The 115,343-nt window shown below is 41.8% G+C and carries 107 protein-coding genes and 3 pseudogenes (1 of these 110 running past the window's edge); 53 read left to right on the top strand and 57 right to left on the bottom strand.

What is annotated here, in order from left to right:
• Both UH38_RS05790 and UH38_RS05785 read right to left on the bottom strand, forming a co-directional pair.
• On the bottom strand, positions 1–1,986 hold the 5' portion of the coding sequence (locus tag UH38_RS05790; RefSeq protein ID WP_045053691.1) for a TIGR03960 family B12-binding radical SAM protein. Its footprint begins 630 nt before the window's first position; 1,986 of the gene's 2,616 nt are visible here — the first part of the coding sequence; it begins with the start codon at positions 1,984–1,986; its stop codon lies off the left edge, out of view.
• A gap of 84 nt (positions 1,987–2,070) precedes the next feature.
• Positions 2,071–2,406, bottom strand: coding sequence for an STAS domain-containing protein (locus UH38_RS05785; protein ID WP_045053690.1), 336 nt, complete (start codon positions 2,404–2,406; stop codon positions 2,071–2,073).
• Between the two features lie 718 nt (positions 2,407–3,124).
• Here UH38_RS05785 and UH38_RS05780 point away from each other — a divergent pair.
• Positions 3,125–4,297, top strand: a complete 1,173-nt coding sequence (locus UH38_RS05780; RefSeq protein ID WP_045053689.1) for a pyridoxal phosphate-dependent aminotransferase — start codon at positions 3,125–3,127, stop codon at positions 4,295–4,297.
• On the opposite strand, the gene UH38_RS05775 is transcribed toward UH38_RS05780, so the two are convergent.
• The gene (locus UH38_RS05775) at positions 4,294–4,659 is read right to left on the bottom strand and encodes a hypothetical protein (RefSeq protein ID WP_045053787.1); all 366 of its coding nucleotides are present in this window, start codon (positions 4,657–4,659) and stop codon (positions 4,294–4,296) included. The genes UH38_RS05780 and UH38_RS05775 overlap by 4 nt on opposite strands.
• Positions 4,660–5,006: 347 nt before the next feature.
• Here UH38_RS05775 and clpS point away from each other — a divergent pair, with 347 nt between their 5' ends.
• A complete protein-coding gene (gene clpS, locus UH38_RS05770) occupies positions 5,007–5,288 on the top strand; it encodes an ATP-dependent Clp protease adapter ClpS (protein WP_045053688.1) in 282 nt (93 codons plus the stop codon).
• 12 nt (positions 5,289–5,300) lie between these two features.
• Complete coding sequence (locus tag UH38_RS05765; protein ID WP_045053687.1) at positions 5,301–6,158, top strand: CPBP family intramembrane glutamic endopeptidase; 858 nt, start codon at positions 5,301–5,303, stop codon at positions 6,156–6,158.
• Between the two features lie 37 nt (positions 6,159–6,195).
• Here the strand turns inward: UH38_RS05765 and UH38_RS05760 are convergent, their stop codons facing one another.
• The 3 genes from UH38_RS05760 to UH38_RS05750 form a co-directional block, all read right to left on the bottom strand.
• Positions 6,196–6,831, bottom strand: coding sequence for a pentapeptide repeat-containing protein (locus tag UH38_RS05760; protein ID WP_045053686.1), 636 nt, complete (start codon positions 6,829–6,831; stop codon positions 6,196–6,198).
• Positions 6,821–8,188: a DICT sensory domain-containing protein gene (locus UH38_RS05755; protein ID WP_045053685.1), complete on the bottom strand. Its 1,368-nt coding sequence runs from the start codon at positions 8,186–8,188 to the stop codon at positions 6,821–6,823. Before UH38_RS05755 ends, UH38_RS05760 begins: the two co-directional genes overlap by 11 nt.
• 64 nt (positions 8,189–8,252) lie before the next feature.
• A complete protein-coding gene (locus tag UH38_RS05750) occupies positions 8,253–9,821 on the bottom strand; it encodes a photosystem II high light acclimation radical SAM protein (RefSeq protein ID WP_045053684.1) in 1,569 nt (522 codons plus the stop codon).
• Between the two features lie 484 nt (positions 9,822–10,305).
• On the opposite strand from UH38_RS05750, the gene UH38_RS05745 reads away from it, so the two are divergent.
• Both UH38_RS05745 and UH38_RS05740 read left to right on the top strand, forming a co-directional pair.
• A complete protein-coding gene (locus UH38_RS05745) occupies positions 10,306–10,668 on the top strand; it encodes a DUF1830 domain-containing protein (protein WP_045053683.1) in 363 nt (120 codons plus the stop codon).
• 168 nt (positions 10,669–10,836) lie between these two features.
• Positions 10,837–11,271 carry a DUF4079 domain-containing protein gene (locus UH38_RS05740; RefSeq protein WP_072044886.1) on the top strand — a complete coding sequence of 145 codons (435 nt, stop codon included), beginning with the start codon at positions 10,837–10,839 and terminating at the stop codon, positions 11,269–11,271.
• Here UH38_RS05740 and UH38_RS05735 read toward each other — a convergent pair.
• From UH38_RS05735 to UH38_RS05720, 4 genes are all read right to left on the bottom strand, one after another.
• Positions 11,263–11,772 (bottom strand): MAPEG family protein, encoded by a 510-nt coding sequence (locus UH38_RS05735; RefSeq protein WP_045053681.1) that lies wholly within the window; start codon positions 11,770–11,772, stop codon positions 11,263–11,265. The two genes, UH38_RS05740 and UH38_RS05735, sit on opposite strands and share 9 nt — an antisense overlap.
• Before the next feature lie 59 nt (positions 11,773–11,831).
• Entirely contained in the window at positions 11,832–12,407 is a 576-nt protein-coding gene (locus tag UH38_RS05730; protein ID WP_045053680.1) for a Uma2 family endonuclease, read from the bottom strand.
• Positions 12,408–12,445: 38 nt separating this feature from the next.
• Complete coding sequence (nuoB, locus tag UH38_RS05725; RefSeq protein WP_045053679.1) at positions 12,446–13,129, bottom strand: NADH-quinone oxidoreductase subunit NuoB; 684 nt, start codon at positions 13,127–13,129, stop codon at positions 12,446–12,448.
• Between the two features lie 70 nt (positions 13,130–13,199).
• Complete coding sequence (locus tag UH38_RS05720; protein WP_200892306.1) at positions 13,200–14,099, bottom strand: helix-turn-helix domain-containing protein; 900 nt, start codon at positions 14,097–14,099, stop codon at positions 13,200–13,202.
• A gap of 171 nt (positions 14,100–14,270) precedes the next feature.
• On the opposite strand from UH38_RS05720, the gene UH38_RS05715 reads away from it, so the two are divergent.
• Together UH38_RS05715 and UH38_RS05710 are read left to right on the top strand one after the other, a co-directional pair.
• Positions 14,271–15,605: an AAA family ATPase gene (locus tag UH38_RS05715; protein WP_045053677.1), complete on the top strand. Its 1,335-nt coding sequence runs from the start codon at positions 14,271–14,273 to the stop codon at positions 15,603–15,605.
• On the top strand, positions 15,602–16,315 hold the full coding sequence (locus UH38_RS05710) for a Rho termination factor N-terminal domain-containing protein (protein WP_045053676.1): 714 nt from the start codon (positions 15,602–15,604) through the stop codon (positions 16,313–16,315). The genes UH38_RS05715 and UH38_RS05710 overlap by 4 nt, the downstream gene beginning before the upstream one ends.
• Positions 16,316–16,369: 54 nt before the next feature.
• Here the strand turns inward: UH38_RS05710 and UH38_RS05705 are convergent, their stop codons facing one another.
• Complete coding sequence (locus UH38_RS05705) at positions 16,370–16,891, bottom strand: GNAT family N-acetyltransferase (protein WP_045053675.1); 522 nt, start codon at positions 16,889–16,891, stop codon at positions 16,370–16,372.
• Positions 16,892–17,088: 197 nt separating this feature from the next.
• Here UH38_RS05705 and UH38_RS05700 point away from each other — a divergent pair, with 197 nt between their 5' ends.
• From UH38_RS05700 to UH38_RS05690, 3 genes are all read left to right on the top strand, one after another.
• The gene (locus UH38_RS05700) at positions 17,089–17,505 is read left to right on the top strand and encodes a hypothetical protein (protein WP_045053674.1); all 417 of its coding nucleotides are present in this window, start codon (positions 17,089–17,091) and stop codon (positions 17,503–17,505) included.
• A gap of 94 nt (positions 17,506–17,599) precedes the next feature.
• Positions 17,600–18,163: a hypothetical protein gene (locus UH38_RS05695; RefSeq protein WP_045053673.1), complete on the top strand. Its 564-nt coding sequence runs from the start codon at positions 17,600–17,602 to the stop codon at positions 18,161–18,163.
• A gap of 30 nt (positions 18,164–18,193) precedes the next feature.
• The gene (locus UH38_RS05690) at positions 18,194–18,934 is read left to right on the top strand and encodes an ABC transporter ATP-binding protein (protein ID WP_045053672.1); all 741 of its coding nucleotides are present in this window, start codon (positions 18,194–18,196) and stop codon (positions 18,932–18,934) included.
• On the opposite strand, the gene UH38_RS05685 is transcribed toward UH38_RS05690, so the two are convergent.
• Positions 18,931–19,149, bottom strand: coding sequence for a hypothetical protein (locus UH38_RS05685; protein WP_045053671.1), 219 nt, complete (start codon positions 19,147–19,149; stop codon positions 18,931–18,933). The two genes, UH38_RS05690 and UH38_RS05685, sit on opposite strands and share 4 nt — an antisense overlap.
• 66 nt (positions 19,150–19,215) lie before the next feature.
• On the opposite strand from UH38_RS05685, the gene dgt reads away from it, so the two are divergent.
• The gene (gene dgt, locus UH38_RS05680) at positions 19,216–20,556 is read left to right on the top strand and encodes a dGTP triphosphohydrolase (protein ID WP_045053670.1); all 1,341 of its coding nucleotides are present in this window, start codon (positions 19,216–19,218) and stop codon (positions 20,554–20,556) included.
• Between the two features lie 26 nt (positions 20,557–20,582).
• Here dgt and UH38_RS05675 read toward each other — a convergent pair whose 3' ends face one another.
• On the bottom strand, positions 20,583–21,464 hold the full coding sequence (locus tag UH38_RS05675; RefSeq protein WP_045053669.1) for a tetratricopeptide repeat protein: 882 nt from the start codon (positions 21,462–21,464) through the stop codon (positions 20,583–20,585).
• 142 nt (positions 21,465–21,606) lie between these two features.
• Between UH38_RS05675 and UH38_RS05670 the strand changes: the two genes are divergently transcribed.
• Positions 21,607–22,173 (top strand): Uma2 family endonuclease, encoded by a 567-nt coding sequence (locus UH38_RS05670; protein ID WP_045053668.1) that lies wholly within the window; start codon positions 21,607–21,609, stop codon positions 22,171–22,173.
• Positions 22,174–22,254: 81 nt separating this feature from the next.
• Here the strand turns inward: UH38_RS05670 and dxr are convergent, their stop codons facing one another.
• The gene (gene dxr / locus UH38_RS05665; protein ID WP_045053667.1) at positions 22,255–23,439 is read right to left on the bottom strand and encodes a 1-deoxy-D-xylulose-5-phosphate reductoisomerase; all 1,185 of its coding nucleotides are present in this window, start codon (positions 23,437–23,439) and stop codon (positions 22,255–22,257) included.
• Positions 23,440–23,716: 277 nt separating this feature from the next.
• Between dxr and UH38_RS05660 the strand changes: the two genes are divergently transcribed.
• Both UH38_RS05660 and UH38_RS05655 read left to right on the top strand, forming a co-directional pair.
• Positions 23,717–23,950 (top strand): Nif11-like leader peptide family natural product precursor, encoded by a 234-nt coding sequence (locus UH38_RS05660; RefSeq protein ID WP_045053666.1) that lies wholly within the window; start codon positions 23,717–23,719, stop codon positions 23,948–23,950.
• Positions 23,951–24,484: 534 nt separating this feature from the next.
• Positions 24,485–26,446, top strand: a complete 1,962-nt coding sequence (locus tag UH38_RS05655; RefSeq protein WP_052672266.1) for an APC family permease — start codon at positions 24,485–24,487, stop codon at positions 26,444–26,446.
• 110 nt (positions 26,447–26,556) lie between these two features.
• Here UH38_RS05655 and secA read toward each other — a convergent pair whose 3' ends face one another.
• The 3 genes and pseudogenes from secA to UH38_RS28090 all read right to left on the bottom strand — a co-directional run.
• Positions 26,557–29,355 carry a preprotein translocase subunit SecA gene (secA, locus tag UH38_RS05650; RefSeq protein WP_045053665.1) on the bottom strand — a complete coding sequence of 933 codons (2,799 nt, stop codon included), beginning with the start codon at positions 29,353–29,355 and terminating at the stop codon, positions 26,557–26,559.
• Between the two features lie 313 nt (positions 29,356–29,668).
• Positions 29,669–30,205 (bottom strand): diheme cytochrome c, encoded by a 537-nt coding sequence (locus UH38_RS05645; protein ID WP_045053664.1) that lies wholly within the window; start codon positions 30,203–30,205, stop codon positions 29,669–29,671.
• A 71-nt stretch (positions 30,206–30,276) separates the two neighbouring features.
• Positions 30,277–30,408 (bottom strand): annotated as a pseudogene (locus tag UH38_RS28090) (AAA family ATPase); the annotation flags it as partial.
• Between the two features lie 943 nt (positions 30,409–31,351).
• Between UH38_RS28090 and UH38_RS28085 the strand changes: the two are divergent.
• Positions 31,352–31,486 (top strand): annotated as a pseudogene (locus UH38_RS28085) (acyl carrier protein); the annotation flags it as partial.
• Positions 31,487–31,523: 37 nt separating this feature from the next.
• On the opposite strand, the gene UH38_RS05635 reads toward UH38_RS28085, so the two are convergent.
• Genes UH38_RS05635 through surE form a run of 3 tightly spaced genes read right to left on the bottom strand, consistent with a single transcriptional unit; the run spans position 31,524 to position 34,203 of the window.
• On the bottom strand, positions 31,524–32,432 hold the full coding sequence (locus UH38_RS05635; protein WP_045053663.1) for an AAA family ATPase: 909 nt from the start codon (positions 32,430–32,432) through the stop codon (positions 31,524–31,526).
• Between the two features lie 2 nt (positions 32,433–32,434).
• Complete coding sequence (locus tag UH38_RS05630; protein ID WP_045053662.1) at positions 32,435–33,361, bottom strand: bifunctional riboflavin kinase/FAD synthetase; 927 nt, start codon at positions 33,359–33,361, stop codon at positions 32,435–32,437.
• A gap of 38 nt (positions 33,362–33,399) precedes the next feature.
• Positions 33,400–34,203, bottom strand: a complete 804-nt coding sequence (surE, locus tag UH38_RS05625; protein ID WP_045053661.1) for a 5'/3'-nucleotidase SurE — start codon at positions 34,201–34,203, stop codon at positions 33,400–33,402.
• A 34-nt stretch (positions 34,204–34,237) separates the two neighbouring features.
• Between surE and pheS the strand changes: the two genes are divergently transcribed.
• Positions 34,238–35,245: a phenylalanine--tRNA ligase subunit alpha gene (pheS, locus tag UH38_RS05620; protein WP_045053660.1), complete on the top strand. Its 1,008-nt coding sequence runs from the start codon at positions 34,238–34,240 to the stop codon at positions 35,243–35,245.
• Positions 35,246–35,313: 68 nt separating this feature from the next.
• Here pheS and UH38_RS05615 read toward each other — a convergent pair whose 3' ends face one another.
• Complete coding sequence (locus tag UH38_RS05615; RefSeq protein WP_045053784.1) at positions 35,314–36,750, bottom strand: RecQ family ATP-dependent DNA helicase; 1,437 nt, start codon at positions 36,748–36,750, stop codon at positions 35,314–35,316.
• 180 nt (positions 36,751–36,930) lie between these two features.
• Between UH38_RS05615 and UH38_RS05610 the strand changes: the two genes are divergently transcribed.
• The 3 genes from UH38_RS05610 to UH38_RS05600 all read left to right on the top strand — a co-directional run bounded on the left by UH38_RS05610 (position 36,931) and on the right by UH38_RS05600 (position 38,119).
• Positions 36,931–37,230 carry a hypothetical protein gene (locus UH38_RS05610; RefSeq protein ID WP_200892304.1) on the top strand — a complete coding sequence of 100 codons (300 nt, stop codon included), beginning with the start codon at positions 36,931–36,933 and terminating at the stop codon, positions 37,228–37,230.
• Between the two features lie 154 nt (positions 37,231–37,384).
• Complete coding sequence (locus UH38_RS05605) at positions 37,385–37,831, top strand: GNAT family N-acetyltransferase (RefSeq protein ID WP_045053659.1); 447 nt, start codon at positions 37,385–37,387, stop codon at positions 37,829–37,831.
• 39 nt (positions 37,832–37,870) lie between these two features.
• Positions 37,871–38,119, top strand: a complete 249-nt coding sequence (locus UH38_RS05600) for a ribbon-helix-helix domain-containing protein (protein WP_045053658.1) — start codon at positions 37,871–37,873, stop codon at positions 38,117–38,119.
• On the opposite strand, the gene UH38_RS05595 is transcribed toward UH38_RS05600, so the two are convergent.
• From UH38_RS05595 to UH38_RS05580, 4 genes are all read right to left on the bottom strand, one after another.
• Complete coding sequence (locus UH38_RS05595) at positions 38,096–38,896, bottom strand: class I SAM-dependent methyltransferase (RefSeq protein ID WP_045053657.1); 801 nt, start codon at positions 38,894–38,896, stop codon at positions 38,096–38,098. The two genes, UH38_RS05600 and UH38_RS05595, sit on opposite strands and share 24 nt — an antisense overlap.
• 81 nt (positions 38,897–38,977) lie before the next feature.
• A complete protein-coding gene (locus UH38_RS05590; RefSeq protein WP_045053656.1) occupies positions 38,978–40,576 on the bottom strand; it encodes a 2-isopropylmalate synthase in 1,599 nt (532 codons plus the stop codon).
• A 42-nt stretch (positions 40,577–40,618) separates the two neighbouring features.
• Entirely contained in the window at positions 40,619–41,140 is a 522-nt protein-coding gene (locus UH38_RS05585; protein WP_045053655.1) for a LabA-like NYN domain-containing protein, read from the bottom strand.
• Positions 41,141–41,532: 392 nt separating this feature from the next.
• Positions 41,533–42,348 (bottom strand): sulfurtransferase, encoded by an 816-nt coding sequence (locus tag UH38_RS05580; protein ID WP_045053654.1) that lies wholly within the window; start codon positions 42,346–42,348, stop codon positions 41,533–41,535.
• Between the two features lie 69 nt (positions 42,349–42,417).
• Between UH38_RS05580 and UH38_RS05575 the strand changes: the two genes are divergently transcribed.
• The 3 genes from UH38_RS05575 to glmU all read left to right on the top strand — a co-directional run bounded on the left by UH38_RS05575 (position 42,418) and on the right by glmU (position 46,267).
• A complete protein-coding gene (locus UH38_RS05575) occupies positions 42,418–43,305 on the top strand; it encodes a tRNA (5-methylaminomethyl-2-thiouridine)(34)-methyltransferase MnmD (protein ID WP_045053653.1) in 888 nt (295 codons plus the stop codon).
• A 465-nt stretch (positions 43,306–43,770) separates the two neighbouring features.
• Positions 43,771–44,775, top strand: coding sequence for a response regulator (locus tag UH38_RS05570; RefSeq protein ID WP_045053652.1), 1,005 nt, complete (start codon positions 43,771–43,773; stop codon positions 44,773–44,775).
• 124 nt (positions 44,776–44,899) lie between these two features.
• Positions 44,900–46,267 (top strand): bifunctional UDP-N-acetylglucosamine diphosphorylase/glucosamine-1-phosphate N-acetyltransferase GlmU, encoded by a 1,368-nt coding sequence (gene glmU, locus UH38_RS05565; protein WP_045053651.1) that lies wholly within the window; start codon positions 44,900–44,902, stop codon positions 46,265–46,267.
• Positions 46,268–46,346: 79 nt separating this feature from the next.
• Here the strand turns inward: glmU and UH38_RS05560 are convergent, their stop codons facing one another.
• Both UH38_RS05560 and UH38_RS25275 read right to left on the bottom strand, forming a co-directional pair.
• Positions 46,347–47,288, bottom strand: coding sequence for an isoaspartyl peptidase/L-asparaginase (locus UH38_RS05560; RefSeq protein WP_235355090.1), 942 nt, complete (start codon positions 47,286–47,288; stop codon positions 46,347–46,349).
• Between the two features lie 43 nt (positions 47,289–47,331).
• Positions 47,332–47,478 (bottom strand): DUF2256 domain-containing protein, encoded by a 147-nt coding sequence (locus UH38_RS25275; protein ID WP_072044885.1) that lies wholly within the window; start codon positions 47,476–47,478, stop codon positions 47,332–47,334.
• 42 nt (positions 47,479–47,520) lie between these two features.
• On the opposite strand from UH38_RS25275, the gene UH38_RS05555 reads away from it, so the two are divergent.
• The 3 genes from UH38_RS05555 to xylB all read left to right on the top strand — a co-directional run bounded on the left by UH38_RS05555 (position 47,521) and on the right by xylB (position 51,313).
• Positions 47,521–48,264 carry an RNA methyltransferase gene (locus tag UH38_RS05555; RefSeq protein WP_045053649.1) on the top strand — a complete coding sequence of 248 codons (744 nt, stop codon included), beginning with the start codon at positions 47,521–47,523 and terminating at the stop codon, positions 48,262–48,264.
• 247 nt (positions 48,265–48,511) lie between these two features.
• Positions 48,512–49,735, top strand: coding sequence for a serine hydrolase (locus tag UH38_RS05550; protein WP_045053648.1), 1,224 nt, complete (start codon positions 48,512–48,514; stop codon positions 49,733–49,735).
• Between the two features lie 111 nt (positions 49,736–49,846).
• Positions 49,847–51,313 carry a xylulokinase gene (gene xylB, locus UH38_RS05545; RefSeq protein WP_045053647.1) on the top strand — a complete coding sequence of 489 codons (1,467 nt, stop codon included), beginning with the start codon at positions 49,847–49,849 and terminating at the stop codon, positions 51,311–51,313.
• An 80-nt stretch (positions 51,314–51,393) separates the two neighbouring features.
• On the opposite strand, the gene UH38_RS05540 is transcribed toward xylB, so the two are convergent.
• The 7 genes from UH38_RS05540 to UH38_RS05510 form a co-directional block, all read right to left on the bottom strand.
• Positions 51,394–51,975, bottom strand: coding sequence for a hypothetical protein (locus UH38_RS05540; RefSeq protein WP_045053782.1), 582 nt, complete (start codon positions 51,973–51,975; stop codon positions 51,394–51,396).
• Between the two features lie 60 nt (positions 51,976–52,035).
• Positions 52,036–52,536, bottom strand: a complete 501-nt coding sequence (locus UH38_RS05535) for a DUF3368 domain-containing protein (RefSeq protein ID WP_045053646.1) — start codon at positions 52,534–52,536, stop codon at positions 52,036–52,038.
• Positions 52,533–52,781, bottom strand: coding sequence for a UPF0175 family protein (locus UH38_RS05530; protein ID WP_045053645.1), 249 nt, complete (start codon positions 52,779–52,781; stop codon positions 52,533–52,535). Before UH38_RS05530 ends, UH38_RS05535 begins: the two co-directional genes overlap by 4 nt.
• A gap of 421 nt (positions 52,782–53,202) precedes the next feature.
• Positions 53,203–55,509: a hypothetical protein gene (locus UH38_RS05525; RefSeq protein ID WP_045053644.1), complete on the bottom strand. Its 2,307-nt coding sequence runs from the start codon at positions 55,507–55,509 to the stop codon at positions 53,203–53,205.
• Position 55,510: 1 nt separating this feature from the next.
• Complete coding sequence (locus UH38_RS05520; RefSeq protein WP_045053643.1) at positions 55,511–59,434, bottom strand: hypothetical protein; 3,924 nt, start codon at positions 59,432–59,434, stop codon at positions 55,511–55,513.
• Positions 59,435–59,583: 149 nt separating this feature from the next.
• Positions 59,584–60,546 (bottom strand): sugar-binding transcriptional regulator, encoded by a 963-nt coding sequence (locus UH38_RS05515; RefSeq protein WP_045053642.1) that lies wholly within the window; start codon positions 60,544–60,546, stop codon positions 59,584–59,586.
• Positions 60,547–60,722: 176 nt separating this feature from the next.
• Positions 60,723–61,523: an SDR family NAD(P)-dependent oxidoreductase gene (locus UH38_RS05510; RefSeq protein WP_045053641.1), complete on the bottom strand. Its 801-nt coding sequence runs from the start codon at positions 61,521–61,523 to the stop codon at positions 60,723–60,725.
• Between the two features lie 166 nt (positions 61,524–61,689).
• Between UH38_RS05510 and UH38_RS05505 the strand changes: the two genes are divergently transcribed.
• The 7 genes from UH38_RS05505 (at position 61,690) to UH38_RS05475 (ending at position 68,062) form a co-directional block, all read left to right on the top strand.
• Complete coding sequence (locus UH38_RS05505; RefSeq protein WP_045053640.1) at positions 61,690–63,036, top strand: ABC transporter substrate-binding protein; 1,347 nt, start codon at positions 61,690–61,692, stop codon at positions 63,034–63,036.
• Between the two features lie 7 nt (positions 63,037–63,043).
• Positions 63,044–63,964, top strand: coding sequence for a carbohydrate ABC transporter permease (locus tag UH38_RS05500; RefSeq protein ID WP_045053639.1), 921 nt, complete (start codon positions 63,044–63,046; stop codon positions 63,962–63,964).
• Positions 63,965–63,966: 2 nt separating this feature from the next.
• Positions 63,967–64,788 (top strand): carbohydrate ABC transporter permease, encoded by an 822-nt coding sequence (locus UH38_RS05495; protein ID WP_045053638.1) that lies wholly within the window; start codon positions 63,967–63,969, stop codon positions 64,786–64,788.
• 76 nt (positions 64,789–64,864) lie between these two features.
• Positions 64,865–66,010: an ABC transporter ATP-binding protein gene (locus UH38_RS05490; protein ID WP_045053637.1), complete on the top strand. Its 1,146-nt coding sequence runs from the start codon at positions 64,865–64,867 to the stop codon at positions 66,008–66,010.
• Positions 65,976–67,463: a mannitol dehydrogenase family protein gene (locus tag UH38_RS05485; RefSeq protein ID WP_045053636.1), complete on the top strand. Its 1,488-nt coding sequence runs from the start codon at positions 65,976–65,978 to the stop codon at positions 67,461–67,463. Before UH38_RS05490 ends, UH38_RS05485 begins: the two co-directional genes overlap by 35 nt.
• Positions 67,464–67,560: 97 nt before the next feature.
• Positions 67,561–67,839 carry a BrnT family toxin gene (locus UH38_RS05480; RefSeq protein WP_045053635.1) on the top strand — a complete coding sequence of 93 codons (279 nt, stop codon included), beginning with the start codon at positions 67,561–67,563 and terminating at the stop codon, positions 67,837–67,839.
• Positions 67,820–68,062 carry a hypothetical protein gene (locus UH38_RS05475; RefSeq protein ID WP_045053634.1) on the top strand — a complete coding sequence of 81 codons (243 nt, stop codon included), beginning with the start codon at positions 67,820–67,822 and terminating at the stop codon, positions 68,060–68,062. The genes UH38_RS05480 and UH38_RS05475 overlap by 20 nt, the downstream gene beginning before the upstream one ends.
• 128 nt (positions 68,063–68,190) lie before the next feature.
• Here UH38_RS05475 and UH38_RS24670 read toward each other — a convergent pair whose 3' ends face one another.
• Entirely contained in the window at positions 68,191–69,240 is a 1,050-nt protein-coding gene (locus UH38_RS24670) for an AlbA family DNA-binding domain-containing protein (RefSeq protein ID WP_052672265.1), read from the bottom strand.
• A 328-nt stretch (positions 69,241–69,568) separates the two neighbouring features.
• Here UH38_RS24670 and UH38_RS26650 point away from each other — a divergent pair, with 328 nt between their 5' ends.
• Positions 69,569–69,715 carry a hypothetical protein gene (locus UH38_RS26650; protein ID WP_160295930.1) on the top strand — a complete coding sequence of 49 codons (147 nt, stop codon included), beginning with the start codon at positions 69,569–69,571 and terminating at the stop codon, positions 69,713–69,715.
• A 94-nt stretch (positions 69,716–69,809) separates the two neighbouring features.
• The gene (gene petJ / locus UH38_RS05465) at positions 69,810–70,151 is read left to right on the top strand and encodes a cytochrome c6 PetJ (RefSeq protein WP_045053633.1); all 342 of its coding nucleotides are present in this window, start codon (positions 69,810–69,812) and stop codon (positions 70,149–70,151) included.
• Here petJ and mgtE read toward each other — a convergent pair whose 3' ends face one another.
• Positions 70,152–71,555 carry a magnesium transporter gene (mgtE, locus tag UH38_RS05460; RefSeq protein ID WP_045053632.1) on the bottom strand — a complete coding sequence of 468 codons (1,404 nt, stop codon included), beginning with the start codon at positions 71,553–71,555 and terminating at the stop codon, positions 70,152–70,154.
• Between the two features lie 75 nt (positions 71,556–71,630).
• Positions 71,631–72,029 (bottom strand): fluoride efflux transporter CrcB, encoded by a 399-nt coding sequence (crcB, locus tag UH38_RS05455; protein ID WP_045053631.1) that lies wholly within the window; start codon positions 72,027–72,029, stop codon positions 71,631–71,633.
• Between the two features lie 257 nt (positions 72,030–72,286).
• Here crcB and UH38_RS05450 point away from each other — a divergent pair, with 257 nt between their 5' ends.
• The 6 genes from UH38_RS05450 (at position 72,287) to UH38_RS05425 (ending at position 77,870) form a co-directional block, all read left to right on the top strand.
• Positions 72,287–73,168, top strand: coding sequence for a zinc metalloprotease HtpX (locus tag UH38_RS05450; protein ID WP_045053630.1), 882 nt, complete (start codon positions 72,287–72,289; stop codon positions 73,166–73,168).
• Positions 73,169–73,203: 35 nt separating this feature from the next.
• Complete coding sequence (locus UH38_RS05445; protein WP_045053629.1) at positions 73,204–73,620, top strand: hypothetical protein; 417 nt, start codon at positions 73,204–73,206, stop codon at positions 73,618–73,620.
• A 237-nt stretch (positions 73,621–73,857) separates the two neighbouring features.
• Positions 73,858–75,645 carry an aspartate--tRNA ligase gene (aspS, locus tag UH38_RS05440; protein ID WP_045053628.1) on the top strand — a complete coding sequence of 596 codons (1,788 nt, stop codon included), beginning with the start codon at positions 73,858–73,860 and terminating at the stop codon, positions 75,643–75,645.
• A gap of 156 nt (positions 75,646–75,801) precedes the next feature.
• On the top strand, positions 75,802–76,956 hold the full coding sequence (locus UH38_RS05435; RefSeq protein WP_045053627.1) for an AI-2E family transporter: 1,155 nt from the start codon (positions 75,802–75,804) through the stop codon (positions 76,954–76,956).
• A gap of 9 nt (positions 76,957–76,965) precedes the next feature.
• Positions 76,966–77,388: a DoxX family protein gene (locus UH38_RS05430; protein WP_045053626.1), complete on the top strand. Its 423-nt coding sequence runs from the start codon at positions 76,966–76,968 to the stop codon at positions 77,386–77,388.
• 272 nt (positions 77,389–77,660) lie between these two features.
• Positions 77,661–77,870 (top strand): hypothetical protein, encoded by a 210-nt coding sequence (locus UH38_RS05425; RefSeq protein ID WP_045053625.1) that lies wholly within the window; start codon positions 77,661–77,663, stop codon positions 77,868–77,870.
• 157 nt (positions 77,871–78,027) lie between these two features.
• On the opposite strand, the gene UH38_RS05420 is transcribed toward UH38_RS05425, so the two are convergent.
• The 13 genes from UH38_RS05420 to UH38_RS05360 form a co-directional block, all read right to left on the bottom strand.
• Positions 78,028–79,422: a UDP-glucose dehydrogenase family protein gene (locus tag UH38_RS05420; RefSeq protein ID WP_045053624.1), complete on the bottom strand. Its 1,395-nt coding sequence runs from the start codon at positions 79,420–79,422 to the stop codon at positions 78,028–78,030.
• Between the two features lie 179 nt (positions 79,423–79,601).
• On the bottom strand, positions 79,602–80,549 hold the full coding sequence (locus UH38_RS05415) for a UDP-glucuronic acid decarboxylase family protein (RefSeq protein WP_045053623.1): 948 nt from the start codon (positions 80,547–80,549) through the stop codon (positions 79,602–79,604).
• A gap of 96 nt (positions 80,550–80,645) precedes the next feature.
• Complete coding sequence (locus UH38_RS05410) at positions 80,646–81,791, bottom strand: endo-1,4-beta-xylanase (protein ID WP_045053622.1); 1,146 nt, start codon at positions 81,789–81,791, stop codon at positions 80,646–80,648.
• Positions 81,784–82,554, bottom strand: a complete 771-nt coding sequence (locus UH38_RS05405) for a WecB/TagA/CpsF family glycosyltransferase (RefSeq protein WP_082065314.1) — start codon at positions 82,552–82,554, stop codon at positions 81,784–81,786. Before UH38_RS05405 ends, UH38_RS05410 begins: the two co-directional genes overlap by 8 nt.
• Before the next feature lie 10 nt (positions 82,555–82,564).
• Positions 82,565–83,569, bottom strand: a complete 1,005-nt coding sequence (locus tag UH38_RS05400; RefSeq protein ID WP_045053621.1) for a glycosyltransferase family 2 protein — start codon at positions 83,567–83,569, stop codon at positions 82,565–82,567.
• Positions 83,570–83,618: 49 nt separating this feature from the next.
• On the bottom strand, positions 83,619–84,560 hold the full coding sequence (locus UH38_RS05395) for a glycosyltransferase family 2 protein (RefSeq protein ID WP_045053620.1): 942 nt from the start codon (positions 84,558–84,560) through the stop codon (positions 83,619–83,621).
• Positions 84,561–84,573: 13 nt separating this feature from the next.
• Positions 84,574–85,617 (bottom strand): glycosyltransferase, encoded by a 1,044-nt coding sequence (locus UH38_RS05390; protein WP_045053619.1) that lies wholly within the window; start codon positions 85,615–85,617, stop codon positions 84,574–84,576.
• A complete protein-coding gene (locus tag UH38_RS05385; RefSeq protein WP_045053618.1) occupies positions 85,617–86,945 on the bottom strand; it encodes an O-antigen ligase family protein in 1,329 nt (442 codons plus the stop codon). The genes UH38_RS05390 and UH38_RS05385 overlap by 1 nt, the downstream gene beginning before the upstream one ends.
• A gap of 4 nt (positions 86,946–86,949) precedes the next feature.
• Entirely contained in the window at positions 86,950–88,119 is a 1,170-nt protein-coding gene (locus tag UH38_RS05380; protein WP_082065313.1) for a glycosyltransferase family 2 protein, read from the bottom strand.
• A complete protein-coding gene (locus tag UH38_RS05375; RefSeq protein WP_045053617.1) occupies positions 88,116–89,408 on the bottom strand; it encodes an oligosaccharide flippase family protein in 1,293 nt (430 codons plus the stop codon). Before UH38_RS05375 ends, UH38_RS05380 begins: the two co-directional genes overlap by 4 nt.
• Before the next feature lies 1 nt (position 89,409).
• The gene (locus UH38_RS05370; protein ID WP_045053616.1) at positions 89,410–91,596 is read right to left on the bottom strand and encodes a GumC family protein; all 2,187 of its coding nucleotides are present in this window, start codon (positions 91,594–91,596) and stop codon (positions 89,410–89,412) included.
• 54 nt (positions 91,597–91,650) lie between these two features.
• Positions 91,651–93,093, bottom strand: coding sequence for a sugar transferase (locus UH38_RS05365; RefSeq protein WP_045053615.1), 1,443 nt, complete (start codon positions 93,091–93,093; stop codon positions 91,651–91,653).
• A gap of 479 nt (positions 93,094–93,572) precedes the next feature.
• Positions 93,573–94,043, bottom strand: a complete 471-nt coding sequence (locus tag UH38_RS05360; RefSeq protein WP_045053614.1) for a DUF2141 domain-containing protein — start codon at positions 94,041–94,043, stop codon at positions 93,573–93,575.
• Positions 94,044–94,086: 43 nt separating this feature from the next.
• Here UH38_RS05360 and UH38_RS05355 point away from each other — a divergent pair, with 43 nt between their 5' ends.
• Positions 94,087–94,686 carry a hypothetical protein gene (locus tag UH38_RS05355; protein WP_045053613.1) on the top strand — a complete coding sequence of 200 codons (600 nt, stop codon included), beginning with the start codon at positions 94,087–94,089 and terminating at the stop codon, positions 94,684–94,686.
• Here UH38_RS05355 and UH38_RS05350 read toward each other — a convergent pair.
• Positions 94,658–94,987, bottom strand: coding sequence for a polysaccharide biosynthesis/export family protein (locus UH38_RS05350; protein WP_045053612.1), 330 nt, complete (start codon positions 94,985–94,987; stop codon positions 94,658–94,660). The two genes, UH38_RS05355 and UH38_RS05350, sit on opposite strands and share 29 nt — an antisense overlap.
• Before the next feature lie 26 nt (positions 94,988–95,013).
• A complete protein-coding gene (locus UH38_RS05345; RefSeq protein WP_045053611.1) occupies positions 95,014–96,099 on the bottom strand; it encodes a fatty acid desaturase family protein in 1,086 nt (361 codons plus the stop codon).
• 398 nt (positions 96,100–96,497) lie between these two features.
• Between UH38_RS05345 and UH38_RS05340 the strand changes: the two genes are divergently transcribed.
• Together UH38_RS05340 and UH38_RS05335 are read left to right on the top strand one after the other, a co-directional pair.
• Positions 96,498–97,271 (top strand): ZIP family metal transporter, encoded by a 774-nt coding sequence (locus tag UH38_RS05340; RefSeq protein ID WP_045053778.1) that lies wholly within the window; start codon positions 96,498–96,500, stop codon positions 97,269–97,271.
• Positions 97,272–97,323: 52 nt separating this feature from the next.
• On the top strand, positions 97,324–97,845 hold the full coding sequence (locus tag UH38_RS05335) for a GNAT family N-acetyltransferase (protein WP_045053610.1): 522 nt from the start codon (positions 97,324–97,326) through the stop codon (positions 97,843–97,845).
• A gap of 84 nt (positions 97,846–97,929) precedes the next feature.
• Here UH38_RS05335 and UH38_RS05330 read toward each other — a convergent pair whose 3' ends face one another.
• Positions 97,930–98,766 carry a heparin lyase I family protein gene (locus UH38_RS05330; RefSeq protein ID WP_045053609.1) on the bottom strand — a complete coding sequence of 279 codons (837 nt, stop codon included), beginning with the start codon at positions 98,764–98,766 and terminating at the stop codon, positions 97,930–97,932.
• 579 nt (positions 98,767–99,345) lie between these two features.
• On the opposite strand from UH38_RS05330, the pseudogene UH38_RS28080 reads away from it, so the two are divergent.
• From UH38_RS28080 to truB, 3 genes and pseudogenes are all read left to right on the top strand, one after another.
• Positions 99,346–99,501 (top strand): annotated as a pseudogene (locus tag UH38_RS28080) (cytochrome P450); the annotation flags it as partial.
• A 76-nt stretch (positions 99,502–99,577) separates the two neighbouring features.
• Positions 99,578–99,994, top strand: coding sequence for a VOC family protein (locus UH38_RS05325; RefSeq protein ID WP_045053608.1), 417 nt, complete (start codon positions 99,578–99,580; stop codon positions 99,992–99,994).
• A 67-nt stretch (positions 99,995–100,061) separates the two neighbouring features.
• Positions 100,062–100,952, top strand: coding sequence for a tRNA pseudouridine(55) synthase TruB (gene truB / locus UH38_RS05320; RefSeq protein ID WP_045053607.1), 891 nt, complete (start codon positions 100,062–100,064; stop codon positions 100,950–100,952).
• Here truB and UH38_RS05315 read toward each other — a convergent pair whose 3' ends face one another.
• Entirely contained in the window at positions 100,953–101,249 is a 297-nt protein-coding gene (locus tag UH38_RS05315; RefSeq protein WP_045053606.1) for a hypothetical protein, read from the bottom strand.
• Positions 101,250–101,448: 199 nt separating this feature from the next.
• Here UH38_RS05315 and UH38_RS05310 point away from each other — a divergent pair, with 199 nt between their 5' ends.
• On the top strand, positions 101,449–101,958 hold the full coding sequence (locus tag UH38_RS05310) for a nuclear transport factor 2 family protein (RefSeq protein ID WP_235355085.1): 510 nt from the start codon (positions 101,449–101,451) through the stop codon (positions 101,956–101,958).
• A gap of 135 nt (positions 101,959–102,093) precedes the next feature.
• Here UH38_RS05310 and UH38_RS05305 read toward each other — a convergent pair whose 3' ends face one another.
• The gene (locus UH38_RS05305; RefSeq protein ID WP_045053604.1) at positions 102,094–102,816 is read right to left on the bottom strand and encodes a response regulator; all 723 of its coding nucleotides are present in this window, start codon (positions 102,814–102,816) and stop codon (positions 102,094–102,096) included.
• A gap of 263 nt (positions 102,817–103,079) precedes the next feature.
• Here UH38_RS05305 and UH38_RS24665 point away from each other — a divergent pair, with 263 nt between their 5' ends.
• The 6 genes from UH38_RS24665 to UH38_RS05275 all read left to right on the top strand — a co-directional run bounded on the left by UH38_RS24665 (position 103,080) and on the right by UH38_RS05275 (position 114,061).
• Entirely contained in the window at positions 103,080–104,987 is a 1,908-nt protein-coding gene (locus UH38_RS24665; RefSeq protein WP_052672264.1) for a PAS domain-containing sensor histidine kinase, read from the top strand.
• A gap of 148 nt (positions 104,988–105,135) precedes the next feature.
• Positions 105,136–105,552: a response regulator gene (locus tag UH38_RS05295; protein WP_045053603.1), complete on the top strand. Its 417-nt coding sequence runs from the start codon at positions 105,136–105,138 to the stop codon at positions 105,550–105,552.
• Between the two features lie 161 nt (positions 105,553–105,713).
• Positions 105,714–109,196, top strand: a complete 3,483-nt coding sequence (locus tag UH38_RS05290) for a PAS domain S-box protein (protein WP_045053602.1) — start codon at positions 105,714–105,716, stop codon at positions 109,194–109,196.
• A 164-nt stretch (positions 109,197–109,360) separates the two neighbouring features.
• Positions 109,361–110,479: a chemotaxis protein CheB gene (locus UH38_RS05285; RefSeq protein ID WP_045053601.1), complete on the top strand. Its 1,119-nt coding sequence runs from the start codon at positions 109,361–109,363 to the stop codon at positions 110,477–110,479.
• 108 nt (positions 110,480–110,587) lie between these two features.
• Positions 110,588–112,444 carry a CheR family methyltransferase gene (locus UH38_RS05280; protein ID WP_045053776.1) on the top strand — a complete coding sequence of 619 codons (1,857 nt, stop codon included), beginning with the start codon at positions 110,588–110,590 and terminating at the stop codon, positions 112,442–112,444.
• 252 nt (positions 112,445–112,696) lie between these two features.
• The gene (locus UH38_RS05275; protein ID WP_200892302.1) at positions 112,697–114,061 is read left to right on the top strand and encodes a PAS domain-containing sensor histidine kinase; all 1,365 of its coding nucleotides are present in this window, start codon (positions 112,697–112,699) and stop codon (positions 114,059–114,061) included.
• On the opposite strand, the gene UH38_RS05270 is transcribed toward UH38_RS05275, so the two are convergent.
• Together UH38_RS05270 and UH38_RS05265 are read right to left on the bottom strand one after the other, a co-directional pair.
• Positions 114,058–114,795: an ABC transporter permease gene (locus UH38_RS05270; RefSeq protein ID WP_045053600.1), complete on the bottom strand. Its 738-nt coding sequence runs from the start codon at positions 114,793–114,795 to the stop codon at positions 114,058–114,060. The genes UH38_RS05275 and UH38_RS05270 overlap by 4 nt on opposite strands.
• A 234-nt stretch (positions 114,796–115,029) precedes the next feature.
• The gene (locus UH38_RS05265; RefSeq protein ID WP_144405625.1) at positions 115,030–115,230 is read right to left on the bottom strand and encodes a prevent-host-death protein; all 201 of its coding nucleotides are present in this window, start codon (positions 115,228–115,230) and stop codon (positions 115,030–115,032) included.
• Between the last annotated feature and the right edge of the window lie 113 nt (positions 115,231–115,343).

The raw sequence follows: 115,343 nt of genomic DNA, 5'->3' as shown, positions 1-115,343 counted from the left end.
AGCCATATCTCCCAACTTACCAAACCAAACTCGCACCCTGTGGACTCTATCTGTGTTCGGTACAAAGTCCCCAGCAAATTCAGGTACTTCTTTGGGTGCAACGACAACATTATGACCAAAATCGATGCTACAAACACCACAATGAGAGCAGCCATCAAAAGAGCAATCGGGCACTGTCGCCGCCGCCAAAGCGTTCTGCAAATCAGCTTTGAGCCATTCCTTACTAATACCTGTATTAATATGCTCCCAAGGCAACCGCAATTCCAAAGCATCTAAAGAACGAGCAAAAGCCAACTCTTCCCCTGCCTCCCCTGCTCTCTCCTCCCCTGCTTCCTCCGCCTCCATCTGGCGATACTTCCACCCCAATCCAGATTCAGCGATCGCACTTTCCCAGGCACTATAAGCCCGCTCTACGCTCTCGTACCATGAATCCATACCCGCACCTAATTCCCAAGCACGACGGATGACAGCAGCTATGCGGCGATCGCCTCTACCGACAAAATCCTCCATCGCGGAGATCCGCACGTCAGTAAAATTTACTTTTAAATTCTTGATGCGGCGAAATTCCTGCTTCAGCAACCATTGTTTGCGCTTAAATTCAGCTTTGGTGACGCTATGCCATTGAAACGGTGTATGTGGCTTAGGCGTAAAGTTAGAAATAGTTATGTTGACACTTAAAGGCTTTCTGCCATTAATGCGGCATTCGCGTTGCAACCATCTGACGGTTTCGACAATGCCTAAAACATCTTCGTCTATTTCTCCTGGTAAGCCGATCATAAAGTACAGCTTAACTTTGTCCCAACCTTGCTCTACTGCTGTTTTGACACCCCTCAATAGTTCTTCATTAGTTAGTCCTTTATTAATGACATCTCGCAATCTTTGCGTTCCCGCTTCGGGCGCAAATGTAAGCCCTGCTCGCCTAGTACCGCCCAAAATATGGGCGATATTTTCATCAAACCTGTCTACTCTTTGGCTGGGCAATGATAGAGAGATATTCTCATCTTTAAGACGATTTTTGATTTCTACTCCTACAGCAGGCAAAGCTAGATAGTCAGAACAACTGAGGGAAAGTAAGGAAAATTCGTTGTATCCCGTCTCTCGCATCCCTGATTCTATTGCTTCTACTACTAATTCTGGTTCTACATCCCTAGCTGGGCGAGTTAGCATTCCAGGTTGGCAGAAACGACACCCACGAGTACAACCGCGGCGAATTTCTACTGTTAGGCGATCGTGTACCGTTTCTACGTACGGTACTAAACCAATTGAATAAGCGGGAATAGGCGTTGCCACTCGCCTTAAAATTGTCGTTGGTACGTCTGGGCGATTGGGCTGCACTGAGCCATCTGCCGCCATGTCATAAAATTGAGGGACGTAAACGCCTGGAACTTGAGCTAAATCTAGTAATAGTTCTTGTTTGCCCAGGTTGGCTAGTTTTCCTTCTTCTAGCACTAGACCTATTTCTGGCAACAACTCTTCCCCATCACCCAAAGCAATAAAATCAAAAAAGTCAGCGTAAGGTTCTGGGTTTGATGTTGCTGTTTGTCCGCCAGCAAAGATTAGGGGATAATGCTCGTTACCTTGTCTTTCTTTCCAGGTAAGAGGAATTCCTGCTAAATCTAACATTTCGAGAATATTGGTTGCCCCTAATTCGTAGCTGAGGCTGAAACCTAAAATATCAAATTCTACGAGCGATGCTTTGGACTCTACCGCAAATAAAGGCGTGTTGGTGTCTCTAAGCTTTACAGCTAAATCTGTTGCTGGGAGGTACGCGCGATCGCACAATTGACGGGGTTGCGCGTTGACGATGTTGTAGAGGATGATATGCCCCAAATTGGACGCACCCACCTCATATACTTCTGGGTAAGTTAACACCCAGCGTACTGTTGCCGTATCCCATTGCTTGTGTATCGAGCCTAACTCGTTACCTAAATAACGTGCAGGTTTAAAGATATCGGCTGTTAATAGTTTTTCAACCGCTAGTGCCACTTTGCTAATTTAGAGCTATTTTGCTCTAACTTAGCACTAATTTTCTTGGCGTTTACTTGCTTGGATAATATTGTTTAGACAAACTTAGGCGATCGCTTTTTCAAAAGCAGCACTGTCTTCGTAGATTTCAAACACGCGATCTAGTTGCGTAAGTTCAAAGATGATGCGAATCGCTGGGGAAACACAACACAAGCTAAAGCGTCTTCCTAAAGACTGCGCCAACCGCAAGCTGGAAACTAATGCCATCAATCCTGCACTGTCTAGAGACTCTACTTGTTCCAAGTTTACCAAGAGGTTAGTGCAACCATCTTGCGCTACTGCTTTTACCATTCTTTGTTGAAATTCACTAGCGTTTGAGGCGTTGATAGCACCGTGAGGGCAGATAACTGTAGTTTTTGGATAGGCGATCGTTGTTGACATTGTTTTTTCCCAGGAGCTAATACTCAATTACATAAATTTCATTTCATCAGAAGCAGTCAATTTTAGTATCAACCGCATGGCTGAAATTTTCTCTTCAGCTTGTCACTTAAATCTATCAGTGTTCATAAAACTTAAAAGTGTATGATTATACAAAAATCCTCAGATGTACCAATTTATAGATAATTTCTATCAAAACTAGCGATCGCAGTGACTAAAGGCTTAACTTAGCTTGAGGTCTAATCTATCTTTAGGCATAGGTTAACCAAGTTAATATAGTTACATTAGATACATATGTTAGCAACAGAAAAATCTGAGTGGTTTTGTCAATACAGTATATTTAAACTCCATAAATTTGGTTATAAATCTGCTTTTACCTTCAATTTGTTGCCAGCAAATTCCGAATTCTTTGCTAAACAACTGAGAAGAAAATCAAAATCCAGGACAGAGAGAAGTTATAAATTTTTAATACCTCCTCAACAACTGCAAAAATAAGTGGGTGGTCTTAATGCAGCGATTATACAGAACAGATAACAAATGCAGACCTACCTTTAGATAGATTTATGCTGAAAGCCAATATTTCCGTAGAGCGTAAACTATGGTATTGTGCTTTGCACTAGCAGACAGTTGTAGTTAACGACTGATAAGACTTTATCGGTGGGCTAGAAGGCGATCGCCAATTGCCGATACATTTATTTATGTAATTTGTTGCTAAATCGTCATGCAGTTTGCCAAACGCCTAGAAAAGATTCCTCCCTACCTATTTGCCGAGATCGATCGCAAGCGCGACGAAATGGTTGCTAAGGGAGTAGACATTATCAATATGGGAGTAGGAGATCCAGACAAACCAACTCCAAGCCCAATCGTTCAAGCGATGCACGCGGCGATTGACGATGCTAGTACCCATAACTATCCACCGTATCAAGGTACAAAAGACTTCCGCGAAGCAGCAGTCAAGTGGATGGAAAAGAGGTTTGGAGTGAAAGACTTAAACCCAAATACTGAGGTAGTTTCCTCTATTGGTTCTAAAGAAGCTATCCACAATACATTTTTAGCTTTTGTTGAACCAGGAGACTACACTTTAATTCCCGATCCAGGCTATCCAGTGTATCGGACTTCGACCATTTTTGCTGGCGGCGAGTCTCATGCCATGCCATTGTTGCCAGAAAAGAAGTTTTTGCCCGATTTAGAGGCAATTCACCCAGAAATAGCGCATAAAGCTAAGTTATTGTGGATCAATTACCCAAATAATCCTACTGGGGCGCTAGCAGACTTAGAATTTTTTGAGAAATTAGTAGCGTACTGCAAGCAGTATGACATTTTGCTGTGTCACGATCATGCTTACTCAGAAATGGCTTATGACGGTTACAAACCGCCTAGCGTGTTGCAAGTACCAGGCGCGAAAGATATAGCAATTGAATTTCATAGCTTATCTAAGTCCTATAATATGACTGGCTGGCGGGTTGGTTTTGTTGTCGGTTCCAGTCATGGCATTAAGGGCTTAGGGCAAGTTAAGACAAATGTAGATTCAGGCGTATTTAAAGCAATTCAAAAAGCAGCGATCGCTGCTTATTCTACCAGCGAACAAGAACTGCAAGCTGTCATGTCTGTGTACCAAAAAAGGCGCGACATTATCGTTCAAGGATTGCAATCTTTAGGCTGGGATATAGAAGCACCCAAAGCGACGCTTTATGTCTGGGCGAAAGTACCTCAAGGCTATACTTCAACAGAATTTGTCACGCTGTTGTTAGATAAATGCGGCATTATTGTTCCCCCTGGTAACGGCTATGGCGCAGCGGGAGAAGGATTTTTCCGTATCGCCCTTACTGTTGCTGACGAACGGATGCACGAAGCAATCAAACGGATGCAAGAAGCTGGCATTCGTTACAGCTAAGTTTCGCTATTTTGTGCCTGCCAAAGTTGCACGATAAACTTATTTAGTTGCTCGCGAGCAAGAGAATTGGATTCTTGTTGTGGTGTGGCAAACAAATCAGTTAAATAAGGCAAAATTTCCGTATCCAAAGCAGGGCGAAACAAAGCACAAGACCACAGCAGATCGACCGTTGGGCGCAAATCGTAGCTTAACGGTTCTGCTAGAAAAGTGCGATCGCCTTGCGGATATTCTAACAAGAGGATAGGGCGTACCCAGCATACCTGACGCGATTCTACAACTTGGATAACTTCAGCATACAAGCTAGTATTTTGATGCTCTAAACAAACAATCTGTCGCGGTTGAAAATCGCACTTCAAGCCCATTACCATTAACTCCGTAGCAACAACAAGCCTGTTTTGCTGCTTTCTATATCGATTATAAATAACGTCAAAGAGACAAGGAAGAATTTTACAGTGACAGACAATTAACACTAGCTAGCTACTGTTAATTGTCTGACCTACTAACTATCTCATCATCAGCTATTAGCTACTTAGATCAAAGTATTTTCCTCTTTCTCTTTTAACTGGTCACTGGTTACTGGTCACTGGTCACTGTACTTTATCCTCCCTGGGAGCGATCGCACTTGCCGATCTACGCTATAACTTGAATTAATATGTGTCAGGCAGTTGCTTGACGCAAATTGTAATTAGTAACCAAAGAGTAGAAACCCGTGTCTGTTGAAACTATTGAGCAGCGTTCAACCGCCCGTAAACTTGCCCCTCAATATCGCGTTCTCTTGCACAATGACGACTTCAATAGTATGGAGTTCGTGGTGCAAGTCTTAATGCAAACAGTAGCTAGTATCACTCAACCCCAAGCTGTCAGTATTATGATGGAGGCTCATAGTAATGGCATAGCTCTGGTAATCGTCTGCGCTCAAGAACACGCTGAGTTTTACTGTGAAACCTTGAAAAATCACGGATTGCACTGCACAATTGAGCCTGATGAGTAAGTAGGCATTGCGTTGCAGAAGATTAACTTCGTCCGTATAGCTAAATACCCAGCCCCAGTTAGGTTAAGTATATTTATACTTACGTTGTTAGCGTTGTGGTTGCCCTTAGCTGCACCTATTTATGCGTGGGGAGGCGATCCCAATTTAGTTAGCATCATCACGCTGGTGCTGCTGTATGGAGAGTTTATTTTTCTGGTTCGCTTTTGGGGCGATCGCGTTTACAATCAGCCGCAGGTACTTAGAAGCTACGGCTTAGTCAAAACTAGGCGCAACGTTCGAGAATTGCTAATTGGGCTGGGAATTGGTTTAATTGCCGTTCTCAGTCTATTTAGTTTGCAAGGCTGGTTTGGTTGGCTAGTTTGGCAAGAAAATGCTTCTTTGCCAAAAATAATTTTAGAAGGCTTATTAAGTGCGATCGCTGTTGGTTTTGCAGAAGAATTATTGTTTCGCGGCTGGCTGTTAGATGAATTGCAACGCGATTACCGCCCAAATGTCGTATTGTGGGCAACTACCCTCATATTTGCCGCACTGCATTTTATTAAACCTTTGCCCGATATGCTACGTACAGCCCCACAATTTCCAGGCTTAATTTTGCTGGGTTTGACGCTAGTTTGGGCAAAGCGCAGCAGCAAAAATCGGCTGGGTTTACCTATTGGCATCCATGCAGGATTAATTTGGGGATATTACATTATCAATGTAGGTCAACTAATTAAATATTCCGGTCGAGTTCCCGATTGGATTACAGGAGTCAACCAAAATCCCTTAGCTGGCGTTGCAGGCATAGTATTTTTAAGTGCAATAGCTGTAGCAATGAGAAAGCGATCGCGTTTTCAACTTAGGAACCAATCCCAAGCAAAACCACTTTCTTAAAGAAGTTAGACAACACACAACCAAGAAAATTAATTGGTCACTGGTCACTGTTAATAGTACCAACTAAACAAGCACCAGTAAAATTAACTCCAGCTAAATTAGTACCTTCCAACTCAGCGCACAACAAATTTGCACCTGTCAAATTAGCTCCTGCTAAATTGGCATTGCGTAAGTCTGCTTCCTCAAGATTTGCTTCTTGGAGTAATGCACCTTGCAAGTCAGCGCCGCTAAGATTAGCACCTTGTAGATTTGCACCGCTTAGATTGACTCCCCGCAAATCCGCGCTTCTTAAGTCTACACCTTGTAAGTTGACGCTCATTAAATTAGCGCCGCTTAAAAAGGCTCCAGCAAAAGATGCTTGAGATAACTTAGCACCCATTAAATTAGCGCCTCTAAGGTTGCTACCGCGCAAGTCAGCACCACTAAGATCGGCTTGCATTAAGTTAGCCCCTAGCAAATTCGCCCGTAAGTCAGTGCCTAATAATTGACTACCTAGTAAATTTGCTCCATCTAAACGCGCTCTTTCTAGTTTGGAACTGGAAAAATTTACTCCAACTAAATTAGCTCCAGACAAATTGATACCAGTAAGATCTAGCTTTGAGAAGTCTTCATCTTCTAAGTTGGCTCCTGGTAGTTGAACGTTTTTTCCTTTACGAATAGCTTCAATATCCACGACTGCTTGCTCTCTCTTCTTGTTCTATCGATTTATCTGTGCTTTGTTGTGTATCAATTAACCACATTCCGGCACTAATTTTAGGTGATGAAACTGACAAATTCAATCCCTGTTGCAGTCCCATAACTAAAAGTTCTAGGGTATCTATTAGTTTTGGCTCCCAGATTGTATTTTCCTCTGCTCTAAATTCTGAGAGAACTTGTAATAATACAGGTTCGCTGCTATGTTGAGATGCTTGTCGTGCCATGACGCGCTGTTGAAAGGTAGCCGCTAAACCTAAAATCCTTGATTCTAGGGGAATTTTTTCGCCAGCCAATCCCGCAGGTTGCCCATTACCATCCCACCATTCGTTCTGATGGGTGATGATTTGAGCGATCGCACTCATGCGTGGCATTGTCCGCAATACTTGCGCTGCTGGTACTAATGGGCAACTAGGAGCATCGCCATATTCTACTGTGACTGTACATGGAGCTACGCGGTGGAGCAATCCAGCAAGGCGCAAGCGTTTAAGCTGCCATGCGGGTAAATCTAGCATTTGACCGATGGTTTCTGCTAGCGTTGCTACTTCTGCGGCTGCCATTTGGTTGTTTGTGTCGGCAATATCGATTAATTGCGCTAGGCGCAGAAAGGCTTGTAGTTCGTTAGAAACTAGGTTGTTGTCTAATGCTTGTTGGTGCGTGCCTATTTTGCCATCAAGGACATCAATTTCGCTAGTTTGCAGGTAATCGACGACGCGGTGAACTATTTCGCCTAAGTCATCTTGGGCGGTGGTGGGGATGAGAGCGGCTATTTCTTGGGCTTGGGTTGTTAGTTTTTGGGCGAGTTCGGGGTCGTATTTGTTGATGTGGGCGATCGCTATATCGACTGTTTCTTGGACTAATGTTGGCTCAAATGTCCAAAATCCGTAGAATTTACGTTCGAGGTCTGTGTCTGGTTGTCCTGCTTTGCCGTAATCTTCCTCTGATAGTTCTTGGCACAGCACCATTGCTGTATAGCTTGGAGCCATGATAATCAAGTGCCATTCTTGGGCTACTGGATCTTTTGGATCTAAGCCGAGGATGTCTACATTGCCTAGCTGGCTGGTTGGATGTTCGGCAAATCCGGCATCTGGTGCTGCCATTATGGCTACTTGTTGCGATTTTTGCGCTAGTTCGTGGTATCTGTCTGCTTCTTGGAGATACCATTTGCCGCGCTGGAAGGCAGTGATTACTAGGGGCGGGGTGCTAGTGGTGAGAATGCAGTCTTCTAAGGCGTGACAGAGGGCTACTAGGGTGTTTTTGTAGTAAACTCCGAAGTTTAGAGGACGTTTTTCGGTGTGGGCGGCTGCTAGCTGCTGTAAGATTGAACCTTGTAACATGGTGGATTTTGTAAAAAGAACTGCGATCGCAAAGTGTAGCGTTTAGGCGCGAAGAACACGAAGTTTAGGATGCTGTTATGAGTTGTTTGGTTGTGGTGATGGGGGCGTTTAGGGCTTGCTCTAGGTCGGATTTGCCTAGTTTGGCTTCTAGGATGTTCATTACTTCTCGCCCAAAGTCGTTGGGGTTTTGTCTCCAGGCTTGGAGGCATACTTCACCGAAGAATGAGCCTAGTGGTTCTGGGTTCCAGAGGAGTTTTTTGGCTGTCCAGGGCATTAAGCTCATAGGGTCGTAATCTGGTTTGAGGATGCCGTTATTGAAGGCGTATTCTTCTAAGTGGGTGTGGGGTTGTAAGCCAATGAAGAAGATTGCTGGCTCTACTTTGTCGGCTCCGAAGATTTTTTCTAGTTCTCGGTGGTAGGCTATGGTCTGGCGGATAGTTTCGGGGCGTTCGTCGATGACGTTGAAGGAGTAGTTGACGGATACTAAGTCGTTGAAGCCTGCTGCTTTGAGGTCGCGGCAGTTTTGTAATACTGTACGTAGGTTGTAGCCCATTCGCATTTTGCGGACGAGTTCTTGCGAACCGCTGGTAATGCCGATTTCAAAGTAGTTCATTCCGGTTTTGACCATTAGTTCGCACAGTTCTGGGGTGAGGTTGTCGGCGCGAATGTAGGCTGCCCAGTGGATGTCTTTCATGCCAGAATCTACTATTTTTTGCAGTAGTTCTATGGCATCGTCTATGAATCTGCGGGCGGGAATGAATTGTGCGTCTGTAAACCAAAAGTTACGAATGCCGCGATCGTATAATTGCCGCATTTCGGCTACTACTTCATCGGCTGGGTTGATGCGTACTTGTTTGCCTTCTACTACTGTATAGACGCAGTAACAACAGTTGTGGGGACAACCACGTTTTGTCTGTACGCCGATGTAGAAGTCTGACGATTGTAGGTAGTATTGAAATTCTGCCCAGATTTCTTCTATGTAGTTGTAATTGCAGGCGGTTTTTTCTAATGGGGTTGGTTGTTCGTGAATTAGGCGATCGCGTGGTTTCTCTTCTCCCACTACATAACAGCGTTCGTCTCTAATTTCTTGTCCTTTTAATAGTTTTTCTAATAATGTCTCGCCTTCACCTACCGAAACTATTGTCCCTTTAGGCAATTTGTTACTTAATTGCTCGTAAAATACGCTTACTGCCCCTCCGCCTACTACTACGCGGGCATTTTGATGATATTTTTGGGCGCGTTTTAAGCCACGTTCGATTAATCCTTTGTTGCGCCACAATTCGCTGTAGTAAGAAACGGCTAGTCTCAGTCCGCCGACTGCTCCTCTAGCTTTAATCAATGGATTGCTGGCATAGTAAAATTCAAAGGCGTTCTGTAAGGGATTGCCGCCTCTTCCTCCCACTGGTGCGTATATTTGAATGTCTCGCCAAGAAAATACTAATAATGTCGGCTGAAACTCGTCGATACAAGTATCTAACGCTGAGTTAAAGTCCAATGGCGGTACTGTGCCTAAGTCGAAAATGCGTTGCTCAATTTGAGAAAATTGTTTGTGGATATGATCGGCTAGGTAAACAACCCCGATTGGGAAAATGGGATTGCACGGAAGGCGAACGTAGAGAATGCGGTTTTCCATTGCGGTTGTTTTTACTTGAGCTAGTCAAATGCTCCGACTGTAGCCAACAATACACTCTTACTTAACCATATTACTTTTGCCTGTTTTGCCTCTCTATAACTTGAGAGAATTTGCTTGGGCTTGGTCTTATGGTGCTGATTTTTTCTTGGAAGTCTCTGCTAACTTAGGTTCCTGAACTTTATTTACATAACTTTACGATAACATCTACTTTACTCAGCCGAGTCAAGAATTAAATTAATTTTGCTATCAAATTTCCAGATATATGAGAAGGAAGCAAATAGTTAACATTGAATAGATAATTCGTCAAATACAAATTGGCTAAATTTGCGAAAGCTTAATATAGAATTAAGTTTGTGTCTCTCTATCTTAAGAAATAGATTAATAGATTTGGTGCAGTTGGTAGTGGAGGTTACAACGCTGGGGATCGCTCGGTGTTAGCTTAGAAAGTGTAATCTTAGTGTGGCTATCAAGCTCCTTAGCAGTTATGGCTCAAATCTTAGATCCCATACCACCGAATCAACCAAATCGTATCGTCTGCTGCTACGTTAATGCCACAAGTAAAATTCAAATAGCTCGCAGTTCAAATGTGGGAGATTGGTATTTTGAGCGGGTCGTTTTTCCAGGTCAGCGTTTAGTATTTGAAGCTCCAGCCGATGCGGTTTTAGAGATTCATACAGGAATGATGGCAAGTGCAATTTTATCAGACAAGATTCCTTGCGATCGCTTGGCGTTGGATGAAGAAAGCAGTAGCGCTTTTAGTCAGCAAGCAGACCAACAAACGCTAGAATCAGCGAACGAAGGGTACAATTCCTCTAAACAACCAAACTTAACTGCTGCTTTATCTTGAAGTGTGGCTGAGAATCAAAAAATTAAGTACGCCCTTTTGCGGGCTGTAAAATAGAGCAGCCTGTTTTTAAATAAAAACTGTTTCTTAAGAAAGATCCCCATTAATACCCAAAAGCGCGGTAATGTAGCTAGCACGTAAACTACGCTTTATTTAATTGGGTTAATTGCGTTGAATCTACCTTCGTTTATTTGGTTGTGGAAAATAGCAGCCTGGTCGATGGGTCTATCAATACTGGCTTATCTGCTACTAGCAGTTACAGGTGTGTGGATGTTTAATGCTAGAAACCAATCGACCTCTCAACCAACTTGGCTGCGATCGCTTCATTATTTACTCGGTGCTAGTTTAGTCAGTTTGGTACTGCTATTACTAGCTATTGGCATTGTTGGCACGTTAGGGCATTTTGGGTCTTTGGGTCATTCGTCCCATTTTGGCGCAGGTTTAGCAGTTGTTGGCTTAGTTTTATTGTCTGGGGCAAGTTCTACGTTAATTGGAATTATGCCTTGGGCGCGTCCTTTGCACATTGGCACAAATATTACTCTATTTATAGGCTTGGTGTGGGTATCGCTTACAGGTTGGAATGTAGTGCAAAAATATTTACCTTAAACCTTGTAAGCCGTAATAAATGCAAGCACTTGAGCCTACTATGTAGACAAACCAGGTGGCAAAAAAACCTATTGCTCTACTGATAGAAGGTCCATAAGTCTTAATTACGCCCCAAGCATAGATAATTCTTGCTAGTGTTAGCGTGCTGCCTAGTAACCACAATAACCAAATTGGCGATCGCATTAATTCAAGGGCGACTATAAAAAGCAATCCCAAAGGAACATATTCCACAAAATTGCCATGAGCGCGAACTTTGCGCTGTAAAGTACCTTCCTGTCCAACTTCGCTAGTTGAAAGCTTTTTACTCATGGTTTCTACAGTAGATACCCATGCAGTAGGATTGGCAAGAGGATCGATTTGCATTGTAACGTCCTGCTTTGATTCTCCATGCCAAACCCTCTTTCTTGTCCGCTCCATTACTACGATGTAGGAAAGTGCTAAAGCAACAAAACCATTAAGCCCAACAAAGAGAGTTGATATGGGAATAGTATTTAGATTCATGTCAAAAATTTGCTCAAACTACAACTTGACACTGAGAAGCTACTGAATTAAGCGATCGCCTAGCTCAAAATTCCCATCAAATCTAGTACAAATCCAGGTAATACATCCTCTCCTGATAAACTGGTAGGCGACTTCAATACTTCTACATTTTGCCCTAAACGATAAATCTCAACTTGCTGATTTTGCGGATCGATTAACCAAGCTAGACGCACGCCACAATCCATGTATTCTTGCATTTTTTGTTGCATTGCTCTTAAGCTATCAGTTGCAGAACGCAACTCTACAGCAAAATCGGGAGCCATTGGCATAAATTTTGCTGGATCTGGATTTAGAGCTTCTAACCGCTCTTTGCTAATCCAGGAAGCATCAGGGGAGCGGTTTGCACCGTTAGGAAGTTTATAGCCTGTGGAAGAATCAAAAGCTATACCCGTTCCATCTAAATCCGTCCAATTAAATAACCACTGGTTTAGTCTCCCATTACGGTTCCCGCTTTCCCATCCTGTAGGTGGCATTAGAATCAGTTCTCCTTGTGCAGTACGCTCGATTCGCAAATCTTGATTGTTCTGACACAGTTGAAAAAACTGTTCATCTGTTAGCTCGATTGTTGGACTTAAGTTAAAGGTAATGGCTTCCATATTTTACCTTTTGCGATCGCTCTAACCGTAGCGTAGCACTATACCTGTTCGGGTTTTTGCACTATATTTGATAACGGCAATTCCATCTTTGCATCCATTTCTAAAGATTCTTGTCTTTCTGGACTTCTCAGATATTGTCCTATGTGGCTTTCAGGCACAATTTTCATATTATGAGTGCAACTATAATAGCGGTGAGTTTGCGAGGAGTGCGATCGCTCTTGCATACTTTCATTAGCTATTTTTTTCCGCAACTTAACGATTGCATCCATTATCGCTTCTGGTCTAGGCGGACATCCAGGCAAATATACATCTACAGGAATTAATTTATCTACTCCCCGCACAGCGCTAGGCGAATCGGCGCTAAACATTCCCCCAGTTATCGTGCAAGCACCCATTGCAATTACATATTTAGGTTCTGGCATTTGTTCGTAGAGGCGCACCAAAACTGGAGCATATTTCATTGTTATCGTGCCTGCGGTAATTAGTAAATCGGCTTGTCTGGGAGTCATGCGGGGAAATATCCCAAATCTATCTAAATCAAACCGAGAGGCTAGCATGGCGCTAAATTCAATAAAACAGCAAGCAGTACCAAACATCAAGGGGTACAAGCTAGACATCTTTACCCAGTCGTAAAGGTCATCAACAGTAGTGAGAATAACGTTTTCTGACAATTGTTGAGTTACTTGCGGGCGACTTCCAGGATTGATAATTTGTGTTGACATATATACCTCCAACATTTGCCTTTAGTATCGGCAGTTAGTAGTGGGCTGTCTTACAGATTTCTGCTTTTTTTTACAAGTTTTTGCCTACAGATTTGGGCGTAACTCCAAGTAATCGTTTAAAGTGGTAATTGAGATGTGCTTGATTGGCAAAACCGACCTTATAGGCAACATCAGCGATCGCATTACCTCTACTAAGTAGTTGTTTGGCTCGATTGACGCGACATTGAATCAAGTATTGATGCGGTGCAAGTCCTGTAGATTGCTTGAATAAGCGCGAAAAGTAAGTAGGACTCATCTGCACGACTTGGGCTAATTCCTCTAATCCCAAGGACTGCTCTAAATAGGTATTGATGTAATCTATTACTGACTGCAACTTGTACTTAGGTAAACCACCTGTATATTCCTTAATTACTGGTTTTTGAATGCAGTAATGCTGTAAAAGGTGAACGGCGAGAAGATTGACAATTGTCTCTGCATAAAGCTTGCTACCTAAGCTATTTGATTCTAATTCTGCCTTTAGCGTCAAACCTAACTGACAAATTAACGGATCGGGCGTGGCAAAATAAGGTGCGAGTTCTACTTTTTCTGGCTCAACTATTTCGGATATAGTGCGGCTAAAAATAGCTGGCTCAAAACCTAACATAATTACGCTACCGCTATCGTACCACTGCGTTTGATTGGTAGTACCTGCGGGAACAATTACGATATCGCCTTGCTTGACTTGTTCAGAGCGCAAGACTTCGCCGATTTTGCGTTCTGCTTTAATAGGTTTGGGGATATCTACAAAAATCGCCATCCCATGTTGCAAGCTGGAAACTTCTGGGGTTTCGCCTGGAAGTTGATAGTCGTAAGCTAGATAAATTCCATTCCATCCTGCTGTTTTGCTTGTAAGTACAGGAAATTGAGGGAATATTAAAGCAAGCGCTTCTTCTTTAGAGCAATCGAGGTTTAAAAGCGGTGCAGGCATCATTTTCGCTCCCGATTCGCGCTAGATGCACTATTAGTTTAACTTGGGTGAGATGGAGTGCGATCGCACTTTACCCAAACAAAAAATATTGCCTAATTTAATTGTGCATATAGTGAATAATTGTTTCTAACTGGGCATACTAAAGTCGAACATTGCTGAAAGTCGCCTGAGATAATGAGTACGACAATTACAAGGCTTCAAGCTGCCCTGCGAAGTCTACCCGATCAAGCCCAAGAACCTACTGTTAACGACATTTTTGCACCTACCTTGCTGAGAGAGTTAGGATTTCAAGCTGAAGAAATTATTTCAGAATACAAGACTGGTAATGGAAACGAAGCCGTTGATAAAGCTGCTAGGAACACTATTGAAGATGACGTTTTCCTCCATACCAGATCTAATCCTTATCTATTGGTAGAGCTAAAAGGTAGAGATATTAATTTATCTAGTAATGCTGCCGATTATCAAAAAACAGTCAATCAGTTGAAAAGATATCTACTTGCATCTAATTGTCAGACAGCGCATTGGGGTATTATTACTAATTCTTGTCATATCCAGTTATTTCGCAAGCATGGCAAAGTAGTATTTCCTGCAACCAAATGTATTTCTATTAACGAAGAAAACATTGATAAAGTTATTGCTGTAATCAAACAAAAAATTGCAAAACCAGCTAGAGCATTAACAATAGCTGTTTATAATAATAAAGGCGGAGTTGGCAAGACAACTACAACAGTCAATTTAGCTGGGATATTGGCTTTTTTAGGCAAAAAAGTTTTAACCATAGATTTCGATCCAAATCAGCAAGATTTAACTAACTCTTTAGGTTTGCCGTTAAGTCCTGACAATCTCTATCAAGCTCTTATTGACAGAGATATAAAGATTCAAGATGTTGTACGTCCTTACTCGTTCAAGAAAGGAAACTTGGAGCTTAAGTTTGATGTCATTCCAGCAGATAAAAGGTTAGCTGAGGAATCAGAAAATCTTTTACGCAATTATTTAAAGCCAAATACGCTTTATCGAAAATTAGAAGATTCTAGGCATATATATGATTACATTTTGATAGATTCGCCGCCAAACTGGCGAGTATTTAGTCAATTAGCCGTATATGCAGCGGATGTTATTCTTATTCCCACAAAACACAATAATCTTTTCTCGCTAGAGAATGCAGCTACAGCAATCAAAAAGTTCATTCCTGAAGTACAACAGCAAAAGGCTGATGGTAGTCCTATTTCTTTACCAATTTTCTTTAATGGGGAAAAGATTACACAACCACAGCTAGAAGTAGCTCAACAAGAGATTAAGAAGATTATTGAATCTGCTAGAAAGGAGAAAATTGATTTACTACCCTATTTCTATCCCAAGTACACAAATGGAAAAAATTTGCATATTCATCAACTACCAAGCTATGCAAATATAGCAAGTTCAACATTTTCTCGCATTCCTGCAGTTTATCGAGATAAATTTGCTCACGAATATTACAAAAATTTAGCCAAGGAGTATTTTTTACAATGAGTAGTCTTAGCGATATCGGTAACTTAATGCATATCTATTTAGATGATATTAGTCCTAATGGGGGAACTGATGCACCTGAATTTTTGATTAAAGCTTCTGCTACTTTGCTGCAACAAAAAGGAGGAAGAAATTGGATTCCAGTTGTTGTCAAACAAACTAGCGAAGATAAGTATGAAGTAATTGGCAATTCATTTGTTTATACAGTTGCGGAACAAGCTGGCTTAGATCGCGTTTGGTGTATTGTTGCTGATGATAGTGAGGATACTGTTGAAGTTACCAAAGTCCTTGCTGGTGAAAAAATGCCAAGAATCAATCTCTCTACAGCATCCAGAGATGAGATTATGGCAGCATTACAATATCTAATCGAACAACCAGGAAGCGCTCTCAAAACAGTTAAAATTGCTGTAGCAACAAATCGAATTGATGAAGCACCTCGCCAGTCTTGGCAAAATTTTGACCCAATTACAAAACTCAACTGCGGTATTACTAAAGGCGCAAAACTTGAGGCTTTAAAACAGGTGTTTTATTTAACACCTCAAACAACACCAGAGAAAAAGGAAAATGCTAGTGTTCCTCAAGCAGCGCCAGAAAAGACTACAAGCATTTCTAAAACAATGTCAGTGACAGAACTGAAAAAAATAGCTAAGGCAAGAGGAATTACTGGTTATAGTAAGATGAAAAAACCTGAGCTTTTAGCTGCATTAAGTTAATGAATTGAAGTAATGCGATCGCTAGCTTTACAATCAACGTAGGCATAGCGATCGCTAAATCGCAATAGCAGGATGCGATCGCTCAAAATATACCAGTGGTTTGTCATTGACTACAGCATTCCCTGTTTTCACCATCCCAATCTTCTCTAGTACGCGCACAGACGCAAGGTTTGGTTCGTCTGCATCTGCTTTGACTACAGGCAAATTAAGCGTTTCTAGCATATATTTCAACACAGCATCAGCCGCTTCTGTTGCATAGCCGCGTCCCCAGTAGTCAGGATGAATGCCATAAATTAAGCTAGGAATTTCTGCTTTTGAAGGCAAACAACCAGCAAAACCAGTAAAACGTTTAATATTGACACGCGCAAAGATTAACCAGAGTCCGTATCCATATTCGGCAAAGTTTGTCCCACTATCTTCGACAAAAGAACGCGCCTCGTCTAAGGAAATTGTCCGGTTGTCAAAGAGAAAATGGCGGACGCGATCGTTGGTACAAAGAGTATGCAGCAGTATAGCATCATCCATTCTACGGCAAGGTCTAAGCTGAAGTCGGGTTGTTTCAAGTACGTGGAGCATTTGCCCAGATATACATCTAACAGTTAGCCGAACAGCTTGGCTGCTCTATATATAAATCATCGCAGCAATCGTAATTCCTGAAATATAAGTTTAAATAACGTAGCGCGATCGCCTTTTTGTCTGCATTTCCTCTTTTCGGTGGGTGTCTGGGTATCAGTTACTAGCTAAGATTAACCCAAAATACCCTTGATAATAAAATGAGCAAGAAAAAGGATAAAGCTAATAACACAGACGATAAAAGCCCCAAGGTAATTGATATCGCTGGCAAACGTCCGGTTGAACCAGGTACGCTTGAAGTTAAAGAAACACTAGATATTGACGGCAAACGCCCTGTTACTTCTGGCGAGACAAACGTGCAGAAAAGTTTTGAATTCGATGGCGAACGTCCCATTAGCTCCAGTCATCTTGAGTACGAACATACACTAGATGTAGACGGACATCGCCCAATCGATCCAGCTGAAATTGAAATAGAAGGCACTTATGAAGAAGACGGCGAACGTCCCATCGGTAAAAGTGATTTTGAAATCACAAGCACTTACCGAGAAGATGGCAATCGTCCAATTAGCTCAAATAAGCTAGAAAATCAGCAAATTACTACAGATTACATAGATTAAAATATTTGATGAAAAGAGAAGGATTAAGGCAAACCTATATCCTTCTCTAACTATTTATCAGCCTTGTATTATCCAACATTAGAGTTATATTGCCTTGGTAGACTTAGCTCATTCCTCATCTTCGACTTTTCGCCTATCGCCTTTAATTCGGATTACACTTCTAAGTCTCTATGTAGCTTTGACAGTGCCTTTACCTTTTTTGGCGCAAGTGACAAGTGCGCCTGTTCCGCCTGTGGTGTTGTGGGCGGGTATTTGCCTAGGAGCGATCGCTTTATATGCTGCCCTCAGCGAAAGAGTAATATTAGACGATCGCGCAATTAGCGTAACTTACCCCAATTGGGTTCCCAAATTCTTTCGCAAAGGTTGGTCTTTAGATTGGGTAAATGTAAAAGCTTTAAAACCAAGAACCACAGGTCAAGGTGGCTTAGTTTACTACTTCCTAGGCAGCGATGGCAAAGGTTATTTGTTACCAATGCGTATAGCTGGTTTTGCTGAATTGGTTAGGCAAGTGCAGGCAAAAACAGGCATAGATACAACCGATGTTCGCCCATTAGCACAACCTTGGATGTATTTGATTTTGTTCGGGTTTACGCTGCTTTTGCTTTTAGTCGATGGTTGGACGATTTTAACGGCGATGTCTCAAAACCCATTAATATAATTTACTTGTCCTTCTATTTGCGAGTAGCCAGTGCAAACAGCACAACTACGTTTAGATCGAGTAAGTCTATCTGCATCAGTTGGTTCTCGATATTTACTCAAAGATATTTCCTTTGTAGTGCATCCAGGCGATCGCATTTGTCTAATTGGTCCTTCTGGTGCGGGTAAAACTTCACTGTTAAGGCTGCTAAATCGTCTCAGCGAACCGAGTGCAGGCACAATTTACTTAGAAGATAGCGATTATCGAACTATTCCCGTTATTCAACTGCGCCAGCAAATTCCGCTAGTACAGCAAGAATCGAAGTTGCTAGGGATGACAGTAAAAGATGCGTTAGCGTATCCGCTGGTTTTAAGGGGATTAGAGAAGTCGCAAATTCAGCAAAGGGTTTTGTACTGGAGCGAGCAATTGCACATCCCCCAGGACTGGCTAGAACGCTCTGAGGTGAAGCTTTCGGTAGGGCAAAGACAAATAGTTGCGATCGCTCGTGCTTTGGTAATTCAGCCCAAAATTCTCTTACTAGATGAACCGACTTCTGCTTTGGATGCTGGTAGAGCTAACCAACTTTTGCAAGTATTAGCTGCAAATAGTCAGACCACAATCTTAATGGTGAACCACCAGTTAGAGTTAGCCCAAAGTTTTGGAGAGCGAGTTTTGTACCTCCAAGACGGGCGTTTGATTCGCGATTTGCCTAATTCTCCCGAACTTGATTGGCATAAACTGCGAGATGACTTAGTACAAGCAGAAATTAAAGCAGCACAGGAATGGAGTTAGCCGCCTGTAATTAAATTCCAGATTATTTGCGGCAATTGAGTTATTTGTTGCCACAAGTCTTGAGGAATAATACCGAACGCTATTTGTAAGATTAGAACAATTGCTGTAACTGCGATCGCTGTAGTCACTGTTGTTTTTACTATTTTAATTAAGGCTGTAAATACTAGCCAAGACACAATTACAGCAGCAACTAGAATTATCAACTCAACTGGCATTAGCTTTAGCCTGAAATACTCTTATTATTTAAGGTAAGCGATCGCCCTAGCAGTTGAGCATTATCTATGCAGTGGAGCAAACTTTTATCTTCTAGTCGTTTGGTGGAAGATCCTAATATTCCTGACGCGGGAAGAACTGTTTTTGAGAAAGATTTTGATAAAATTATTTTTTCTTCGTCTTTTAGAAGACTTAAAGACAAAACTCAAGTATTTTCTTTAGTTGAAAATGACTATATCCGCAGCAGACTAAGCCACAGCTTAGAAGCTTCATGTGTGGGCAGAACTTTAGGTACGCTTGTAGGTAGTGAAATTATCAAACGCCACACTCAAGAATTACAAGATTTTCAAGCTAGAGATTTTGGCGATATAGTAGCGGCAGCTTGTCTAGCACACGATATTGGCAATCCACCTTTTGGTCATGCAGGTGAAGATGCTATTCAAGAGTGGTTTAAGTCTGATAAAGCAGAAAATATTTTATCGTTGTTATCAGCGCCTCAACAAGCAGATTTTAAAAGTTTTGAAGGAAATGCTCAAGGTTTTAGAATTCTAACTGAGCTAGAAAAACCTGCTAATACTCTTGGCGTTCAATTTACTTGTGCTACTCTTGCTACATTTACTAAATATCCTAGAGAAGCAGGAATTAATAATAAAGCTTTTGATAGTTACAATGCTAATTTGAATAATAAAAGCACAAAAAAACACGGTTTCTTTCAAGCAGAGAAAGACTTGTTTGCTCGATTAGCTAATGAAGTAGGATTAATTGCCCGCAACAATACAGTAGCTTGGTGGTGCAGGCATCCCTTGACTTTTTTGGTAGAAGCTGCGGATGATATATGCTATCACATTGTCGATTTGGAAGATGGCTTGCAAATGGGAAATATTACTTATGAAGATGCAAGTGCATTACTCCAAGATATTTTAGCAGGAGAAAAGTTAGATAATTTAAGTAGCGATCGCAAAGCAAATATTAAATACCTACGTGCTAAAGCAATTCATAAACTAATTACTGAAGTCAAGCAAGTATTTCTAGACTGCGAACCTAATTTTTTAGATGTAACACTAGACAGTCCTTTAACTTCAGAGATTGCATCGGGTAATAAGTTAAAAGAAATTATAGATATTACTCGCAAGAATGTATATGAATCTTGCGAGGTTGTTGAAGTAAAGGTAGCTGGATATGAGGTAATAGGAGGATTATTAGAAGAATTTATTACTGCTATTGCTGAAAGTAGTTTATCTAAAAGTTACTTAATCAAAAAGTTAATCCCAAATTTTCGAGAAGATGCCGACATTTATACAAAAGTATTGCAAATTACAGATTATATTGCTGGGATGACTGATTCTTTCGCAGTTTCGCTATTTAAGAAAATTAAGGGCATTTCATTACCTCGTGGCGGGAGATATTAAGGGCGTACTCACGCTCCTACTAATTATTACTGCTGAAGTTCTTGAATTCGCGCTAAAGCATCTTGGTAATCTTCCGTTCTATTTTCTAATTTGTAGAGATTTGCTGCTTGCTGAAAATCTTGAATCGCTAATTGGTTATTTTTTAGAGCAACATACAATAAACCGCGATTGTAATAAGTATTAGCTGACTTGGGATTAATTTTTAGTGCTTGGTTGAAATCTTGAATTGCTGCTTGCCGATCGCCTAAATTAGAGAAAATAATTCCTCGATTGTTATAAGCTAAAAAGTAGCTGGGATCTACTTCGATAGTTTGGCTAAAACTGGCGATCGCCGCTTGATAGTTTTTGAGCCTAGCGTAAGTAATGCCTTGGTTATAGTAGCTAGAAGGATTATTCGGATTAATTAGGATCGCTTGTTTGTAGTCTGCTAGCGCTGCAGTGCGATCGCCTTGATCGTCAAGAATATTACCGCGATTTTCGTAAGCTGCGGCGTAATTGGGATTTAGTTTGATAGTTTGGGTATAACTTGCGATCGCTGCGTCGTAGTTTTTGAGTTTCTCGTAAGCAATACCTTGATTGAAGTAAGTAGTGTAACTATTAGGATTAATTTTAAGCGCTTGTTGATAATCGGCGATCGCACCAGTAGAGTCTCCATTATCGTCTCTGGCATTTCCACGCGCTTCATAGGCTACATCCGATCTAGGATTTAGTTGAATTGCTTGCGTAAAGTCCGCAATTGCACCTTCATAGTCGCCTTGCTTGTATTTATCTGTTCCTTGCTGAAGGTAGTCTTGTTCGCTAAGTTGAGAGATGGACGATTGTGCAGATTGGGCGCTTATAGCCGCAGGTTGTCCGCTAAGAATACCAATAATTCCTAATACAGCAATGCTATTTTGAATGCGATTCATAACTTTAGAATGGTAAATGCTCAGTGCTACATAAATCTACCAACTGCCGCCAGTGCTTTCCAGATTTTTAGGGCAAAGATATAGGGAGAGCGATCGCTATACTTGGTTAAAATGAGAATCTAGCTTTACTTGGGAGTCTTAAATGGTAGTTACTGATTCCACCGCAAAAATCTCTCTAGCTGAATTTTTACAATTACCCGAAACTAAGCCCTATAGCGAGTATATCAACGGTCAAGTTTATCAAAAACCTATGCCTCAAGGAGAACACAGTATTCTACAAGGTGGTTTAGTTACTACCATTAATCAAACTGCTACACCATCAAAACTAGGGTATGCTTTTCCTGAGTTACGCTGTACGTTTGGCGGTGCGGTAATAGTTCCAGACATCGCAGTTTTTGAGTGGCAAAATATTCCTTTACTTTCTAATGGGAGAATTGCTAATAAATTTGAAATTCCCCCAGATTGGATAATTGAAATCCTCTCCCCAAACCAATCACCTAGCCACGTCATCAGAAAAATAACTTTTTGCCTCAATCACGGTACAAAGCTAGGTTGGTTTATTGATTCTAACGGGGAAGCGGTTACAGTCTTTCAGCCTAACAAGCTACCAGAATTTAAGGAAGGACAAGACATTTTACCTGTCTTAGATGTACTTAATGACTGGCAATTGTCGGTAGCAGATTTATTTAGTTTGCTCTACCCTAACTAGCTTGACAAAATAATTCGTAATTTGTAATTGAAGTCTGTAATGCGCGAATTACTTACGGAGTTCGACTTCAGGCGTGAGGTATTAATGCGCGAATTGCCTCTTTGCGGCTTGACTTGCTGCTAATACTTCTTGCCTTGCCCAGTTGTCAGCGGCGATAATGTCATCTAAAGAAGGATCGGGGCGATTATCATTAGTAAAGCGCTCGCATACCCATTCGATACAACGCGGAATATCTAAAAATTCAATCTTTTCTGCTAAAAATAAGGCTACTGCTTGCTCGTTGGCGGCATTAAGTACCGCTGGCATCGAACCACCCGCCCTACCTGCGGCATAGGCTAACTGCATACAAGGATATTTATCGCGATCTGGTGCTTTGAAGGTTAAACTACCTGCTTTGACTAAATCTAGTTGTTGCCAATCTGTATAAATACGCTCTGGAAACGATAAAGCATAAAGTAATGGTAAGCGCATATCTGCCCAACCTAATTGTGCCAATACTGATGTGTCTTGTACCTCAATCAGCGAGTGAATAATGCTTTGGGGATGAATAACTATTTCTATATGGTCATAATCTAAACCAAAGAGAAAATGAGCTTCAATTACTTCTAACCCTTTGTTCATCAATGAAGCTGAGTCTATAGTAATCTTCTGTCCCATAGACCAGTTAGGATGTTTTAGAGCATCGGCAACTTTGACAGTCGCCAATTTTTCTACAGGCAAATCGCGAAAAGCGCCTCCTGATGCTGTGAGCAAAATTCGTCGCAATCCTTCCTGTGGTACAGCTTGAAGGCATTGAAATATTGCTGAATGTTCGGAATCGGCAGGTAATATTTTGACACCGTGTTTTTCTACTAAGGGCAAAACTACAGGCGCACCAGCAATTAACGTTTCTTTGTTGGCTAAAGCTATATCTTTTCCAGCTTCAATTGCAGCAATCGTAGGTAATAAGCCAGCACAACCGACTATACCTGTAACTACAGTTTTTGCCTCGCCATAACGGGCAACTTCAACTACTCCAGCTTCTCCTGCGAGCAAGATTGGTTTATAGTCGAGATCGGCGATCGCTTCTGTTAATTCTGGCAACTTAGTTTCATCGCAAATAGCGGCAATTTGCGGGCGAAATTGGCGAATTTGCGCCGCCAACATTTCTACATTCCGCCCCGCAGCCAAACCTACAAGCTGGAACTTGTCAGGGTATTGAGCCACAATATCTAATGTTTGTGTACCGATAGAGCCAGTAGAGCCTAAAAGAGTAATCGCTTTCACAATGTTTTAACAGTCAGCAGCAATTACTACTATAAAATTCTTCGGACTCTTTAGATAGAGCCAAATGCGATCGCATACCACAGAAAAATCGTAGCAATTGTTAACAGAGTTACCAATAGCTTTAACTTCTGTCAAGATTTGGTGAAATTTACCAATTACAGAGCTATGCTCAAAGGTAGCTGGCTTGATATTTATAAGTGTGAGATTTTCCCTACGCCCTGCGCCTGCTTGAAGCTAGTGAAATAAAGATCCCAAATAAATCAGGAGTTGTACTGTAATGACACAAGAAAACGCTGCTCGATTTTTTAAGTCTGTACAACAAGACCAAGGATTAAAGGCAAAGCTGAAAGCTACTGACGATCCACAAGCATTTTTGCAGATTGCTAACCAACGCGGTTATCAGTTTACTCTTGAAGAGTTAGATGCGGCGATCGCTAAATTGTCTCACGAAGAGGTAGCAGCGGTTATTAACCCAGGTATATCGCCTAGAAGACATTTAACGCCGAGGTAAAACAGTTAGTAATAATGACTTGGATAGAAAAAAGCGATCGCGCAATTTACGCGATCGCTTTTTGTATAAATTTATATAAAAATTAACTAATTTAGGCATTTTGCTTAAATTATTTTTGCATAGGAAAAATTAAACTACTTTTCCTAAACACTAAAGCGGGATTGTTTGCGGTATTTACGGATATTTAAGTTGGGGCTATGCTTGCTGTTGCCAAATATCCGTAGAATCTCAATGGTTATTACTTATTGTTAGGTTTATTACTTATAGATGTAATCTAAATCTTTCCAGAGGTGGCAAGTAGAAACACTGAACATTTTGACGTACGTTGCATAAATAACTTATAGCGATAAATAAAATTATGACTAAAAGACGCTAAAAGTAAGTTTTTTATTTGTTTGCTCCTCAAACAATTCAGCAGCCGTCATAATAAATCGCCGAACAAATCAGGGCAAATCTAAATTTATTGTTAGGGCAAGATAGCTCATGTTACGAACTAATTATTTATTTAACTCAATTCATCTATAAAGAGGTATTGTGGCAGTTTCTTCTTTTGATTCTCAACATCCATACAAATCGTCAAGTCCAGCCAAGAGCGAACAGGTTGTCAAGCCTCAAGCAATGCGCTTGCAGAGGACTTTAGGTGCGCTCGAAACTTATAGCTTTGGCTTAACAGGTCATGTTGGTTGGATTGGTACTGCACCTGTACTTCATGCCGCTCTTGGTCCTAAAGCTTTTTGGGTATGGCTACCAGGCGTAATAGTCTCTATGTTGTTAAACTTTCAGGTGCAACGCCTAGCTCAAACTTGGACAAATTTGGCAGGCGGAACGCCTAACTATGCAGCAAGGCTGTTAGGTAAAATCTCTAAATTAGGACCTTATGTAGCAATTGGGTATTTTGTCGGCTGGGCTGCGGCTCCTGTAGTATATGCGATCGTCCTCACAGACTTAATTAAGGTCAATTTACAGCCAATAGGTCTTCACCCACCAGAAATGCTGCTCAAAATTGGCTTTACAGCGATCGCTTTTATCGTCGGCTTAAGCGGTACTCGTGCGTTGGCTATTTTGCAAGTATTTTTTGTCTTACCTGGGATAGCATTGCTAATTGCTTTTTGCGTTCAAGGTTTAGGTTGGCTAGCTTTTTCGCCTGATAGTCCTGGTCTTATACCTAGCAATTTATCAACTCTACCCAGCTTTGGGGAGTGGGCAAAGTGGTTCTTTATTTCTACTTACTCTGTATATTCCTGCGAAACAGCGGCTTCCTTTGTTGCTGATAGCAAAAAACCTGCTCAAACGGCGAGATTTCTAGGAGTTGCTGCTTGGTTAATTCCAGTTGTATTTCTAGGTTGCTCTTGGGTAATGATGCAGTTAGCGGTTCCTGGGGGAACGGGTAATGACGGTAACTTATATGTAAACCTTGTTGCATCGGCTAAACCATTTTGGGGTGAATCGGCTTCGCTTTTGGTTACAGTTTTGATTACTACTTGCTGCCTAGTCAGTAGCTCTACTACTGTCGCTAATACTTCCCGCGTACTATACCAACTTGCCTTAGACGGACATCTCTCACCTGTATTTACAGTTGTTTCCAAACGGGGTGTATTAGGACCAGCCTTGCTATTTACCTTAATCCTTAGTTTAATTTGTCTGTTGATTGGCAATTTATCTGATGTAGTAACAGTTACAGGTGTCGGCTACTTAATCTCAATTATGGGATTTCATCTAGGATTGTGGATGTATCGCCATCGCTCAGAGGTAAGATGGGCTTGGCTGTCACTAGGGTTTTTCATTGTCGAAGCTGTGGTGCTAGTAGTAGGATGCTGGCTGTGGAGTCCCAAAGACTTAATTTTGGGACTATTATTTCCAGGTGTCATTTTGGCTATAGACGTAGCGATTCGGCGGATACCTTTTGCGCTCTTGCGTCCTAAATGGTGGATGAATCTTTACTACAAGCAATCTGAAAGTCATAACGAAGACGTTTTGGGCGTGCAAGTATTTGCTTTGCTAGGACTAATTAGCTGTTCTGTAATTGTCGGTTGGGTTGTGAGCGCCAAATTACATACAGTTGTCGCTCAAGCTAACAATGACTTGTTGGTTATTTTGATTGCAACTTTAGCATTTATCAGCGTGGCGATCGCTTGTTGGACAACATTGCCCCAAATTACAGCGATTGAAGAAGCGCGGGAAAAAGCTGAAAACTTGTTCTACAACGCTATAGACGCTACTTTAATTTTGGATACTCAAGGTAGAATTACCCAAACCAACTTAGCTGCGGAAAAATTATTCGAGATGAAAGCTCAAGATTTGACTGGCTACCGCTTGAATAAATTAGTTTCATTGCCAGGTACGCCGGATGCATGGTCAGAAAGAAGCCAACTCAAACTAATCCGCAAAGGCTTGCGTATATTGGAGTCTACAGTTTTGTCGCGTAATAATCAAGGCGTACAAGAATATGTAGTTACCTTACGCGATATTAGCGATCGCCAGCAGGTCGTTAGCTAGATTCATCCGCTCAAAATTAAAAGGAGTAGCAGTAATCAATTCTGTCTACTCCCGAAGTGGATAAAAATATTTCTCCTAAAACAAACAGCGCCCCACACAGGGGCGTTTTTTTACACCATTTCTGATGGTTCTTGTACTGTTTGCTGCATTTGCGGCTGGAACTGGAACAAAGAGTAGACGACGTTGCGGTAAATATTCGTCATCATATCTAGGAATAGTTCGTAACCTTCGCTCTTGTATTCAACTAGCGGATCTTTTTGTCCGTAACCGCGCAATCCGACTGACTCGCGCAATGCATCCATTTGTTGCAAGTGTTCGCGCCACAGAGTATCAATTTGCTGCAAGATAAAGAAACGTTCGGCTTGACGCATCAATCCAGGTTGCAGCATATCAACTTGAGCTTCTTTGATGTCGTAGGCAATCCTTACTTGCTCGTGCAAGAATGTTTTAATTTCGCTAACAGATAAATCCTCTAATTGATTTGGTTCTAAGTCTTCTAGCAAATAAACAAACTCTTTGACTTTACTTACCAAAGTAGCTACATCCCAATCTTCAGATGGTAAGTCTGGATTGATGTAGTAATCAACAATGTCATCCATTGTCTTTTCGGCATACTTGATTACTTGTTCCTTCAAGTCTTGCCCTTCCAAAACACGGCGGCGTTCGGCGTAGATAGCGCGACGCTGGTTGTTCATTACCTCGTCGTACTCAAACACCTGTTTGCGGATGTCGTAGTAGTACGTTTCTACCTTTTTCTGAGCGCCTTCCAAGCTGCGCGTCAGCATTCCCGATTCAATCGGCATATCTTCCTCAACGCGGAACATATCCATCAACTTACCAACGCGATCGCCACCAAAGATTCGCAGCAAGCTATCTTGTAAGCTGAGGAAAAACCGTGTCGAACCAGGGTCGCCTTGTCTTCCCGCCCGTCCGCGCAACTGGTTGTCAATCCGCCGCGATTCGTGACGTTCTGTACCAATGACGTGCAAGCCACCGAGTTGAATTACTTCTTGGTGTTCGGTATCGGTAAATTGTTCGTACTCGTGCTTGATGCGGTTGTAGGCATCGCGCAGTCTTTGAATGACCAAGTCTTCTGTAGGTGCTTTTTCAGCGGCTACTGCAACTAAGTCTTCTGCTTCTAGTTCTGGTAAACTCCGCTCTCCGTACCGCTGTACGGCAAATTCTACAGCTTGCTTGAGTATTTGTTCCGTTTCTTTGGATAGTTGAGTGGGGAAAATTTGCGGCGACGCTTTCCAAGTTTTCACTTTTTTGCCAGGGACAAAACCTTGTCCGCCAGTGCTACCGCCTGGTAAACCAGCAGCTTGTCCTATACTAAACACATCTTCATCTTCTGGTAAGACGATGCGGGGCATAAAGTATTCGCGCAACTTCAACCGCGCCATATACTCCGAATTACCACCTAAGATGATATCTGTACCTCTACCCGCCATGTTAGTTGCGATTGTCAGCGCTCCCTTGCGTCCGGCTTGAGCGATGATTTCTGATTCGCGTTCCACGTTTTCGGGTCTGGCGTTGAGGATATTGTAGGCAACTTCTCGCTGATTGAGTAGAGCGCTAAGGTATTCAGATTTTTCAACGCTAGTAGTTCCGACAAGCACCGGACGACCGAGTTCGTGCATTTGAGCGCATTCATCGGCGATCGCATTCCACTTGGCTTCTTCTGTTTTATATACCACATCCGACAAATCTTGACGGCTGCGGGGTCGATTGGTGGGGACGATTGTAACTTCTAGCTTGTAAATCTTTTCAAATTCTGCTTCTTCTGTCTTCGCCGTTCCAGTCATTCCGGCTAGTTTTTCATACAGCAAGAAGAGGTTTTGATAGGTAATTGTGGCTAAAGTTTGCGTCTCTGGTTGAATTTCTACTCTTTCTTTAGCTTCAATTGCTTGGTGCAAGCCATCACTCCAGCGCCTTCCTGGTAATACCCTACCAGTAAATTCATCGACAATTACTACTTCGTCGTTGCGGACAATGTAGTTTACATCTTTGATAAATAATTCTTTGGCTTTGAGGGCGTTAAATATGTAGTGCGCCCAAGGATCGTTAGGATCGAATAAGTCTGTAACTTCTAACAGTCTTTCTGCTTCGGCAAATCCTTCATCGGTAAGCAACACGTTACGCGCTTTTTCATCTACTTCGTAATGTTCTTCTTCGCCTTTAATTAAAGCTGCTGCTACTTCGGCTGCTTGCATATACTTCTCTGTCGGGCGTTCTACCTGACCGGAAATAATCAAGGGTGTCCGCGCTTCATCAACTAAAATTGAATCTACTTCGTCAATTACGCAGTAATGTAAGGGGCGTTGCACTACATCAACGATGGATGTAGCCATGTTATCGCGCAGGTAGTCAAAACCTACTTCGCTGTTGGTTACATAAGTAACATCGCAATCATAGTTTTTCTTTCTTTCCGCAGGTCCCATCCCTTGCTGGATTAGTCCGACACTTAATCCCAAAAAGCGATGGATTTGACCCATCCATTCTGCGTCGCGTCTTGCGAGATAATCGTTAACAGTTACAACGTGAACGCCTTTACCTGTGAGCGCATTGAGATAAGCTGGTAGAGTAGAAACTAATGTTTTGCCCTCACCAGTCTTCATTTCGGCAATTTGCCCTCTGTGCAGAATAGTTCCGCCCAATAATTGCACGTCAAAGTGTCGCAGTCCTAATACGCGCTTTCCAGCTTCTCTAACTACAGCAAATGCTTCTGGAAGCAAATCGTCTAAAGTTTCACCATTAGCAAGACGCTGTTTAAATTCAGCCGTTTTCGCAATTAGTTGGTCATCGGGTAAGACTTGTATCTCTTCTTCTAAGAGGTTAATTTCTTTAACCGCTGGTTGAAATTTTTTGAGCTTACGAGCGTTCGGGTCGCCCAGCAAGGTTTTTAGCATGGCAGTTTGAGGAAATATTTAGAATATATGTTTATAGTGTTGAGTTGTTTTGCTCGTGGCTAGATTGAAGCGTATTTTAGTTTTAACTGAATTTGGGCGAGTCCCAATACGAAACTGCTTTTATCGTATCATTTCATGCTGGCTAGGGCTGTAGAGGGATGCGATCGCGCTTTGGCGTATTTCTACACCTTTGTTGGGTGCGGGGATCGATGCAGGGATAGATATAGAAATATTGCGATTGATGTGTGGAGACGTAGCACTGCTACGTCTCTACGATGGGCAATACAATAGGCGATACCAATGAGGGGATTTTTTATTGCCATTCTGATGTCAGGCTGCGGAAATTAAAATCGGCGGCGTTAGGATGACAGCTAGCGCAACTACTTAATTCAAGCGGGCGAGGTAGTTTGACTTGGGGATGCAAAGCTTTAAAATACCGAGATTCTTGCAATCGATAAGGTATTTCTTCTTCCTTGGGTTGAGAACGAGAAAAAATTTGTAAGTATTGCCAAACTATCAAGCGTGAGGGGTCAACCAAAGGCTTGATATTCACGCCATAGTGTTGCGGATCTTGAAGGATTCTTTGCCAAGTTTGTGTAGGTAGAACCGCTGGAGGTACTGCAATATGACAAGTAGCGCAGTTTTCTAAATATAATTCTTGTCCTAATTGGTAGCGTTCGGGAACTACGTCAACCGTACCTATTTCTGCGCTTGGAGTTGTTTGGGCGTTAGTAATTGCAGCTAAACCCCAGCCCATAAATAAACTCCAGATAAGGATCAAGAATAGGAGGAAAAAGGGCGATCGCGTTTGTTTTTGAAAATGGCGTTTTAGCTTAACTCGGTTTGGCATACTCCACACTTACAGGCATTGCTGACTACATAGCATTTGTAGACTACCACTATGCAATAAGTATTCTACAGTTACGCAATAGAAACCGAGCGCAATAATTTTTCTACAACAGTCTTAGCTTTACTTCCCCCAGCAGGAATAAGGCGATGATTGAGGACGTGAGGAGCGAGGAATTTTACATCATCGGGGATAACACAATCTCGTTTTCAGTTTGGTACAGGCTTCAGTTTAATGTTGTTTCTTATACTCAGTATTGCTACTAAACTGCTTCTATAAGTCTCAAACGAGACTTAAAAAAAACAACTTATGCTGATGCTTTAACCTATTTTAGTTTTTTTGTTGTTTTCATAGTTTTACTGGGTACTATCTATCTAGGTTAAACATACATTGCAAAAAGTTTTAAGAGATGAAGTAATGGATCAAGTAGATAAAGATTATGAACTAACAATGCTGAAAACAGCAATTGATATGTACTTGGATAAAACAATTGATTTTACAGAGGAAGGTCTTCAGCTACTTGAATCAAATCGAGATCGTTTTGTATGGGATATAAATACAAACATTTATACTCAGAGTGGTTATAAAGTTGAGTTTTATATAACAAGAGATAGAGTTAGTTATTGGCTTGGAAACAAGAAATTTCAATTAGCACAGGTTCGCTGGGAGCAAAAAGAGCAAGCTCGTCAAATTGCTGAAGAAAAAGTTCGTCTGGCTGAAGAAAATGCTCGTCGAATAGCTGAAGAAAAAGTTCGCTGGGAAGAGCAAACTCGTAGAATTGCTGAAGAAAAGGCTCGTCTAGTTGAGGAGAATGCTCGTCGAGTTGCTGAAGAAAAAGCTCGTCTGACTAAAGAACTAGATGAGTTGGCAGATAGAAGAATAAATAAAAAAATAAATGGAAGTGAAAAAGAACGTGTAATAAAGTATTTAGGCAAGCACAAAGCTAGTATTTTCTTTGAACTTCAAAGAATAATTGTCGATCAGTTATGTGTAGAGGAAAATCTAGTACACTTAGACAGCAATATAGATATAGGGAGTAACTTATATGCTAACAATCGTAGGCTTAACAGCAGTAGCCGAAATGACCTAAATAACAATGCTTTTAACTTTTTTGGAATGAGTATAAGTAGCTGTAATAATTCAAACGATGACCATCTTGACTTCGTTGAACTAATGATGGCTATAGAAGAAGAATTTGATATAGAAATTCCTGACGAAGCAGCCGAGCAGCTTACAACGGTTCAACAAGCTGTAGATTATGTCCATAGCAAACTGTCAGCTTAAAATATTAATGTTGTTGAGAGGACAACTTAAAGCATCGTTATGGAATAGAAACCTGGCGCAATAATTTCTCCACGACAGTCTTAGCTTTGCGCCCTCCGGCGGGAATCATCCGATGGCTAAGGACGTGCGGCGCGAGGAATTTGACATCATCGGGAATAGCATAATCGCGATCACTCAAATAAGCCAAAGCCTGAGTTGCTCTTTGCAAAGCTACCGTACCGCGCGGACTTACACCTAAAGTAATTTCATCATCAGAACGTGTAGCGCGTACTAAGTCTAATATGTACTGTTGCAAAGAAGTCTCAACTTTAATAGCACTGCATAATTGCCTTAATTTTTGCACCTGCTCTAAAGTAATACACGGTTGCAAATCGCTGACGCTAATACCATCTTGCAACCGCTGTAACATTTGCAATTCTTCGGCGGCGCTGGGATAACCCAACGTCAAAGATAGAGTGAAACGATCCATCTGCGCCTCTGGAAGCGGAAATGTACCTTGATACTCAATTGGGTTTTGAGTTGCAATGACGAAAAATGGTGCAGGAACTTGGCGAGAAACACCATCAACTGTTACTTGCCCCTCTTCCATCACTTCTAGCAAGGCTGACTGAGTGCGTGGGGTAGCGCGGTTGATTTCGTCTGCTAATAGCACGTTGGCAAACACTGGACCTGGCAGGTACTCAAATTCGCCGCTTTTGGGGTTCCAAATATTTGTGCCAGTAATATCTGTAGGTAGTAAATCGGGAGTGCATTGCAAACGTTGAAATCGTCCGTCTATAGAACGCGCCAGAGACTTTGCAAGTAAAGTTTTGCCTACTCCTGGGACATCTTCTAACAATGCGTGTCCGCCACTGAGCAAAGCTACTAAAACTAGGCGGATTGCTTCTGTTTTGCCGACAATGGTGCGACTGAGATTGTCAGTTAGCCGATCTATTTGTTGTCTCATGCTTAGAGAGACTCCAATATAGATTTAGCAAATTCGCAATCAGCTTGAATTTGGGCTTTGAGTTCTTCTAACGAGGCAAATTTTTGTTCTGGGCGGATAAATTTTTCTAACTGCACTGCAATCGCTTTTCCGTATAAATCTCCAGACCAATCTAACAGATGTATTTCTACAGACTGGGACATTCCGCTAACTGTTGGGCGATTGCCTATATTCATGACACCCGCTACAGGGCTATTATCTACACCTACAACTCGCACAGCGTATACACCTTGGCGGGGGATAAAGTTTTCTGGCGGTAGTTGAAGATTGGCAGTAGGAAAACCGATGGTGCGCCCGATTTGCTTGCCTGTAACTACTGTACCTGCAAGCGTATAAGCACGTCCTAAGAGTAAATTAGCTCTTTGTACGTCACCTTGTTCCAATGCTTGACGAATTGCCGAACTGCTGATGCGATCGCCCTCGCAAGTATGCAGAGGTACTATAGTTACAGGAATATTGTAATTAGCTGCGATCGCTTGTAAATCTGTAGCTTTGCCGCTGCGCTGCTTGCCAAAGCAAAAATCTTGTCCTACGCTGATACTTTGCGCTTGTAATTGTTGGATCAATATCTGTTCGACAAATTCTTGGGGACTCAAACACGCAAGTTCGCGATCGAAAAGCAATAATACCAGTTGTTCTATGCCTAAGCGTTCTAACTGCTCTACTTTTTGATCTATAGGAGTAAGCAAACTCCGCCGCTTGCCTGTAAAAAATTCTTGGGGATGAGGACTAAATGTTACAACTGTACTGTGCAAATCTTGTGTTGCTTGACGCTTCTTTGCCAAGACAGGCGCAATTACCTGCTGATGCCCGCGATGTACGCCGTCAAAATTCCCCAGGGCAACAGCAGTTGGTGTTAAAGCTTTAGTAAGAGATGAAGTAACCCACACTCTTACATCTTGCCATAAATAAAGAAATGTAACGCCTTTTATGTGCCAGGAAAATCAAATTGCCAGTCTGGGATTTGTTTTAAGCCAGACGCATAAGTGAGGTTATATTGCAAGGGTGTAATCGTAATGTAATTATTGCGGATTGCTTCGACATCAGTAGGAATATCTGTAGGCAAATTCAGCCCTGGTTGGGGTTCGACTTCTTCTAGCAACTCGCCTGCTAGCCAATAGTAAGTTTTGCCGCGCGGATCTACACGCTTTTCAAATACATCAATATAACGGCGCACGCCTTGGCGAGTAATGACAACTCCAGCAATTTCAGTTGCAGATACAGCCGGAACGTTGACATTGAGTAACATTGGTTCTTTTAGAGGTGCGATCGCTAGTTTTTCAAGTAAGCTAACAGCAAAGTCAGCCGCGCTCTGAAAGTCTTGAGATGAAAAGCTAGTTAGGCTAATTGCGATACTAGGAATTCCCTCAATAGTGCCTTCCATTGCTGCCGATACAGTGCCAGAGTATAAAATATCCGTACCTAAATTAGCGCCTTGATTGATGCCAGAAACGACCAAATCGGGAGGACTATCTAGTAAAGCCCATAAGGCAAGCTTAACGCAGTCAGAAGGAGTGCCAGAACAAGCCCAAGCCTTAATATTGGGGTGAAAAACGGAAGTAACAACATCAGCGCGAATCGGTTGGTGTAAAGTCAAACCATGTCCAGTCGCCGATCGCTCTCTGTCAGGGCAAACTACAGTAACATCATGACCGGATGCTGCTAACGTATTAGCTAAAGTGCGAATACCAGGAGCAAAAATACCATCGTCGTTGCTAATCAATAATTTCATTTACAGTAAATATAGACAAAATCTTATACTTCAGATGACTACGATCGATCAGCCTAGCAATTTAGAGACGCAATTAGAAGCACTACGCCAAACAGCCAAAAGTGCGATCGCCACTGCCGAGACTTTAGAACGTTTAGAAGAACTTAGATTAGTTTACCTTGGTAAGAAAGGCGAACTATCGTTAATCTTGCGGGAAATGGGCAAGTTAAGTGCAGAGGAGCGTCCAGTTTTAGGAGCGATCGCCAATACAGTTAAAGAAGCCGTCCAAAATGAGTTAGATCGACGGCGTAGCGATTTGCAAGCTGCCCAAATTCAAGCGCAATTAGCAGCAGAAACGCTAGATGTAAGTATGCCAGCAGTTTACAGTCTTTTGGGTCGCGTACATCCATTAAATAATACGATTGACCGCGTGTTAGATATATTTGTTGGACTGGGTTACACGGTTGCAGATGGTCCTGAAATGGAAACGGACTATTACAACTTTGAGGCGTTAAATTTCTTGCCCGATCACCCAGCGCGGGATATGCAAGATACTTTGTATTTGCCAGATGGAAATTTACTGCGGACTCACACTTCCAACGTGCAAATCCACTATATGGAGGAAAACGATCCGCCGATTAGAATTGCCGTACCAGGAAAATGCTACAGGCGCGATACGGTAGATGCTAGTCATGCGGCGGTATTCCATCAAATTGAAATTTTGGCAATTGATGAAGGGCTAACTTTTACCGATTTAAAAGGGACTGTTAAGGAATTTTTGCAACAGATGTTTGGCGATGTGCCAATTCGGTTTCGGGCAAGTTATTTCCCTTTTACAGAACCGTCTGCTGAGGTAGATATGGAGTGGAACGGGCGCTGGCTAGAGGTAATGGGTTGCGGAATGGTTGACCCTAATGTACTGAAGGCTGTGGGCTACGATCCGGAGGTTTATACTGGGTTTGCGGCTGGTATGGGTGTGGAACGCTTGACGATGGTGTTGCACCAAATTGATGATATTCGCCGCTTTTATGCTAGCGATTTGCGGTTTTTGCAGCAGTTTTAAAAGAACCGCGTCAGCGAAGCGAAGCCGTAGAGGACGCAGAGAGATGAGAGGAGAGGGGATTCTCGATTTTACTGGCAGTTGTCGCAGTGTCCGCACTTGGATATTTCTGAGGCGAATCCGAAGGCGTTGAGTAAATATTGCCAACGGCATTGTTTGGTTGTTAGGTATTTGGTCATTTGTTGGGCGGCGGGAAAGTGGGCTGGTGGTTTGATTTTTATGGGTGGATGGATTTGATAGTGGAACGGATCTAGCCATTCTAGTTGGTTGGTGCTATGCAGTAAGGATAGAGCGATCGCTCCTTCTTTGTGTTGTCTTGCTATTGTGCTGACTTCGCCTTGCACTGGTAGCTTTTTGGCTAGTTGTTGGGCGCTGGAATAGTGCGATCGCATTTTTTCCTCGAAGAACTTCTGCCTTTGTTTGTCTTCTGGATCTAGCCATCCTGTAGGTTCGCTAATTAAGGTTATGGCGATGCTGTCTTTGCCGTCTCTTCCTGCTCGTCCTATTTCTTGCACGTATTCTGATAGTAATAATGGTGGGTGAAAATGCACTACCCAGCGCACGTGAGGCTGGTTTATGCCCATACCAAAGGCTGAGGTACAAATAACGAAGGGTATTTTGCTAGTTAGCCAGTGGTTTTCAATTTGTCTGCGTTCTTCTGGGCTTAAGCCTGCGTGATAGGCTGCTGTTGTATGACCTAAGTTAGTTAGCCATTCGGCTAAATTTTCGCTGTCTCGTCTAGTGCGAACGTATATTAAGCCTGTTTGTTCTGGTTTGGCTTGAATTACGTTTAATAGCTGTTGTTTGCGTCCTTTGGGTGTCCAAGCTATTTGGACTTTCAGGTGTAAGTTTTGTCTGTAGGGATTTTGTTTGAATATTGCTGGAGATTGTAGTTGTAAGACTTGGGTGATGGTTTTTTGGGCTTCGGTGTCGGCTGTTGCTGTGAAAGCGGCGATCGCTATTTTTGTCCCTTGTGGTTTATTTTTTAATAATGCTGGTCTTACTGCCCCTAATCGTCTATAAGCTGGTCTAAATGTGTCTCCCCACTGGACTAGGCAATGCGCTTCGTCGAGGATTATGCCGTTTATTTTTAATTGCGGATTGCATAGTTTTTCCCATACTTTTTGACTGAGTAATGTTTCTGGGGATAAGTAGAGTAATCTTAGTTGTTGCTTATCTAATAACTGTAAAGTTTGCCATTTTTGTTGGCTGGGTAATTCGCTGTGTAATAATGCTGCTGGTAATTGGCGATCGCGCAGTTCTTTCACCTGATTTTCCATTAATGCTACTAAGGGCGAAACTACTAACGTCAGTCCAGTTTGCATTAAGGCAGGAAGCTGAAAACAAATTGATTTCCCTCCACCTGTTGGCATTACCACCAAAGCATCTTGCTGAGATATTAGGCTACTGACAATTTCCCTTTGAGGCGCTCTAAAGTCATCATATCCCCAAATTTCTTTTAACTTAGTACGAATGTCTTTCAATAATGTTGTTTCAGAGTGATTCATAATATAAGCGGATTTTTTAGTAATATTAAAAGTATCTTGCTCCAAACACAAAAGGGGCAGATAGGAAACGAATGTTTAATACTTGATTAGTTTATTAGGAACGGATAATAAAACTAATCCCCTAGCTGTTCGCACCAGCCAGGGGAAAGAAAATTTTTCATTCTCCTTGGAGTTTAACGCATGAGCGAACAAGAGCAAAATAAGCGCATTAACCAACTTCGACGACAGCTAGCTAACGCTGCCGAGCGGATCAAAACACTTGAATTAGATATGGAGCCTGATGGTAGAATCAGTGAGGGATTTGCTGCAATGGAAAACCACATAGACAAGCAGTTTGAGATGGTTAATATGAGATTCGATCGCATTGATAGCCGATTTGACCGATTGGAACAGCAGTTCAATCGCTTACAAGCCAAGATGGAAGTAATTCTTGAAGCTATTACGGGTTTGGGTGATTTGCCAGAAGATGAGACGAATTAAAGTCTAGTTCCAAAGCGGTATTTTTAAAGGTTTTGATTGAATTTGCATATAGGCTATTGATTGTACTTAAGAAATTAAAATATTGTCATTTTAACTATGTTGACTAGAGCCAACATAATTTTGTAGCAATAGTATAGATAACCTTAAGTAAATAATGATTTACGAAATACATCACGAGCGCCGACATGAGATTTCACTTAGCACCGATAAATCTAAGTTAGATATAACAAAAATCTATAATTTCCTTAAAACTTCTTATTGGGCTGAAGATATATTGATACCTGTTATTGAAAAATCGATAAATAATTCTCTATGTTTTGGTGTTTACGACTTAAATGAACAAATTGGTTTTGCTAGAGTAATTTCTGATTATGCAACTTTCGCTTATTTTGCAGATATTTTTATTATAGAAGCTTACAGAGGAAAAGGTTTAGGAAAGTGGTTAATAAAATCAATTTTAGAACACCCAGAACTTCAAAATTTAAGAACTTTGTTACTATCGACAGCAGATGCTCATGAACTTTATCGTCAATTTGGGTTTAAGAATTTACCATTACCTGAGCGCATGATGGTTATTTCTAATGCTAGTAGCCAGTCCTAAAAAATACTCTTATTATATAAGCCGCTAAAGGAATAACAGATGAATATTACTCTTAAACCAGAACAGGAAGCGTTGATTCACGCTAAACTGCAAAGCCGTCAGTATCAAACTGTAGACGATGTAATTCAAGCAGCGTTGGATTTGTTAGAAGAACAAGATAAAGCAGATGAACAATGGGCAATTGAAACTCGTATAAAAGTTGATGAAGGAATTGCATCCCTTGAATGTGGAGAAGGAATTGATGGCGAAACCTTTATTGATTATCTACTTCATCGCAACTACAGCTAAGTTCCAGGCGAAACGCTTCATTAGAGGAAGCTGTTTCAAAATTAAATCTAACTTTTCTAAGCGTCGATACTGGGGTTGCAATCTTGCTTGTTCGATAATGATTTTCTTCCAATAGCGCTCTTTGTTTGGATCTACTTTTTCGATTAGATAAAATTGTAAGAAAATCCACAATGTTGCTAGCCAAAATGTGTCGTAAGTAGTTTTAGCAAACTGCGATTCTACAAAGTTAACTATATTAATATCTAACGGTGTTTCGTCTTCTGTTCTTACTGACGTTGCAATCCGCCGATATACATTAATAATTGGGTTGTGCTTCAAAGGGTCCCAAAAACAAGCTTTTCCGCCAGGCTTGAGAACGCGGTGCATTTCTTTAATCGCTGCATGAGGATTGGGTAAATGATGCAGCAAATTGGCAGCATAGACGATATCAAAGGTGTTGTCAGGACAATCAAGAGCGATCGCATTCATGGTTCTGCCCTCAATTTTAACTCCGTTAGCCTCTGCTAGTTGCATAGCTACTTCTACCATTCCTGGCGAGTAATCAGAAGCAACGCATAATGCGCCTCTTTTAGCAAAATAAACGCTATTTTCCCCAGCACCGCAACCTAAATCTAATAATTTCTTGCCACGTACATCGCCTAAATGGCGCAATATAAAGCGATTTTCGGGGGCTGTACACGCCTCAAAGTAATCTTTGACGTTGATACCATCTATATCGATTGTCGATGCCCATTGGTCGTGAAATTGCCTTTCTTTGGCAAATATCTCCTCACCCATAATATTCAGTCTTGCAGTTAAACGACTTTAGCAAAATAGGCGCACTTAATTTAAGTACGCCCATTTTTCAGTTATTTGATTTTAAACTTCTTGTGCCATTTGCGATCGCTTTTCCTGCTGCAAGGAACCATATAACCTGTTCAAAGCATTGACATAAGCTTGGGCGGAAGCAACGATAATGTCTGTATTTGCCGCATGACCGGAAAATACTCGTTCGTTGTGACGCAACCTAATTGTGACTTCGCCAATGGCATCAATTCCCGCTGTCACTGATTGGACGGAAAATTCAATCAATTGGTTGGGTACGTTAACTACGCGATTAATTGCCTTATATACCGCGTCTACAGGTCCAGTACCGATCGCTGCATCTGTCAATTCTTGACCGTCTGGTGTTCTGAGCGTTACTGTAGCTGTAGGTTGGGCGCGATCGCCGCAAGATACCTGAACGAGTTCCACCCGAAAGATTTCTGGACTAGACTGCATTTCGTCATTAGCGATCGCTTCTAAATCCCAGTCAGATATTTCTTTTTTCTTATCTGCCAATTCTTTGAACTTCAAAAAGGCTTTATTTAGTTCTCCTTCTGGCAAATCGAAGCCCAATTCTTTCAAACGCGTGCGGAAGGCGTTACGCCCAGAATGCTTACCCAATACGATCTGATTATCTGTTAATCCGATCGAGGCAGCATCCATAATTTCGTAGGTGAGGCGATTTTTCAATACGCCGTCTTGGTGAATCCCCGATTCGTGGGCGAAAGCATTTGCACCGACAATTGCTTTATTTGGCTGTACCAGCATTCCCGTCAAGTTGGAAACCAAGCGCGAAGTCTTATATATTTGGCGGGTGTCAATATTAGTTAGCGGTGCTTCTGATTCGGGTGCGCGTCCTAAATATGGATTGAAATATTGTCTGCGGACGTGCAAAGCCATAACTATTTCTTCTAGGGCGGTATTTCCAGCGCGTTCGCCAATTCCGTTAATCGCGCATTCTAGCTGTCTTGCGCCATTTTTTACTGCTTCTAGGAAGTTAGCAACACCCAAACCAATATCGTTATGTCCGTGAACGGAAATAATTGCTTTATCGATATTCGGGACGTTGGCTTTAATTCCCCTGATTAAATCGCCAAATTCGCTAGGCGTAGTGTAGCCAACTGTATCGGGAATATTAATTGTTGTTGCACCTGCGGCGATCGCTCTTTCTAATACTTGGTACAAATATTCTGGATCGGTGCGCGTAGCGTCCATTGTGGAAAACTCTACATCGTCCATAAAGGACTTAGCATAGGCTACCATTTCCTCAGCGATCGCTAGTACCTCGGCTCTAGTTTTCTTTAGTTGATACTCTAAGTGAATATCCGAGGTAGAAATAAAGGTGTGAATTCTGCCGTGTGCTGCTGGCTTCAAGGCTTCGGCTGAAGCTTTAATATCAGCTTTAATTGCCCTTGACAAAGAGCAAATTACTGGTCCATCTTCTGTTCCTACTGTTTCGGCAACTCTTTTGACTGCTTCAAAGTCTCCAGGACTTGCAAAAGCGAAACCTGCTTCAATTACATCTACTCCTAATCTTGCTAATTGCTTGGCAATCAACAACTTTTCATCCACATTTAAAGTTGCACCAGGACATTGTTCGCCGTCTCTCAATGTGGTGTCAAAAATAATTACTCGGTCTTGTTGGTTCTGCATTTTGCTAACTCCTGCTTTAGCTTAGTTTACTTTTAGGTTTTTTTATAAATCGGTCTTTTCTATCTGTCCGCGAATATCATTTAAATCTATATATCTATCAGTCACGTTCCGTAATTCTCTAGCAATCATCCCTTCTGTAGAAACTACTGTAATATGCGTGCTTTTCGATCTTAACAATTCTATCGCTCTTTCAAAATCGCCATCACCGCTAAATAATACTACTCGGTCGTACTGCTCTACTGTATTAAACATATCTATAACAATTTCTATATCTAAATTCGCTTTTTGCGAGTAGCGACCCGAAGTATCATCGTAATATTCTTTAAGTATTTTTGTTCTTACTGTATATCCTAGACTAATTAGCGCATCTCGAAAGCCTCTTTGATCTTGAGGATCTTTTAATCCGGTGTACCAAAAAGCATTAATTAATTCTGTGTCTGGTTTCTCTTTTCTTAAAAATTCTAATACTCTTCTTGGATCGAAAAACCACCCATTTTTTTGCTGGGCATAAAACATATTATTGCCGTCTACAAAAATAGACAGACGGTTCATTAAGCAAGACATAGAAAAACGCACCTAATAATTTAAGTAAAAGTTAAGTTAAGTAGTCAGTTATAGCAATTTAGAGCTAATGCCCTTGATAGAAAATAAAAATATATTCCGAGCGATTATTTAACTAAAATATATCTGTTTTTTGAATTAATTGACAATTTGATAATAGAAACATATTAATTTATAACTTTATGTTAAGGATAGACGCAGTAGATTCGGTCAGCTAGCTCAAATTTACTGGGAAATTGAGGTAGTTAACGTTTTAGGCAACGCTGCATAGCGCTCCCCTTATCCTGGTATAGACGTTAAGTGCAAGGAAATCAAGCAGTTGCTTATAAATTAACGTTTGGAGATAAGGGAAGCAGACGCGGGCATTGTATTGGCTATCTATTAAACGACAAAAATTAAGAGTACGAACACCAATCGCTCCAGCTACCAACATAAAGCTTACCTGTATTAATTCCGGCTAGTTGTAAAGATAATAAGTCAACGCAGGCTGTAACGCCCGAACCGCAGTAAACAATAATTTCTTCAGCACCTTTTAATTCTTGCCAGCGATCGCTTTGTGCAGACTGGGGGCGTAAATAACCGTCAGGAGTAGAAACATCTTGCCAGGGGTAGTTAACAGCGCCAAGAATATGCCCAGCAACCGGATCTATAGGTTCGCTGATACCGCGATAGCGATCGCTTTCTCTAGCGTCTACTAGCGCCACATTTGGCAAGTCTTTACGGGCTTTAACAATATCGATGTCTACTGCATAAGCTGGTTGTAATTGCCAATCAAACTTAGCTGGTTGCGACTGGGGAACTTCATCGCTAATAGGGTATCCTTGCACTTGCCAAGCTTTAAAGCCACCATCTAAAACAGCAACTCGTTTGTGTCCCATATAGCGCAATAGCCACCACAAACGCGCCGCAAAGGCAAAGCGCGAGTCATCGTAAGCTACAACTAGAGTTTGACTATCTACTCCCATTGCTGATAGCTTTGCTGCTAATTGATTAAAATCGGGTAAAGGATGTCTACCGCCATGTTTTTGCACTGGACTAGATAGATCCGAATTTAAATCTAGGTAGTGTGCGCCAGGAATGTGACTAAGTTGGTATTGTTGCTGTCCTAGTTGTGGATTTGCCAAGGAAAAACGACAATCAGCGATCGCAATTTTTTCCTCGCCAATATGTTCGTAAAGCCACGAAGCAGAAACTACAGGCAAATTATCCATAAAAAAATTATCTATATTGCAAATATTTTAGAGTCAATAGAGATCCCCCTGTAGTCCCCCTTATCCCCTATGAGCGATCGCTTTATCCCTCAACTTACAGCAGATGGCTCCGCTACGTTCTATTCTGATGAATTTGGCGAGACATTTCACAGTCATTTTGGTGCGCGTCAAGAAGCGGAACTTAAGTTCGTTGCACCAACAAAGCTAGATAAACAGGCTTTAGCGCCACAAGTTAGGTTATTAGATGTTTGTTACGGTCTGGGCTACAATACTGCTGCTGCTTTAGCCAAGATTTGGGCAATTAATCCTCACTGTCGTGTAGAAATAGTAGCTTTAGAAGCTAACGCAAATGTACCCCAAAGTGCGATCGCTCGCGATTTGCTTAGTGCTTGGGGCGAACCTACAAAGCAAATTCTTACTCAACTTGCAACTAAGCATCAAGTACAGACAGATCTTGCACAAGCAACTTTACTAATTGGCGATGCTAGAGCGACAATTAAGTTAATACAACCAGACTGGAAAGCAGAGGCAATTTTTCTCGATCCTTTTTCACCGCCTAACTGTCCGCAGTTGTGGACTGTAGAATTTATCCAACTTGTTGCTAACTGCTTATCTAGCAATGGTATTCTTGCGACTTATTCCTCGGCTGCGGCGGTACGAACGGCGCTAGTAGCAGCAGGATTGCATATTAGTTCGACAGTAGCATTAGGTAGGCGATCGCCTGGAACAATTGCCGCAAATTATCCACTACCTCAATTGTCTGTGCTAGAACAAGAACGCCTGCTAACTCGTGCGGCGATTCCGTATCGAGATCCTAGTTTAAATGACCTAGCTTCAGTAATTTTGCAGCGACGGCGAGATGAACAGCAAACTAGCCAACTTGAAACTACTAGCCATTGGCGAAAACGCATTCAATTTACTAAAACTTTAACTTTTCCTCAGATTGTCGACTATTAATAATAAAAATTTCCTGAAAGTATATTTTTACTGATAGTAGACTTAAAAAATTGATATACGTATCAGTGAAAAAACTTACGCCACAGCTATGTTAACTAAGTATCTATAAATATTACTGCTGCTATAATTTAGTAACTTCTCGGTTCTCCATATTTGCATTACGCAGATACAATCTTCATAAAGTAAGTATATAATTATACTTTGCATGATGTCTGATTGGATTTGCCAACCCACTTTTCTTCATATTTAGAAGTTAGTAGTTAACATTTATAAAAAATAAAGTCATGTTAAAACATATACATTATTTAAAAACTTACTAAAACGCAGAGTAGCTATTTACTAGGTTTATACTTGGTTTATAGGAAAAACTACAGTTAGAAATTGCGCTGAAAACAAATATATACTTCAGCAGGTTATTGAACTACTTTTGCACGCTTATGTCGTTTTAACTTTATTAATGAAGAAATGGTTTCTACCTATCAAACAAAAAAATTCTTAGCAAATGATATTGATTCATCTCCAGCTAAGATTCTTGTGGTTGACGATTATCCAGCTAACCGCATGACAGCAATGGCTCTATTGGCATTGGAAGGCTACGAAGTTTCAGAAGCGGAAAGTGGAGCTATTGCCCTAGAAAGGGTAATGAAAATTCAACCCGATCTAATTTTGCTTGATGTCATGATGCCAGAAATGGATGGGTTTGAAGTTTGCCAGCAATTAAAACAGGACGAACAAACTAGGTTAATACCCGTAATTTTTATTACAGCACTAAATGACAAACAATCGCGCATCCGAGGAATAGAAGCTGGTGGAGATGATTTTCTAACCAAACCATTCGATCGCCCAGAATTATCAGCGCGTGTCAAATCTTTAATCCGTCAAAAACGGCTCAATGAAGATTTAGATCATACCGAACAGGTATTGTTTTCTATGGCTAGGGCGGTTGAAAGTCGAGATCCCAATACAGGCGATCATTGCGAGCGATTAGTTAGTTGGGGAGAAGCTTTCGGCAAATTTTTGAATCTTAGCCGTACCCAAATGCGAAACTTGCAATGGGGTGGATACTTACACGATATTGGCAAAGTTGGTATTCCTGACTCCGTGTTGCTCAAAAAAGGCAAGTTCACCTCCGAAGAATGGGAGATTATGAAGCAACACGTATTAATCGGCGAGAAGATTTGCCAACCATTGCGGACAATGCGTGGAGTTATCCCGATTATCCGCCACCATCACGAACGCTGGGATGGTTCTGGCTACCCTTATGGCTTAGTAGGCGATGAAATTCCTTACTTAGCTCAGGTTTTTCAAATGATTGATATTTACGACGCGCTAACTAGCGAACGTCCTTACAAAAAAGCATTTACGCCTCAAGAAGCGATAGAAATACTAGAGCAAGAAAGAGATAAAGGTTGGCGCAACCCGCAACTACTGCAAGAATTTAAACAGTTTATTTACGAGCGAGAACGCTAGCAGATAGGTAAGGATAAGTAAAAAGGCTCAGAGAAAATATCTAGAAATTTTAAACTTTTCTTCTAGCTGTGCTGCCTTTAGCCTTTATCATCTATTCTGAGACCTGATAGCTAAACAAGTAGATATGGTAGCGGTAGCAATTTTAGCAGCGGGGCGCGGGACGAGAATGAAATCCCACTTGCCCAAGGTTTTGCATTCGTTGGCTGGGCGATCGCTAGTCGAACGAGTTTTAGAAAGTTTGAAATCGATTTCGCCAACAAGGCAGATGGTGATTGTAGGATATCAGGCGCAAGAAGTTAAATCTGCCCTCAAAGAAAAACCAATACCTCTAGAATTTGTCGAACAGACAGAACAACTAGGAACAGGTCATGCCATCCAGCAATTGATTCCTCATTTAGAAGGGTTTACAGGCGATTTACTGGTATTAAATGGTGATGTACCTCTGCTTAGACCTGAAACTCTCCAGCACTTGTTAGAGGTGCATCAAAAGCATCAAAACTCAGCAACGATTCTCACCGCTCACTTGCCCAACGCCCAAGGCTACGGGCGCGTATTTTGTAACGGGCAAAATATTATTAAAGAAATTGTCGAAGATCGAGACTGCACCGACGCGCAAAGACAAAATCGCCGCATCAATGCAGGAGTGTACTGTTTTCGGTGGTCGGAATTAATGAAAGTTTTGCCCCACCTGCAAGCAAATAACGACCAACAGGAATATTACTTAACTGATGCAGTCAATCAACTAGAACCAGTAATGGCAGTGGATGTAGAAGATTATCAAGAAATGCTCGGCATCAACGATCGCCAGCAACTAGCAGCAGCCTACGAAATTTTGCAAAAACGAGTGAAAGCAAAATGGATGAATGCTGGAGTCACGCTTGTCGATCCTCATAGCATCACCATTGACGATACAGTAGAAATCCAAAGCGATGTAATTATTGAGCCGCAAACTCACCTGCGTGGCAATACTACAATTAAAACAGGCTGCCGGATTGGACCTGGAAGTTTGATTGAAAACAGTCACATCGATGAAAATGTTACCGTACTGTACTCAGTCATCAACAACAGCATCATCCATGCAGAAACCCAAATAGGTCCTTACACGCATTTTCGCGGCGATGTAGAAATTGGTTCGGGCTGTCGCATCGGCAATTTTGTGGAAATGAAAAAGACAAAATTAGGCGATCGCACCAATGTCGCACATTTATCGTATTTAGGAGATGCCACACTAGGCGAAAAAGTCAACATCGGTGCAGGGACAATTACCGCTAACTACGACGGCATCAACAAGCATCCCACCAAAATAGGCGATCGTTCCAAAACAGGAGCAAACAGCGTCTTAGTAGCACCTTTGACCATAGGTTCAGATGTTTTCATCGCCGCAGGTTCAGCCGTTACCGAAAACGTCCCCGATGATTGTCTAGTTATCGGTCGCGCCCGTCAGGTAGTTAAACCAGGGTGGCAGTTGAAGAGAGTAGAGGAGCAGGGGTAGCAGGGGGAGCAGGGGTAGAGAATTTAATCATGTAGAGACGTTGCAGTGCAACGTCTCCAATCCGACAGAGGATATCAATTCAACCACCCAAACAACCCGTAATCGTCCCGTCAGCCGCCTCTAACGTATCCCCGATTTGTTCGCCATCGTGAAAAGCAGCCAGCAGTACCTCGCTAGTTTTGCCCCAAGAAATTGCCCCTGTAGCATCAAGAGCGATCGCACCTAAGTCTCGTTGATTTTTGTGGGCTTCGGCAAAAGTCCGCTTCATTGCTTCGTGCAGTGACATTCCATCGGTTACGCGCACGACGATCCTTGCTGCCAAACACTCGTCAATAATATCTTCGCCAATACCCGTACAGCTAACTGCGGCGTATTTGGTAGCATAATTTCCCGCAGGCATTGCTGAATCGCTAACGCGCCCAATTCTCTCAAATCCTTTGCCACCTGTAGAAGTACCAGTTGCCAAATTACCTTGGCTATCGAGGGCGACAACGCCAATTGTCCCGCGTCCGGCATTTTCTACCAATTCCGGTTCTGCTACTACTCCAGCCATCGTTTTGACAAAATTTTCTTGGCGTTCTTGCATCCACTCTTCTAAGCGTAATTCTGTCAGCGGATTGTATAGCGGTACTTGCAATTCTCGGAGTAGTTCTGCTGCGCCAATATCTGATAAAACTCGATCTGGCGATGACTGTAAGTGCTGGGCAAGCTCGATGGGATGCTGTACTCTCGATACATTGATGACACCGCTAAAGCTTTGGTTCGTACCATCCATTAAGGCTGCACTCATGCGAATTTGCCCGTCTGATTGCAGTACCGAACCCGTACCAGCATTGAAACGGGGATTGTCCTCCAATAACTGGCAACCTAATACCACTGCCTCACGAGCATTTGCGCCTGACTTTAGCAGCGCGTAAACTTCTTCTACCACTGCCGCAAGCGATCGCCTGACTGATTCTACTCCTCCCTTGCCTTTAAGAGAACTACCAGCCCCACCATGAATAATTAACTTAGGCTGCACTACTCTTACTCCATCTGTTGCTTGTATTTATTGGCGCTCTCTCTTACTGCTTTTGTGCTTTGCGGCGACGGCAGCGTTCCGAGCAATATTTCACATCATCCCAGCAATCTTCCCATTTTTTCCGCCATGTAAAGGGACGCTGACACACAGGACAAATTTTCGTCGGTAAATCTGATTTAGAGCGTGGCACGATCTTTTAATTAATACACATCCTCTAATTTTACAAAAGTTTATGTTGGAACAAGAATTAGCATTAGTAAAGATTGTAGTAGTAGAACCTGCGGGGGCGTTGAATGTAGGCGCGATCGCCAGGGTAATGAAAAATTTCGGTTTAAGCCAGTTAATTTTAGTCAATCCGCAATGCGATCGCACTTCCGAAGCAGCTAGGCACATGGCAGTTCATGCTGGAGATGTTCTGGCTAAGGCAAATGAAGTAGCAACGTTACCAGAGGCGCTGCAAGGGTGTACGCGGATTATTGCTACAACTGCCCGCGATCGCCAATGGGACTTGTTAGAGCCAGCGCGAACCGTCTTACCTTGGCTGATTGAAGCACCCAAGCAACAATCAGCCCTAGTTTTTGGTCCTGAAAGCCGAGGATTGAGCAATGAAGAACTAAACTATGCTCAACGCTTCGCCCGTATTCCTTCTAGCCCTAATTATGCGGCGTTAAATTTAGCGCAAGCAGTAGCAATATGCTGTTACGAACTCGCGCAAGCTGTAGATTTACCGCCAAGCGATCGCTCTAGCAAAACTAACAATTATGCAGCTTTTGAGGAATTAGAGGGGTATTACCAGCACTTAGAAGCTGTTTTGCTGAAAATTGGCTATTTGTACCCGCATACAGCAGCTAGCCGGATGGAAAAATTTCGCCACATATACAACCGCGCCTATCTAGACAAGCAAGAATTAGGAGCAATTAGAGGAATTTTGACGCAAATAGAATGGGCATTACGCGCAGCAGAAACAAGAGAATAAGCTATTTTAGGCATCGCGGCGATCGCATTGATAGTTAGCAATGCCAAAAGCTAAAATCTTGATTGCCAAAAAGTAATTTTAAGCGTAGGGTATTTGAGGAGTTAGGTGTCAAATAGCAGTGACCAGTGACCAGTAACCAGTGACCAGTTAGAAAGATTGGGACTTTAAAGAAACACCGTCAATAAATAAGAACCAAGAAGCTATAATTTCCTGCAGGCAGATTAAAGGCAAGGTTGGAGCATCAGTAATGAATGGCAAATCGCGATCGCGCTCTTCTATAGATTTACCGCCAAAAGTTGTATCTAGCAGGCAAAAAACAAGCTACGCCACGTCAACTAGCCGCCCTCCGCGTCAAGGTACAGTACCCAGAACGTCGCCAGCACCCAAACGGCGCACTAGCAAGCTAGCACGCAAAAAACCAAATAAACTAATTATTTATAGTTTGCGCTTGCTGATTTTGGGAGTAGGAATTGGGGCGATCGCTGGTACGTTGATATCAGTGCTAAATCCTGCTAGCCGCATCGCCGAAGAAAAGCCGTCATTACCCGCTCAACCAACCTCAGCCGCCACAAATACAGTACCACCTTCAGCTTTAAAACTCAATCAAGAAATTGCTCCCTTAAAAGCTGCCGTACAGCAGTTATCAACTAAGAATAACGGACTAACACCAGGCATTTTTTTTGTCGATCTCGATACCAACAATTACCTAGACTGGAATGGTTCTTTGACCTTTGCTGCTGCTAGTACGATCAAGTTTCCAGTTTTGGTTGCCTTTTTTCAAGATGTAGATGCGGGAAAAATTCGCTTAGATGAAAAGCTAACCCTGAAAAAAGAACTTATTGGCGGCGGTTCTGGAGATATGCAGTATCGACCTGTGGGGACAAAATTTACTGCTTTAACAACGGCAGCAAAGATGATTATCATCAGCGATAATACAGCGACAAATATGCTGATCGCGCGGATGGGTGGAATAGCTGCTCTAAACGATCGCTTCAAAAACTGGGGTTTAGGATCGACAATTATTCGCAATCAGTTACCAGATTTGCCAGGGACAAATATTACTAGCCCTAAAGATCTAGCACATTTAATGCAGTTAGTAGATAAGGGCGAATTGATGTCGCTAAGATCGCGCGATCGCTTGTTAGACATTATGCGCCAGACTAAGACAAGAACGCTGCTGCCGCGCGGTTTAGGAGAAGGATCGACGATCGCGCACAAAACCGGAGATATTGGCTCGATGGTTGGCGATGTAGGACTAATAGATATGCCTAACGGCAAGCGTTACGTTGGAGTAGCAATGGTCAAGCGCCCGCACAATGACAGCCGCGCTCAAGAATTGATCCGGCAAATTTCTCGCAGCGTCTACCAGCATTTCGATCGACCGCCTGCAGTCCAGGTAACGTCTTCCCCAGCACCCTTTGTAAATGAAGCGAGTTCTCAAAGTTCTACAAATAGGCAGACACGCCGATAAAATGCTGAAATGTAGTGCGATTGTCTGTAATAGTAAATATCGGATTGTAGGCACATTGAGCCTGGTATTTTAAAATCGCTAACATAGGACTGATGGATTTGGGACGGGCGATTGACTGACGTTTTCATTGGATTAGACCTTGGTACGGGAGGAGTAAGAGCGATCGCAGTCGATCTCCAAGGACAAGCGATCGCTCAAGCAACAAGCAGCTATCCTTTACTCACACCACAGCCTGGTTGGACGGAGCAAAACCCCGCTGATTGGCTCGAAGCTAGTCTAGAGGCTTTATTAGCACTAACACAAAAGTTAAATAGCCATAAAATAGTAGCTCTTGGTTTATCTGGACAAATGCATGGCATGGTTCCTTTAGATGCAGATGGTACAGTCATTAGACCAGCAATTTTGTGGAACGACCAGCGTACAGGTAAAGCAGTTGAGATAATTGAAAAAGCAATTTCGCGCCAGGAATTAATTGCACGTACTGGTAATCCAGCAATTACAGGCTTTCAACTGCCCAAAATAGTATGGTTAAGAAATGAAGAACCGCAGGCGTACACTCGGATGCAACAGGTTCTTTTACCCAAGGATTATCTTGGCTATATGTTGACTGGGGAGTTAGTAACAGAACCATCTGACGCATCTGGAATAGGCTGCTTGAACTTGGCGCAAAAGCAATGGGACGCAGATATACTTAAGGCAATTAATATTAGCCCAGTGCTATTCCCTGCCATTGTGGAGTCAACAGCGATCGCCGGAAAGCTAAAACCGACAATAGCCGAGCGCACAGGACTACCTGCGGGTTTACCTGTGATTGCAGGCGGCGGTGATAATGCAGCAGCAGCAATCGGTTTGGGCATTTCTAGTAGCAATTTAAACCTAGGCAGTCTGAGTATTGGTACATCGGGAGTTATTTTTGTGCCATGCGATCGCCCAATTCCCGATCCTGAAGGTAGAGTGCATCTATTTTGCCATGCAGATGGCGGCTATCATTTGCTTGGTGTAACTTTAGCTGCTGGCGGTGCGCTGCGTTGGTATCGAGATACATTTGCCCCGCAGACTACCTTTACTGATTTGATGGCTGTTGCAGAGCTTTCCCAGCCTGGTGCGCGTGGCGTGCTATTTTTACCTCATCTGGCTGGAGAACGCAGTCCACACCTCGATCCAGATACTCGCGGCGCTTGGGTAAACTTGTCATTAGCTCATACGCAGGCAGATGTAGTTCGGGCTGTACTAGAAGGCGTTGCTTTTAGCTTACGCGCAGCATTGGAAATAATTAAGCCAATTGCGCCCGTACATCAATTGTTAGCAACAGGTGGAGGAGCGCGATCTCACACTTGGTTGCAGATTTTGGCAGATGTTTTGCAAGCAGAACTAATTGCACCTCAAGCAGAAGAAGGAGCAGCTTATGGTGCTGCAATTTTAGCAATGGTAGGAGTTGGGGCGTATCCAAACTTAGAGGCTGCATTCAAGATTCTGCCCCAAGAAAGTAAAGTAGTACAGCCACAAGTAAATCCGTTATACGAAACAGCATTTGAGCGTTACAGTTTGCTGTACGAATCGCTTAAACCTGTCCGTTGATAGCACAATTAGGCATCCCCCTGTAGTCCTCCTTGTCCCCTTGTCTCCTCAAACGTAAAGACTCATCCAAATCTATTTTTCTAGTCAGGGTAAGCCAAACCAGTCCTAGGATCGCGGATATATAGCCCTAGCGTCAGACTACGCATCACCTCATCCCAAACAGGTATTAACTTCTCTGCTTGGTCTACCCAATAATCAAACGTAATCAAGCACTGAACGTTCGATCCTATACCGATACAAGTCCGCGAAAAAGCTTCGCGCGGTTCTGCTTGAGTATCGATAAATTTAATCTCCGTCCACATAATCCTTGCTGTTTGGCGCTTGACAGTATGAATTTCTCCCCTAGCAATAACATCGCGGCTATCGTCTGCTATTACTTTCTTCAATATCGGCTTGAGCGGAAACAGATCCCAGTCATCGCGGGGTGGTAGACGATTGAAAGACATTTCTAGGCAGCAATCATCATTAGGCGGTTTGCGATCGAGAAACTTAAACGAATTTTCTTGGGGTTCAAAAACCCAATTTTGGGGAACATTGAAGCGAACAGAACCACGATCTGCGACAAAAATTTTATAACCAGACGGAGATTCCCAGCGATGGTCTGGTTTTAGTTCCAGCGTTTCTTTAATCCACTCAAGATTGCTTTTCTTACGCTTTGCCATAGTATTTTTGCCAATCTGCGGGAAAGGGCGATCGCTCATTTAGCTAATGGTATCAAATCCCTATCGGGCTTCATTCACTATTTCTAAAATCTGCTGATAAAGTGCTGAAGAAACTCTAAACTCTAAAGTAGCAATAAGGGCATCCATTAGTGGCTTAACTGCAGCAACTAGATTTTTGCGTTTCGCCTCAACCAATATGCCTAGTAGCCCAGTAATTCTTAATCCTAAACGATTAGCTTCTGCTCTACCGCGTCGCTCATCAATCAATAGTAGATCGTCGGCATTCAGTTCTAAGGCAAGAGCGAGCGCCTCAGACTCTCCTGGATCTAAGCTTACCTGTTCTTGAAGACGTTCAACGACATTACGGTTCGTAATTTGTTTGACTGAAACCCAACAGGCAGCTTGAATTTCGAGAGTTCCTGGCACTGGAGGATCGATGTCTGCTAGTTCGCGATAGACTGCTTCAGGAATGATGACTTGTTTATAGAGTTGAGAGAGAAGGTGCAGATGTTGAATTGCTGCTAAGTTCGTAATTGCTGACGTGTCGCTAATAACAATCACAACCGTCCTAACTCCCGCAGATTCTTCAGGTCGAGTTCAAAGTCCTCGACATCATAACAGTAGAGAGGAATATTGCGCTGCTTGAGAAGTTGACGAAAGGCATTGGGGTGCAAATCCGCCAATTGGCTAGCGTACCTAAGTGTTAAACGACCCGTCTGAAACAGGTGTAGGGCAATCTCTTGACGAAACTCACTTGGGGAAAGCTGAGATGCTTGCAGGATCTCGTCTGATATTACAACACTCATTGCACTGATACCTCACTAATTATGCTTATTCCTCTGGCAGTTGCCTAAGTTCTGTGATGTTAGAGGAAAATTTCAGTTCACATTTTTGCTTGCTTTTCAAGCTGCGCTGTGTTGAAGCTTTCATATATCTTGGCACGTCTTTCTTCACAGGGGTATTACTTCAACAGCAGTTGAATTCCATGTTTCTCATTTGTGGAAAGACTTATTGAGCGCCTCGACTACATCCCTAAAACTCATTACTTCCAATGCACTACTATGTTCTAACTAATTTAACACACGCCTATCTTTCATAATTATGTAAAACTATGCTCAGTATCAACTTGTAAAGCGATCGCGCTGCCTGCTCTTGCGAGCGATATTTGCCATGCAGTTTGCGAAATAAGACAACAGGGTAAGCTAATATTCAGTATAAACTTGCTCTTCAATTTTCAATTAATATCTTTGCCACTTTTTGTAGCAGTGAGGATTGACTATTATCACCAATCTTCAAAACATTTTGAGTTATTGTACTAAAATGTAAAGCTGTAAGGGGATGCTCGACAAGTTTAGATGTCGCAATTGATTCTCCAGAATATGTACGCCCAATCAAATGGTAGACTCTAAATCCTCTTTTAATCGAACGAGCGAGCGCTTTTGCAGGCGGGACATAATACTGGATAAATGTTTCGTTCTGCAAATCCAAACAGATCGTATTTTGTATCCGCTTAATAGGTTTAAGCTCAGCGTTATAATATGACACTAAAGGTAATAGTCTACTACTATTTTCACCTTTAATTTCTCGGAAAATTTTTAGTGTTCCATTTTTCATCTCTTCCAGAATGCCATTTCGTCCAATTAAAATTGGTGTAAAAAAATCGCTTGTGTAACAACTAATGTATAACTGCTCTGATTCATCTACAAAATATTGTTGGTCGTCAATTAACTTCTCTGAGTTTTTTCTCTGCCTTAAAAATCGAAATCTTTTTATAATTTGTTGTATATCACGCATTACATTTTTGATATATATATAACCGTCTTTATAAAGAAATTCTATCGCAACTGCTTTAGCTTCCTTGTTTCTAGGACTACGAACATTTATAACAAAAAATGATTTTTTAGGAAATGATTGAGGAGTAATCGGTAAGCCAGAGCTTGAGTTTACAAGGCTTTGCTCGATCCAGTTCTTAATTCCCAGTTCAATCAAAATCTTTTGAAATTCAGGTGAAATATTTATCTTGTGTTTTTTACAGAATTTTTCCAATTGTTTACTATCTTCTTGTCCTCTTAGATAACAGGAAATAGAATCTTCTACATCTAAGAATTTTCCATCTGTACAAGCCTGCGTATCCAAGCGCAGAATATCTTTATCAATTTTGTTATCTGTATAACTTAGAACCGACAAAGCAGAGTTTACATCTCCTACAGCCTTAAATTCTGATATATTTATCCCCTGTGTGCTAAAAAACTCTCCTCTATCCAAGTAGTTAAATCTTTTCTTTAACTGTGAATAAAAATCTACTTTAAGTTTATTATTTATTTCTGTTGATGGATACCAGAGAGCGTCTTCTTTCTGATAAGCCATTGAACCCCCTTCTTCTTCCAAAAGTTTATTAAAAACTAAATAGTTTTTTTTCTTATCAAGTTTAACCTTTGACCAAGGAACAACTTCAGTAATTCTCCATCTAGGATCTTCCTCACCCTCAACTTCCACTTGTTCATATGTACTAACGGTTTTTCCAGAGTTATAAAAAGTGAGAAGATTTACCCCTTGATGTTTTAGAAAAACTTTCAGACATTGTTGGTCAGATTCAGTCAGGTCAACTCCAGTATTGTTAATAATCTCTAATGACTCTACAGACTCTATATTTTTGATAAAAGGGTTTTCTAAGTAGTGGTCAGCCTGAAAATGAAGGGGTTTAAAAGCAATATCACACTCACTTAAAAATTTCTCAAGTTTTGTCATGAGGTTTTGGTAATGATAAAGCTGAGTCTTTTTGAACTTGTCAAAATTTTCGTCATCTTTATCAAATCGCATAAAATAAATAGAATTTTGGCGACGAGCATCACGATCGCGTTCAAAGTAGTATTTCTTATTTTTATAGACTAACAACTCTCCTACATCGTCACCATCTAGTGTACTGTAGTGATCTTTTAGTAAGAATAGTCGGCTTTTTCGAGACAAGGTTAATGTTAGTACATTATGATGATTGTACCTGGTTAACAAATTCTGTCCCCACACTAAAAGAGCATCCTTCGATTTGCTAAGATTCATAGAATGAACTAAGAGTAATTCTTCAAAGCCATTTATTGTCTCAACAGATAAGCCTTGAGAAAGAATATAAAACTTAAAAACCAAATTTAAAATTCTTTCTCGACTACCGCTAAATAACTGTTTCCATCCTGAATGATTTTTATTAGGTGATAAAAAGAAAACATATGTTTTTCCATCAGCAGATGAAAGGAAATACTGAATATCTGAATACTTCAGTTTTTCTCCAGATATAGAAAGCCGTTCTTGGACCTGACTTTTAATGTATCTATGCCGTCTCTCATAAAAAGTAGGCTGTGAACCCTCATCCTCAGAATATTCATCTTCAGCCTGATATTGAAGAGAAAAATACTCAATTCCTTTACCTAGTTCAAAGAGATATTGGAAAAGTTTTTCAGCAACTTCTTCTGGGGTCTGTAATATCTGTAACTGGTTCGTTCGGGATATATCTGATAATTTGTTAATTATTTTATCTCTCATTTTATTTCTGTTTGTAAAATAAAAATTCTTTGATAATACTGGATTCAACTGGACAATTACGAGCGTCAAAATAAATTAAATTTCCAGAAAATAGTATTGGTGAATATTGATGACTTTTTTCTTTATTTGTATGCAAATTTAGAAGTAGCCCTCTCACAGCGCTGAATTCTGGATATTCTGTAATGATTGTATTCAGCTTGTTTTGTGTTTTTTCTAGAGTTTTATTAGACAGGCGATTTCCAGAAGCCATACTCCATGCCTTAACATCAATACAAAATAGTATATTGTCCTTGATGTAATACAAGTCAAAAAGCTCGTACAGCTTGTTATATTTTTTGAAGTTTAGCAATTGCTCAAAACCATAGATTGCTTTTATAGCGTTCCAGTCTTTGCCTTGAAAAATTACATCTTGAATCCAACGTTCTGTAAAATTTTCAGTTAACGATGGATACAACACATCGTTAAAAAAATACGGACGCGGAATATAAGTGTCAAAAATTTCTGGTTTTGGTATCAACTCGTTGTATAATCTGTAGATTAAATCAGTCGAACGACCTAATGTTTCGATCTCATTGCCTTCCAAGTCAAAGGCTTGAACATTTATTTTTAGATATTCAGGGTATAACCGCTTTTGATAAGAATAGATTTTTTCCCCATTGATGCTATCGCTAATAATCTGGAACTTTTTGCCGTCAGACTCCTCCGAAGCTATATATGGCGTAAATTCAGTTTGTTCCAAGTTGTGATAAAATAATGATTCAATAAAATCATCAGGAAATAGCCCTAAATTTTGTAACTTTTTTAGATACACGTCTGGCTCTTTAAAAAGAACTGGGTCGCGTAAAGCATCCCAGGCTTTTGTAATAGCAAAAGCCTTTTTACTTTCGTGAAAATGCTCGATATCATCTAACATTTTGTCTCTAAACTCTTGGAAAGCTAGAAAAGCATCAATCTCATCATAAACATGATCGTCATAATTATTTATCGCTCGTTTCTTTTCTTCCTCTTGAACGCTTAAGTAAACTTTGTGGTTATTAACAGAAAATTTACGAATTTCATTCGGCTCTTCCCGCTCCAAGTATCTGTAAAAATTCACTAAATTTTTTCGGGTTTCTTCATTTACAAAAATTTTTATCACTTGGTTTGGAAAATCACGTCTCTCAGCCCTGCCAACAGCTTGCAAAACTTCCTTGCCTAATAAAATTTGGTGTTGCTGGTCTCGAAACGCTCTAGCCTCCGGTTGGCTCAAGTATTTATTGAAATCTTTGATTTCAAGATTAGAGTCTCCCAAATTTACAATACTTTTCATTAATGCAAAATGATAAAGTGTGGTGGATTTATCAAAATCGTTTGACTTTTTAATGGACGGTTTCATTACTGTATAGTAACTATCCATTAACAAAACCAAAGAATCGAAATCTTTTTCCTCACCCTTTTGATTCTTTATAATGGGATTTAGCCCTTTTGAAGCTGACTGATAAGCAGATATAAAGAAAATTTTCTGCCCTTCCGCTTCAACAAGCTCATTCAAATAACTTTTCTGAGTTGTTTTGTCGTAGTAAAGATTATTGAATGATGCTTCATATAAAATAATTTTAATCCGAATATTACTCTGATATTTTTGATGGTTCAGTTCTACATAATATATATTTGGATGCTCTGATGATGGCTCAAGTTTAAAATTATCATGACGAATTTGTTTCCAATAATTAATTAATTTTTTAATCCAGTTTAGAGTTTGAGTAAAAGCAATTGTTTCTTGAATCGAGTCCTCTTCAAAAAGGTAAAACAAAAAACGAATAAAGTTTCTCAATTCTTGTATTTTGTAACTACTAAACCAAATAGATTCATTCTTTAAATAATCGATGAAACTTTTTAAAATTCGCTGCTCAAATCGTTCTATGACTTCTTGAGTTTTGTTAATTGGAAAAGATGATAAATTTTCATTAAAAAATCTTACTGTAATATGTCGTTTTGCTTCACGCTGATTTCTCATTTCTTCACAAAGCAACACTTCTTCTTCAACCATTGCTTTAAAAGAACTTCGACCAGATTCACTACGTAAATTGTCTTCTAAGTAGCGCATATCATAACTCGTGCTTAAATCACTAAAAATTCCCCCTGTTGCTGAGATAAGAAAAATTACATTACTATTCATACGTAGAATGGAATTTATTTTGTATTCAGGCGAAGTCAATATAGCAGTACTACCAATAGAAACTTCTCTAAGTGGGTGAGCGATAAGGTTATTCTTAGGATTTTGATAACGAGAAATTTCTTTAACATTTATGATAGATTTATAGCTGTCATATACATAGGGACGGTTTAAGTATTTGAGCAGTTGATTGTGCGATGTGCCTTCTTCACTTGCCTTTTGGACTTTAGCTATTTGTTTCGACCAAATATCTAAAGAACGAGATTGAGAATCTTCGGCATCTAGAACATTAGCTAGAAGATCTTTGATGATTTTGATTTGCGAGCGAACAGCTAGAATAGTATAAATTAAATCCGCTACAGAAGTATTATCTAAAACTTTTTCTTCCGTGATGTGGACGTGTCCGCCAGAAGGTGTGGTTAAAAACAATTTTTTCAGAGGTTCAAGGTTGTAGATGTATAGGTTGTTATATGAAAAAATGTTCATTAAATCATCGCTGATTTTATTGTAAAGCTTTTGGGGTATCAACAAACTTCTATTGTTCTGAAATTTTGAAAAAACTCTGGATAACATTTCAAAATTCAATATAGTGGGGTTCTCTTTGTCAGAATCATCAAAAATGTCAACAATTTCTTCTAACGAGTTTTCAAGCCCATTTCTAATCGCTATTAACTGCTTCAAAAAATTGATAGAATTTCCTTGCTCATAAATTAACTGTTGATATATGCGAGTATATTTTTGTAGTTCTGGTTCAATAACTTTGCCTTTTTCAAAATGTTCTTGAAATTCGTGAAAAGCTGCCTTGTTCTTGTCGACAAAATTTAGAAATTCTCTGTTTTCATTGCTTTGAGTTGAAAATAGAATAGAAAATTCTCTATTAATAGATGAAAGTGCATTATTGACTGCCAGTTTTTCAGGGGAGACGATATCAATCTTTTTATCCAGCATAATTTGATAGCCATCTTCCTGCTCATCAAAGGCAAGGATAAACTTTCTATAATCGTTTGTGTGCTGAATAACATATTTATCAAGATGGCTGCTTTTCTTTACCCATGTTTCACCATTATGGATAAAGTACGGAACATCTGTTTCAAATTTCTTATACGTGAGTGTCAAAATGCCAGATTTTTCTCGCAGGAGATGGAGAGGAAAAAATATTTCCATTAACTTTAAATATTCATTTGAACATTCTTCTTGCTCCAATTCACATTTAATGATAAATTCTAAAAAACTTTCAAGTAAATTATTTAATTCTCGTCTTGCTTTTGTCGTTACAGAGCTATTTAATTCCTCATCTCCAAAACCTACTAATTTTACATACTCAAGGCGGTTTATCACACCTTTTACTTGTTCGAGTTTTTGTTTGTTTTCCTGAACCTTTTCATGAGGATATTTTTTTGATATGCTCTGCCAAAAACTCTTGCTTCTCAAAATTGAAGGTATCCATTTTTTGTATAATTTAATATACTCATCCGTCGTTTTCATTTCTAATGAATTTAGTTTATAGACGGGAATATCTGTGTATTGGCTCACAACTGAAGTTGGAACAGATAAATGTTCTCTCAATGGGGCAACATATATCCCGATTATCTGAACATTTGGATACTTTTCAATCGTTTTATATACTGCTTGAAACCATAGGTGAGTTTTTCCTGACCCTGTACCATAATTGATGAGTTTGAGTTGGGGAAGGTTTTCCAGAAAACTATCTTCAATAGTTCTAAGGTAGGAATTAAGAATTTTGGAATGAAATGATTCTGGTTTTTGCATAAGGTTAGTAGCCTGGGAGAGCTTGATATATTCAGTTGAGTTACACTATAGCCAACTGAGCAGTCAGCAAGCTAATAACACTTAGCAGAGGACGATTAAAAAATTATGATGCTGAGTTCTAGGTTATCTGCCGCTGCTAATTTTAGAGACTAAATTTTAGCAAGAATCGCTTGGGCAGCAGCTTCATCAACGATTAATCCTGCAATAAGCTTGCCACGTAGAGCCGCTAAAATTGCTTCTGCCTTTTTCTCACCACCTGCTACACCGATAATTAGCCTCTGTGCGGGTTGTTCGAGCGGTACGCTGGCGACGCGGCTATTAGTTCCCTGTTGTAGCAGAACTCCTTGGCGATCATATGCCCAGCCTGCAATTTCCCCCACAGCCCCTAGCTCTACTAATTGCGATACTTCTTCGTCATTAATGAAGCCATTTTCATGTAATGGGGCATTCCAAGCAATATGACTAATGCCCACAAAAGTTACTTTCGCTTGCTCGGCAAGGGTTTTGACAACGATAAACGATCGCTGTGTTTGCAATAGTTCTCTTTCTTCAACGCTAGTTGCTACTACTGGAGTTGGTACTGGATATGCCTGCGAACCAACGCGATCGCTCAAATGCATCACGACTTCATGACGACCTGCCCGCCCGCAGTGAGACATATTACCAATAATAGAAACAATTTTGTGTTGCGGTTGCTCCATTGATGGAATCTGCTCTATCATCGAGCGCAATGTCCGCCCCGAAGAAAACGCTAATATACTAGGTGTTTTGGTGGCAAGATACGTTTCTAAGTAGCTCGCAGCACAAACGGCAATTCCATTAAATGTATCGCCACTTCCTGCGTCATTTGGCACGACCTCGCACAGAGATAAACCAAATTTATCGCGTAATCCCTCAGCCAAAGCAATGCATTCACTTAAGGGATGATCGAGACGAAATTTAATTAGCTTTTCACTGACTGCTAAAGCAATCAATCTTTGCGCTGCTTGCCTAGACACGTTAAGCTTTGCTGCAATTGCTTCTTGAGTATTTCCGGCTATGTAGTAGAGCCAAGCAGCATGAGCCGCTAAATCTAATTTGCGATCGCGTCGCTCTGCACCAGGTTCTTGCATTATCTCAATTTGAAGAGGTATATATCTGCCCAAAGGAAGATGATAATGTTGAGCATACGCCCAAAGCTATAGTTTCTGCCCATCTTTTGTAATTAATTAAAGTATAACTGTTTACTTCAAATTAGACGGGCAACAAGTAGATTATCAATTATCTACCTTGCCCCCTTGTCCCCAATCTACTGTCCGCCAGTAATCTCCAAATTAAACCCAGTAATGTAGCTTGCTTCATCACTCATGAGAAACGCTACACCGTTAGCAACTTCCTCCAAACTCCCTAAGCGACGCATTGGTACTGAATCGATCATTTGCTGCTCGACTTGCTTAGGATTGCTACTAAAATACTGCGATCCTACTGCTGCTTGTAATTCTGTCTGCCTAGTCCACATCATTCCAGGACCGATGAGTGCGGGAGATATCGCGTTTACTCGAATGCCATAGGGCGCAAGGTCTTTTGCTGCTGTTTGAGTCATGCCAATGACGGCAAACTTGGAAGCTGCGTAGGCAAGCATATTTGGCGGACCTACTACTCCTGCATAACTTGCTGTATTGGCGATCGCTCCTCCAGATTCGCGCATATGTTGTGCGGCAGCTTTAAGGACGTGGAAAACGCCCGCTACGTTGATATCAAGCACTTTTTGAAAGTCATCTTCTGGATACTCGTCAGTTGTAGTAAATAAACCTTGATAGCCTGCGTTGTTAAAGACGTAATCAATTCGCCCAAACTGTTCTATAGCACTAGCAAAAGCTTTATTAACATCATCAGAACTTGTAACATCGCAGCTAAAAGTAGCAACTGAAACTTTGTACTGTGCTAGTTCTTGCGCCACGTCTGCCATTTTAGCGGCATTTAAATCTAACAAAACAATGTTTGCGCGATCGCTAGCAAAACGATGAGCAGTTGCTCTGCCAATATCTCCTGCTCCACCTGTAATCAAAATAGTTTTGCCTTCAAAGCTGTAGCTTGCTTTTGCGCTCATTGCTTTCACCTCATGTTGAAGAATTATTGCAAATACTCATCGACTTCTCATTTTTGCCTTGAAGCTGAGTACGATCTCTATTATTGAGCTTTTGCCCAATTCTGGAGCATAAAATCAATTTCATTTATTTGTTTTTTAATTTTTTTAACATCAAAGGAGTTATGCGGTGCGTATTCTCCGCTTTGCGAAGGTTTTAGTTGCCTTCCTGGCTGGGTTGATGCTGGTGCAACTGCTGCACGCTTGTGCGCCAACATCTGCTACAGAAAAAACTAGACTGACGATCGCCACTGTCAACAATGGCGACATGGTTGTAATGCAGGATCTTTCGCGCCAGTTCGAGCAAGAAAACCCCAACATTGAACTTAGATGGGTTGTGCTAGAAGAAAACGTGCTGCGCCAACGCACGACTACAGATGTCGCTAGCCAAGGCGGTCAATTTGATGTTTTAACAATTGGTTCCTATGAAACACCGATTTGGGCGAGACGAGATTGGTTAGTGCCGCTCGATAACTTACCCGCCAGCTATGACGTAGGCGATTTGCTAAAACCAATCAGAGAAGGACTTTCTAATGATGGCAAGCTTTATGCACTGCCATTTTATGGAGAAAGTTCAATGCTGTATTACCGCAAAGATTTGTTTGCTAAAGCAGGAATCAGCGTCCCCGAACAGCCGACTTATCCTCAAATCCGAGAATGGGCAAGCAAAGTTCACGATCCGAGAAATGGTGTATATGGCGTTTGTCTGCGCGGAAAACCTGGCTGGGGCGAAAACATGGGCTTTATCTCTACGCTAGTCAACACCTCCGGCGGACGCTGGTTTGACATGGACTGGCAACCCCAAATAGATACGCCCCCCTGGAAAGAGGCGATAGGATTCTATGTCGATCTGCTGCAAAAGTACGGTCCACCAGGAGCTAGTTCCAATGGATTTAATGAGAATCTGGCGTTATTCTCAACAGGAAAATGCGGTATGTGGGTAGATGCAACCGTTGCCGCAGGTCTATTGTCCAATCCGAAAGAATCTCAAGTTGCTGACAAACTTGGCTTTGCCAGAGCGCCAATTGAAGAATATGCTAATGGTTCAAACTGGCTGTGGGCTTGGGCGCTAGCAATTCCCAAAACATCAAAATCACCCGCTGAGGCGCAAAAGTTTATTGCTTGGGCAACATCTAAGCAATACATTCAACTGGTTGCTGACAAAAATGGTTGGGTTGCTGTACCACCAGGTACGAGAACTTCTACCTATAACAATCCCAACTATCAAAAAGCTGCCCCGTTTGCTCAAATTGTGTTGAATTCGATTCAATCTGCTGATATTACCAATCCCTCAAAGGAGCCAACACCTTATAAAGGCGTTCAATATGTCGATATTCCAGAATTTCAGGCAATTGGTACGCAAGTTGGGCAAACCATCGCCGCTGCATTGACTAATAGCACAACAGTAGATCGGGCGTTGCAGCAGGCGCAGCAATCAACCGAACGCTTTATGAAACATACGGGTTATATCAAGTGAGTTTTTCATGTCTTCTTCATTAGCTGTAAAACCCCGCCAAACAACGCCACCACCCGCCCAAAGAACTAAAAAGCAGGGAACTACTTTACCTCTGGTTGCACCTGCTGTTATTGTCCTGCTGTTATGGATGATCGTACCTCTGGCAATGACCTTATGGTTTTCTTTTCAGCGGTACAACTTACTAAATCCAGATGCACGCAGCTTTATTGGGATTGAAAATTTTACCTTCATTCTCAGCGATCCTGCTTTATGGACATCAATCGGCATCACCTTGATTTTAGTTGCTGCTGTACTAGCAATTACGATCGCTCTAGGTACGTTACTTGCTGTATTGTTTGACCAAGACTTTTACGGGCGGGGAATTGCGCGGGTGCTGGCAATTTCGCCATTCTTTGTGATGCCTACAGTCAGCGCCCTAATTTGGAAAAATATGCTGATGCATCCCGCTAACGGGCTATTTGCCCAAATCACGCGGGGTTTGGGATTAGGAGCAATCGATTGGTTTGCAGATTTTCCCTTATTGGCAATTATCATCATTGTTTCCTGGGAATGGCTGCCTTTTGCCCTATTAATTTTGCTGACTGCGATCCAATCATTAGACCGCGATCAGCTAGAAGCAGCGAGGATGGATGGCGCAAATGGAATTGCTTTGTTTCGTTTTGTCGTGCTGCCGCATTTAAGTCGCGCTATTGCCGTAGTTGCAGCGATTGAAACTATTTTCTTTTTGACTATCTTCGCAGAAATTTTCGTGACTACAGGTGGCGGACCTGGACTTGCAACTACTAACCTGGCTTATTACATTTTCCTCAAAGCTTTGCTGGAATTTGATGTCGGCGGTGCTTCAGCAGGTGGTTTGATTGCCGTCGTTCTTGCCAACATCGTCGCGATCTTTGTCATGCGTAGCGTTGCTCGTAATTTGGATACTTAACTATGGCACAAAACACTTCTTCTCGCTGGTTGCTGACATTACTTGGTTGGCTGGTGGCGCTGATTTTATTTTTTCCGATTCTTTGGATGTTTATCACCAGTTTTAAGACGGAAGTGGCGGCGGTTGCAACTCCACCTCAATTGTTTTTCCAACCAACATTGGAAAACTATGCTGCCATTCAATCACGAGCGGATTATCTCAGTTATGCCTTTAACAGTGTAGTAGTTTCGGTTGGTTCAACTATCTTAGCGCTGCTATTTGCTGTACCTGCTGCTTATGCGATGTCGTTCTTTCCGACTAAGCGGACTAAGGGAACTTTGATTTGGATGCTGTCTACCAAAATGCTCCCACCTGTGGGCGTACTCGTTCCTATTTACATTCTCTGTCGCGATTGGAGATTGTTAGATACCCGCATCGGCTTGATTATCATTTATACCTTGGTGAATTTGCCGATTGTGGTCTGGATGATTTATAGCTTTTTTAAAGACGTTCCCAAAGATATTCTCGAAGCCGATCGCATGGATGGAGCAAATACGCGTCAAGAACTATTGCACGTCTTGCTACCACTAGCTTTACCGGGAATTGCTTCTACTGCATTGCTATCAATTATTTTGTCGTGGAACGAAGCGTTTTGGAGCTTGAACTTGACAACGGCTGATGCAGCCCCACTTACAGCGTTTATTGCCTCATTTTCTAGCCCGCAGGGATTATTTTGGGCAAAACTTTCTGCCGCATCTACTTTAGCGATCGCGCCTATCTTAATTTTTGGCTGGCTCAGTCAACGGCAATTGGTACGGGGGTTGACTTTTGGGGCGGTGAAGTAGGGACAAGGGGGACTACAGGGGGATCTGTTTTATTTACGACGCACTACTTTTTTACTAATTACCAATTACTAAGATTATGTCAACAGTCACTTTAAGAAACATCCATAAAAGTTATGCCGATACCGAGATAATTAAAGGCATCGATCTTGATATTGGCGATCGCGAATTTGTTGTGTTTGTAGGTCCTTCTGGTTGTGGTAAATCAACTTTACTACGAGCGATCGCAGGATTAGAGGACATCACCTCTGGCGATTTGCTAATAGATGGCGTGAAAGTTAATGATGTACCGCCAGATAAACGCGGCTTAGCAATGGTATTTCAAACATACGCCTTGTATCCGCACATGACGGTAGCCGAGAATATGGCGTTTAGCCTGCGTCTGGCGGGAGTTCCCAAAGCCCAGCGTTACGAACGAGCGCGTGAGGTTGCCCGTATTTTGCAACTAGAACCATTGTTAAATCGCAAACCAAAGGAGCTTTCTGGCGGACAACGCCAACGGGTAGCTATTGGGCGAGCTTTGGTACGCAAACCAAAAGTGTTTTTGTTTGACGAGCCTCTGTCCAACCTGGATGCTGCTTTGCGGGTGCAGATGCGGATTGAACTTGCAAGTTTACACGATAGCTTGCAAGCCACAATGATTTATGTGACACACGATCAAGTAGAAGCAATGACGCTGGCTAATAAAATTGTCGTGTTACAAGGCGGGATTATCGAACAAGTCGGCTCGCCCCTAGAACTGTATCACCATCCTCGCAATTTATTTGTAGCTGGGTTTATTGGTTCGCCAAAGATGAATTTTCTCTCCGCTACAGTCACAGCAGTTAATGACTCTGGAACAACAGTTGCACTTCCTGGCGAAGCAAGTGTAACTGTTCCCGTACAGCCGAGATTGTCGATGGGAGATTCAGCTACGTTGGGGATTCGTCCCGAACACTTAAGAGTCGATCGCCACAACGCTACGCTTAACGGTGAAGTGCTTGTTGTAGAAAGATTGGGCGGTGAAACCTATCTATACGTCAAAGTTGCCAACGGCGAAACTTTAGTTGTGCAAACAGACGGAGATAATTCTAGTCGGTTACGCGATTTAGTTCCGCTCCAGATTGACGGCGAACTTTGCCATTTATTTAACGCTCAAGGTGAAGCTATTTCCAAAGCCCACCGTCACCACCTAACTATAGACCAATCCTATGAACAGCAATATCAGCACAGAATCGGTAATTAAGCTAAATGAAGCTTCTCTAGCTCGTTTAGGCGATCGCGTCCAAGTCTTTACTTACGATCGCCACCAGATAGTTAATGGTATTGTGCATATTGGTGTGGGAGGCTTCCATCGAGCGCATCAAGCATTGTACCTCGACAACTATTTTCAGCAAACGCCCGATTTGCAATGGGGCATTTGCGGTGTAGGATTGCTAGAATTCGATCGCCGAATGCGCGATGCTTTGCATTCTCAAGATTGTTTATATACTTTGGTAGAAAGGTCAGAAGCAGGCGATCGCGCCCGTGTGATTGGCTCAATTACACGCTATTTATTTGCACCAGATAACACTCAAGCAGTAATTGACGCAATGGCAGATCCGCGCTGTCGCATTGTCACGCTCACGATTACGGAAGCAGGTTACTACTATATTGAAGGTAGCGGCGAATTTGACGCAAATCATCCAACAATTCAACACGATTTGCAGCATCCCAACCAGCCAATCGGAGTCTACGGCTTTTTGACAGCAGCCTTGGATAAGCGTCGAGAGCAGGGTTTAGCACCGTTTACCGTACTATCGTGCGACAACTTGCAAGGCAACGGTAATATTGCAGCTAAGATGTTGACTACCTTTGCTCGGCTGCAAAATCCCGATCTGGGAAATTGGATTAGCGATCGCGTTACCTTTCCTAACTGCATGGTCGATCGCATTACTCCAGCTACTACACCAGCAGATATCAAAATGGTGGCAGAACAATTTGGCATCGACGATGCTTTTCCAGTTGTAGCCGAACCATTTTTGCAATGGGTTGTGGAAGATCGTTTCTGTGCGGGTAGACCAGAATTGGAAGCTGTAGGCGTACAGATGACTGATGATGTTCATCCTTACGAGATGATGAAAATTCGCCTGCTCAACGCCAGCCACTTGCTGATTGGCTATCTCGGTACTTTAGCTGGCTACACTTACGTGCATGAAGTAATGGCAGATGCAGCAATTAGGCAAGCTGCCCTTCGCTTGATGGCAGAAGTTACACCCACACTCCAAAGCGTACCTGGGATCGATTTAGACGATTACAAACAAACTTTAATCGAACGATTTGCCAATCCCAAAATTCAAGATCGATTACCGCGTTTATGCCTTAATAGTGCTGCTAAAATACCAAAATTCATTCTCGGTTCCCTACGTGATGCATTGCGGCAGGAAGGAGCAATTGATTATATGAGTTTAGCGATCGCTGCGTGGTTCCGTTACCTCAAAGGACAAGACGATCTCGGCAATCCCATTGAAGTTGACGATCCAATGGCAGAAATCCTCACCCAACGCGCCCGTTCTGGTGGTTCCGATCCTAGAGGATTGCTGGGCATAACTGAGATTTTTGGCAACTTACCGCAGTCATGGCGTTTTGTGGAGACAGTTAGCGATCGTTTGCGTAGCTTAGACGAGTTCGGTGCTAAAGGAACTCTAGAACGACAATAGCATTAGGGTGCGTTGCAAGGCAACGCACCTTGTTACAAGGTAGATAGCACTAGCCAAAAACTGTTCGGCATTTTGAGCGATCGCATATGATTTAGGCATGGAGTTTGAGTGGGATAGACAAAAAGCAACTACGAATTTTAAGAAGCACGGTGTTAGCTTTGAAGAAGCTAGGACTGTATTCGATAATCCTTTGGCAGTTATCTTTGATGATGAAGCTCATTCCATAGATGAGCCAAGAGAAATCATCATTGGTCACTCTCAGCAAAATCGATTATTATTAATTGCCTTTACCGAACGATCTAGTAGTATCTATATCATTAGTGCCCGTTTAGCTACTGGCAAGGAGCGTGAGGATTATGAGCAAAACGCCCTCTGACAAAACACAGAATCCTGAAGACGAGCTTCTAGGTGAATATCGCTTTGATTACAAGCAGGCGAAACCCAATCGATTTGCTGTTCGCAGTGAGACACAAAAGTTAACAGTTGTAGTTTTGGATGAGGATGTGGCTAAGGTTTTTACAACGCCTGAATCGGTTAACAAAGTGCTAAGAGCATTGATTGAATCAATGCCACACTCAGTAAGTGGCGAGACAGCCTAACATAGCGCCGCAAAGGGCGGGACAGAGGCATTGACAGTATTACAAACTTCATCTGCAAAAATGAAGTCAAGAAACAAATAAAAGCAGTAGGGTGCGTTGTTCGCAACGCACCCTACCAACTATCCGCTCTAAGTTACAATCTTGCGCCAAACAATTGGGTAGTATTTCCCAGTGTACGTTGTGAAGTCAAAAGAGAAAGTATGTTGCTCAGAATTTCTCTGGCAAATTCCCATAATTTTTTGCTCTGAGCCTTTAGGCATGGCTTTTAACTTGACAATTTCACTACAAAAAGGACATCTGCCATAAGTTTCTGTTAAGAATATTTCTCCATTGCTATTGCTCTTTAAAGATATTCCAGCTTTCAACCAAGCATCTCTCTTATTTCTGAGTGCTAGACCTGAACACAAGGAGGTAGCACTCGAAAAAGCCAATAAGAGGAAGAAGATAGAAAAGTAACTACTTAAAACAACAGAGGTATAAATGAAGCCGATGATACCTGGTATAAGTCCAATTCGTCCCCAATTAATTAGACTTTTTGGAGTCAAAGAGGTATAGATCGAGCCAATAATACTTGGAAAAAGTCCAATTTGTTGCCATTGAATTAGACATTGAAATAGATTTCGTAAATTAGGAGGAAGTAGTTTTAGGGGTTTTGTTTCATATTGGATTGAGGGAATAAGGTTTTCTGTTAAATTTTGCTCTACCGCAGCAGCACCCATACTTGCTATTTCATCGATTGTGGCTTCAAATTTAGATGAGCTTCCTCGCCGAACATAAACAACTTCTTTTTTCAACTCTCCATAATCTTTTTTTAAAAACAATGGACGTTTCTGAATTGGTACGGTAATAATACCAAGCTGACAACCTTCAAACGGGTACGCTCTGTATGAGAATTCTATAGGTCGTTGAGTTTTGCTATTCACAAATTGTTGAAGGTTTGCATCCTCTAAGTGCTGTTGAACGCCAACAATAAGACTCCTACTGCCTTTGACTTCTTTAACTCCAATAAGTATATGAGCATCTACTCTTCGCCAAGCGTTGGCAATAGCTAATATATCTTTTAGAAGTTCACTTTTTTGTGCCTCACTAGCTTTAACAAAGGGATATTGATCTCGCTTAAAGTCTAATGATGAGCTTTCCTCTTCATTTAATAACTGTTCTAGTAAATTATCGTTCATGATTTATCTAGGGTAAGCTACTAGGTAAGAAACTTTATGTCTAAATTTAGACTATTTAAAACCCAAATGAAGCTCATAGATTGCCCTTTAGATTTTGAGCGCCTGAAAAATCGCCGCTGGTAGTTTCCTAAATTTAGCGATCGTGCCACAGATGCTATCGGATTAGAACAAACTACCCAGCCACAAGACCTATATATAGAAAAATATATAGAAAAAGAGGACCTGGCTGATATTTGGCACGCGCTTTCTACTGATGGCGTAACGAAGATACGCGATCGCGCCATCGTTACGCCGATGGTCATGGTTCTTGGTGCAAGAAACTATAGGGATGTTGATAACAAGTTTGACTCTTGCTGAAAAATTTGCAAGCGGTATTAGGGCAAATTCTACTTTAACCCAGAAGGCTAAAGTACAGGCTGAAAGATTTGCTCATTGGAATCGCAGCTATTTAGGTAAGACAGTTAGCGATCGCTAACTTAGTTTAGTTCGGCACTAAAAACTCTAGACAAAGAAAAATAACAGGCTTGTATCCTAATAGTTATGCATTAATAATTACTTGGTCGTGGCGCATGAGAAAAGTAATATCGCTTTTACTATTAGCAAGCGTTTCGTTTTTATTTTTAGGGACAACTCCAGCCTTAGCAGGCGAACACGATCGAGGAGCAAAAATTTTTAGCGCTCATTGTGCAGCGTGTCACATAGGCGGAGGTAACATTATCCTCGCCCACAAAACTTTAAATAAACAAACACTCCAAAAGTACAGTATGGACTCGGTAGACGCGATCGCTTATCAAATAAAATACGGTAAAAAGGCAATGCCAGCATTTAAAGGCAGATTGAACGATCGCCAAATTGAAGAGGTTTCTGCCTACGTATTAGAGCAAGCTGCACGCGGCTGGCAATTGTGGTAACTACAACTGCAAAATTAGTCGCGCTAGGTTGAAGTAAATTAATACCCCTAAAACATCCACAGCAGTAGTAATAAAAGGTGCAGACATCAAAGCGGGATCTAATCGTAGCAAGCGAAACAAAAACGGCAAAGCCGAGCCAGAGACAGAAGCTAGGATGGAAATTGCCACTAGACTAACTCCTACAGCGATCGCCACAGACCAACTACCTTGCAACCAATAAGCCCAGACTGTGGCAATACTACCTAACATTGTCCCGAGCATCGCCCCAGCGATCGCTTCTCTAAAAATCACCTGAAATTCTCCCAGCGCCCGAATTTCGTCAGTATTCATTCCCCTAATAACTACCGTTGAAGACTGCGCCCCGACATTTCCCCCCGTACCAGTTAATAAGGGAATAAAAGCAGCTAAAGAGACGACTTGACGTAAAATTCCTTCTTCTGACTTAATAATTGTGCCTGTAACTGTATTCGTGAACAGCAATACTAGCAGCCAAACAACACGCTTACGCGCCACTGTGAGTAAATCTGTCTGAAAATAATTGTCGCCACCAGACTGCACGCCACCACCCAAGGCGTAAATATCTTCGGTAGTTTCTTGTTGAATAATATCGATCACATCATCTACAGTGACAATACCAACTAAACGCTGTTCCCGATCTACTACAGGTACAGCCAAAAAGTCGTAGCGTTGAATTACTCTAGCAACTTCTTCTTGGTCGGTATCTGTGTAAACAAATACCGCATCCCGCGTCATAATTTCCCCGATTGTTTGCTGAGGTTGCGCTGTTACTAGATCCCGCAGCGATAAAGTACCTGTAAGGCGACGAGCATTATCTGTAACGTATAAGTAGTAAATTGTTTCTGTGACATTAGCAAGGCGGCGAATTCGCTCTAAAGATTGAGCAATGGTAAAGCCTTCTTTGAGCGAAATTAGTTCGGGTGTCATGATTCGCCCCGCCGTACCTGCTTCGTAGCCTAATAATTGAGCAGTAGCTTGGCGCTCTGTAGGGCTAAGTTGTTCTAATAGCCGATTAATGACTTTTGCTGGTAATTCATCAAACAATCTAGCGCGATCGTCTGGTGACATTTTATCGACTATATCTAAAACTTCTTGGCGCTTAAATTCTTCAATTAGTGCTTGCTGGATACTATAATCTAAATGCTCGTAAACCTCAATTGCTTCTCCTTTGGGTAGCAAGCGAAAAGCGATCGCTTGCATTGCTTCAGGTAAACCTTCAATCGCTTCGGCGATATCTGCTGGCTGTACGGGAACTAAAATAGCTTTAGCTCCCTGCAAGTCGTTTTGTTCTAATAACGCTTGCAATTGATTTCTAACCAACTCCCGTAATTCCCGACGCGACATATCTTGGAGGGTAGTAGTTGGTAAATTGTTAGTTTCTGTCAAAGCCTACCTTCCTCAAACCAATCGCTCAATGTTGCTGTTTTTAGTCTAGGGGATTGAGGTATTTTTTAGGTGAAATTATTTGAGCAGACGAGCTAATACTACTCCTAACTGTACGCTGAAAATTCCCAGTATGGCACTACCTAGCCAGTATATTAAAGCTGGTGTAAAACGTTGGGCGTGCAGCAGAGTAATAGTATCTAATCCATAGGTAGAAAATGTGGTATAAGAGCCTAAAAACCCTGTTGCTATTAATAATTTGATTTCGGGAGTAATTGTCAATATTCTTTCTGCTGCCAAAGTAAAAAAGAATCCCATGATAAAACAGCCTGTAATATTGATTACAAAAGTGCTGTAGGGAAAGGCAACCCCGAAACGCTGTAAGAACCATAGACTGATATAGTAGCGGCTTAAAGCCCCAGCGATCGCTCCCAAACTAACAGCTAGAAGATTGCGAATTGCTGGATCGTCGTGCATCAAAGTCAAGCCTTACTATTAGTAATTAAATCGCTATAACGTAGTTTATCATTTTAGACATCTTTCTAAAGTATTAAGTTTTACTATTAATTAGATAATTTGAGAAAATGTTATTTAAAATACGAAAATTTGTAGGTAAAAATTTTTAGATGTACGTAACCGACAAATCTGATTTTAGGTCGATACAATAAAAGTACGAGTTAAGTAATGCTGCTAGTAAGAATAATTTACATTGCAAATCCAGCATTAGTAAAAATATGGGAAACCAATTAAAAACAGTTGCTCTATTAGGTTTGTTAAGCGCCTTACTAATTACGATTAGTTACTGGATAATTGGCGGTAGCACTGGGGTAATTATTGGTATTGCGATCGCTGCATTTACAAACTTGATGTCTTGGTATCAATCAGACAAAATAGCTCTAGCCGCTTACCGCGCCCAACCGATTAGCCCAAGCGATGCACCAGAATTATATGCAATGGTACAAAAATTGTGCAATAGAGCCAATCTGCCGATGCCAGCAATATTTATTGTACCTAGCCAAGCAGCTAACGCTTTCGCCACAGGGCGCGATCCCGAACACGCTGCTGTCGCTGTGACTGAAGGTATTTTAAACTTGCTACCCCAAGATGAATTAGAAGGTGTTATCGCTCACGAACTTACTCACATAGCTAATAGAGACACCCTAACTCAAGCTGTAGCGGCGACAGTTGCGGGCGCAATTTCTTTCTTAGCCCAAATGGTGAGCTATAGTTTGTGGTTTCCATCATCTAGAGATGGCGATCGCGGCGCAAATCCTTTAGGGTTATTACTAACGGTATTCCTCGCGCCTATATCTGCTACCGTAATTCAACTAGCAATTTCTAGGACAAGGGAATTTGCCGCAGATGCCGGATCTGCAAGGTTGACGGGCAATCCTCGCGCTTTATCAAGAGCGCTAGAACGCCTAGAAACCATAGGGCGGCAATTACCAATGGCAGGAAACCCAGCTTTTGAACCATTATTGATTACAAACTCGTTTTCCGGTCAATTTTTGGGTAACTTATTTTCCAGCCATCCGCCCACCGAGGCGCGTGTCGCCCAATTGTTAAAACTAGAGCAAGAAGTAATAAACCAATCTGAACTTTCATTTGGTAGATAAGTTTCCAGCACAGTTTTTCTACAGGAGCCAAAATTATGACAACTGAACCTAACGACATCCAAATTGAAATTATCCCGCAAAGCAGCGCTATCAGCCAAGAAACAAGTGCATTGGTAGAAAGGGAAATGGCAGGAGAAAGCGAAGCTGTTAAAAGCGAAACCAAAGCCTTGATCGACGCCATCAAAAAACGCGCTCAATCAGAAGCCCAATCAGCCGGAACCCTTACCCGCGAAGCTTATCTGAACGCCGTCAAACGGGCGCGGGCGACAATTGAAGAAAATAAACTAATCGAACGCGATCGCATCGAACACTCTTTTGAGATGATCCAAAGCGAAGCTGAGAAAAATTGGCATTCAGTTGTCAAAGAAGTATCAGAACTCGGCGATCGTTTAACCGAAGCAGCCAAAGCCGCCTGGGAGGTATTAACCGCACCGCGCGATCGTAATCGATAAATAAAACCGCGTGTGGTTGTCGTTTTCGTCGTTATCGTTAGGTAGAGACGTTGCAGTGCAACGTCTCTACAAATATTGCGGGTAAAACAAAAATCAAAAATATCACGGGCAAATCGCCAATCCAAACATTACAGGCGAAACCACAATTGTCTATTAATCAAAATGACCAGAGATACTAGATAATAGGAGAATTTGCTCTCATCCTAGCAGCTTATTTTCAGCACCTATAAACCTACTATGCGAACTCACTATTGCGGCGAACTCCGAACAGCACATATTGGAGAAACTGTTACCCTTTGCGCCTGGGTAGATCGTCGCCGCGATCACGGGGGCGTAATATTTTTAGACTTGCGCGATCGCTCTGGAGTAGTCCAAATCGTCAGCGATCCGCAGCGTACCCCTACATCCTACGAGCCAGCAGAAGCACTGCGTAATGAATACGTCGTCAAAATTACTGGAAGAGTCACCAAGCGCCCAGAAGAGTCCCTAAACCCGCGCTTGCCGACTGGTGAAATAGAAATTTATGCCGACAAGATCGAACAATTAAATGCCGTTCGCAAACAACTACCATTTCAAGTCGCTACAGCCGAAACCGAGCCAGTGCGGGAAGAATTGCGGCTAAAGTACCGTTATTTGGACTTAAGACGCGATCGCATGAGTCGCAATATCCAAATGCGCCATCAAGTTATCAAAGCCATTCGTCGTTACTTAGAAGACGAGCAAAATTTCATCGAAGTAGAAACGCCAATATTGACTCGTTCTACTCCTGAAGGTGCAAGAGATTATTTAGTCCCTAGTCGCGTGCATCCTGGCGAATGGTTTGCTTTGCCACAATCACCGCAGTTATTTAAGCAACTATTGATGGTATCGGGGTTAGACCGTTACTATCAAATTGCCCGCTGCTTCCGCGATGAAGACTTACGCGCCGACAGACAGCCAGAATTTACGCAGCTAGACATGGAAATGAGTTTCATGTCGCAAGCTGAAATTATCAAACTCAATGAAGATTTAGTTAGTTATATCTTCAAAACTGTTAAAGGAATAGATTTACCTCGTCCATTTCCCCAGCTTACTTATGCTGAGGCAATGGAACGATATGGTAGCGACAAACCAGATACTCGTTACGGATTAGAACTTGTAAACGTATCGGATTTATTTAAAGAATCTGGGTTTAAAGTATTTTCAGGAGCGATCGCAAGTGGTGGCATAGTCAAAGTATTGCCGATTCCAGGCGGTAACGATGCTATTTCCAACGTCCGCATTAAACCAGGCGGAGACTTATTTAAAGAAGCAAGCGAAGCAGGCGCAAGAGGTTTAGCTTACATCCGCGTGCGCGAAGATGGCGAAATCGATACTATTGGCGCAATCAAAGACAATTTAAGCGAAAGCCAAAAGCAAGAACTACTCAGCCGCACAGGTGTAAAAACAGGTGACTTACTCTTATTTGCAGCCGATAAAGCCGATATTGTTAATAAAACCTTAGATCGACTGCGGCAAGCGATCGCCAACGAGTTAAATTTAATCGACCCAGACAAGATAAACTTGCTCTGGGTGACAGATTTCCCCATGTTTGAGTGGAATGCAGGCGAAAAGCGTTTAGAAGCCTTGCACCATCCCTTTACAGCACCTCATCCCGACGATTTGCACGATCTCAAGACAGCTAGAGCGCAAGCCTACGATATTATATTTAACGGCTTTGAAATTGGTGGCGGTAGTCTGCGGATCTATCAACGAGAAATTCAAGAACAAGTATTTGCAACTATTGGTTTATCGCCAGAAGAAGCGCAAAGCAAATTCGGCTTTTTGTTAGAAGCATTTGAATACGGTACTCCTCCTCACGGCGGAATTGCTTACGGCTTAGATAGGTTAGTAATGTTATTAGCTGGGGAAGAGTCAATTCGAGATGTAATTGCTTTTCCCAAGACGCAGCAAGCTAGTTGCTTGTTAACCGAAGCGCCGTCAAAAGTAGATGACAAGCAACTAAAAGAACTGCAAGTTACTTCTACTTATAATCCTAAAGCTTGATGGAGACAAGGAGGAATTTTAGTAATTCGTAATTCGTAATTCGTAATTCGTAATTACAAGGGGACAAAAAGGACAAAGAAGAATTTTCTCCCCTCTCTCCCTTGTCCTCCCCCTCTCCCTTGTCTTCCCCCTCTCCCTTGTCCCTTTGCTTTCCCCATGACTAGATACTTCACTCCTTTGCAACAATTCCTGCTCACTTGGCTGCTAATTCTGGTGACAGGTTGGGCGACACTTAGTACCTTAAAGTATGTGGGTGAGTTGTTGAGTATTTTAATTACAGCGGCGTTGACTGCTTTTTTGCTTAATTATGCTGTAGCGATTTTTAATCGCTTTTTGCCTCGGAGTTTGGCAGCATTACTTGTCTACTTACTTGCAGGTGTAGGAGTTGTTGTAATTGCTTTAACTGTAGTACCGCCTGTGTTTAATCAAGGGCGACAATTTGCGAGCAATTTACCAGCGCTTCTAGAAGGGGGACAACAACAGCTTACTGAGTTTCAGCAATGGAGTGTAGAAAGGAACTTACCTTTTGATGTGCGAATTTTGGCTTCGCAGTTGTTGGCGCGGGTGCAAACTCAAGCAGAAGCGATCGCTGGTACTGGTTTAGGCTTAGTCTTAGGTACTGTTAACTGGTTTTTGGACTTAATTTTGATCGTTGTGATCTCGTTTTATATGCTGCTTGACGGCGAAAGGCTGTGGTTGACATTAACGAGTGTGTTTTCTCCTAATATCCGCAATGACTTAACTGAAGCGCTGCGCCGCAACTTACAAAGGTTCGTTTCTGGGCAGTTGTTGTTAGGCTTATTTATGGCAACTACTCTGACGCTGGCTTTTTGGCTGATGAAAGTGCCATTTTTCCTACTATTTGCGGTTGTAATTGGCGTACTAGAAATAGTCCCTTTTATTGGTGCAACTTTAGGGATTGCGATTGTAACTGTTATTGTTGCTTTTATCGATTGGTGGCTGGCTTTGCAGGTTTTGGGAGTTGCGATCGCCATTCAACAGGTAAAAGATAATGTAGTAGCGCCGAGAATTATGGGCAACTTGACAGGTTTATCGCCTGTAATTATCTTTGTTTCTCTATTATTAGGCGCACAAATCGGCGGTATATTAGGTGTAATTCTGGCAATTCCCCTTACTGGCGTAGCGAAAAGTTTGGCGGAAATTGTTGAAGATCCGCTTTTACCGCCGCAAACGGGATCTTTCTTTAATAATCCATTCGAGCGCGATAGCGATTTAGCAGCACTTCCAGAAAGCGTTAGCGGTGATGGGCGCTCTTGTTCTGATAAATCGCAGCTAAATTTACAAGATTAGTTATTGTCGATGAGCAAGTACAAAGAACTATTACGGGTTATTCTTGCCATATCAATTATTATTGTTGGCATTACTCACTTTTCTAGCCCCGATACCTATGTAAAAATTGTACCGCCTCAACTTCCTTACCCTTGGGAGCTTGTATATATTAGCGGTGTTTTTGAAGTATTGGGCGGAATTGGGCTATTAGTGCCTAATGTAAGTCAGTTCTCAGCTTGGGGCTTAATTGCGCTATTTATTGCTGTTTTTCCCGCCAATATCAATATGGCTGTCAATCACATCCATCTAGACAATATCCCCGATTCACCTTGGTTTCAAGTAGTAAGATTGCCATTTCAAGCTGTGCTAATTGCTTGGGCTTGGTGGTACACAAAACCTTCAGATCCGCGCCAACAAGCAGCCATAATTAATCTAGAAGAGGCAGATTTGTAGGTAGTTTTTACGATAAGTTGAGTTAAAGCGATCGCTCCAACTATCAAGTTAGGTAATAAATTGAGTTTTTACTAATAATAAAACTCTGTATATTCCACATTGTCTTCGTTTTATTTGATACTTTAAATTGAGAATTAACGTATATTCGATGACAAGGCAATTTCTTTAACTTTATATTTATTTTCTTTACTTATCCTTGATTAAATTAGATATTTTAAGTGATTTACTATAAATATAAGCAAAGACAACTTGAAACAAAAAGGAAACCATAAATGACTACTCTAACTGTATTACTTTTTAGCGTTTTAGCTTTATCCTATATTTTCTCTGGTTTTGTTTGCTGGCTAATTTTTCTAAATCATTTTCAGCAAAATTCTACACTTCAAGGATGGCAAAGATATTTAGCAATGTTATCTAGTGTTTTGCTCGTAGGTTTTTGGCCCGCCTGGATAATCAATAAAGCTGCCAAACAGCCAGCCTAGTTTGAGCATAAATATTTTCGTATGCAAACTTTTTATTATTAACCAGAATTAGGATTTATACATAAACAACGCGTAGGGGGCGCAATGCATTGCGCCCCCTACGCGGGAAAAAACAAAATATTGTTATTCCAAATCCTAACCGCGTTCTATCCTCAAATTAGCTCCCAACACCAAGGTATTGAAAACCACATTGTTCTAAGGCTTGGCGATCGAGGAAATTACGACCATCAATCATCACAGGCGAATTCATCAAGCTAGCCATTTTACTGTAGTCAAGATCGCGAAACTGTTGCCAGTCAGTTACTAGAACCAATGCATCGCAGCGATCGGCTAATCGTTCGGCATCAGTTTCAACTATTACACCTGATAGCCCATCGCGCAAACCAGACTGAGAAACAATCGGATCGTACGCCTTTACCGTAGCGCCCAATCGGTTAAGCTGTTCGATCAAGTGCAGGGCTGGCGCATCGCGCATATCGTCGGTATCGGGCTTAAAAGTTAGTCCTAGCAAGCCTACAGTTTTACCCTTCAAGATTTTGAGTACCTGTTGCAACTTTTCAATCAAAATTAGTCTTTGACGTTGGTTGACACTAACTGCGGCTTTGAGCAAATGAGCTTCGTAACCATAATCGTTAGCTGTGTGAATTAAAGCTGAGACATCTTTGGGGAAACAAGAACCACCCCAGCCGATACCTGCTTGTAAGAACTTATTGCCGATACGGGAGTCTAAACCTATACCTTGAGCTACTTGAGTCACGTTTGCACCAACACGATCGCATATATTCGCTACTTCATTAATAAAACTAATTTTGGTAGCCAAAAATGCATTGGCTGCATATTTAATCATCTCTGCCGAACTCAAATCTGTCACTAATACAGGTACAGATGGTAAATCTCGATTTGCTGCAAACTGACGTTGAGTAATTGGCTCGTATAGTTCCTGCATAATAGCGATCGCTTGGGGACAGTTGCTACCCAACACAATCCGATCTGGGTTAAAGGTATCGTACACAGCCGAACCTTCACGCAAAAACTCTGGATTGCTGACGACATCAAATTCTGCTGCTTGCTCTAAAGTTGAGCGGCTACCAACAAGAGCGCCCACTAAAGTCTTTTGGCTTTCGTTAACTCCACTTTGGACGATCGCTCGCACCCAGTCGCCAGAACCAATCGGTACAGTTGATTTGTTGACAATTACTTTATATTCGCCTTGACTATCGTTGAGATGTTCGCCAATTCCACGCGCCACAGCTTCTACATAACGAGTATCGCTTTCACCTGTGGGCAAAGGAGGCGTACCAACAGCAATAAATAATACTGTCCCGTGAGCAACACCCGCGCCCAAATCGGTTGTAAATTCTAAAAGTCCAGCTTGGCTGGATGATTGCATAATTTCTGTAAGTCCTGGCTCAAAAATAGGCGATCGCCCAGATTGCAACATCTTGACTTTTTCTTCGTTGTTATCCACGCAGATAACATGATGCCCAATATGAGCTAAACAAGCGCCAGTAACTAAACCGACGTAACCAGTACCGATGACACAAACACGCATAGTTAATACTCCTTAAGTAGATGAGAGATAGGGATAAGGGGACAAGGGGGGCAAGGGGGACAAGGGAGAATTTAGTTTAATTTTTCCTTTCTTTACTGCTTCCCTACTTTTGACTTTTTCCTTTTTCTTTTCTTTACTGCTTCCCTACTTTTGACTTTTGACTTTTTCCTTTTTCCTTTCTATACTTCAGCCTTTAGTGGGCTAGGGATGCGAGCGCGAAAATCATTTACAGTTAGTTTTAAGCCTTCTGATAAGGGGACTTTTGGCTCCCAGTTGAGGAAAGTTTTTGCCCGCGTAATGTCAGGGCGACGGCGGCGGGGATCGTCTTGCGGTAATGGCTCAAATTTAAGCTTGGCTTGGGGGTCGATTAAATTTTGGACGGCGCTAGCCAATTCTAAAATTGTGTACTCGTCTTGATTGCCCAAGTTAACTGGACCAATATAATCGCCATCCATCAGGCGCATCAGTCCTTCTACTAAGTCAGAGACATAGCAAAAACTCCGCGTTTGCGAACCGTCGCCATATACAGTTAATGGAATGCCCTTTAAAGCTTGCACAACTAAATTACTGACTACTCGCCCGTCGTTTTCTAACATCCTCGGTCCGTAAGTATTAAAGATACGGGCGACGCGAATATCTACATCATTTTGACGGTGATAGTCAAAAGCTATAGTTTCGGCAATTCGCTTGCCTTCGTCATAACAGCTACGAATACCGATGGTGTTGACGTTGCCGCGATATTCTTCTACTTGAGGATGTACTTCTGGATCGCCGTACACTTCAGATGTGGAAGCGAGGAGAAATCGGGCTTTGACTCTTTTAGCCAAACCTAGCATATTCAGCGTACCGACAACATTTGTTTTTACTGTCTTAACTGGGTTGAACTGGTAATGAATGGGTGAAGCAGGACAAGCCAAGTGATAGATGCGATCGCATTCTAATCGGATTGGTTCGGTAATATCATGACGGATCAGTTCAAAATAAGGATGATTCATCCATTTGAGGATGTTGCGCTTATGTCCTGTATAGAAGTTATCTAAACAAATAACTTCATGTCCATCTGTCATTAAGCGATCTATTAGGTGGGAGCCAATAAAGCCCGCACCGCCTGTAACCAGTATTCTCATTTGTTTGATAAGTAGTTAATGTGTTTAAGAGTGACAAGTCAAAATCGCAGGTTTAAGTCTTCACGCCCAGTCCCAGAACTAAGAACTGGTCACTGGTCACTGCTTTAAAGCGCTGTCTGCTGCGCGAGCGATCGCATTCCACGCCAATTTCCGCTTCAGTTTGGCATCAAGGGGCAATGGACGCACAGGAGCGCGGTCTTTGCGGGGTTTTTGACTTTCTAGCCATGTATAGCGATCGCTCAAACCCCATGTCAACACTGCGATTACTGCTGGTTCTTCTAGGGCTACATTCAAGTAATCTTCGTAAGAACCAGCAACGATGCGATCGCGCGTGTCAATATTTTTAGGCAGTTTTTGGTCTGTAACGTCCATTTCGGTAATCATTATCTTCAGACCGAGACTAGCAACATCACGCATAAAAGTTTTTAGCTTTTTGGCATTGAAGCGGTCAGCATCCCCCCGTAAATGAGCCTGGATTCCCAAAGCGTGAATTGGAGTGCCGCGAGACTTGAGACGTTCTAGAAGCTTGAGTACAGCAGTTCTTCTGGCTTCTTGATCCTTGGTGTCGTACTCTAAGTGATGGTCGTTGTAGGCTAACATTGCTTGCGGATCTGCCTCGTGGGCGGCGCGAAAGGCAGTTTCAATGTAGTCTGGTCCCAAAAACTGCAACCAGGGCCATTGACGCAAACCGTCAGTGCGTCCATCATCAGGATGAACTGCTTCGTTGACTACATCCCAAGAATGAATCTTTCCAGCATAGCGTCCGACGACTGTGGCAATATGTTGTTGCAGCAGTTGTTCGGCATTTCGGCTGTCAACTTTAGTTGCAAACCATTTCGGTAAAGCTTCGTGCCACACTAGAGTGTGTCCGCGCATCAGCAGACCTTGAGAGCGAGCAAAGTTAACTAGCCAATCGCTAGCAGCAAAGCTAAAGCGATCGGGAGTAGGACGCAAAGCTTTCCACTTCAATTCGCTTTCTGGAACGAGGATGGCGCACTCAGCAGCGACACGGTTGGCAAAAGGTAGGTCTGAGGAAAGGGAACGGTGAGAAACTGCCGCTCCGTAGAGCAATCCTTTGGTTGCAAAGCGATCGCGCAGGGGACTATTACCAACTACGGCAAAATCTCTATTAGCATAATTAGCTGCTTGACTTGGTTTGTACAAGTTTTTGATTTTGCTTGCCAGGATGAAACCACCTAGACCTAAAATAAAGGTGCGCCGTTTAATTTTGCGTTTAGTCATAACTTGGCTGCCTGTTGAAAATCCCTTGTTTGAGGACGCGATACAAAAATAAGGGGTTGCCCAGGATATAGCGTTGCCACAAGCGGCGCGGCTCAAAATACAACCGCGCCAACCATTCTAGTCCGCGATCTGTCATCCAGCGAGGTCCTCGCGCTACCGTATCTGTATAGAAATCTAGACACGCTCCCATTGGCACAAATACGCCTGTTTCTACTTGCTCTAAGTTGTCTAAAATCCACCGTTCTTGGATGGGCATCCCAAAACCGACAAATAGGATTCCTGGCTTAAAGTTATTGATTTTTGCAATTACCGCATCGTTTTCGGCTCCAGACTTGTCAAAATAGCCGTGATGCCCTTGAATTTGCAGATTAGGGGCGATCGCTTTAAATTTGGCGATCGCTTTGTCTGTTATACCCGGTTTACCTGCTAGCAGAAATACAGATATATTTTGCCGCTCGCAAGCTAAAATCCAATCTTCAATAAAGTCTGCAAATGTCATGCGATGCTCGGATTTAAGCCCGTGACCAAATAAATTAGCTCCTAATAAAACACCAAAGCCATCGCAAAAAACTAGCTCGGATTTATTTAAAAAATCTCGATACCAAGGTTGTTCCCAAGCTAGATTCATCGCCTTGATATTTACGTTGCTAGCAATTATCTTTGCCTGACTTTTTGCTGCTGCTACTGTGTATTCTATTAATTGCCGCACATTTACTTTATGAAATCTAGTTTTTAGCAAAACTACTTCTTCAAACTTTTGCATTTCTATTACCTCAATTAGCTAAAGCGAAACAAAGATTTTTGACTTTTTCTTGCCATAAACTGCTGCAATTAGCAGCAAACAATTTGGGGTCTTCTCCATTTACAGCAATATCTTTATTTCCTAATTCATAAGTCAAACGTTCCAAAAAGTCTTGGGGAGAAGATAGTAAAGCACCAATCCCATACTTAATTGCCCCTGCATAAGCCTTTTTACCCAAATGGATATTTGTCATTCGCATATTTGTTCTAAAATTTAGTTTTTTGTTATCAAGCAGCATAATTAGTTGCTCTTTTACCAATTCATAAGGTAATGGTTGGAGATCCCACAAGTGCGAAATCAGCAAGTATTGTACGTACAATGTGTTAGTAGATTGTTCGCGGAGATTGCTACTACTTACACTGTTTGTATTCAAGCGAAATCCTACTGTTTCTTCAGGAATTAGTCTAATTTCATGCAACAAAGCCATGCGCCACCACAAGTCAATATCTTCAATATGCAAATCAAAGCGATATCCACCCACATCTTTTGCTTTTGCAACATTCAAGGCTGCGGTGGGGTGACAAATTGCTAATAAGTATCCTGCTTTTGTCAAGCTAGTAAGAACATCAGGCGATGCTTTCGTAGTTCTAAAAGTGCCAAAACTTTCGGCATTTTGATAATACTTAGCATAGGAATAAAACATTCCTGCATCTGGATATTTGTTTATAGACTCTGCAATTAGTTCAATTCTGTTAGGGTAAGCAATATCATCTGCATCTTGGCGTACTAGCCAAGGAGTTTCTACCTCAGCAAGCATTCTATTTAAGGTTGCAGTTAATCCCCTATTTGATTGAGTAATTATTTTAAATCTAGAATCTTGAATAGATTTTAAATAATCCAAACTATCATCGGTAGAACCATCATCAATTGCTAATACTTGAAAATCTGAGTAAGTTTGGCGCAGAAGACTATCAATAGTTTCTGGCAAAAATGGCATTGCATTATAAACAGGTAATCCAATCGTTACTAATGACACTATTTTTCCCTCTTACCAAAATGTAAAATTTATTATTTTGCTGCTCAATCTATGCACTTTTTATGCTTGAAGATTGCTTAGTTAGCAAAGCGCGAATAGAGCGGCGAGTTTCTTGGGGAATTAGCCACAAACCAAAATAAAGAAGAAAATCAATAAGTTGCGGTTTACCAAGTATCGCCTCTGATAACAACGGTAAAAATTCTTGCCATGCCCGTTCCTGCGCTGCTTGTGCGCCCACTTCTACCATGATGAAAGCCGAATAAGCGCGAGGCGTAACTAGATTTTTGTTCTCTTGAATCCATGCCAGTGAATTACGCCAGTTGCTCGTAGTGCTGACAGTGTTACGTTTTTCATCTACATACCAAATAGCCAAAGGTTCAGACACAAACTCAATTCCTATACCTGCTAAATTGCTCGCACGCAACAACCAGTCCCAATCTTGATGTCTGAGCAAATCGGTTCTAAACGGAACTTGTTGAAGTAGTTGCTTTTTTGTTAGCAGTACAGAAGTTTGAATTAATCCTTCTCCTTGAAACAGAGAATTACGCGCCAACAAGTATTCGCTAATTGGCTCTGACAACGATAAAAATCTCCTTGGGCGAATATAGTCACCTTTGGGCGAACGAGCCGTCAAACGACTAGCAACAATAGGCAACTCGTACTGAGAACCTTTGGCAACTTCAATCTGTCGCTCTAGCTTTTGGGGAAACCATTCATCATCGTCATCTAAAAAAGCAATCCATTCTCCTACCGCTGCAGACACGCCAGCATTTCGAGCCGCCGCTGCACCGCCTCTAACTGGTAGTTCGATGACTTTCAATCGCGAATCGTCTATTTCTTCTAGGACTTCACGAGTGCAAGCATCTGAACCATCAATGACAACTATGACTTCTATTTCTGTAAAAGTTTGTGCCAGCGCACTTTTAACGGCTCGTTCCACTATTAGCGGTCGATTGCGCGTAGGGATAACGGTACTAATAATTGGCTGCAAAATTACCTCCTATTTATTTTATGTCTGCAATAAATTTGTAGGCACAAATAGTCTGCTTTGCTAGTTCCTGCCAATCGAGAGCTTCGAGGGGAGCTTGCTCTGAACGTGGCGTGTGCAATGCCCACTGCATCGCATCTTCAATATGTGCTGTCGTCAGTTCTCCCGTGTAAGCGCGTACCCAATCTGCACCTACTTGGGCTTGAAGTTCGCTCAAAGTACCGCGCAGAGGCACTAAAATCGGGCGATCGAAAGAAAGGGCTAACAAGGCGCTACCAGAATTTAAAATTTCGCGGTACGGCAAAACTACCAAGTCAGCAGCGCGAAAGTAGAGTTGTGCTTTGCTTTGAGGGATAAAATTTAAGTAGGTTCGGACTCGATTATCTGTGCCAACTTCAGATGCGATCGCATCTGCTTGAGCCGGAAATTCGGGTAATCCAGCAATACAGAGCATTGCCTCTGGATCTGCAACCTGCTTAAAAGCTTTAATTAGCTGGGGTACGTTTTTGTAAGCTCTAATTCTGCCAAAGAACAGCACTACCTTTGCTGACTTAGGAATTTGTAGCTCTACACGAGCGGCTTCACGGCTGATGCCATCTTCATACTCACCGCGATAATGACCGTGAGGAATAACAAAACCGGGCAAATTTTTGAGTTGGGGAAAACGTTTTTGGGCTGCTTCCATCCCAGCTTGGCTAAGAGTAATATAGCCATCTAATCGCCAGATAAAAGCTCGCCAAAACCAAGCTTCTAATTGAGGATAAAACTGTTCGTGAGCCGCCAGATTGTGGACAGTCCAGACAGTTTTCGCACCCCGCGATCGCGCCCAATCTAGTTGCAGGAGTAAAGCTTGAATTTTGATTAATGCCTTGAGTAAGTTGCGATTGTTTAAAGGCAATTCGGGCCAATGTAGATGACAGATTTTGTAGTTGTTGGCGATCGCTTGTTTCAAGGAAAACTCATCTACACCAACTCCTAAGTCTTTCATGTATGAATACAGCAACCAGTTATAGGGATTTTCCTTACGGCTGCTAAAAGCAGGGCGAGCTAAAACTTGCATTACACTGTCCTTCTTTGCGTACGCGGTGTGATTTTTTTAATTGATTTCTTCTTGACTTTCTGCTGCAAAAACTTCTTTACATCTGCAACAACGTAGTCGTGACTTTTGTATGTAGAAAGGGATATTGATACGTAAAGTATCCAGAGAAAGTTGTGTCGTAACAGCGAACTTTCTGTCAGGTTTGCTAGCAATAAAAACGTCAAATATGCTAGCGGCAAAAGTCCTTCTGAATTAGAATTTTGACGCAACCAAGCGATCGACCGTAAATAGACTGCGATAAAACTAAAAGCAAAAATAGATAATCCTAATAAACCTAAATCGAGCCACAGGTCTAAAAACCCATTATGAGAATGGGGAGGTTCCCACCTGACAATATGCCAAACATCAATAGAGTTGCCATTTAAGCCCAGCCAAAAACCTCCATATCCATAGCCCAGCCAAGGACGTTCGCCAATTTTTTCTAGTACAGCGCTCCAAAGATCCGTCCGCCCAGTGAGGGTAAAGTCTCGTCCAAAAACTGCCAAAATACTTTCTGCAGTATCCACTAATAACATCGCAACACCTGCACCTATTAAAATTGCCGCGATGAAAAAGGGGACAGCTAGGGTGTAGTTCCAGCGCAAAGCTTTGTAAAAAGGCAGCAAAATTAAAATAGTCAGCAAGATAATTAAGGCTGATTTTGAAGTTGAGCCTAGAACTAGAATGATGGAAAGGATAAAACCACCCCACATCAACCAGCGATACTTGCCTTTACTATTAGCACTGATGAAAAAGGCGATCGCACTGAGAACCATAATCCGAGCCAAGATATTTTTGTGACCGTATATGCCCTGCCATGCGCCTGTGTGGGCTACTGTTTCCGCTGTGCTGATACTGCCCATTCCCATCACCCCATAGCTTGGTAGAGCGATCGCAAAAACTAGACTGAGCGTTGCACCAATCCCGAATACCCAAGTCAATAGATGTAACTGCTCTTTCAAGCTGTAGCGTGCGGCAAAATACACTCCGAACAAGGTAATTCGCACGAAATTGATACTGGTAGCGAGGGTAGTTGAGGGTACGTCAGACCATAATGTTGAAAATAGAGCGATCGCTACCAAAACCCATAAGAGTTTTTCCCTCAGCACAGTACGCCCAACTCGCTTGTAATCAGCCACAATCAGCAGCACTGTAACTGCCTGAATTCCTAACAGCAATACTTTACTAATAGGATCGTTCTGACTGCCGCTAGGCGCTGTCCCGCCATTAAGCAAGACTGTTATCGCTCCAGTGAAGAACAAAAGCGAGAACACTACAAATCCTTTTTCAATCAGCTTAAGTAGGTTCACAGCTTTAACACTTCTCCACTCTTGTGTTGCTTGCTTCCCAAGAAAAAGCTCTTTTGAGTTGGTTGCCAAGCCAATCTAAACTTCTAGGGCGCGATTGAGGCACAAATAGCCAATCAATAGCTGGCTTTGCCATCTGCAAAGGCAATAGTCCTACCCAAATAAACCAAGCCATCAATAAAAGCTGTTTTCGCCAAGTTAATTTTGAATATCGCCAAACTGCCCATACTCCCCGATAAGCTAAAACCAAAGGCGAATCAAAAGACACTGGATGATTTTCGGGATTGAGGCGTAAAGAAGCAATTCTAGTTTTCAAATGCAGATAGTCGCGATCGCTGAATTTGGGGATTTTGTAGCCCAACTCGCCGAATTTATCTGCTAGAAGTTCGTGCCGATATAAGTCATGCTGCACGAACTGGGAAAGTTTCTCAGTCTCAACATTTTGACTCAAAGCCCACAAATTATCGCCATGAATGCGGTAAGCTCCAAGGGTTTGCTCTATAGCAGCTACTTGCCCGTCAAAGGGAACTAAGGTAACTAAATAGCTATCAGCGGAAATCCGATACTTGGTTTCTGGAATGGGAAAGATTTTGTTTAACCCAGTTCTATGAAAACTGTTACCAGTAGTTACTGGGGTTTCATAACGTCCCTTTTCCAGCAAAATCGGCAATACTTCGCCATTGTCTAAGCGTCTTTCTCGTGGTGGATAAGTTCCCAGTATCTTCCCCCCGATGTCAACTATATCTAGGTAATATTGCACCTTAGCTATGCCTGGTTGCCAGACGGCGACTATGCGCTCGATGGTGTCAGCAAATAAATAATCATCAGCATCTAAAAAGCTGACAATTTCTCCCTGGCTGGCTGCAAATCCGGCATTAAAAGCTGAAGCTTGTCCGCCATTTTCTTTGAATACGGGGATAATTTTGTCTCCGTAACTGGCAATAATTTCCCGCGAATTATCGGTAGAACCGTCGTCTACAGCAATGACCTCAATATGGGCATAAGTTTGATTCAAAGCACTGTCAATTGCTTGACGCAAAAATCTGCCGTAGTTGTAGTTATTGACGATGATGCTCGCTAGCAAATTATCCTTACTGTATCTTTGGCGATTTGCTACCTCAATTTGTGTTGTCTGCTGCCAACCTACAAGTTTCTTGTCTGTGGGGGAAATAATCATGCTTTCTCCTCAGAAGTTTGCAATTGTTGTCGGTAAATAAATGCCACTGCGATCCACAAGCTAAGGACTAAAAAGCCATCGGAAGCCAAACTCGCCCATGCTGCACCCTGCCAGGAATAGGTGGGAATCAGCCACAAGTTAAGCGAGACATTGAAAATAGCGACGATCGCTTGCATGGCACTACGGATGCCCTGAAATCCCGCTCCTGTAAGCGTATCGGCTGCAAAATAATGTAGGGATTTGAGTAAAGGCAAAGGTGCTAACCAGCGCAAAGCAGCGATCGCATCTTGATATTCACTGCCTAAGATGTAAGGTACAACTGGAGCTAGGCAAAATAAAGCAATGCCTACACCTACGCCATAGAGTGCAGCAAGAGGTAACAGGCGTTTGGCAAAACTCATCGTTCCGGTAATGCCAGATGCGCCATGCTGAAAGAACTTAGTATAAGCAGCCGCTAAAAGCGATCGCACAGGTACAAAGGCAACATCTATCAAACGGTACGCAGATGCATATATACCTGTAGCTGAAAGCGTGGCAAGCCGCGCTAGCATTGTTTTATCGATATCGTTATATACAGTTTGAGCAGATAACCCAATTGAGAAGTAAAACCCTTCCGCAATCTCTGGCTTGATTCGCCATAGTGCCAACTTGGGATAACCAAGCGATCGATGCACCAAAAACACTGCAATTAGTGCCGAAACAGCGGTGCTAATTAAGTATAAAAAAGTCCATGTCTTAGCTTGGGGATGGGCAAACAAGCTCACCAAAGCCAACGCAGCAATGATTCTTGTCACCTGTGGCAAAATATTGAGTTGTGCCGTTTTACTCAGCCACAAAACAGCCTGAAAGGCTTGTCCGGCAACATCTAGAATTCTGGCAAAAATTAAGTCAGTCAAACAAACTAAAACTATCAATGCCAAAGGAATTGTTTTAGGTAAAGTGGCGGGGGCAATTAGTAGCACCAAAGCAAACAAGCCCAAACCAGAAACCACAATCATCCACAGCGCATTGCCCCAATACTCGGCAAACAAAGCTTTGTTTCTCGACACATTTTTAATCAAGAGATTTCCACTGCCGAGACTGGCAAAAGGAGCCAAGATAGAAATCAACGCTGTGACACCAACAAAAGCGCCATATTGTTCAGGTCCGAGGACTCTTGCAATAATTACAAAGTAGCCAGCTTGCAAAACCAAGCGCAAACCTTGAGCAAGCAGCATCCACAAAGTATTTTTTGCTAAAGAGTTTTGCTTTAAGTAAGTTAAAGGGAGTTTGAGTTTACTGAAATTCATCTCAAATTCCCTCTACACTGCGCTCTTTGTTAGATACTTTCAAGCTGGGAACATCTTCATCGCTATAGTATTCTTTGCCAAAGTAGAAGTAGCTATCTGATTCGTTTTCGACAATTACGCCATTGACTACCAAACCCAAGACATTTTGATCCGATCGCTCTAACGACTCTTGCGCTGCCCCTGCTGCCCTAGAATCAAGCACTCCAGGTCGCGCTACCAACAAAATGCCATCTGTCATTTTGCCCAAAGTGACAGCATCAGCAGCTACTAATAACGGCGGTGCATCGACGATGACAAAATCATAAGTTGCCGAAAAATCGTCAATCAACGTCGCCATGCGCTGAGAATTGAGTAAAGCGATCGGATTAGGAGGCATTACCCCAGCCGTAAGTACATCTAAGTTTTTGATTGCTGTGCGTACTGATGTCTTAAATTCAGATTGACCGACAATCACATCACTCAAACCAGTAATATTGTTCAGCTTCCAGATATGATGCTGAACTGGGCGGCGCATATCTGCATCAACCAACAACACCCGATACCCTAGTTGCGCCATCGCCGTAGCTAAGTTTGCCGAAACTGTTGATTTACCTTCTCTTGGCACAGAACTGGTAACGACAATAACGCGCAATGGTTTATCAGAACTAAGAAACTTCAAATTAGCTTGCAGCATCCGGTAGGCTTCGCTCAAAGGCGATCGCGGCATATCTCTAACTGGCAGTTCGGGAATTGTCGCTTCTGCATCTTTACCGCGCGAATTGGCTTTTTTGCCCAACATAGGAATAGTTCCTAAAAAGGTATAGCCAAAGAGTTCCTGCGCTTCTTTGAGGGTTTTAACTGATGTATCTCTAACTTCTAAAATGATGATAGTAGCGCCAGCAAGTAAAGCACTGACGATTACTCCTAACCCTAGAATCATCACTCGAAGCTTAATTGAAGCCTTATCAGGAACTAAAGCAGGCTCAACAATACTGGCATTACCAGTATTTTGATTTTCTGCAACCTTCAATTCTTGCAGCTTTTGCAACAGACTTTGATAGGTAGATTGAGAAGCTTGCAGTTGGCGTTCTAGTTCTCTTTGATTCTGTTCTAACTTAGGAAAAACGTTCGCTCTTTGTTTGTAAGTATCTTGGGTGCTAGATAGTAAAGCTAACTGCTTGGCTAAACCTAAGCGTTCTGCTTCTGATTGCACCAGTTCTTCGTTTAGTTTTTGTTTGCTTTCGCCAATTTGCAAATTTGCACCTTGCACTGGCGAGTTAGTATTTGCTACCCGCTTGTCTAATAAAGCTTTGAGCGCGGCTTGCCTCAATTTCAAATTAACTATGGTGGGATGATCCTCTTGCAAGCGAGTCCGTTCAGTTGCTAGCCGATCTTCTAACTGTTGAGATTCTTCTAGTAGCTTTTGGATTCCACCAGCCTGATTGAGAGAATTTGTCGCTACAGCTTGCGCTGAACTCATACCTACTTGCTGCTGCAAGGTTGCATATCGAGCATTTGCATTAGCTAGTGCAGCTTCAGTTGTATTGATTTGGCTTTCTAGTTCCTTAATAATCCCAACTGCCGATTTTACTTCTTCGTCTAAAGAGACAATTTGATTTTGTTCTTTAAATTGGCGTAGTGCTGCTTCTGCTTGCCGAACTCTAGCTTCAGTCTTGGGTAGCTGATTGGCAATAAATTTACTAGCTTCAACCGCAGCAGTCCGATTGCTGAGTACATTATTTTCTATATAAAGACTCATTAGTTTGTTGACAACAGCAGCAGCTTCCTGGGGGTCGTTACTTTTATAAGTAACTTCTAAGACATCGGTTGCAGCAAGCTGTTTGATATTTTGTTTCTTTAGAAAGCCTTCAGGTAGAAGAACCTCACCATCATTATCTTTAAGATTGAGTGCGGTGATAGTTTGTTGAGCAAGGGGAATAGAACTAAGTACCGCAGCTTCCGTTTTCAAGGGATTTGTTTGTTGCGCTAAAGTATCCAATTCTCCGATTTGCGAACCTAGTCCAGTTGCCGCAGAAGTTTCATTTACTCTCTTGAGTAAAAGCTTTCCTTCTGCTTGATAGGATGATTTTGGCATCATGGCAGCGACAACTGATAGCCCGACGACACAGCTAAATACACCCGCAGCGGGCAGCCAACGCCGTTTTAGAATCAACCACAATTTGTGAATGTCTGCATCTATGAATTCCATATTTGGGGATTGATTTAAATTTACAACAAGAATGTTCTGTGGCTGCGCCTCTACTTAGTAAGCACCTTTTTTACCAAAAATTACGTTGATAGTTTGCAGTAAAATTTTGAAGTCTAATTTCAGCGACCAGCTTTCTATATAAGAAACATCTAGCGCAATTACTTGTTCAAAGTCAGTAATATCGGAGCGACCAGATACTTGCCAAAGTCCTGTAATTCCAGGCATAACATTGTGGCGTACAAAATGATGTTCGGAAAACTTTTCTACATCTCTTAGCGGTAAAGGACGAGGACCAACTAGGCTCATTTCTCCCAAAACTACGTTGAATAGTTGTGGTAATTCATCCAAGCTGTAGCGACGTAAAAATGTACCCAAGGGAGTAATGCGCGGGTCGTTTTTAATCTTAAAAAGTACCCCATCTTTCATTTCGTTGTTAGCTTCTAAATCTTTTTGGATTTTGTCTGCGTTCACAACCATTGTGCGGAATTTCCAAACCTTAAACGGTTTGTTATGCAAGCCAATGCGAGTTTGTTTGTAAAAAATGGGACCTGGAGAATCTAATTTGATGGCTAGAGCAATAACTAAATATAGTGGCGCTGCTAAGAGAATAAAAGCACTAGCACACAAGAAGTCAATGCAGCGTTTGATAAAAAAGTCACTACCGACAATCAACGGTTGTTCAAATTGCAGTACGGGTAAGCTACCCAACATTTTTACTTCCAAATTTCGGGCGATCGCATCTAGTTCTACGGGTAAGATATGTAAGGTAATTCCTGCATTTCTCAATTTCCAGTAAAGGAGCATTTTGCCTTTAATTGACTGCCAAGAGCAAACAAAAACTTCATCTACATTGAGGTTGCAAATTCGCTCTAAAGTAGCTTCCAAAGTTTGTGAATCTGTTGTTATTGACTTGATATCTGTCCATCCAACTAAGTTATAACGACTATCTTGGGTGATTAACTTAGCAGCTTTTTCCCTGTCTTCTAGGCGACTGATAACAAAAGTGGAACTACGAACTGCACCTTTTTGGCGTAAATGCTGTATTGCTGTATCTACACCAAACCTAGCAATGCAAGTAAAAGATACGCTCAATAGCCAAGATAAACCAAAAGTTGACCAAGGTACTAAGTCACTAGGCTGATTAAATAGGGTGACTAATATTAGTAGCAAATAGAAGAAAGTTAATGCTTTAACAAGTTTGAAGTAATTACAACCCTGTTCCCCAGAATTATATAGTCCTGCGGCTGAAAGTACGGTAATTTGAGTTGCCAAAATTGGCAATAGAGAAGCTAAATCGTGCCGTACGTTTTCGGCAATATCTATTGCATTCCCAAAAATCTCAGCAATTTGCCATCCTGAAAGTAAAACAGTGCTATCTAAAAGTATTAGCGCAACTAATAGTTGCCAGTTTCCAGCGACTTTCCTATTAAGTTGTGTTAGCGCAGGTGCGCGTAAATCTAGCTGAGAATTAATTAATGGAGAGCTAGTAGAGGTCATAACGTGTCACTTTCAACCTAGTATGATAATTTGTTGTACGGGCGTACAAATTTATTGCTTTTAACTTTTTAAAAACAATAAGATAGCTGGGGAAATTAATAGCTGAACTTAGTCGATCGAATTGAAAGTGTTTGATTATGGCACTTCAAAATAACCAAGTAGAAGAAATCAACTAAGTTGGAATGATGTGTTATTTTACTTTAGACAAAAAGCTAACTGCTATTACAAATTAGGCAAATGTCGTCTGTAAATTGATAAGCTTAATTATTTAAGTAAATATGAAGTACCAGAGTTGGAGCTTCATGAAAAACTTAAATAGTTAAGATATGAGTTAAAGATAAAATAAAACTTAAAGGATCTCATGGGGAGTATTACTGAAATTTAACTTAATTAAACTTTATCGTTCTCTCAGCAACTCAGTAAATATACGGGTATAATCTATATCTCTATAGACAAAAAAATATAGCAATGAAGAAAGACTATCGAGTTAAATACCTCAACTGTACTTGTACGATGGTACTAACGCCCGCAACGAATACTACTGCGTCTTTAAACTTAGGTGGGGCTGTCTCTGTCTGAGGATTTTGCGAAAATCCGTAACCTTCCACTGGCATTCCCAAATCGTTACGATTGAGCGTGCCATCACTATTGCGATCGTGAATTACTGCAACAGCATAACTGCCAGCTTTAAGATTTTTAAAAGTAATAGTAGTAGGGTTAGCAATTTTCGTACATTGGCGTTGGACTACTTTTTGGCGATTGTTGGGAAATCCTTGGCTGCTAGCAAACAGACTAGCGCAAACTTGCCCCGACTGATTGGCAAAACCACCAACTTGCACTACTAATTTACTATTGAGATTGTTAACTACATTTGCCTGACTACAGGCAGCATTAGCGATCGCACCTACAATTGCCAGCAGACTTGCTCTAGTTCTTAATCCTTTAAGCATCAAACTATTTTAAATTCCCTCAGCAACTTTAGCACACCTGAAAATGAGTCAAACTACTACTACACCTAGTTTTGTTACTAGCTTGACAAATGCAGCAGCAGCCTTACAAAACAATAGTAGAAGTCGCCCAAAAGCAAAAGAAGTCGTCAAAGCTCTACTGCAAGCCGAAAAAGCCGCTAAACAGCAACGGATAATTTATCAAGTAGAATCGCTCATTGGTGACTGGAGGCTTGGTTTTACTGCTCCTCGCCAAGCTCATTTTCAAGGCGATATAGCTGTAGGTAGAGGTTTTTACATACCGCAAAAGATTGCTCCCGCCCAGATTTCTTTCCAAGCTGGGGATAATTTACACATTAGCAATCAAATCCAATTTGGTACGCTGCTATTCAAGCTTACGGGACCTGCGCGATATTTGGGCAAGAAAAATATTATGGCGTTTGACTTTACCTGGATGCAACTAAGCCTATTTAATCGTGTTGTATATAGTGGCAAATTTGGCAGCGATAGAGATTTCGAGAGCCAATCAGTTGCCAAACTACCCTTCTTTGCCTTCTTTCTGGCTACAGATAACTTTATCGCCGCACGCGGGCGCGGCGGCGGATTAGCGCTTTGGGTTAACGCTTCAAGTAACGCGCGTACTTAGCAGAAATAGCTTCTGCTGCTTGCTCTTGAGTTAATCCCAATACAGATACACTCCCAATTAAGGGCAAATATAGCTTCCCATCTGGTGGAATTAGGTACTCGCCGCTATATTCGGGTGCTTCAATGATGTAGATGCGGATGCGATCGCCTCCTGCCAAGTAGTAATCTGTTGGTAGCGGCTGAGATTGAAGTTTACTGGGCATCGGGCTATGTTTAACCTGAGCTTGAACGGGAAGTAAATAGCCCACTAATAAGGCAGTTATCAGCGTTAGAGTTAATTGTTTTGCTAGTTTAGCGTTCATTTTTCTCAAATTCAGCCGCATAATGCTTATTTTTCGCTCAAAGGACAAGTTACAGTATTTCTGCCTGCCCAACTTGTGAAAGTAGTATCATCTTTGTAATGTCTAGGAGTTTGCATCAGCAAGCGCCAAGCATCTTTAGCAGGCAATATATTTAGGCGTTCGGGATAATGAATTTTTAGAAGTTCTTGGACTAATGGATAATAGTCTGAGTTCATACCAGGAAAAATGTGATGCTCTGTATGATAAGAAAAATTCAGATGCAACTTATCGAATAGCTTGGGAACCTTAAGAGAAATACTATTAACCAAAGGATCGTTAATACTCGTCATCTGGCAAAGCATATGATTGGTATATATATAGAATATCAATCCAGCATAGCCAATGCCAATCGGTAGAAAGTAGCCCAGAGCAAGCTTCAGAGGTGAAAATTGCAAAAATGCCAAAATCGTTAAATGCAGCGAAAATATTACCAAAAGTTCGCCAGCGATCGCTATCCGCTTTTTATTGCTAATTGCAAAAGCTGCTGGAACGTAATCAACGAATTTATGATTAAATAACAATACAGAAGTCAAATTGCGAAAAGTATGTACTCCCCAAGCTGTCGCCATTCCTAACATTAATAATAAAGGATTAACTTCAGCAGAAGGTACAAATAAGTCTTGAATCCACTTGCCCCAAGTCTTCGGTTGAGTGTATAAATAATTGCGATCTGGATCTGCCAAAGAATTTGTTTTATTGTGATGTTCTTGATTGTGAACTGCTTTCCACAAAGTCGGGGGCATCCATAGCATTGTTAGCCCGATTAAACTAATAATGTGCATGAAGCGGGCGTTTCTAATTACACTTCCATGCATAACGTTGTGAGAGCTAAATAGTAAAACAATTACACTATTTCCCATCACTACCGCTAGCGGCAAATAAAGCAAGAGAAAGTATATAGGTAAACGATCTAGTTGCGATGCGATCGCCCACCCCAAAACTAATATTGCCAAATTAAGTAGTAATACTACTAACTTATCTGGATTAGGGGCAAAAGCTTCGGCAGGAAGGAGAGGACGTAATTTTTTTGCATACTCAGCTTGAGAAATCAGCACTTGCTGGGAAGATGGCATAAAGTTCGCAGTTTGTCATAATATTGATTGCACCAAGAAATAATTAGTCGCTGAAATATGGTATTTTGTGCTTTATCTAAAAATAAATAAAACCTAACCGCGATCGCTAGCAAATCTATTAATTCCTCATCAACAACTATAAATTAGTTCGTAACAAAAGCTCTCTACTATTTGATAGTTGCACGATTAACTTATTTATGAGGAATCCAAAATTGACGTGCATTTTATATTTATAGTTTTCGTTTTGCTCGGCATTTTTAAGTATAAAAGCTTGAATTAAAATGCTAGCTGCTGTAATTAAGATTAAAACGTAGTCGTAACGGGTACGATTTAGTTAGACTATTATAGAAACTGTAGGTAAGTAGCTGATGCTGCGAGCCAAATTAAATTTAATCAGTATGAACACTTTAATTATCGGCTTTGTTGCCAGTCTACTAGCTGGATTAGCTACTTTTGTAGGTGCATTACCAGTTTTACTGCCAATCAAACTAACTGGGCGAGTGCAGGGAATTATGCTGGGGTTTGGCGGTGGAGTCATGCTAGCGGCGACAGCATTTTCCTTAATTGTACCTGGAACTGATGCAGCGATTTCTCAAGGCAAAACCCAATCAGAAGCAGCCGCCATCATGGTAGGCGGTATTCTTTTGGGCGGACTATTTTTGCAACTAGCCCACCGTTTTATGCCCCACGAGCATTTTTTCAAAGGGCAAGAAAGCGTTAAAGGTGAGAACCTGAAGAGAATTTGGTTATTTATTGCTGCTATTACTATCCATAACTTTCCTGAAGGATTAGCTGTTGGGGTTAACTTTGGTGCTGGCGATATTTCTGCTGGTATTCCTGTCGCGTTAGGGATCGGCTTACAAAATATGCCAGAGGGCTTAGTAGTAGCGCTGTCTTTAGTAGGGCAGAACTACTCAAATAAGTATGCTTTATGGATTTCGCTGCTGACAGGTTTGGTAGAGCCTCTAGGCGGCTTAGTTGGTGCGGGGATTGTGGGTATTGCTCAATTTATATTGCCTTGGGCGATGGCATTTGCAGCAGGAGCAATGTTGTTTGTAATTAGCGATGAAATTATTCCAGAATCTCACCGCAACGGATTTGAGTCAGAAGGAACTATCGGCATTATGATGGGTTTTGTCATCATGATGTTTTTAGATATCTCGCTTTCATAAGTTTCCTGTCAAGAAAAGCTTGCTGTGCGATCGCCAGCCAATTTTTCAAATTATGCCCAAAAATTCAACGATTGTAGCTGAAACACCTCGTTTAATTCTCCGGCATTTAACTATAAATGACGCTGATGACTTGGCTGCAATCTACGCCGATCCTGTGGTAATGAAGTTTTACCCCAGCTTATGGACATATACAGAAACCAAGCAGCAGATAGAACGGACAATTGTTACCTACGAAAAAATTGGCTTTGGGCTTTGGGCAACTATTTACAAAGCTAATAACAAGTTTATTGGACGATGCGGGTTAGTACCTCAGTTAGTGGACGGGCAACAAGAAATTGAAATTGGCTATCTGCTTGCTAAAGAATACTGGAATAAAGGACTAGCAACCGAAGCAGCCTGTGCAAGTCGAGATTATGGTTTTGAGCAAGTAGGATGCGATCGCTTAATTTCCCTGATCGATCCAGGCAATATAGCTTCTCAAAAGGTAGCCCTGAAAACAAGTTTAACTTACGAAAAAAATACAACGATGTGGGAGAAGTTAATTCGCGTTTATACAATTCATAACTACAGATGACTGTAAAGTGTTACGGATTGAATTCTTAATCGCTAGCTAACTCTCACAGATATAGCAGTTTGAAAGCTCCCAATATGCTTGTAATTATCGTGGGGCAACTTCCTGAAAACTAGAGTTGCTGTCACCTAAACGGTACTCATCAGTATACAAGTAGCGAGGTGCAGGACCTTTGAAATTGGGATTGCCCTTGTATAGCCCCATTTTGAAGTACGGTCCTGCACCTTCATCATTCCAATAAGTCCGTCCTTGGTAATTGACTGGCTGAGAATAATTACCCCTGCCCGTTCTCATCCATAGTTTGAGAAACCCGTCTTTATTGCCTGTCCACTTAACGTGCATAACAAAATCAACCCATTTACCGCGAATATCTGATATTTTCGCCAACGTATAGGGATGGCATTGAATATCAATGTTGTCCCCTTTGTGCTGAAATTTAAAGACAATGTTACTGCCATCTCTGACGATATACGAGCCGTTTCCATTACAGGTAAATTTTCCGTTGCGCGGCGTGGGGTAGGTTGCCCATTGGGAGAACATATCGAATCCTTCAACAGTATCTTGCCAATCTGGGGGCAGATACATCGACCACCCATACCAGTAAGTCCCCCCGATTTGGGTTTTCCGCATTCTAAACTCCGATCTCTCTCCACAACGATCGATCCAATGTCTAAAAGCTTGTCTGCCCCCTCTAACTGGGTGGGCGGTGTTGTCGATAAAAGTGGCGACATTTTCTAGTTGGTTGCATCTACTCCCACCCTTTGCGCCCGAAACCTCTGTGGCGTTGGCTTCACTAATGCTTTCACTAACTGATTCAATTATCTTTGCCTCAGACATACCAGGAGCGAATGCCAAAGAAACTAATGCACTCAAAGTTAATGAACTTGCAACTCCAGTCGAGGACAATTTACCTTGCAGTCTCATAATTTAGTATTGATTGAAGATGAGCGAATTGAAATACTTTCTCAACATTGAGAACCACTTCGTTATCAATAGGAAAAATACATTGTTTTTCTGCATTAGTCTATCTTCTTAGAAAATCAAAGTCATTGAAGATATGAATATTCTCTATTTATTACTGATTAAAACTAATAAATCTCTAAGTTTATTAAATTATATAACTAAACTTTTTTTCTGAATATTCAATTAAAACTTTATTCACTTTATCAATTTTTATTTATATTAAACATTCAAGCAGACTTATGGTTTGCAGTATTTTCAGCTAATACAAAATATGAATCTTTTGAATTTATCGACAATTCTAATTATATAAATTAGCTCTAAGTGTTAAAGAATTTACGTTTGATTTAGACAAGAAATATCAATAGCGAAACTTATACTAAAATAGTAAGCCACCTAAAAAGCTATATTTTTAATCAGTTTTGAAAACTATATTACTTGTTTGTTAGATAAGCAATCATTTAAGAACTCTTGTAACTGATTGAAAATTAAATTACTTATGTAATAAGTAACAATATTTGGTTATATTTCCTTGTAATAATAAAATGCTTAGGCAAAGAATTTGCCAAACTAGAAATCAAACTGTTTGCAGCTTTATTAATTCGAGACTACAAGTAGGAATTATTGCCCGAACAAAATTTGCAGTGTGTTGTGATACCATTTTTGCGTCCTCGCGATGGTTTGCAGAGTAAGGTTTAGAAGAAGTGCAGGAAATGAGTAAGATTACACTTGGCATTAATTGCTAAAACCGCAGTTACTCAAAGGATGCATTGTCATGGTTGATGTTGGATTTACACATATAGCTTTACCTGTTGCAGATGTTGAGCAAAGTATTCGCTTTTACTGTAAATATGCAGGAATGCAAGTAATTCATCAGCGCGTTGATGCCAAAACAGGAGCATCTGTAGTGTGGCTTTGCGATCGCACTCGTCCATTTGCGATCGTTCTCATTCAAACAAGTTCGGTATCTCCAGTTCTATCTCCGTTTGCTCACTTGGGCGTTGGCTGCAAAAGTCGCGAAGATATGGATAGTCTCTGCAAACAAGCACGTCAAGAGAACGTACTTATCGAAGGTCCTAACGACTTCGGCTACCCTGTAGGTTACTGGGCTTTCTTGCGCGATCCAGATGGACATACTTTAGAACTTTCCTATGGGCAAGAAATCGGGCTTACAGTTGCTAACGCTACCTAAGTACTAGACAAACACAGCCAGCTTTTTGTCTACGTGTAAAATAGGCTTTTATCTTTAGTATCAACTCGTGCAAGGTTTTATCAATTTAGACAAGCAAGCTGGATTTACGTCACATGACTGTGTAGCACTGGTAAGGAAGAATTTGCGCCTCAAACGTGTAGGGCATGGCGGTACTTTAGATCCTACCGCTACAGGCGTTTTACCAATCGCATTAGGTAAGGCGACTAGGCTTTTACAATATCTGCAAACAAACAAGGCTTATCAAGCAACTATTCGTTTGGGTGTAGTGACGACAACAGACGATTTAGCAGGGGAAGTTATTGCATCTCAACCTGTCAACGGTGTAGAATTAACACAAGTTTCAGCCGCTCTTAAGCAATTTACAGGCAAAATAAAGCAAATTCCGCCTAAATACAGTGCAATTCAAGTAGAAGGAAAGCGCTTGTACGATTTAGCTAGGTCTGGTAAAGAAATTGAAGTGCCAACGCGGATAGTTGAAGTATTTAAAATTGAAATTTTAGACTGGCGCGGTGGCGATTATCCCGAAATAGATGTCGCAATTGCTTGTGGTGCGGGAACATATATACGAGCGATCGCTCGTGACTTAGGAATGATCTTACAAACTGGCGGCACGCTTGCAGCCCTCAGACGCACCCAAAGCAGCGGGTTTAATATTTCAGATAGTATCACCCTAGACCAATTAAAAGAGCAATTGCAACAAGGTAGCTTTAACCCTATTACCTCAGAAACCGCCTTGCAGCATCTCCCGTCAATTAGTTTACCTACAAACTTAGCGCAAAAATGGTGTCAGGGGCAGCAAATTGTTTGTCAAGATAAGGTTTTGACTAACTCACCTTTGCAAGTTTATCGAGAAGACGGTTGCTTTTTGGGTATAGGTCATCTAAACTCAGACACCGAGCGATTATTGATTCCCGATATGGTATTTGAGGCGCAATAACTACTCCCAAGTAGAAACAGATCGCAACACGTCAGGAATTTGCTCTTGCGATCGCGGAAATTCTAAAATAGTCTCGCTCAAACCCAAATACCTAGACTCGCTAAACGATAGCAGCATCCGCGATAGGGCAATCCAAACTTCAGATTCATATTCCCAATCGCGGTTGCGGTAAGCTTGCCCAGCAATTGAACGCAACGCCCAAAAATAACTGTTTCGTACCACAGAGCCACCTTTTTTAAACTCTGGTACATCTTCTTTATGAAGATAAAGAACCATATCTTCAATTTTGGCTCTCATATTTGCCTGCACGTCTCATTTATCTCTTTCTATGATGACGGTAATTGTAGGGTGCGTTTTCAAAACGCACCCTACAATGCGATAAGTTCACACTTACATCTGCGTTTATCTGCTGTTCTGGTGCTACAAGTCGGGAAACTCGCCCACAGCGCTGTCTCCCCAACGCACTGCCTCGTCCATCTGCGTTCCTAACTATCAGATGTTAAACAATCTCTCTAGAGACGCTAGGTTTAGCAATGCTTGGCTGCCTAAGATAACAATGCTAAGTCTTTGCGGACAAATATTTATGCAAGCTGCTAACTCTACACCACCTACCGATAATAGTAGGACGATCGCGATTGCAGGTATTAACGAACCAACAATATCTAACTACTTTGAAACCTTAAACGCAGGCGACTTTGAATCTACAGCCGCTTTATTTGCCCCTGATGGCGTAATGTACGCGCCTTTTGAATCGGGTATTGTGGGACATAATGCGATCGCAAGCTACTTGCAACAAGAAGCCAGAGGCTTAAAAGCCGAACCGCGTGAAGGAATTGCCGAAATCCAAGCAGATGTAACCAAAGTTCAAGTCAGCGGTAAAGTACAAATGCCCTTATTTGGCGTTAATGTATCTTGGCTATTTTTACTCAATCCCCAACAGCAAATTACCTCAGTTACCGTCAAACTATTAGCTTCTCCCCAAGAATTACTCAGTTTAAAACGTTAACATTAACAACTACCAGTCGCCAGCTAAAAAGCTACCAGTTAGTACAGTTAACACTAATTGGTCGCTATTTAACTGGTTACAGCAAACTTCTCCTATTCACTGGTCACTGGTTACTGGTCACTGGTCACTGTAAAACTAGCCTACCAAACCAGAACGCAACGCCCGCACAGCAGCTTGAGTACGGTCATCAGCACATAGCTTATTTAAGATATTGCGGACGTGAGTTTTGACTGTACCAACTGTAATGTATAGCTTCTCAGCAATTACAGCATTACTACAACCTTCAACAATTAGTTGCAACACCTCTAACTCGCGTTCTGTCAGGGGGTAAGCTGCAATCATTTGATCGTATTCCGCATCCGCAGCATTGATAGCTACAGTTTTACTGTTATCAACAGCAATATCCGTACCTTCTGGAGTTTGTTGGGCTTGCTGCAAGACAATTCGAGCGATCGCTGGATCTATCCAAGCATTACCGCCATGCGTGACGCGCAAAGCTTCTAGCAAGTTATCAAAGCTAATATCCTTCATGCAGTAGGAATCTGCGCCAGCAGCAAAAGCTGCTAAAACAGCTTCCTTATTGTCGCGCAATGTCAAAATCAACACCTTTGTTTCTGGACCTTCACCTGCATCCTGGCTAGCCTTTAACTGGCGCGTTAGCTCAATTCCATCTTTATCAGGCAAACCAATATCAACAATGGCAATATCTGGGTGTTCTGTTTCTAGCAACTTTAATCCATCATTAGCGTTGGCAGCTTCCCCCACTACTTCAATTTCTTGCCGCTGTTGCAGCGCTGTTCTGATCCCTACACGGGTGAGATCGTGGTCTTCGATTAATGCAACGCGAATCTTACTCATTGTCAACGTCCGCCGTTTACTGTGCTTAACTTTAAAATTGAGTTAACTAAAATGCTAGGGGCGATCCAGTCTCTTGAAAAGGTGTACAACGAAACTTGTGTCTATAGTTACTTTTAACTTTTAGATAACATGAAAAGTTAGCAGGGTATTGAACTTTTTAAGAGAATGTCACCTTACTAGAGTATCAAATTTAGGGTATTCATCTAGTAGTATAGCTAGCTGTTGCGAAAGATAAAATTTGTTTAAGTTTTGCACAAAAAATTATGAACGGCGATTTAGGGATAAGTGCATCAGAATTACTAAGTTGGGGATTGGCTCGCACCCTACACCCAGAAGATTGCGATCGCCTGCTAGCAGCCAGACAACAGGCTATAACTACAAGGCAACCCTATCAAGTCAGATATCGCTTGCTCTGGGCAGATGGTACTTACTACTGGATGCACGAACAAGCAACATTAAGTCAAGATAACCATTGGCAAGTCACTTGCACGCCACAATCTTACCAGCAGCTACAAGAACAACTAGCTCAAGTTCAGCAAAAACTAGATTTCCAAGTCCAACAATCGCCCCTAGGAGTAATTGAGTGGGATTTAAACTTTGAGGCTACAGAGTGGAACACAGCAGCCCAAGCAATTTTTGGCTACACCAAAAGCGAAGCTATCGGACATCATGCTGCGGGTTTAATAATCCCCAGAAGCGCTAAAGAAGAAGTAGAGCGAGTTTGGCGATCGCTTTTGCAGCAAACTGGCGGCACGCGCCATACTAACCAAAATATAACTAAAGATGGCAGAACAATTGTCTGTCAGTGGTACAATCAATCCCTGAGCGATAGCAAAGGTAATATAGTCGGCGTTGCTTCACTAGTTGAAGACATCACCACCCAAAAGCAGGCAGAAGACAAAATTTACGCTGCAAATGCCGAACTAGAACAAAGAGTACAAAAACGTACGGCACAATTAGAAGCAGCAGATTCCCTCAAAGATGAAATTCTTGAGCGCGAACAAGCAGCGCGACTTGAAGCTGAAGCCAACTTACATTCCTTAAATCGCACTCTTAAAGCCTTACGCGAAAGCGAAGAACGCTATCGCTCTTTAGTTGTCGCTACAGCCCAAATTGTGTGGACAACCAATGCTCAAGGGGAAGTTGAAGATATGCCCTACTGGCGGGCATATACAGGGCAAACACCAGCAGAAGTCAAAGGCTGGGGCTGGTTAGAGGCGATCCACCCTGAAGATCGCGATCGCACTACCCAAGCTTGGCAGGTTGCCCTAGAAACAAAATCTCTCTACGATACCGAATATCGCATCCGCGCCTCTGATGGTAGCTATCGTTACTTTGCAGTGCGGGGCGTTCCTGTTTTGGCAGAAAATAATCGCATCCGCGAGTGGGTAGGACTTTGCAGCGACATTCAAGAGCGCAAGTCAGCCGAAGCAGCACTTACGAACCGCGCTAACGAGTTAGCTTACCTTTCAGCCGTATTAGCGCAAACAAATACCGCCTTAGAAAAGCGCAATCAGGAACTAGATCAGTTTGCTTACGTCACTTCTCACGATCTAAAAGCGCCGCTAAGAGCGATCGCTAATCTCTCGCAATGGATTGAGGAAGACTTAAGTGAGGTGCTAACAGATGACACTCGCCATCAAATGAACTTGCTGCGCGGGCGCGTTCACCGCATGGAAGATTTAATTAATGGCTTGCTGCAATTTTCCCGTGTCGGACGTGTGGGTACGGAAAAATCCTTAGTATCTGTAGGGGATTTACTATCAGAAATTATCGATTCTTTCGTGCCACCTGCTTTTAAGCTTGATATTGCTCCTATGCCCACTATAACTACAGAAAAACTACCTTTAGAGCAAGTATTTAGCAATTTAATTAGTAATGCAGTCAAACATCACCCTCGCCAAGATGGCAATATCCAAATTTCTGTGCGCGAATACCAATCCTATTATGAATTTAGTGTAGCTGATGATGGTAGAGGTATAGATCCTGCATATCATGACAAGGTATTCGGAATTTTTCAAACTTTAGAAGCCCGCGATAAAAGCGAAAATACTGGGATTGGTTTAGCAATTGTCAAAAAAATCGTTGAAAATCAAGGCGGACAAATTAAATTGATTTCTCAAGAAGGGCAAGGCGCAATATTTAGTTTTACCTGGCTGAAACAAACATAAATTACATAAATTTAATAACTAAATTCATGTAATTTATTACTCTAATATCTCTTACTTCTTGAATATCTATAACCTGCCTATTGATTGAGGTATTGTATTTGATATTAATTAATAATTTAAGATAACCACCTCTAGCCATACCAGAAGAATGATTAACATCCTGCTTGTCGAAGATGACGAAGTGGATGTCATGAACGTCCAAAGGGCATTTAGGAAAAATAACATTAATAATCCACTTTATCACGCATCTAATGGCATAGAAGCCTTATCTATATTGAGAGGTAGAGATTCAGAGCTAAATATACCGCAAGTAAGACGCTTGATCTTGCTAGACCTGAATATGCCTAAAATGAATGGCATAGAATTTCTCAAAGAGTTGCGTGCAGATGAAGAGTTAAAGACAATTCCAGTGATTGTCTTAACTACCTCTAATGAAGATAAAGATAAGGTAGAAGCTTATAAATTTAACGTTGCCGGATATATCCTTAAACCCGTAACATTTAACAACTTTGTAGAAACAGTAGCAACTATGAATAAATACTGGACTTTGAGCGAAATGCCATAAAAATGTCAAAAAAGAGCCATAAACGATCGAAGGTAGCGATTTATTGGCTGACAGGAAAAATCAAATAAAAATATATATTAAATTTGAGAAAAAATTAGAAAAAGTATATCAAAAATAAAGCTTATATTTAAAGGCACAAGGCAGACCGATCGCCGCAGGTTATGGAAGAAAATGTCAAAATTTTGGTAGTTGATGATGATGAAGTAGATCGTATGCTGGTAAAGCGATCGCTTAAAGCTGCTGGCGTAAAAACGCAGTTAGAAGAAGCGACTAACTGCACCGAAGCGCTAGCGATCGTTCAACAACAATCTTTTGACTGCATATTTCTCGACTATCTCTTGCCTGATGGCGATGGACTAAGTTTAGTGCAGCAAATTCGTAGTTTAGGCATTGCCACGCCGCTAGTAGTGCTGACAGGGCAAGGAGACGAGCGCATCGCCGTTGAAGTAATGAAAGCAGGCGCGGCTGACTATATTGCCAAATCCCGACTATCACCCGAAAGCTTATACCAAACGCTGCGCCAAGCAGTCAGGCTATATCGCGCCGAACAAGCAGCAATCCTTGCTAACGAAAGGCTCAGACAAAGTGAAGAACGCTATCGCCTAGTATTAGAAGGCGCGAACGATGGCATTTGGGATTGGTATTGCAGTACAGACGAAGTTTACAGCAACGATCGCTTGTTGGAAATTATCGGCGCAACTAGAGAAAACTTTCAACTAACTGCCAGCAACTTAATGGCGCTGATGCACCCCGATGACTTACCAAAAATTCGTTTAGCAATCAAAAATCACTTGCAATATGGGGAAAAATGCGAAGCAGAATTTCGCATTAGGCATACAGATGGCGAATACCGCTATTGTGTAGCGCGTGGCAAAGCGCAGCGCGATCGCTATAATTGCCCAGTACGGATGTCAGGGATTATCAGCGACATCAGCGAACAAAAACAGCTAGAAGAAGCTCTAAGAGCCAGCCAATCGCGGTTTAGGCGGTTAGCAGAGGCAAATATCATCGGCATTATCGTTGCTGATGCTGAAGGCAAGCTGATTGAAGCTAATGATGCCTTTTTGGCAATGACAGGCTACAGCCGAGAAGATATTCATTTAGGTAGATTGCACTGGCAGGAAATAACTCCACCAGAATATGCCCAAAGCGATCGTCGGGCGGCGGAAGAATTGCTATCAAAGGGAGTCTTTGGCGCGTATGAAAAAGAATGTATTTGCTCTGATGGTAGTCGCATTCCTTTGTTACTCGGTGGAGCGCTGGTAGAAGGAACTGAAACCTTTGCGATCTGCTTTGCGATTGACTTACGCGATCGCAAACGTACTGACGCTCAAATCGGCGAACTCAACCGCGACTTAGAACGGCGCGTGAGCGAGATGCAGACGCTATTAGATGTAATTCCGATTGGAATTGCGATCGCTCAAGATCCCCAATGCCAACACATTCAAGTCAATCCTTCCCTAGCCAAATTGCTAGGTTTATCTGGCAATGCTAATGCCTCTAAAAGCGCTCCAGTTGGCGATCGCCCAGACTACGAAGTATATAAAGAAGGTAGAGAACTAGATGCTGTAGAATTGCCCATGCAGCAAGCTGCCGCTCAAGGAATTGAGGTCTTAAATAGTGAAATCGACTTATTAGTAGATACGACCCAAAAACTGAAGTTATTAGCCAACGCCGCCCCTTTATTTGACGAACAAGGCAAATCTAGAGGTAGTGTTGGTGTTTTTTGGGATATTACCGAACGCAAGCGGATTGAAGAACAAGAGCGATTTTTAGCTGAAGCTAGCGCCATCTTGGCGGCTTCCCTAGACTACCGTACTACCTTAACTAACCTAGCGTTTTCCATCGTCTCGCGCCAAGCTGATTGGTGTAGCATTCACGTCGTAGACGAAGAAGGAGCGCTGCGTTTGGTAGCTGTAGCTCATGCAAACCCATTACAAATGCAGTGGGCGCAACAATTGCAACAAACTTATCCTCTCGATCCTCAAGCTAAAATTGGCGCTCCTCAAGTCATTCGTACCGGACAAGCAGAATTATATTCAGAAATTACCGACTCTACATTGAGATCCCTTGCCACTTCTGAAGAATCTTGGCAAATTTTACAGCAATTAAAACTCAAGTCGATGATGTGCGTACCATTGAAAGCTCGCGGACGGGCTTTAGGTGCAATTACCTTTGTCACTAACGAATTGGGCAGAAGCTACAACTCTAACGACCTAAAATGGGCAGAAGATTTAGCCCGTCGGGCTGGGCTAGCTTTAGATAATGCTCGTCTGTATCAGCAAGCAACAGATATCGGCGAAAATCTCCGCCGCGCTATTATCATTTTGGGCGAACAACAGCAACAATTGCGCGTATTGCAGCGCATCACTAATTTGCTAAACCAGCGCTTGACTAATCTGCCTTCCTTGCTGCAAGTCATGGTAGGTTCGGTTTGCGATGGCATTTCGGAAGCTGAATTTGCCGCGATCGCAATGGTACAAAGCAACAGTAAAAGTCTAGAACTGACAGCTACTTCTGGCATCGACCAAGAGAATTTACAGTTTTTGCCCTACCAAGCAAGGTTAATTCATCAAGTATTTTTGACGGGCAAAGCTCAATTAGTCAAACAAAAACAACCCCAAATTGATGCCAATAACCCGCTAACTGCCCCAGCAGCTATCTACGCCGTAGCAATTGAATCAGCTACCGCTGGACGATTGGGAGTATTGCTAATTGGCAATTGGCAAGATCCTGAAGCTTTTGATGTCGAAGATCGCAATTTATTAGAGGCGGTAGGCGAACAAGCAGCGATCGCCATTAATAACGCTCGGCTAATTAATGCTTTAGAAGAAAGAGAAGAACGTCTAGGCATTCAAAATGAAATTCTTGCCAGCCAAAACCGCGAACTAGAAATCACACGATCGCAAATCGAGCGGCAAAACTTGCAATTAATCGAAGCAGCAAGGCTCAAGTCGCAGTTTCTAGCTACTATGTCTCACGAACTGCGTACGCCCATGAACGCTGTCATTGGCTTTGCTCAAGTATTGCTCAGACAGCGGACAGCAACGCTCAACCCGACTCAAGTTGATATGGTAGAGCGGATTTTAAATAATGGTAAAAATCTTTTAGCTTTAATTAATGATATTCTCGACTTGTCTAAAATTGAAGCAGGTCGCCTAAAACTAAGACTAGAAGAATTTGACTTGGTAAAGTTAATTTCAGCAACGCTCGCCGAACTGCGTCCCCTTGCCGAACAAAAGCAGCTACCATTGCGTTTTCAAGTTCAGCTAGCCGATCCAATGGTAGTAAATGACAGTACCAGAGTGCGGCAAATCTTAGTTAACCTGCTCTCGAATGCAATTAAATTTACAGATACAGGTACAGTAGACGTAACAATCGGACAAACACCAGATAGAGTCATAATTAGCGTTAAAGATACAGGGGTTGGCATTGCCGAATCTGAACTAGAGCATATTTTTGAAGAATTTCGTCAAGTCGATCAAACTACCACAAGACAGCATGGCGGTACGGGATTAGGACTTGCCATTACTAGATCGCTTGTCAATATGATGCAAGGAGCGATCGCTGTTGAAAGTCAGTTGGAACAAGGTTCTACATTTACAGTTAGTTTGCCCCGCCAAGTAGTTACAACCCAAAATTGAATTTGGTTAGCTTAGTTCATCCGCGCGATCGCTACAAATTATCTCTAGACCTCTTGTATAAAGACAAGGGGGACTACAGGGGGATAGGATTGCCAATCTATAGAACATTGCCTACTTTTGCCAGAAGTCTACTAATTTATATTGAGCAGGGAGAAATTGATTAAATGCCTAGACATGACATTATTGTGGTTGGTGCTTCCGCCGGAGGGGTAGAACTTCTTTGCCAACTCGTGAGCGATCTACCACAAGACATCCCCGCATCAATATGTATTGTGCTGCACGTTCCGGCTCAAAGTACAAGTGTCTTGCCTGGTATTTTAAATCGGGCGATCGCCAAAAAACATAAAACTGCAACTACTCGCCTCTGGGCTAGTCATCCTCAAGGTACAGAAGCGCTCGAACGCGGAAAAATATACGTTGCGCCACCAGATCGACATCTATTAATCAAAGATGGTTCTGTTCATGTTGCAATGGGACCCAAGGAAAACAGCCATCGCCCAGCAATTGATACTTTGTTTCGTTCTGCCGCCCGCGCATACGGACAAAGAGTTGTGGGTGTAGTCCTATCTGGCTTGCTTGATGACGGTACAGCAGGACTTGCTGCCATCAAGCAGCGAGGCGGCGTGGCTATTGCTCAAGATCCAGAGGAAGCGCTGTACTCTGGAATGCCGCAAAGTGCGATTGATAACGTTGATGTTGACCGTATTTTGCCTATTGCTGGCATTGTTGATTTCTTAAGCGAACTTGCTTATTTGCCTGTATCTGAACTTGCAGCACCAGTATCGCAGCAAATGCAAATCGAAACTGACATCATGGATATGGACATAGCAGCAATTGAAAATAACGATCGCCCTGGCAACCCATCAGGTTATGCTTGCCCAGAATGTCGAGGCGTTTTATGGGAAATCCGTGAGGGCAAAATAACTCGTTTTCGCTGTCGTACAGGTCATTCTTTCTCAATCAATAGTTTGCTTGCCGAACAATCTCAGGCTTTGGAAGTAGCTCTGTGGAGCGCTTTGCGGGCGCTAGAAGAAAAAGCTGCACTAACTCAACGCATGAGCGAACAAGCGATCGCCCGCAATCAAGCTTTGTCGGCAAAACGTTTTAGCGAACAAGCCCAAGAAGCATACAATGGAGCAGCCCTCGTCCGCGATTTACTTTTAAACCAAAATAACCAAAGTTTGTCAGTAAGAAACGGCGAACTGACAGGACAAAATTTAGAAAGTTCGCTGGGGAGCGATCGGCGAACGCTTGATAACGATATAAATGGTAAAAAGGGTTAGTCGATCGCGCATAGCAGGTAGAGCAAATATACTTAAATGCTCTACATTGAAGTTGAGGCATACTGCAGCGCCTCTACCCAAGCAGCAACATTGCTCCTTCTTCGATCTATGAGTGACACAGAGCAAAACCCAGAATTTGAAAAATTAATTGACTATATTAAAAGTCAGCGCGGTTTTGACTTTAGTGGTTACAAGCGCTCTACTTTGCTGCGCCGCATAAACAAGCGCTTGCAGTTTTTGGGGATGGAAAACTATGGCAAATACCTCAACTACTTAAAACTAGAACCACAGGAGTTGGTAGAGCTATTCGATACAGTTTTAATTAACGTTACTGGATTTTTCCGCGATAGTAGCACTTGGGAATACATCCAAAACCAGATAGTTCCCCACATTGTTGCTCGAAAGCAGCCACAAGAACCTATCCGCATCTGGAGTGCTGGATGTGCTAGCGGACAAGAAGCTTATACCCTGGCAATAGTATTTGCTGAAGTTTTGGGCGTAGAACAATTTTGCGATCGCGTCAAGATTTATGCTACTGATGTAGATATGGCAGCACTTAATCAAGCCCGCCTAGCTACCTACAATGCTAAAGAATTTGATGGCTTGCCTGCTGAAATATTAGAGAAGTATTTCTATAAAATAGATAACTTTTACAGGTTCCGCCCAAACTTACGCCGTTCGCTCATCTTTGGTCGTCATGACTTAATTCAAGATCCACCTATTTCTCACCTTGACTTGTTGACTTGCCGCAATACTTTGATGTACTTCAATAGCGAAACTCAAGCAAAAATAATTGCTCGGCTGCACTATGCCCTCAATACTGGCGGTTTTCTATGTATGGGCAAGGCAGAAATGTTACTCTGTCGCAGTAGTTCATTTGCGACGGTAGATTTAAAAAGAAGAATTTTCATTAAAACTCAACAAAACACCCGACGCGAACACTTATACTCAATGACTCAAAACGATAAAAATGAACAAACTAACTACTTAGTTAGTAATAGCCGTCTGCGGGATGCAGCTTTTGAAGCGAGTCCAGTAGTGCAGCTAGTAATAAATATCAAAGGTCAATTGGCATTAGCTAACGAAGCCGCCAGACAAATGTTTGCTTTAGGCACTAAAGATATCGGTCGTCCGCTGCAAGATTTGGAATTGTCTTATCGTCCTGTAGAATTGCGCTCTCTCATTGACCAAGTTTACGCTAGCCACCGCTCTACTACTATTGGCGGTGTTGCTTGGACAAATAGTACAGGCGAAATCGCTTATTTTGACGTACAGATTAATCCTCTCGTCAACTTTAGCGGCAAAATCCTAGGTGTAAGTGTCGTTTTTACAAATATTACTTCCTCCAAAAAGTTGCAAGATGACGTAGAGAAAGCTAATCAAGAGTTAGAAATGGCTTATGAAGAATTGCAATGTACTAACGAAGAATTAGAAACAACTAACGAAGAACTGCAATCTTCTAACGAAGAACTAGAAACGACTAATGAAGAATTGCAATCTACCAATGAAGAATTAGAAACAATGAATGAGGAATTGCAATCTTCTAACGAAGAGTTGCAAACTATGAACGAGGAACTGCGTCTGCGTAGCGACGACCTCAACCAAGCTAATGCTTTTCTAGAGTCAGTTTTGTCCTGCTTGCATAGTGGTGTCATAGTTATCAACCGAGATTTGCAAATTGAGATTTGGAACCACCAAGCAGAAAATCTCTGGGGTTTGCGCCATGAAGAAGTCCAAGGTCAGCATTTAATGAACTTAAATATTGGTCTACCTGTAGAACAGTTGCGCCAGCCGCTCCGCAGTTGTTTGACAGGAGAGGAAAAAAATATAGTAGTAAATGTAGTAGCTATCGACCGTCGTGGCAGAACAATTCAATGCAACATATCTTGCAATCCTTTATATAGTGCCACCAAAGAAATCAGAGGAGCGATATTATTTATGGAAGTAAATAGCAATGCCTCTTGAACCTATTTAGATTCTACTACTAACCTAAAGCTAGAGCTTTCAATTAGAAATTATAATTCCTAAAGTAGATTTAAATATCTCAAAAACTTGTATCTTTAAATAAAAGTCAAAATTTAAAATTCTCAATTTTATAGTTAGGTTCCATTGCTAAAAGCAGATACGAATAAGTATCATTTGATGCTGGTATTGGGGACTGACGCTATTTTTAATCAATGTATCTAAATATTTTAATTTAGAAGGTTGTTATATAAAGTGGACAAAGCAAGGAACGAGCAATTTGAACGAAAAATAGATATATTTGGGCAAAAGCTTGGTCTTGTTAAAAATATCTCCACCAAGCTAGAAAACCAACAAGCGGTACAGTCAGCCCAAAAACCAGAAAAAACGCTGGAAGTAATAGAAGAGTTGCAATGCGCTCTAGAAGAACTTTTTGTAGCTGAAGAAGAAATAAAAGCGCAAAACGAGGAATTAGCGATCGCGCATGACCAAATAGCAGCCGAACGACAGCGCTATCAAGAATTATTTGAATTTGCCCCTGATGGTTATTTAGTTACCGATCCATCTGGGATCGTCCGCGAACACAATCAAGCAGCAGCAAGCTTGCTCAATATGCCTAAATCTGCCCTAGTTGGTAAACCGCTAGCTAACTATATTGCGCTCAAAGATCGCCACGCTTTACGCTATCAGCTAAATCGCGTCCAAGAGTTAGAGCGATTGCCAGAATGGGAAATTAACATCTGTCCCCGTCAGTCTCAACCCTTTGCGGCGGCGATAACTATAGCCACTGTACGCGATCGCCAAGGTAAAGTCACCGATCTGCGGTGCATGATCCGCGATATAACCGCCCGCAAGCAAGCAGAAGAAAAGTTGCAAAAAATTCAAGTGCAGAATTTGCAACTACAAGAAAGTGCCAAGCTAAAGTCTCATTTTTTGGCAATCATGTCTCACGAACTACGCAGTCCGATGAATGCGATAATTGGATTTTCGCAAATACTGCTCCGCCAAGCCCCGCCTAATCTTGCTAGCAATCAAGCAAATATGGTGGAAAGAATTTTTAGTAATGGCAAGCACTTATTAAAGTTAATTGACGAAATTTTGGATTTTGCCAGAATTGAAGCTGGTCGGATGGAACTTAAGTTAGCTGAGTTTAACTTAGTCCAATTAGTCAAGGAAACTGTTGAGGAAAGCCGTTCTTTAGCCGAGCAGAAAAATTTAGTTCTTGAGGTGGAATTAAATTTAACTAATCCTAATATTGTCAACGACAGCGATCGCTTGCGCCAAGTATTAATCAATTTGATTTCCAATGCAATCAAGTTTACAGGCGAGGGCAAAGTAGCAGTTACAGTAGAGGAATTATGGTCAGATCGCCTAGCAATTGCTGTCAAAGATACAGGAATTGGCATTGCTGAAGCTGATATCGAGCATATTTTTGATGAATTTCGCCAAGCAAATCAAACAATTACCCGTCAGCATGGCGGTACTGGTTTAGGGCTAGCTATATGCGATCGCTTAGTGCGGTTAATGCAAGGGAAGATTGATGTAGAAAGTAAGCTGGGCGAGGGTTCAACTTTTACAATTGAGATTCCGCGCCGAGTTGAAGTAGGAAATAATAATTAATCTAGAATAAGGCGCGATCGCTTAAATCTCGCCATTGCTAGTAGCAATAAGCCAAAATTGAGAATAATTAGGATAATTGCAGCAAGAAGATAAATTGCTGTAGTATTGCCATTTTGGGCTAGTTTTACCAAATCTTCTTGGACTTGAGTAGGAAGCAAACTCAAGACAAATAAAGGCAACCAAGTTAAGGCAATAGAAGCAAAAACAAGTTGCTGCGCCGCTTGTTTAACTGTTGCGGCTCTTAAAGAGACAAGTACGCCAATACTCGCCGATAAAGTTGCTGTTAATAGTCCTAAAATCGCGCCGCCAATAGCAATCTTTGCCGGATAAAGTAACAGCCTACCATCGCCATCAACAACATTTACAGTAATCAAAGCTACCAGCAGCATAATAAACGTCAATACCCAGGCATAGCCTACCGCTGCCCCTACCTTACCAAACAAAATTGCTCGTGCCGACAAAGGGCTAGCAAGTAAAGTTTCCAAAGTATGCCTTTCTCTTTCTCCAGCAAAAGCATCGGCAATTATCGCCGTAACTGGGAGCATAGCTAGCCAACCCCACAACACTATCGACGCTGGAGATTCTACCCAAACCCGCCCAACTTGAGCAGGTAAAAGTACGCCAAATATCAGCACCGAAGGAATCAAACTCAGCAAAATTCCCCGCAAACTACCGCGCTGAAATAGTAATTCTCGCCATTCTTTCCAAATTACAGTCCAAATATCAGTCAGCATAATGCGATCGCTTTTTCTCCAAGTTATTAGATATTAGCGATCTAGTTCGTACTTTAACTTAGATCTTGCACCTTGCCTCATCAGCCTTGAAATCAATTTCAAGGCTGATAGTAGAAGTCCGTTAAAACGGACTAAAACACAGTTCAATCCCAGGAAAGTCGGATAAATCCGACTTAAGCTATGAGCCAAGGAATTTATTCTTTGGCGGGATGGTGCAAGATGTGAGTTAACCTATCAAGCTTCGCCATTTGCTAATCGCTGCATAGCTAGCGTAAACTCTTCTACTCCTACCATCTGCGACTGGTTTAAGGCTGATTGTGCTTGTTGCCCTAAAAGCCGATCTTCTAACTCCGCTAGTGTCATCAACTGCTGGTAAGCTTCAGCCGACATAACTACATGACTAGGATGCGATCGCTTGGTTATTGACACTCCCACCGTCAAGCTTGCGCTGTGACGGGGGATTCTTCCTTCAACGAGCGACTTTGCTCAAACACTGTTTCCAGATTTAAGTAGAGGGTCATCTCTCCAGAAGCGTTAATTTCGGTCTG

Source organism: Aliterella atlantica CENA595 (assembly GCF_000952155.1).
GTDB classification, from domain to species: domain Bacteria; phylum Cyanobacteriota; class Cyanobacteriia; order Cyanobacteriales; family Chroococcidiopsidaceae; genus Aliterella; species Aliterella atlantica.
The sequence above is the reverse complement of the archived record's forward strand: the minus strand, read 5'-3'. Positions and strand labels throughout refer to the sequence as shown.

What these genes read in the sequence shown, in the direction of transcription:
- UH38_RS05785 (WP_045053690.1), bottom strand. Translation starts at nt 2,406, where the DNA reads ATGTCAACAACGATCGCCTATCCAAAAACTACAGTTATCTGCCCTCAC.
- UH38_RS05780 (WP_045053689.1), top strand. Translation starts at nt 3,125, where the DNA reads ATGCAGTTTGCCAAACGCCTAGAAAAGATTCCTCCCTACCTATTTGCC.
- UH38_RS05775 (WP_045053787.1), bottom strand. Translation starts at nt 4,659, where the DNA reads ATGGGCTTGAAGTGCGATTTTCAACCGCGACAGATTGTTTGTTTAGAG.
- UH38_RS05755 (WP_045053685.1), bottom strand. Translation starts at nt 8,188, where the DNA reads ATGTTACAAGGTTCAATCTTACAGCAGCTAGCAGCCGCCCACACCGAA.
- UH38_RS05750 (WP_045053684.1), bottom strand. Translation starts at nt 9,821, where the DNA reads ATGGAAAACCGCATTCTCTACGTTCGCCTTCCGTGCAATCCCATTTTC.
- UH38_RS05745 (WP_045053683.1), top strand. Translation starts at nt 10,306, where the DNA reads ATGGCTCAAATCTTAGATCCCATACCACCGAATCAACCAAATCGTATC.
- UH38_RS05735 (WP_045053681.1), bottom strand. Translation starts at nt 11,772, where the DNA reads ATGAATCTAAATACTATTCCCATATCAACTCTCTTTGTTGGGCTTAAT.
- UH38_RS05730 (WP_045053680.1), bottom strand. Translation starts at nt 12,407, where the DNA reads ATGGAAGCCATTACCTTTAACTTAAGTCCAACAATCGAGCTAACAGAT.
- nuoB (WP_045053679.1), bottom strand. Translation starts at nt 13,129, where the DNA reads ATGTCAACACAAATTATCAATCCTGGAAGTCGCCCGCAAGTAACTCAA.
- UH38_RS05720 (WP_200892306.1), bottom strand. Translation starts at nt 14,099, where the DNA reads ATGATGCCTGCACCGCTTTTAAACCTCGATTGCTCTAAAGAAGAAGCG.
- UH38_RS05715 (WP_045053677.1), top strand. Translation starts at nt 14,271, where the DNA reads ATGAGTACGACAATTACAAGGCTTCAAGCTGCCCTGCGAAGTCTACCC.
- UH38_RS05710 (WP_045053676.1), top strand. Translation starts at nt 15,602, where the DNA reads ATGAGTAGTCTTAGCGATATCGGTAACTTAATGCATATCTATTTAGAT.
- UH38_RS05705 (WP_045053675.1), bottom strand. Translation starts at nt 16,891, where the DNA reads ATGCTCCACGTACTTGAAACAACCCGACTTCAGCTTAGACCTTGCCGT.
- UH38_RS05700 (WP_045053674.1), top strand. Translation starts at nt 17,089, where the DNA reads ATGAGCAAGAAAAAGGATAAAGCTAATAACACAGACGATAAAAGCCCC.
- UH38_RS05685 (WP_045053671.1), bottom strand. Translation starts at nt 19,149, where the DNA reads ATGCCAGTTGAGTTGATAATTCTAGTTGCTGCTGTAATTGTGTCTTGG.
- dgt (WP_045053670.1), top strand. Translation starts at nt 19,216, where the DNA reads ATGCAGTGGAGCAAACTTTTATCTTCTAGTCGTTTGGTGGAAGATCCT.
- UH38_RS05675 (WP_045053669.1), bottom strand. Translation starts at nt 21,464, where the DNA reads ATGAATCGCATTCAAAATAGCATTGCTGTATTAGGAATTATTGGTATT.
- UH38_RS05670 (WP_045053668.1), top strand. Translation starts at nt 21,607, where the DNA reads ATGGTAGTTACTGATTCCACCGCAAAAATCTCTCTAGCTGAATTTTTA.
- UH38_RS05660 (WP_045053666.1), top strand. Translation starts at nt 23,717, where the DNA reads ATGACACAAGAAAACGCTGCTCGATTTTTTAAGTCTGTACAACAAGAC.
- secA (WP_045053665.1), bottom strand. Translation starts at nt 29,355, where the DNA reads ATGCTAAAAACCTTGCTGGGCGACCCGAACGCTCGTAAGCTCAAAAAA.
- UH38_RS05645 (WP_045053664.1), bottom strand. Translation starts at nt 30,205, where the DNA reads ATGCCAAACCGAGTTAAGCTAAAACGCCATTTTCAAAAACAAACGCGA.
- UH38_RS05635 (WP_045053663.1), bottom strand. Translation starts at nt 32,432, where the DNA reads ATGAGACAACAAATAGATCGGCTAACTGACAATCTCAGTCGCACCATT.
- surE (WP_045053661.1), bottom strand. Translation starts at nt 34,203, where the DNA reads ATGAAATTATTGATTAGCAACGACGATGGTATTTTTGCTCCTGGTATT.
- pheS (WP_045053660.1), top strand. Translation starts at nt 34,238, where the DNA reads ATGACTACGATCGATCAGCCTAGCAATTTAGAGACGCAATTAGAAGCA.
- UH38_RS05615 (WP_045053784.1), bottom strand. Translation starts at nt 36,750, where the DNA reads ATGAATCACTCTGAAACAACATTATTGAAAGACATTCGTACTAAGTTA.
- UH38_RS05610 (WP_200892304.1), top strand. Translation starts at nt 36,931, where the DNA reads ATGAGCGAACAAGAGCAAAATAAGCGCATTAACCAACTTCGACGACAG.
- UH38_RS05605 (WP_045053659.1), top strand. Translation starts at nt 37,385, where the DNA reads ATGATTTACGAAATACATCACGAGCGCCGACATGAGATTTCACTTAGC.
- UH38_RS05600 (WP_045053658.1), top strand. Translation starts at nt 37,871, where the DNA reads ATGAATATTACTCTTAAACCAGAACAGGAAGCGTTGATTCACGCTAAA.
- UH38_RS05595 (WP_045053657.1), bottom strand. Translation starts at nt 38,896, where the DNA reads ATGGGTGAGGAGATATTTGCCAAAGAAAGGCAATTTCACGACCAATGG.
- UH38_RS05590 (WP_045053656.1), bottom strand. Translation starts at nt 40,576, where the DNA reads ATGCAGAACCAACAAGACCGAGTAATTATTTTTGACACCACATTGAGA.
- UH38_RS05585 (WP_045053655.1), bottom strand. Translation starts at nt 41,140, where the DNA reads ATGTCTTGCTTAATGAACCGTCTGTCTATTTTTGTAGACGGCAATAAT.
- UH38_RS05580 (WP_045053654.1), bottom strand. Translation starts at nt 42,348, where the DNA reads ATGGATAATTTGCCTGTAGTTTCTGCTTCGTGGCTTTACGAACATATT.
- UH38_RS05575 (WP_045053653.1), top strand. Translation starts at nt 42,418, where the DNA reads ATGAGCGATCGCTTTATCCCTCAACTTACAGCAGATGGCTCCGCTACG.
- UH38_RS05570 (WP_045053652.1), top strand. Translation starts at nt 43,771, where the DNA reads ATGGTTTCTACCTATCAAACAAAAAAATTCTTAGCAAATGATATTGAT.
- glmU (WP_045053651.1), top strand. Translation starts at nt 44,900, where the DNA reads ATGGTAGCGGTAGCAATTTTAGCAGCGGGGCGCGGGACGAGAATGAAA.
- UH38_RS05555 (WP_045053649.1), top strand. Translation starts at nt 47,521, where the DNA reads ATGTTGGAACAAGAATTAGCATTAGTAAAGATTGTAGTAGTAGAACCT.
- UH38_RS05550 (WP_045053648.1), top strand. Translation starts at nt 48,512, where the DNA reads ATGAATGGCAAATCGCGATCGCGCTCTTCTATAGATTTACCGCCAAAA.
- UH38_RS05540 (WP_045053782.1), bottom strand. Translation starts at nt 51,975, where the DNA reads ATGGCAAAGCGTAAGAAAAGCAATCTTGAGTGGATTAAAGAAACGCTG.
- UH38_RS05530 (WP_045053645.1), bottom strand. Translation starts at nt 52,781, where the DNA reads ATGAGTGTTGTAATATCAGACGAGATCCTGCAAGCATCTCAGCTTTCC.
- UH38_RS05525 (WP_045053644.1), bottom strand. Translation starts at nt 55,509, where the DNA reads ATGAGAGATAAAATAATTAACAAATTATCAGATATATCCCGAACGAAC.
- UH38_RS05520 (WP_045053643.1), bottom strand. Translation starts at nt 59,434, where the DNA reads ATGCAAAAACCAGAATCATTTCATTCCAAAATTCTTAATTCCTACCTT.
- UH38_RS05515 (WP_045053642.1), bottom strand. Translation starts at nt 60,546, where the DNA reads ATGCAAGAACCTGGTGCAGAGCGACGCGATCGCAAATTAGATTTAGCG.
- UH38_RS05510 (WP_045053641.1), bottom strand. Translation starts at nt 61,523, where the DNA reads ATGAGCGCAAAAGCAAGCTACAGCTTTGAAGGCAAAACTATTTTGATT.
- UH38_RS05500 (WP_045053639.1), top strand. Translation starts at nt 63,044, where the DNA reads ATGTCTTCTTCATTAGCTGTAAAACCCCGCCAAACAACGCCACCACCC.
- UH38_RS05495 (WP_045053638.1), top strand. Translation starts at nt 63,967, where the DNA reads ATGGCACAAAACACTTCTTCTCGCTGGTTGCTGACATTACTTGGTTGG.
- UH38_RS05490 (WP_045053637.1), top strand. Translation starts at nt 64,865, where the DNA reads ATGTCAACAGTCACTTTAAGAAACATCCATAAAAGTTATGCCGATACC.
- UH38_RS05485 (WP_045053636.1), top strand. Translation starts at nt 65,976, where the DNA reads ATGAACAGCAATATCAGCACAGAATCGGTAATTAAGCTAAATGAAGCT.
- UH38_RS05480 (WP_045053635.1), top strand. Translation starts at nt 67,561, where the DNA reads ATGGAGTTTGAGTGGGATAGACAAAAAGCAACTACGAATTTTAAGAAG.
- UH38_RS05475 (WP_045053634.1), top strand. Translation starts at nt 67,820, where the DNA reads ATGAGCAAAACGCCCTCTGACAAAACACAGAATCCTGAAGACGAGCTT.
- UH38_RS24670 (WP_052672265.1), bottom strand. Translation starts at nt 69,240, where the DNA reads ATGAACGATAATTTACTAGAACAGTTATTAAATGAAGAGGAAAGCTCA.
- UH38_RS26650 (WP_160295930.1), top strand. Translation starts at nt 69,569, where the DNA reads ATGTTGATAACAAGTTTGACTCTTGCTGAAAAATTTGCAAGCGGTATT.
- petJ (WP_045053633.1), top strand. Translation starts at nt 69,810, where the DNA reads ATGAGAAAAGTAATATCGCTTTTACTATTAGCAAGCGTTTCGTTTTTA.
- crcB (WP_045053631.1), bottom strand. Translation starts at nt 72,029, where the DNA reads ATGCACGACGATCCAGCAATTCGCAATCTTCTAGCTGTTAGTTTGGGA.
- UH38_RS05450 (WP_045053630.1), top strand. Translation starts at nt 72,287, where the DNA reads ATGGGAAACCAATTAAAAACAGTTGCTCTATTAGGTTTGTTAAGCGCC.
- UH38_RS05445 (WP_045053629.1), top strand. Translation starts at nt 73,204, where the DNA reads ATGACAACTGAACCTAACGACATCCAAATTGAAATTATCCCGCAAAGC.
- aspS (WP_045053628.1), top strand. Translation starts at nt 73,858, where the DNA reads ATGCGAACTCACTATTGCGGCGAACTCCGAACAGCACATATTGGAGAA.
- UH38_RS05435 (WP_045053627.1), top strand. Translation starts at nt 75,802, where the DNA reads ATGACTAGATACTTCACTCCTTTGCAACAATTCCTGCTCACTTGGCTG.
- UH38_RS05430 (WP_045053626.1), top strand. Translation starts at nt 76,966, where the DNA reads ATGAGCAAGTACAAAGAACTATTACGGGTTATTCTTGCCATATCAATT.
- UH38_RS05425 (WP_045053625.1), top strand. Translation starts at nt 77,661, where the DNA reads ATGACTACTCTAACTGTATTACTTTTTAGCGTTTTAGCTTTATCCTAT.
- UH38_RS05420 (WP_045053624.1), bottom strand. Translation starts at nt 79,422, where the DNA reads ATGCGTGTTTGTGTCATCGGTACTGGTTACGTCGGTTTAGTTACTGGC.
- UH38_RS05415 (WP_045053623.1), bottom strand. Translation starts at nt 80,549, where the DNA reads ATGAGAATACTGGTTACAGGCGGTGCGGGCTTTATTGGCTCCCACCTA.
- UH38_RS05410 (WP_045053622.1), bottom strand. Translation starts at nt 81,791, where the DNA reads ATGACTAAACGCAAAATTAAACGGCGCACCTTTATTTTAGGTCTAGGT.
- UH38_RS05405 (WP_082065314.1), bottom strand. Translation starts at nt 82,554, where the DNA reads ATGCAAAAGTTTGAAGAAGTAGTTTTGCTAAAAACTAGATTTCATAAA.
- UH38_RS05390 (WP_045053619.1), bottom strand. Translation starts at nt 85,617, where the DNA reads ATGCAAGTTTTAGCTCGCCCTGCTTTTAGCAGCCGTAAGGAAAATCCC.
- UH38_RS05380 (WP_082065313.1), bottom strand. Translation starts at nt 88,119, where the DNA reads ATGATTATTTCCCCCACAGACAAGAAACTTGTAGGTTGGCAGCAGACA.
- UH38_RS05375 (WP_045053617.1), bottom strand. Translation starts at nt 89,408, where the DNA reads ATGAATTTCAGTAAACTCAAACTCCCTTTAACTTACTTAAAGCAAAAC.
- UH38_RS05370 (WP_045053616.1), bottom strand. Translation starts at nt 91,596, where the DNA reads ATGGAATTCATAGATGCAGACATTCACAAATTGTGGTTGATTCTAAAA.
- UH38_RS05365 (WP_045053615.1), bottom strand. Translation starts at nt 93,093, where the DNA reads ATGACCTCTACTAGCTCTCCATTAATTAATTCTCAGCTAGATTTACGC.
- UH38_RS05360 (WP_045053614.1), bottom strand. Translation starts at nt 94,043, where the DNA reads ATGCTTAAAGGATTAAGAACTAGAGCAAGTCTGCTGGCAATTGTAGGT.
- UH38_RS05355 (WP_045053613.1), top strand. Translation starts at nt 94,087, where the DNA reads ATGAGTCAAACTACTACTACACCTAGTTTTGTTACTAGCTTGACAAAT.
- UH38_RS05350 (WP_045053612.1), bottom strand. Translation starts at nt 94,987, where the DNA reads ATGAACGCTAAACTAGCAAAACAATTAACTCTAACGCTGATAACTGCC.
- UH38_RS05345 (WP_045053611.1), bottom strand. Translation starts at nt 96,099, where the DNA reads ATGCCATCTTCCCAGCAAGTGCTGATTTCTCAAGCTGAGTATGCAAAA.
- UH38_RS05340 (WP_045053778.1), top strand. Translation starts at nt 96,498, where the DNA reads ATGAACACTTTAATTATCGGCTTTGTTGCCAGTCTACTAGCTGGATTA.
- UH38_RS05335 (WP_045053610.1), top strand. Translation starts at nt 97,324, where the DNA reads ATGCCCAAAAATTCAACGATTGTAGCTGAAACACCTCGTTTAATTCTC.
- UH38_RS05330 (WP_045053609.1), bottom strand. Translation starts at nt 98,766, where the DNA reads ATGAGACTGCAAGGTAAATTGTCCTCGACTGGAGTTGCAAGTTCATTA.
- UH38_RS05325 (WP_045053608.1), top strand. Translation starts at nt 99,578, where the DNA reads ATGGTTGATGTTGGATTTACACATATAGCTTTACCTGTTGCAGATGTT.
- UH38_RS05315 (WP_045053606.1), bottom strand. Translation starts at nt 101,249, where the DNA reads ATGAGAGCCAAAATTGAAGATATGGTTCTTTATCTTCATAAAGAAGAT.
- UH38_RS05310 (WP_235355085.1), top strand. Translation starts at nt 101,449, where the DNA reads ATGTTAAACAATCTCTCTAGAGACGCTAGGTTTAGCAATGCTTGGCTG.
- UH38_RS05305 (WP_045053604.1), bottom strand. Translation starts at nt 102,816, where the DNA reads ATGAGTAAGATTCGCGTTGCATTAATCGAAGACCACGATCTCACCCGT.
- UH38_RS24665 (WP_052672264.1), top strand. Translation starts at nt 103,080, where the DNA reads ATGAACGGCGATTTAGGGATAAGTGCATCAGAATTACTAAGTTGGGGA.
- UH38_RS05295 (WP_045053603.1), top strand. Translation starts at nt 105,136, where the DNA reads ATGATTAACATCCTGCTTGTCGAAGATGACGAAGTGGATGTCATGAAC.
- UH38_RS05290 (WP_045053602.1), top strand. Translation starts at nt 105,714, where the DNA reads ATGGAAGAAAATGTCAAAATTTTGGTAGTTGATGATGATGAAGTAGAT.
- UH38_RS05285 (WP_045053601.1), top strand. Translation starts at nt 109,361, where the DNA reads ATGCCTAGACATGACATTATTGTGGTTGGTGCTTCCGCCGGAGGGGTA.
- UH38_RS05280 (WP_045053776.1), top strand. Translation starts at nt 110,588, where the DNA reads ATGAGTGACACAGAGCAAAACCCAGAATTTGAAAAATTAATTGACTAT.
- UH38_RS05270 (WP_045053600.1), bottom strand. Translation starts at nt 114,795, where the DNA reads ATGCTGACTGATATTTGGACTGTAATTTGGAAAGAATGGCGAGAATTA.